The 115,343-nt window shown below is 69.7% G+C and carries 101 protein-coding genes and 5 pseudogenes (2 of these 106 cut by a window edge); 38 read left to right on the forward strand and 68 right to left on the reverse strand.

Going from position 1 to position 115,343, the window contains the following annotated elements; genetic code table 11:
* On the reverse strand, positions 1–126 hold the start of the coding sequence (gene murD / locus SALPAC6_RS0100540; protein WP_026189199.1) for a UDP-N-acetylmuramoyl-L-alanine--D-glutamate ligase. Its footprint begins 1,221 nt before the window's first position; the window shows 126 of its 1,347 coding nt (coding positions 1–126); its start codon is at positions 124–126; the stop codon falls past the left edge of the window.
* An 85-nt stretch (positions 127–211) separates the two neighbouring features.
* On the opposite strand from murD, the gene SALPAC6_RS0100545 reads away from it, so the two are divergent.
* The gene (locus SALPAC6_RS0100545) at positions 212–1,585 is read left to right on the forward strand and encodes a hypothetical protein (protein ID WP_018251493.1); all 1,374 of its coding nucleotides are present in this window, start codon (positions 212–214) and stop codon (positions 1,583–1,585) included.
* Here the strand turns inward: SALPAC6_RS0100545 and SALPAC6_RS0100550 are convergent.
* Together SALPAC6_RS0100550 and SALPAC6_RS0100555 are read right to left on the reverse strand one after the other, a co-directional pair.
* The gene (locus SALPAC6_RS0100550; protein ID WP_018251494.1) at positions 1,554–3,344 is read right to left on the reverse strand and encodes a PucR family transcriptional regulator; all 1,791 of its coding nucleotides are present in this window, start codon (positions 3,342–3,344) and stop codon (positions 1,554–1,556) included. The genes SALPAC6_RS0100545 and SALPAC6_RS0100550 overlap by 32 nt on opposite strands.
* A 133-nt stretch (positions 3,345–3,477) precedes the next feature.
* A complete protein-coding gene (locus SALPAC6_RS0100555; RefSeq protein ID WP_018251495.1) occupies positions 3,478–4,287 on the reverse strand; it encodes a TrmH family RNA methyltransferase in 810 nt (269 codons plus the stop codon).
* Between the two features lie 224 nt (positions 4,288–4,511).
* On the opposite strand from SALPAC6_RS0100555, the gene SALPAC6_RS0100560 reads away from it, so the two are divergent.
* On the forward strand, positions 4,512–6,026 hold the full coding sequence (locus SALPAC6_RS0100560; RefSeq protein ID WP_026189200.1) for a right-handed parallel beta-helix repeat-containing protein: 1,515 nt from the start codon (positions 4,512–4,514) through the stop codon (positions 6,024–6,026).
* A gap of 62 nt (positions 6,027–6,088) precedes the next feature.
* Here the strand turns inward: SALPAC6_RS0100560 and SALPAC6_RS0100565 are convergent, their stop codons facing one another.
* From SALPAC6_RS0100565 to SALPAC6_RS0100605, 9 genes are all read right to left on the reverse strand, one after another.
* Complete coding sequence (locus tag SALPAC6_RS0100565; RefSeq protein WP_026189201.1) at positions 6,089–6,280, reverse strand: DUF397 domain-containing protein; 192 nt, start codon at positions 6,278–6,280, stop codon at positions 6,089–6,091.
* Entirely contained in the window at positions 6,271–7,038 is a 768-nt protein-coding gene (locus tag SALPAC6_RS0100570; RefSeq protein WP_018251498.1) for a DUF5753 domain-containing protein, read from the reverse strand. The genes SALPAC6_RS0100565 and SALPAC6_RS0100570 overlap by 10 nt, the downstream gene beginning before the upstream one ends.
* Before the next feature lie 224 nt (positions 7,039–7,262).
* Positions 7,263–7,646 carry a phosphotransferase family protein gene (locus tag SALPAC6_RS25175; RefSeq protein WP_018251499.1) on the reverse strand — a complete coding sequence of 128 codons (384 nt, stop codon included), beginning with the start codon at positions 7,644–7,646 and terminating at the stop codon, positions 7,263–7,265.
* 193 nt (positions 7,647–7,839) lie between these two features.
* Positions 7,840–8,124, reverse strand: a complete 285-nt coding sequence (locus SALPAC6_RS0100580; RefSeq protein ID WP_018251501.1) for a DUF6881 domain-containing protein — start codon at positions 8,122–8,124, stop codon at positions 7,840–7,842.
* A gap of 21 nt (positions 8,125–8,145) precedes the next feature.
* Entirely contained in the window at positions 8,146–10,413 is a 2,268-nt protein-coding gene (locus SALPAC6_RS0100585) for a transglycosylase domain-containing protein (protein ID WP_026189202.1), read from the reverse strand.
* A gap of 203 nt (positions 10,414–10,616) precedes the next feature.
* Positions 10,617–11,438 carry a hypothetical protein gene (locus SALPAC6_RS0100590; protein ID WP_018251503.1) on the reverse strand — a complete coding sequence of 274 codons (822 nt, stop codon included), beginning with the start codon at positions 11,436–11,438 and terminating at the stop codon, positions 10,617–10,619.
* A gap of 139 nt (positions 11,439–11,577) precedes the next feature.
* Positions 11,578–12,687, reverse strand: a complete 1,110-nt coding sequence (locus tag SALPAC6_RS0100595) for an SPFH domain-containing protein (RefSeq protein ID WP_018251504.1) — start codon at positions 12,685–12,687, stop codon at positions 11,578–11,580.
* Positions 12,688–12,691: 4 nt separating this feature from the next.
* Positions 12,692–13,162 carry an NfeD family protein gene (locus tag SALPAC6_RS0100600; RefSeq protein WP_018251505.1) on the reverse strand — a complete coding sequence of 157 codons (471 nt, stop codon included), beginning with the start codon at positions 13,160–13,162 and terminating at the stop codon, positions 12,692–12,694.
* 168 nt (positions 13,163–13,330) lie between these two features.
* Positions 13,331–14,146: a DUF3097 domain-containing protein gene (locus tag SALPAC6_RS0100605; RefSeq protein ID WP_018251506.1), complete on the reverse strand. Its 816-nt coding sequence runs from the start codon at positions 14,144–14,146 to the stop codon at positions 13,331–13,333.
* A 115-nt stretch (positions 14,147–14,261) separates the two neighbouring features.
* Here SALPAC6_RS0100605 and SALPAC6_RS0100610 point away from each other — a divergent pair, with 115 nt between their 5' ends.
* The gene (locus tag SALPAC6_RS0100610) at positions 14,262–15,056 is read left to right on the forward strand and encodes a hypothetical protein (RefSeq protein ID WP_018251507.1); all 795 of its coding nucleotides are present in this window, start codon (positions 14,262–14,264) and stop codon (positions 15,054–15,056) included.
* Between the two features lie 50 nt (positions 15,057–15,106).
* Here SALPAC6_RS0100610 and SALPAC6_RS0100615 read toward each other — a convergent pair whose 3' ends face one another.
* From SALPAC6_RS0100615 to SALPAC6_RS0100650, 7 genes are all read right to left on the reverse strand, one after another.
* On the reverse strand, positions 15,107–15,970 hold the full coding sequence (locus tag SALPAC6_RS0100615; protein WP_018251508.1) for an HAD-IIA family hydrolase: 864 nt from the start codon (positions 15,968–15,970) through the stop codon (positions 15,107–15,109).
* Positions 15,919–16,950, reverse strand: a complete 1,032-nt coding sequence (locus SALPAC6_RS0100620) for a ferrochelatase (RefSeq protein ID WP_018251509.1) — start codon at positions 16,948–16,950, stop codon at positions 15,919–15,921. Before SALPAC6_RS0100620 ends, SALPAC6_RS0100615 begins: the two co-directional genes overlap by 52 nt.
* 103 nt (positions 16,951–17,053) lie before the next feature.
* Positions 17,054–17,821 (reverse strand): enoyl-ACP reductase FabI, encoded by a 768-nt coding sequence (gene fabI / locus SALPAC6_RS0100625; protein WP_018251510.1) that lies wholly within the window; start codon positions 17,819–17,821, stop codon positions 17,054–17,056.
* 14 nt (positions 17,822–17,835) lie between these two features.
* Positions 17,836–18,573 carry a 3-oxoacyl-[acyl-carrier-protein] reductase gene (fabG, locus tag SALPAC6_RS0100630; RefSeq protein ID WP_018251511.1) on the reverse strand — a complete coding sequence of 246 codons (738 nt, stop codon included), beginning with the start codon at positions 18,571–18,573 and terminating at the stop codon, positions 17,836–17,838.
* A 602-nt stretch (positions 18,574–19,175) separates the two neighbouring features.
* Positions 19,176–20,126 (reverse strand): VWA domain-containing protein, encoded by a 951-nt coding sequence (locus SALPAC6_RS0100640; RefSeq protein WP_018251512.1) that lies wholly within the window; start codon positions 20,124–20,126, stop codon positions 19,176–19,178.
* Complete coding sequence (locus tag SALPAC6_RS0100645) at positions 20,123–21,142, reverse strand: DUF58 domain-containing protein (protein WP_018251513.1); 1,020 nt, start codon at positions 21,140–21,142, stop codon at positions 20,123–20,125. The genes SALPAC6_RS0100640 and SALPAC6_RS0100645 overlap by 4 nt, the downstream gene beginning before the upstream one ends.
* Positions 21,121–22,221, reverse strand: coding sequence for an AAA family ATPase (locus SALPAC6_RS0100650; RefSeq protein WP_018251514.1), 1,101 nt, complete (start codon positions 22,219–22,221; stop codon positions 21,121–21,123). The genes SALPAC6_RS0100645 and SALPAC6_RS0100650 overlap by 22 nt, the downstream gene beginning before the upstream one ends.
* 241 nt (positions 22,222–22,462) lie before the next feature.
* Here SALPAC6_RS0100650 and SALPAC6_RS27045 point away from each other — a divergent pair, with 241 nt between their 5' ends.
* From SALPAC6_RS27045 to SALPAC6_RS0100660, 3 genes are read left to right on the forward strand one after another with little or no spacing between them, the layout of a single operon-like run.
* Positions 22,463–22,687, forward strand: coding sequence for a hypothetical protein (locus SALPAC6_RS27045; protein ID WP_080635981.1), 225 nt, complete (start codon positions 22,463–22,465; stop codon positions 22,685–22,687).
* Between the two features lie 22 nt (positions 22,688–22,709).
* Positions 22,710–23,258 (forward strand): PH domain-containing protein, encoded by a 549-nt coding sequence (locus tag SALPAC6_RS0100655; protein WP_018251515.1) that lies wholly within the window; start codon positions 22,710–22,712, stop codon positions 23,256–23,258.
* The gene (locus tag SALPAC6_RS0100660; protein WP_026189203.1) at positions 23,255–24,712 is read left to right on the forward strand and encodes a PH domain-containing protein; all 1,458 of its coding nucleotides are present in this window, start codon (positions 23,255–23,257) and stop codon (positions 24,710–24,712) included. Before SALPAC6_RS0100655 ends, SALPAC6_RS0100660 begins: the two co-directional genes overlap by 4 nt.
* Before the next feature lie 36 nt (positions 24,713–24,748).
* Here SALPAC6_RS0100660 and SALPAC6_RS0100665 read toward each other — a convergent pair whose 3' ends face one another.
* Positions 24,749–25,822: a phosphatase PAP2 family protein gene (locus SALPAC6_RS0100665; RefSeq protein ID WP_026189204.1), complete on the reverse strand. Its 1,074-nt coding sequence runs from the start codon at positions 25,820–25,822 to the stop codon at positions 24,749–24,751.
* 116 nt (positions 25,823–25,938) lie between these two features.
* Here SALPAC6_RS0100665 and SALPAC6_RS0100670 point away from each other — a divergent pair, with 116 nt between their 5' ends.
* A complete protein-coding gene (locus SALPAC6_RS0100670; RefSeq protein WP_018251518.1) occupies positions 25,939–26,331 on the forward strand; it encodes a thioesterase family protein in 393 nt (130 codons plus the stop codon).
* Complete coding sequence (locus SALPAC6_RS0100675) at positions 26,328–27,155, forward strand: MBL fold metallo-hydrolase (RefSeq protein ID WP_018251519.1); 828 nt, start codon at positions 26,328–26,330, stop codon at positions 27,153–27,155. The genes SALPAC6_RS0100670 and SALPAC6_RS0100675 overlap by 4 nt, the downstream gene beginning before the upstream one ends.
* 7 nt (positions 27,156–27,162) lie before the next feature.
* Here SALPAC6_RS0100675 and SALPAC6_RS0100680 read toward each other — a convergent pair whose 3' ends face one another.
* Positions 27,163–27,663 carry a MarR family winged helix-turn-helix transcriptional regulator gene (locus SALPAC6_RS0100680; RefSeq protein WP_026189205.1) on the reverse strand — a complete coding sequence of 167 codons (501 nt, stop codon included), beginning with the start codon at positions 27,661–27,663 and terminating at the stop codon, positions 27,163–27,165.
* Positions 27,664–27,732: 69 nt separating this feature from the next.
* Between SALPAC6_RS0100680 and SALPAC6_RS0100685 the strand changes: the two genes are divergently transcribed.
* Both SALPAC6_RS0100685 and SALPAC6_RS0100690 read left to right on the forward strand, forming a co-directional pair.
* Entirely contained in the window at positions 27,733–28,977 is a 1,245-nt protein-coding gene (locus SALPAC6_RS0100685; protein WP_018251521.1) for a multidrug effflux MFS transporter, read from the forward strand.
* 367 nt (positions 28,978–29,344) lie between these two features.
* Entirely contained in the window at positions 29,345–30,382 is a 1,038-nt protein-coding gene (locus SALPAC6_RS0100690; RefSeq protein WP_188115245.1) for a lytic polysaccharide monooxygenase auxiliary activity family 9 protein, read from the forward strand.
* A 98-nt stretch (positions 30,383–30,480) separates the two neighbouring features.
* Here SALPAC6_RS0100690 and SALPAC6_RS29590 read toward each other — a convergent pair.
* Positions 30,481–30,657 (reverse strand): annotated as a pseudogene (locus SALPAC6_RS29590) (hypothetical protein); the annotation flags it as partial.
* A gap of 173 nt (positions 30,658–30,830) precedes the next feature.
* Between SALPAC6_RS29590 and SALPAC6_RS28760 the strand changes: the two are divergent.
* Positions 30,831–31,010, forward strand: a complete 180-nt coding sequence (locus SALPAC6_RS28760; protein WP_018251524.1) for a hypothetical protein — start codon at positions 30,831–30,833, stop codon at positions 31,008–31,010.
* Positions 31,007–31,417 carry a GNAT family N-acetyltransferase gene (locus SALPAC6_RS29850; RefSeq protein ID WP_026189206.1) on the forward strand — a complete coding sequence of 137 codons (411 nt, stop codon included), beginning with the start codon at positions 31,007–31,009 and terminating at the stop codon, positions 31,415–31,417. Before SALPAC6_RS28760 ends, SALPAC6_RS29850 begins: the two co-directional genes overlap by 4 nt.
* A 386-nt stretch (positions 31,418–31,803) precedes the next feature.
* Here the strand turns inward: SALPAC6_RS29850 and asnB are convergent, their stop codons facing one another.
* A complete protein-coding gene (gene asnB / locus SALPAC6_RS0100705) occupies positions 31,804–33,765 on the reverse strand; it encodes an asparagine synthase (glutamine-hydrolyzing) (protein ID WP_020493522.1) in 1,962 nt (653 codons plus the stop codon).
* A 119-nt stretch (positions 33,766–33,884) separates the two neighbouring features.
* On the opposite strand from asnB, the gene SALPAC6_RS0100710 reads away from it, so the two are divergent.
* Both SALPAC6_RS0100710 and SALPAC6_RS0100715 read left to right on the forward strand, forming a co-directional pair.
* Positions 33,885–35,363: an aminopeptidase P family protein gene (locus tag SALPAC6_RS0100710; RefSeq protein WP_018251526.1), complete on the forward strand. Its 1,479-nt coding sequence runs from the start codon at positions 33,885–33,887 to the stop codon at positions 35,361–35,363.
* An 820-nt stretch (positions 35,364–36,183) separates the two neighbouring features.
* A complete protein-coding gene (locus SALPAC6_RS0100715; protein ID WP_018251527.1) occupies positions 36,184–38,082 on the forward strand; it encodes a hypothetical protein in 1,899 nt (632 codons plus the stop codon).
* Between the two features lie 67 nt (positions 38,083–38,149).
* On the opposite strand, the gene pulA is transcribed toward SALPAC6_RS0100715, so the two are convergent.
* From pulA to SALPAC6_RS29595, 3 genes are all read right to left on the reverse strand, one after another.
* Positions 38,150–40,996, reverse strand: a complete 2,847-nt coding sequence (gene pulA, locus SALPAC6_RS0100720; protein WP_018251528.1) for a pullulanase-type alpha-1,6-glucosidase — start codon at positions 40,994–40,996, stop codon at positions 38,150–38,152.
* A gap of 124 nt (positions 40,997–41,120) precedes the next feature.
* Complete coding sequence (locus SALPAC6_RS0100725) at positions 41,121–41,732, reverse strand: disulfide bond formation protein B (RefSeq protein WP_018251529.1); 612 nt, start codon at positions 41,730–41,732, stop codon at positions 41,121–41,123.
* Between the two features lie 15 nt (positions 41,733–41,747).
* Positions 41,748–41,906 carry a DUF5993 family protein gene (locus tag SALPAC6_RS29595; protein WP_188115244.1) on the reverse strand — a complete coding sequence of 53 codons (159 nt, stop codon included), beginning with the start codon at positions 41,904–41,906 and terminating at the stop codon, positions 41,748–41,750.
* Between the two features lie 222 nt (positions 41,907–42,128).
* On the opposite strand from SALPAC6_RS29595, the gene SALPAC6_RS0100735 reads away from it, so the two are divergent.
* Together SALPAC6_RS0100735 and SALPAC6_RS0100740 are read left to right on the forward strand one after the other, a co-directional pair.
* On the forward strand, positions 42,129–44,972 hold the full coding sequence (locus SALPAC6_RS0100735; protein WP_018251531.1) for an aconitate hydratase: 2,844 nt from the start codon (positions 42,129–42,131) through the stop codon (positions 44,970–44,972).
* Positions 44,973–45,160: 188 nt separating this feature from the next.
* Positions 45,161–45,409, forward strand: coding sequence for a DUF2630 family protein (locus tag SALPAC6_RS0100740; protein WP_018251532.1), 249 nt, complete (start codon positions 45,161–45,163; stop codon positions 45,407–45,409).
* Positions 45,410–45,476: 67 nt separating this feature from the next.
* Here the strand turns inward: SALPAC6_RS0100740 and SALPAC6_RS0100745 are convergent, their stop codons facing one another.
* Both SALPAC6_RS0100745 and SALPAC6_RS0100750 read right to left on the reverse strand, forming a co-directional pair.
* Entirely contained in the window at positions 45,477–46,403 is a 927-nt protein-coding gene (locus tag SALPAC6_RS0100745; protein WP_018251533.1) for a serine protein kinase RIO, read from the reverse strand.
* A gap of 153 nt (positions 46,404–46,556) precedes the next feature.
* Positions 46,557–47,201, reverse strand: coding sequence for an HAD family hydrolase (locus SALPAC6_RS0100750; protein ID WP_018251534.1), 645 nt, complete (start codon positions 47,199–47,201; stop codon positions 46,557–46,559).
* Positions 47,202–47,398: 197 nt separating this feature from the next.
* Here SALPAC6_RS0100750 and SALPAC6_RS0100755 point away from each other — a divergent pair, with 197 nt between their 5' ends.
* Together SALPAC6_RS0100755 and SALPAC6_RS0100760 are read left to right on the forward strand one after the other, a co-directional pair.
* Entirely contained in the window at positions 47,399–47,971 is a 573-nt protein-coding gene (locus tag SALPAC6_RS0100755; RefSeq protein ID WP_018223396.1) for a TetR/AcrR family transcriptional regulator, read from the forward strand.
* Positions 47,972–48,212: 241 nt separating this feature from the next.
* Entirely contained in the window at positions 48,213–48,974 is a 762-nt protein-coding gene (locus SALPAC6_RS0100760) for an SDR family oxidoreductase (RefSeq protein ID WP_018251535.1), read from the forward strand.
* A 49-nt stretch (positions 48,975–49,023) separates the two neighbouring features.
* Here the strand turns inward: SALPAC6_RS0100760 and SALPAC6_RS0100765 are convergent, their stop codons facing one another.
* The 14 genes from SALPAC6_RS0100765 to SALPAC6_RS0100830 all read right to left on the reverse strand — a co-directional run bounded on the left by SALPAC6_RS0100765 (position 49,024) and on the right by SALPAC6_RS0100830 (position 62,506).
* Positions 49,024–51,012 carry an ABC transporter ATP-binding protein gene (locus SALPAC6_RS0100765; RefSeq protein ID WP_033666514.1) on the reverse strand — a complete coding sequence of 663 codons (1,989 nt, stop codon included), beginning with the start codon at positions 51,010–51,012 and terminating at the stop codon, positions 49,024–49,026.
* A gap of 113 nt (positions 51,013–51,125) precedes the next feature.
* Positions 51,126–51,893 carry an enoyl-CoA hydratase/isomerase family protein gene (locus tag SALPAC6_RS0100770; protein WP_018251537.1) on the reverse strand — a complete coding sequence of 256 codons (768 nt, stop codon included), beginning with the start codon at positions 51,891–51,893 and terminating at the stop codon, positions 51,126–51,128.
* A 46-nt stretch (positions 51,894–51,939) separates the two neighbouring features.
* Positions 51,940–52,167 carry a helix-turn-helix domain-containing protein gene (locus SALPAC6_RS0100775; RefSeq protein WP_007462679.1) on the reverse strand — a complete coding sequence of 76 codons (228 nt, stop codon included), beginning with the start codon at positions 52,165–52,167 and terminating at the stop codon, positions 51,940–51,942.
* Positions 52,168–52,320: 153 nt separating this feature from the next.
* On the reverse strand, positions 52,321–53,925 hold the full coding sequence (locus tag SALPAC6_RS0100780) for an ABC-F family ATP-binding cassette domain-containing protein (RefSeq protein ID WP_018251538.1): 1,605 nt from the start codon (positions 53,923–53,925) through the stop codon (positions 52,321–52,323).
* Positions 53,926–54,136: 211 nt separating this feature from the next.
* Positions 54,137–54,817, reverse strand: coding sequence for an acVLRF1 family peptidyl-tRNA hydrolase (locus SALPAC6_RS0100785; RefSeq protein ID WP_263404706.1), 681 nt, complete (start codon positions 54,815–54,817; stop codon positions 54,137–54,139).
* 41 nt (positions 54,818–54,858) lie between these two features.
* Complete coding sequence (locus SALPAC6_RS0100790; protein WP_026189207.1) at positions 54,859–55,557, reverse strand: LysE family transporter; 699 nt, start codon at positions 55,555–55,557, stop codon at positions 54,859–54,861.
* A 155-nt stretch (positions 55,558–55,712) separates the two neighbouring features.
* Positions 55,713–56,132, reverse strand: coding sequence for a metal-sulfur cluster assembly factor (locus SALPAC6_RS0100795; protein ID WP_018251541.1), 420 nt, complete (start codon positions 56,130–56,132; stop codon positions 55,713–55,715).
* Positions 56,129–56,605: a Fe-S cluster assembly sulfur transfer protein SufU gene (sufU, locus tag SALPAC6_RS0100800; RefSeq protein WP_018251542.1), complete on the reverse strand. Its 477-nt coding sequence runs from the start codon at positions 56,603–56,605 to the stop codon at positions 56,129–56,131. Before sufU ends, SALPAC6_RS0100795 begins: the two co-directional genes overlap by 4 nt.
* Entirely contained in the window at positions 56,605–57,909 is a 1,305-nt protein-coding gene (locus SALPAC6_RS0100805) for a cysteine desulfurase (protein WP_018251543.1), read from the reverse strand. The genes sufU and SALPAC6_RS0100805 overlap by 1 nt, the downstream gene beginning before the upstream one ends.
* Positions 57,910–57,934: 25 nt before the next feature.
* The gene (gene sufC, locus SALPAC6_RS0100810) at positions 57,935–58,708 is read right to left on the reverse strand and encodes a Fe-S cluster assembly ATPase SufC (RefSeq protein WP_018251544.1); all 774 of its coding nucleotides are present in this window, start codon (positions 58,706–58,708) and stop codon (positions 57,935–57,937) included.
* Positions 58,708–59,052, reverse strand: a complete 345-nt coding sequence (locus tag SALPAC6_RS0100815) for a non-heme iron oxygenase ferredoxin subunit (RefSeq protein WP_026189208.1) — start codon at positions 59,050–59,052, stop codon at positions 58,708–58,710. The genes sufC and SALPAC6_RS0100815 overlap by 1 nt, the downstream gene beginning before the upstream one ends.
* On the reverse strand, positions 59,052–60,248 hold the full coding sequence (sufD, locus tag SALPAC6_RS0100820) for a Fe-S cluster assembly protein SufD (RefSeq protein WP_018251546.1): 1,197 nt from the start codon (positions 60,246–60,248) through the stop codon (positions 59,052–59,054). The genes SALPAC6_RS0100815 and sufD overlap by 1 nt, the downstream gene beginning before the upstream one ends.
* Before the next feature lie 75 nt (positions 60,249–60,323).
* Positions 60,324–61,754: a Fe-S cluster assembly protein SufB gene (gene sufB / locus SALPAC6_RS0100825; protein WP_018251547.1), complete on the reverse strand. Its 1,431-nt coding sequence runs from the start codon at positions 61,752–61,754 to the stop codon at positions 60,324–60,326.
* A complete protein-coding gene (locus SALPAC6_RS0100830) occupies positions 61,751–62,506 on the reverse strand; it encodes a helix-turn-helix transcriptional regulator (protein WP_026189209.1) in 756 nt (251 codons plus the stop codon). The genes sufB and SALPAC6_RS0100830 overlap by 4 nt, the downstream gene beginning before the upstream one ends.
* 99 nt (positions 62,507–62,605) lie before the next feature.
* Between SALPAC6_RS0100830 and SALPAC6_RS0100835 the strand changes: the two genes are divergently transcribed.
* Positions 62,606–63,586 (forward strand): COX15/CtaA family protein, encoded by a 981-nt coding sequence (locus SALPAC6_RS0100835; protein ID WP_033666515.1) that lies wholly within the window; start codon positions 62,606–62,608, stop codon positions 63,584–63,586.
* A gap of 121 nt (positions 63,587–63,707) precedes the next feature.
* Here SALPAC6_RS0100835 and SALPAC6_RS0100840 read toward each other — a convergent pair whose 3' ends face one another.
* The 3 genes from SALPAC6_RS0100840 to SALPAC6_RS0100850 all read right to left on the reverse strand — a co-directional run bounded on the left by SALPAC6_RS0100840 (position 63,708) and on the right by SALPAC6_RS0100850 (position 66,189).
* The gene (locus tag SALPAC6_RS0100840; protein ID WP_018251550.1) at positions 63,708–64,631 is read right to left on the reverse strand and encodes an ATP-grasp domain-containing protein; all 924 of its coding nucleotides are present in this window, start codon (positions 64,629–64,631) and stop codon (positions 63,708–63,710) included.
* A gap of 10 nt (positions 64,632–64,641) precedes the next feature.
* Positions 64,642–64,977 (reverse strand): hypothetical protein, encoded by a 336-nt coding sequence (locus SALPAC6_RS0100845; RefSeq protein WP_018251551.1) that lies wholly within the window; start codon positions 64,975–64,977, stop codon positions 64,642–64,644.
* A gap of 249 nt (positions 64,978–65,226) precedes the next feature.
* Positions 65,227–66,189 carry a heme o synthase gene (locus SALPAC6_RS0100850; RefSeq protein WP_020493523.1) on the reverse strand — a complete coding sequence of 321 codons (963 nt, stop codon included), beginning with the start codon at positions 66,187–66,189 and terminating at the stop codon, positions 65,227–65,229.
* Positions 66,190–66,444: 255 nt separating this feature from the next.
* Between SALPAC6_RS0100850 and tkt the strand changes: the two genes are divergently transcribed.
* The 6 genes from tkt to pgl are packed head-to-tail and all read left to right on the forward strand — an operon-like array spanning position 66,445 to position 74,802.
* Entirely contained in the window at positions 66,445–68,583 is a 2,139-nt protein-coding gene (gene tkt, locus SALPAC6_RS0100855) for a transketolase (protein ID WP_018251553.1), read from the forward strand.
* Between the two features lie 15 nt (positions 68,584–68,598).
* Positions 68,599–69,777, forward strand: a complete 1,179-nt coding sequence (gene tal, locus SALPAC6_RS0100860; RefSeq protein WP_018251554.1) for a transaldolase — start codon at positions 68,599–68,601, stop codon at positions 69,775–69,777.
* Positions 69,774–71,438, forward strand: coding sequence for a glucose-6-phosphate isomerase (locus tag SALPAC6_RS0100865; protein ID WP_018251555.1), 1,665 nt, complete (start codon positions 69,774–69,776; stop codon positions 71,436–71,438). Before tal ends, SALPAC6_RS0100865 begins: the two co-directional genes overlap by 4 nt.
* A gap of 31 nt (positions 71,439–71,469) precedes the next feature.
* The gene (gene zwf / locus SALPAC6_RS0100870; RefSeq protein WP_018251556.1) at positions 71,470–72,987 is read left to right on the forward strand and encodes a glucose-6-phosphate dehydrogenase; all 1,518 of its coding nucleotides are present in this window, start codon (positions 71,470–71,472) and stop codon (positions 72,985–72,987) included.
* Positions 72,988–73,021: 34 nt separating this feature from the next.
* A complete protein-coding gene (locus SALPAC6_RS0100875) occupies positions 73,022–74,035 on the forward strand; it encodes a glucose-6-phosphate dehydrogenase assembly protein OpcA (protein ID WP_018251557.1) in 1,014 nt (337 codons plus the stop codon).
* Complete coding sequence (gene pgl / locus SALPAC6_RS0100880) at positions 74,032–74,802, forward strand: 6-phosphogluconolactonase (protein WP_018251558.1); 771 nt, start codon at positions 74,032–74,034, stop codon at positions 74,800–74,802. The genes SALPAC6_RS0100875 and pgl overlap by 4 nt, the downstream gene beginning before the upstream one ends.
* A 121-nt stretch (positions 74,803–74,923) precedes the next feature.
* Here pgl and secG read toward each other — a convergent pair whose 3' ends face one another.
* The 7 genes from secG to rapZ all read right to left on the reverse strand — a co-directional run bounded on the left by secG (position 74,924) and on the right by rapZ (position 81,542).
* Complete coding sequence (secG, locus tag SALPAC6_RS0100885; RefSeq protein WP_018251559.1) at positions 74,924–75,184, reverse strand: preprotein translocase subunit SecG; 261 nt, start codon at positions 75,182–75,184, stop codon at positions 74,924–74,926.
* A gap of 96 nt (positions 75,185–75,280) precedes the next feature.
* Positions 75,281–76,072, reverse strand: a complete 792-nt coding sequence (gene tpiA, locus SALPAC6_RS29855; protein ID WP_018251560.1) for a triose-phosphate isomerase — start codon at positions 76,070–76,072, stop codon at positions 75,281–75,283.
* Positions 76,073–77,272, reverse strand: coding sequence for a phosphoglycerate kinase (locus SALPAC6_RS29860; RefSeq protein WP_018251561.1), 1,200 nt, complete (start codon positions 77,270–77,272; stop codon positions 76,073–76,075).
* A 52-nt stretch (positions 77,273–77,324) separates the two neighbouring features.
* Positions 77,325–78,329, reverse strand: a complete 1,005-nt coding sequence (gap, locus tag SALPAC6_RS0100900) for a type I glyceraldehyde-3-phosphate dehydrogenase (protein WP_018251562.1) — start codon at positions 78,327–78,329, stop codon at positions 77,325–77,327.
* A 265-nt stretch (positions 78,330–78,594) separates the two neighbouring features.
* On the reverse strand, positions 78,595–79,575 hold the full coding sequence (gene whiA / locus SALPAC6_RS0100905; protein ID WP_018251563.1) for a DNA-binding protein WhiA: 981 nt from the start codon (positions 79,573–79,575) through the stop codon (positions 78,595–78,597).
* A 54-nt stretch (positions 79,576–79,629) separates the two neighbouring features.
* Positions 79,630–80,637: a gluconeogenesis factor YvcK family protein gene (locus tag SALPAC6_RS0100910; protein ID WP_018251564.1), complete on the reverse strand. Its 1,008-nt coding sequence runs from the start codon at positions 80,635–80,637 to the stop codon at positions 79,630–79,632.
* Entirely contained in the window at positions 80,634–81,542 is a 909-nt protein-coding gene (rapZ, locus tag SALPAC6_RS0100915; RefSeq protein ID WP_018251565.1) for an RNase adapter RapZ, read from the reverse strand. Before rapZ ends, SALPAC6_RS0100910 begins: the two co-directional genes overlap by 4 nt.
* A 206-nt stretch (positions 81,543–81,748) precedes the next feature.
* On the opposite strand from rapZ, the gene recQ reads away from it, so the two are divergent.
* A complete protein-coding gene (gene recQ, locus SALPAC6_RS0100920; RefSeq protein ID WP_018251566.1) occupies positions 81,749–83,590 on the forward strand; it encodes a DNA helicase RecQ in 1,842 nt (613 codons plus the stop codon).
* 125 nt (positions 83,591–83,715) lie between these two features.
* Here the strand turns inward: recQ and SALPAC6_RS25185 are convergent.
* From SALPAC6_RS25185 to rsgA, 5 genes and pseudogenes are all read right to left on the reverse strand, one after another.
* Positions 83,716–84,510: pseudogene (locus SALPAC6_RS25185) on the reverse strand (alpha/beta fold hydrolase); the annotation flags it as partial.
* 39 nt (positions 84,511–84,549) lie between these two features.
* The gene (uvrC, locus tag SALPAC6_RS0100930) at positions 84,550–86,535 is read right to left on the reverse strand and encodes an excinuclease ABC subunit UvrC (protein ID WP_018251568.1); all 1,986 of its coding nucleotides are present in this window, start codon (positions 86,533–86,535) and stop codon (positions 84,550–84,552) included.
* Positions 86,536–86,613: 78 nt separating this feature from the next.
* Positions 86,614–87,114, reverse strand: coding sequence for a Rieske (2Fe-2S) protein (locus SALPAC6_RS0100935; protein WP_018251569.1), 501 nt, complete (start codon positions 87,112–87,114; stop codon positions 86,614–86,616).
* 304 nt (positions 87,115–87,418) lie between these two features.
* Positions 87,419–90,382: an excinuclease ABC subunit UvrA gene (gene uvrA, locus SALPAC6_RS0100940; RefSeq protein WP_018251570.1), complete on the reverse strand. Its 2,964-nt coding sequence runs from the start codon at positions 90,380–90,382 to the stop codon at positions 87,419–87,421.
* A gap of 263 nt (positions 90,383–90,645) precedes the next feature.
* On the reverse strand, positions 90,646–91,440 hold the full coding sequence (gene rsgA / locus SALPAC6_RS0100945) for a GTPase RsgA (protein ID WP_018251571.1): 795 nt from the start codon (positions 91,438–91,440) through the stop codon (positions 90,646–90,648).
* A gap of 115 nt (positions 91,441–91,555) precedes the next feature.
* Here rsgA and SALPAC6_RS0100950 point away from each other — a divergent pair, with 115 nt between their 5' ends.
* Positions 91,556–92,272: a maleylpyruvate isomerase family mycothiol-dependent enzyme gene (locus SALPAC6_RS0100950; RefSeq protein WP_018251572.1), complete on the forward strand. Its 717-nt coding sequence runs from the start codon at positions 91,556–91,558 to the stop codon at positions 92,270–92,272.
* 9 nt (positions 92,273–92,281) lie between these two features.
* The gene (locus tag SALPAC6_RS0100955; protein WP_018251573.1) at positions 92,282–92,932 is read left to right on the forward strand and encodes an MBL fold metallo-hydrolase; all 651 of its coding nucleotides are present in this window, start codon (positions 92,282–92,284) and stop codon (positions 92,930–92,932) included.
* A gap of 577 nt (positions 92,933–93,509) precedes the next feature.
* Here SALPAC6_RS0100955 and SALPAC6_RS29865 read toward each other — a convergent pair.
* Together SALPAC6_RS29865 and SALPAC6_RS0100970 are read right to left on the reverse strand one after the other, a co-directional pair.
* Positions 93,510–93,764: pseudogene (locus SALPAC6_RS29865) on the reverse strand (IS3 family transposase); the annotation flags it as partial.
* A 7-nt stretch (positions 93,765–93,771) separates the two neighbouring features.
* Entirely contained in the window at positions 93,772–95,163 is a 1,392-nt protein-coding gene (locus SALPAC6_RS0100970) for an IS30 family transposase (protein ID WP_018251576.1), read from the reverse strand.
* Positions 95,164–95,506: 343 nt separating this feature from the next.
* Here SALPAC6_RS0100970 and SALPAC6_RS0100975 point away from each other — a divergent pair, with 343 nt between their 5' ends.
* Entirely contained in the window at positions 95,507–96,307 is an 801-nt protein-coding gene (locus SALPAC6_RS0100975) for a transposase family protein (protein WP_026189213.1), read from the forward strand.
* 7 nt (positions 96,308–96,314) lie between these two features.
* Here the strand turns inward: SALPAC6_RS0100975 and SALPAC6_RS28775 are convergent, their stop codons facing one another.
* The 3 genes and pseudogenes from SALPAC6_RS28775 to SALPAC6_RS0100985 all read right to left on the reverse strand — a co-directional run bounded on the left by SALPAC6_RS28775 (position 96,315) and on the right by SALPAC6_RS0100985 (position 97,730).
* Positions 96,315–96,746, reverse strand: a complete 432-nt coding sequence (locus tag SALPAC6_RS28775; RefSeq protein ID WP_050563422.1) for a transposase — start codon at positions 96,744–96,746, stop codon at positions 96,315–96,317.
* Positions 96,747–96,849: 103 nt separating this feature from the next.
* Positions 96,850–97,110: pseudogene (locus tag SALPAC6_RS29870) on the reverse strand (transposase); the annotation flags it as partial.
* A gap of 134 nt (positions 97,111–97,244) precedes the next feature.
* Complete coding sequence (locus SALPAC6_RS0100985) at positions 97,245–97,730, reverse strand: hypothetical protein (protein WP_018251579.1); 486 nt, start codon at positions 97,728–97,730, stop codon at positions 97,245–97,247.
* Positions 97,731–98,137: 407 nt separating this feature from the next.
* Between SALPAC6_RS0100985 and SALPAC6_RS0100990 the strand changes: the two genes are divergently transcribed.
* From SALPAC6_RS0100990 to SALPAC6_RS31120, 7 genes and pseudogenes are all read left to right on the forward strand, one after another.
* Positions 98,138–101,479: an ALF repeat-containing protein gene (locus SALPAC6_RS0100990; RefSeq protein ID WP_050563475.1), complete on the forward strand. Its 3,342-nt coding sequence runs from the start codon at positions 98,138–98,140 to the stop codon at positions 101,477–101,479.
* Positions 101,480–101,499: 20 nt separating this feature from the next.
* Positions 101,500–101,985, forward strand: a complete 486-nt coding sequence (locus SALPAC6_RS0100995; protein ID WP_018251580.1) for a hypothetical protein — start codon at positions 101,500–101,502, stop codon at positions 101,983–101,985.
* Positions 101,986–102,278: 293 nt separating this feature from the next.
* Positions 102,279–102,634: pseudogene (locus tag SALPAC6_RS29875) on the forward strand (DDE-type integrase/transposase/recombinase); the annotation flags it as partial.
* Between the two features lie 99 nt (positions 102,635–102,733).
* A complete protein-coding gene (locus SALPAC6_RS0101005; RefSeq protein ID WP_018251582.1) occupies positions 102,734–103,816 on the forward strand; it encodes a tyrosine-type recombinase/integrase in 1,083 nt (360 codons plus the stop codon).
* Complete coding sequence (locus SALPAC6_RS30670; protein WP_018255396.1) at positions 103,782–105,722, forward strand: tyrosine-type recombinase/integrase; 1,941 nt, start codon at positions 103,782–103,784, stop codon at positions 105,720–105,722. Before SALPAC6_RS0101005 ends, SALPAC6_RS30670 begins: the two co-directional genes overlap by 35 nt.
* Positions 105,719–106,021, forward strand: a complete 303-nt coding sequence (locus SALPAC6_RS0101015) for a DUF6262 family protein (RefSeq protein WP_018251584.1) — start codon at positions 105,719–105,721, stop codon at positions 106,019–106,021. The genes SALPAC6_RS30670 and SALPAC6_RS0101015 overlap by 4 nt, the downstream gene beginning before the upstream one ends.
* A gap of 63 nt (positions 106,022–106,084) precedes the next feature.
* Complete coding sequence (locus SALPAC6_RS31120) at positions 106,085–106,381, forward strand: integrase core domain-containing protein (protein ID WP_223874342.1); 297 nt, start codon at positions 106,085–106,087, stop codon at positions 106,379–106,381.
* A 101-nt stretch (positions 106,382–106,482) separates the two neighbouring features.
* Here the strand turns inward: SALPAC6_RS31120 and SALPAC6_RS0101020 are convergent, their stop codons facing one another.
* The 4 genes from SALPAC6_RS0101020 to SALPAC6_RS0101035 form a co-directional block, all read right to left on the reverse strand.
* Complete coding sequence (locus SALPAC6_RS0101020; protein ID WP_026189215.1) at positions 106,483–108,684, reverse strand: tachylectin-related carbohydrate-binding protein; 2,202 nt, start codon at positions 108,682–108,684, stop codon at positions 106,483–106,485.
* A 410-nt stretch (positions 108,685–109,094) separates the two neighbouring features.
* The gene (locus tag SALPAC6_RS0101025; protein WP_018251586.1) at positions 109,095–110,705 is read right to left on the reverse strand and encodes an FAD-binding oxidoreductase; all 1,611 of its coding nucleotides are present in this window, start codon (positions 110,703–110,705) and stop codon (positions 109,095–109,097) included.
* 40 nt (positions 110,706–110,745) lie between these two features.
* Positions 110,746–111,480, reverse strand: a complete 735-nt coding sequence (locus SALPAC6_RS0101030; RefSeq protein ID WP_018251587.1) for a DedA family protein — start codon at positions 111,478–111,480, stop codon at positions 110,746–110,748.
* Positions 111,481–111,573: 93 nt separating this feature from the next.
* Positions 111,574–112,254, reverse strand: a complete 681-nt coding sequence (locus SALPAC6_RS0101035; protein WP_018251588.1) for a class I SAM-dependent methyltransferase — start codon at positions 112,252–112,254, stop codon at positions 111,574–111,576.
* A gap of 186 nt (positions 112,255–112,440) precedes the next feature.
* Here SALPAC6_RS0101035 and SALPAC6_RS0101040 point away from each other — a divergent pair, with 186 nt between their 5' ends.
* Positions 112,441–112,644, forward strand: coding sequence for a cold-shock protein (locus tag SALPAC6_RS0101040; protein ID WP_018216284.1), 204 nt, complete (start codon positions 112,441–112,443; stop codon positions 112,642–112,644).
* A 229-nt stretch (positions 112,645–112,873) separates the two neighbouring features.
* Here SALPAC6_RS0101040 and SALPAC6_RS25195 read toward each other — a convergent pair whose 3' ends face one another.
* Entirely contained in the window at positions 112,874–113,971 is a 1,098-nt protein-coding gene (locus SALPAC6_RS25195) for a hypothetical protein (protein WP_020493525.1), read from the reverse strand.
* A 12-nt stretch (positions 113,972–113,983) separates the two neighbouring features.
* Positions 113,984–114,250: an FG-GAP repeat domain-containing protein gene (locus SALPAC6_RS29605; protein WP_080635983.1), complete on the reverse strand. Its 267-nt coding sequence runs from the start codon at positions 114,248–114,250 to the stop codon at positions 113,984–113,986.
* 281 nt (positions 114,251–114,531) lie between these two features.
* Between SALPAC6_RS29605 and SALPAC6_RS25200 the strand changes: the two genes are divergently transcribed.
* Positions 114,532–115,343, forward strand: the 5' portion of a protein-coding gene (locus SALPAC6_RS25200) for a S1 family peptidase (protein ID WP_223874341.1). 94 nt of this gene lie beyond the right edge of the window; 812 of the gene's 906 nt are visible here — the first part of the coding sequence; its start codon is at positions 114,532–114,534; the stop codon falls past the right edge of the window.

The following is a 115,343-nucleotide window of genomic DNA, read 5'->3' on the forward strand; positions in this document are numbered from 1 at the left end:
GCCGCCGTCGTCCACGGCGACCAGGTCCGCCGGGCCGTGCGCGGCGACCGCGGTCACCGCTGCTCGTCCTTCCCGGCCGGTCCCCCAGACCGCGACTTTGCGTCCGCGCAGGTCAGACAGGCGCACGGGCTCTCCTCGAAATATCGACGACGTCGGTGGGCGGTCCGGGCGCACGCGGGCACGGCGGACGAACCAGGGCCTAGTATGGCGTGTGCCCAACGAGCAGCTGCGGCGGATGGACGCCTTCACCTTCCCGTCCTACTCCTTCGACCTGTCCACCGGGGAGGCGTTGTTCGACTACGCCCTCACCGGGCCGGACGGCGAGCAACGTTTCACGGAGGTGATCACCCTCCCGCTGCCCGCGTCACCCCCCTCGGATGAGCGGGTAGCCACCCTGGGGCGGGTCCTGGAGCTGCTGCACGTGGTCGCCGGGGTCAGCTACTACAAGGCCGCCGCCCCGCACCGGCTGGTGCTGCCGGCTCCGCTGGGACCAGCCGCCGTCGCGCTGGTCACCGCCGTCTACACGCAGGGCCTCGGCGAGTACGCGTACCGCAACGCGCTGCCGCACGTGCTGCGGCTGCGCCCCGAGGTGCCCTCCGGTGAGCTCACCGCGGCGGTCGGGTACGACACCGAGGGCCGGCGACCACTGTCGGCGGTCGGGGGCGGCAAGGACTCGATCGTCAGCCTGGAGGCACTGCGCCGGGACGGGCTGGACCCGTTGCCGTTCTCGGTCAACCCCAACCGGGTGATCGAGGCGGTGAACGTCGCCTCCGGGTTGCCGGCGCTGGCCGCCCGGCGGCGCATCGACCCGGTGCTGTTCGACCTGAACGCCGCCGGAGCGTTGAACGGCCACATTCCGGTGACCGCGATCAACTCGCTGATCGCGGTGGCCACCTCGGTGCTGAACGGGATGGGCCCGGTGGTGATGGCCAACGAGCGCTCGGCGTCGGACCCGAACCTGGTCTGGGAGGGGCACCAGATCAATCACCAGTGGTCCAAGGGCATCGAGGCGGAGGGGCTGCTGCGCGGGGCGTTGGCGGAGCACGCCGGTCTCACCGACCCGTACTTCTCCCTGCTGCGCCAGCTCTCGGAGCTGCACATCGCCCGACTCTTCGCCCAGATCGGCGGGTACGACGACGTGGTGACGAGCTGCAACGCCGCGTTCAAGCTGCGCGGCGCGAGTGACCGCTGGTGCCGGGGCTGCCCCAAGTGCCGGTTCGTCTTCCTCGCCCTGGCGCCGTTCATGTCGCGCGAGCGGATCACCCGGGTCTTCGGCGGCGATCTCCTGGCCGATCCCGCGCAGCTACCCGGCTACCGGGAGCTGCTGGGCGTGGACGGGCACAAGCCGTTCGAGTGTGTCGGCGAGGTCGAGGAGTCGGTGGTGGCGCTCAGCCTCCTCGCCGAGCAGCCGGGATGGCGCGACGCGCCGGTGGTACGCGCCCTGATCGACGCGGTCCCGGAGACGGCCTGGAAGACGGCGGCCACCTCCGCCGTCTTCACGCCGGGCGGACCCAGCTTCACCCCCACCCGGTACGCCGACGCCCTCGGCTCCCTCACCGATCCGGTCCGGAACCTGCCCGGGTGACGGTGGCCGCCACGGGCCGGCGGATCGCGTCCAGTGCCAGCAGGGCCACGTGCAGACCGAGACAGGCGTCAACCGAGTCGAGGTCCACGTCGAGGATTCGACCGATCCGGGCCAGGCGTTCGTAGAACGCCGGGCGGGACAGGTGCGCCGCGGCAGCGCCGGCCGACTTGTTCCGGCCCTGATCCAGGTAGGCGCGCAGGGTGCCGAGTAGCTGTTCCCGGGGGTGCTTCGCGTCGTAGGAGAGCAGGGCACCCAGCTCCCGCTCGACGAAGGTCTGTAGGGACGGCTCGTCGCGCAGCAGGTGTAGCAAGCCGGCGAGCCCGACGTGTGGCAGCCGGTAGATCGGCAGGTTCCGCCGGTCCCGGCGGGCCGCCTCGGCCACCTGCCGCGCCTCGACCAGGGAGCGACGCGCCTCCCGCAGGCTGCCCACGCCCGAGCCGGCGCCGATCACCGCGGTGCCGGCCGGGGCGGTGCGGCCCGTGCTCCGCCCGCCGTCAAGTGGGGCGTTGACGTGTCCGGGGAAGACGTCCGGGCGGGCCCGGGTCAGGGCCGTGACGAAGGCGGTGAGGGCCCGCTCCTCGCCGGAGCGGTCGGGCAACGCGAGCAGCACGCCGATCGTCTGGTCGTCGAGCGCGCTGGTCAACGCGGTCAGCTGCGCCTCGTGTACGGCGTGGCCGACCGCCTCGGCGAGTTCCCGCAGCCGGATCGAACCAGCCAGCGGGCCACCCCCGGGGACGTGACCACCCTCGTTTGACGTGGTCGACGCCGGATCGTCGGCCCGATACCGGACCACCACCCCCACCAGGTGCCGCCCCTCCAACGGCACGCCGAGGGCGCGGGCCCGCAGCGCCACCTCGTCCACCGGCCGGGAGTGGTCGAGCAGGGCCGCCAGTAGGGTGCGGTGCACCTGCCGTTCCAGGCCCTCGGCGTCGCGCCGGATCAGCCGACCCAGGGCGAGGCTGGAGGCCGCCCGTTCCACCAGAATCGTCAGTCGGGTGGGCGGGGTGTCCGACCGGTCGCCGGGGGTCGCCGCCCCGGCCCCGAGCCACCGCACCAGCAGCCGCCCCCAGTCCTGCCCCCGGGCGCCGACCATGGTCACCAGCCAACCGTTGTCCACGTCGTACGCGGTCCGGCCGGCCGGCAGGATCCGCCGGGAGAGCTGCTCCCAGCCGTCGAGCAGGAGCGTGGCGCTGCCCCCCGCCGGGTCGTACGCGAGCACCTGCCGGGACAGGTTCTCCAGCACCACCGCGCAGCCGGAGAGTTCAGCCGCCTGCCGGACCACCTCCCCCGGTCCCGCGCCCTCCATCGAGAGCTCGGTGAAGCGCTGATGGATCTCCTCGGTGGCACGTAACTCGGTGAGCTGGGCGTCCACGATCAGCGCGTGCACCGCCTCGGTGACCCGCACGAACGGGGTGGCGCGGCGCAGCTCGACCAGGGGAAGCCCGTGCCGGGCGGCGGCGGCGACCATCGCCCGGGGCACCCCGCCGAAGTAGCGGCGGCCCAGCTCGACGACGAGGCCGGCGACGCCGACAGCGGCCAGGTCCGCGATGAACGCCCGCAGCCCGGCGTTGTCCGCCGGGAGCCCGATCCCGGTGGTCAGTACCAGTTCCGAGCCGCCGAGCAGGGAGGCGATATCGGGCACCTCGGCCACGTGTACCCAGCGGACCCGTCGGTCCAACGCGGCTTCGCCGGCGACGACGCGGGGCGCGCCGGAGCGCACCGGTTCCAGCGCGAGCACTTCCCGAATGGTGGGGAACACGGGCGACACGCTACCGCGCATGACGTTGGTCACTAAACTCCCGTGCCCAGCGGCGACGGCTGGGGTTGAACGGGGGTGCGCAGCGCGGCGCCCGGTGACGGTTACCGGTGTGATTTCGGCAGGTCACCGGTGGTCAGAGCGGGTCGTCCCGGCCGAGTTCCCAGCACGCCACGGCGGTCGCGGCGGCCACGTTGAGGGAGTCGACACCACGGCGCATCGGGATCACCACCCGGACGTCGCTGGCCTCCATCGCCTCCCGGGTCAGGCCCGAGCCCTCCGCTCCGAGCAGCAGCGCCGCCCGGGCCCGCTGGCCCGGTGCGAGGCGCTGGATCGGCACCGCGTCGGGGGCAGGGGTCAGGGCCAGCACGGAGAAGCCGGCGGCGCGGACCTCGGCGAGCGCGTCGGGCCAGGGGCCGAGCGACGCGTAGGGCACGGCGAACACCTCCCCCATGCTGACCCGGACGCTGCGGCGGTAGAGGGGGTCGGCGCAGGTCGGGGAGAGCAGCACCGCGTCCACGCCGAGCCCGGCGACGGCTCGAAAGATCGACCCGAGGTTGGTGTGGTTGTTCACGTCTTCGAGGATCACCACCCGGCGGGCGGTGGCGAGCACGTCGGCCGCCGTCGGCTGCGGCCGGCGACGGAACGACGCCAGGACCCCCCGGTGTACGTGGAAGCCGGTCACCTGGCGCAGCACGTCCGGGGTGGCGGCGTAGACCGGGGCGTCCCCGTTGTCCAGGTCGGCGATCTGCGCCACCCGCTTGGCGTCCACCAGGTAGGACCGCGCCGGGTAGCCGGCGCGCAGCGCGCGCCGCAGCACCAGCTCGCCCTCGGCGATGAAGAGGCCGTGCGGTGGCTCCCAACGGGTCCGCAGCTCTACGTCGGTCAGGGCGCGGTAGTCGGCGATCCGGTCGTCGTCGGGGTCGGTGATCTGGTGGACGGGCACCGGACGATTCTGCCGGACGCCGCTGACGGCGCCCCGTCCACCCGCTTGACACCGCCCCTAATGTCGCAAGCCTTTTGGGGACATTCTTCGCATTCATGTCTATTTAGGGACAGACTTCGGCTTGGCTCAAGGGTGCTACCGCCTGTCTGGTAGCCGAGGACCACCACCCGTACCGCCCCGGATGTTGGTTGCTCGTCCGTGACGGGGAAGGACACCGAAGCCGCATGAACCATCAGCACCACGAACACGAACCGGGCCGTCCCGGTGGACGCCGGACGAGGACCCGATGGTGGGCCGCCGGGCTAGCCGGTGTGACCGGCCTGGCCCTCACCACCGTCGGCGTTGCCGCCACCCCCGCCGCCGATTCCGTCGGACGACTACTCGCCAGCTCCGATGACCGGCCCGGGCAACCCGACCGAGCCGCCACCGGCAGCCAGCACGACAACAGCAAGGACCACAAGGGCAAGGACACGGGCCCCGGCGCAGGCACAGGCATGGGCCCCGGCGCAGGCACAGGCATGGGCCCCGGCCCAGGCACCGGCATGGGCCCCGGCAAGGGCCAGGACACAGCCAAGGGCAAGGGCACAGCCAAGGGCAAGGACACCGGAAAGAAGGAGGGAGACAAGGGCACGCCGGTCCCGTGTGACGCCGACGCGCTGATCGCGGCGATCACCCTCGCCAACGCCCGCGGCGGCGCCACCCTCGACCTCGCTAAAGACTGCACCTACCTGCTCACCGCCGACATCGACGGCGCCGGACTCCCCGCCATCACCACCCCGATCACCCTCAACGGCAGCAAACACACCACCATCGAACGCGCCGCCGCCGCCGACGAATTCAGAATCCTCACCGTCGACACCGGCGGCGACCTCACCCTCAACAAACTCACCATCACCGGCGGACAGACCAGCGAGGATGGCGGAGGAATATTCGTCGACGCCGGCGGAGCACTCACCACCAATCACACCACCATCACCCGCAACATTGCCAGCATTTTTGGTGGCGGCATCGCCAACAACGGCACCACCCGCATGAAAAACTCCACCGCCAGTCACAACCGCGCCGGCGTCATCGGCGGAGGTGTCGAAAATTCCGGCGCACTCGAAATCAGCAAGTCCTACGTAACCGCCAACACCGCCACCTCTGGCGGAGCTGGAGTCCTCAGTGTTGGCACAGTCCAGATCGACCACAGCACTATTACCGACAATACTGCTCAGGTCGGCAGCGGCGGCGGCCTCGCTATCTCGGGAGTCGGCATTGTGAAAGACACCGATATCACCAACAACACCGCCGTAAATGGTGGTGGCGCAGTCGTGAACGTTGCTGGCACGCAACTCATCCTCAAATCTGTCAACCTCGTTGGAAATACCGCCACAACAGGCCGCGGTGGCGGCATCGCGGGGAACTCAACCAACTCAATCGTTGTGGTCGAGGACAGCCTGATCAAAAACAATACCGCTCCCCTCGACGGCGGCGGCATCAGTACCGTCAATGAGCTGGTGTTGCGGCACACGAAGGTGATCGGCAACCAGGCCGGCGGTCTGGGTGGCGGTATCTTCAACACCGCCTTCGGCGCAGCCCGTCTCTTCGACACGAAGGTGGTCGAGAACATCGCTCTGACCGACGGTGGGGGCATCTACAACGACGGTGGCACGGTCGAGCTGAACACGGCCACCGGCACCGTGGTGATCAAGAACCGGCCGAACAACTGTGTCGACGTTCCCGGCTGCGCCGGATAGCCATCCGCGCTGCCAACACGACGCGCCCGCCCCGAGGGGCGGGCGCGTCGGCGTAGGGTCGGTCAGTTGCCGTCGGGGAGTTGGGTGACGAAGGCCCGCCATGCCGCCGGGCCGAAGACCAGCGCCGGCCCGGCCGGGTCCTTGGAGTCCCGGACGCCGACGACGCCGGGGAGATTGTCGGCGACCTCAACGCATGCCCCGCCGTTGTTGCCGCTCTTGCTGCTTTTGCGCCATCGCGCACCGGTCATGTCCATGATCCCGCCGCTTCTCTGATCAGCTCCAAGGAGGAAGCTCGGGGGAGGGATTCGCCCCTGATGCGCTCCCACCTTCGGCTCAGGGTAGCAACGTCGGCGGCCTGTCGGAGGATCTGCGCGGGCGCCTGACTGTCGACGTGGGCGACGTGCTCGACCTCGGGCAGTTCGGCGAGGATGAAGCCGCCGCCGAGCCCCGGATACATCCCGATGTCCTTGGGCACCAGGTGGACCTGCACCGTGTCGTCGGTGGCGCGCTCGGCGAGAAACTCAAGCTGTTCGCGCATCAGCCGGCGGTCGCCGTAGGCCGACTGGTAGAGCACTCCCTCGAAGATGACGGCGGTCAGCAGCGGGGGACGTTCCGTGCGGAAGATGGCCTGTCGATTGATCCGGGAGGCGACGAGCTCGTCGACCTCGCCCGGGGTCAACGCCTCGCCGGCGAGGGTCGCGCGGGCGTAGTCCTCGGTCTGGAGCAGGCCGGGTATCCAGGTGTGCTCGAACCAGCGCAGGGCGACCGCCTCATGCTCAATGTCGACCCATGGGCGAAACCACACCGGCTCGCGACGTTTGACGACATCCGGCCAAAGCTCCTCGACCTCCCGACCGAGGATGGTGGCCACCTGCAGGCGGCGACGGGGCCGCGGAATCCGTCCCGGCGTAATCCAACGCGCCGCAGTTTTCGGGTCGACGCCGGTCTGGGCAGCCAGGCTCTCCGCGGTCTCCCCCGCCTCCACCATGGCCCGCTGCAGTGCATAGTTCATCCTGCCTCCATTCAAGGATGTTCTCGGACGTCCCAACAACGTGCACAAATGCTGTGTACTCATCCCGTGGCGTGTTGACAGAGTGTGCGTCATGGAGGCGCGTGGGGGGAAGACCCAAATTTCGGCGAAGGCACGGACGGGGCATCCGTACCCGGAATGGGTGTGGACAGTTCGATCTAGAATGCGAGGGCGAGGATGAACGATGAGACCAGAACCTCGGCTGGTCAGCCGTTTCTACCGAGCGCTGCGCGTAGCTGGCGGAGCCAATCCGCGCCGAGCTGACGCCCATTGGGAAGTCGATCCGCTCGATCCCACCGCCATGCTGTGATCATCGCCAGCACCAGGAACCGGCACTCGCGGAGTAAACCTTTGTCGACACCGGGATAGTGCTCGTCGACCTCTTCGGGCGCATGGGCCAGGTCGAATTCGACCGGCCCTCGGCAGCACGTCTCCAAGTCAATAAACAACACCCCACCCGGTGTCGTCAGCACGTTACCTGGGTGCGGTTCGCCGTGCAGTAATTGCTCGGCGCCGCCGTGCTCGCTAACGGCCCGGCTCAGGCCGCGTAACGCGTTGCCGAGAAGTTCCCGATCCGCGTCGGTGAGCATCGGCGTACGGTGGCGCGAGCCAGGACATCGCAGGGCAACAGGCACAGCGTGAGCCTGTTCGAAGCCTGCAGGACGATCGCGTCGTCAACTCTCAAACCCAGTGTCGAGGCGATCGACTTGGCCACCGCCACCGCAGGTGGGACCGCTGACACCGACATCGTCGCGTAGCCCCTCCCTTGAGTACCGCCACCACCTAGTCGGTGGTGGAGTCCCAGACCCGCTCGAACGCGTCGCGCGTGATCAGGTAGCGACTCCAGTCCTCGTCCACGTCATCGAGGCTCACCTGCCCCAGGCCACCATGCTGGTCTTCCTCATGTCCGGGCCCGTAGCGGAGGACCGGACCGTGTTCATACGCCTCGATCTGCCGCACGGGCCAACCACCTTCGTCGACCTCGAAGTACCAGACCGAGGGACCCCAACCGTCGAATTCATCGCCTCGTGACTCGTTCCAGCGACCGCGGAGAAAGCGGCTCGCCACAGCGGGAGGATACGTGGAGCCTCAGCCGCGGCCCTCAAACCACCGACGCAGGTCGGTGAAGGGACCCCGGTCGTTGCCGGGCTCCTGCTGCCCACGGTCCGGCTCGGGCCGTTCGGCGGGACGGCGCGGATCACCGACCAGCTCCGAGCTTGGCGCGACAAACGCCTGCTCCGGCTGCCCCTGCACGGCGGTGGAGATCACCTCGGCGACCGCGTCGATCACCTGCACCTGCACCGCACTGCCGACCGCGTCGGTGGTGTCGTCGGGGTTCGCGGCGATGCCGGCGACCGCGATCTGCGGGGTGAAGCCGACGAAGCTCTCCGTGACGTCCCTGTCCGAGGTGCCGGTTTTGCCGGCGACCGGCCGGCCATCCAGGATCCGGTCCACCGAGGTGGCGGTGCCGCCGTTGCACTGGTCAGTCGAGGACTGCTGGCCGACCGGACAGCGGGCGGCATCGGTGGCGGCCCGCGCCACCTCCGCGTCGAGCACCCGCTCGCAGGAGGGCCCGACCGGCACCACCGAGCCGTCCGGCGCGGTCACCGAGACCACCGGCAGCGGCTCGCAGTACGTCCCCTCGGCCGCGAGGGTGGCGTACGCGTTGGCCAGGTCCAGTGGGGTGGCGGCGGCCACACCGAGGGTGAACGAACCCCAGTTCTCGGCGTCGTTCTCGGCGAACGCCGCGTCCGCGTCGGACCGGAAGGTGATGCCGAGGCGCTGCGCCATCTCCACCACCTTCTCCGGGCCGATCTGCTCGGAGAGCCACACGAAGTAGGTGTTCACCGAACGGCCGAAGCCGTCCCACATCATCCGGTAGCCGTCCATCCACTCCGGGTTGGCGTTGGCCGGGCACCAGCGTCCGTCGCAGCTCGCATCGCCCTCGGCCGCGTACCGGGTGGGCAGCTGGCTGGGCGCGTCGAAGCCGGTGGCGAGGGGCATCCCCGCTTCCAGGGCGGCGAGCATGGTGAACAGCTTGAAGGTCGAACCGGCCTGGTAACCGGCGACGCTGCCGCCGCCGGAGATCAGCGGGTTCACCGTGTTCGGGTAGTTCGGCTGCCCGGCCGGGTTCGCCTCCAGGCTGTAGTGCCGGTTCACCGCCATCGCGAGCACCCGGCCGGTGCCCGGCTCCACCGCCGCGAGCGGCAGCGCCCGCTCGTTGTCGTACCCGTAGACGCCGGTGACCTGCTGCTGCGCCGTCGCCTGGAGCTCCGGGTCCAGCGAGGTGACCACGGTGTAGCCGCCCCGGCGCAGCGCCTGCTCCCGCTCCTCGACGGTCTCCCCGAAGGCGGGCTGGGTAAGCCACCACTGGCGGACGTAGTCGCAGAAGAAGCCCACGTCGTCCGGGCCACTGGCCGAGGCGGTGCAGCCGTTGGGCTGGGCGGTGGGGCGCAGCGTCAACGGCTCCACCTTCGCGGCGGCGGCCTCGGCAGCGGAGATCTCGCCGGTGGCGACCATCGCGTCGAGCACATACCCCCGCCGGACCAGCGCCGCCTCCTGGTCGCCGTCGATCGGGTTGTACGCCTCGGGTGACTGCAGCAGGCCAGCGAGCAGCGCCGACTCGCTGAGGGTCAGCTCCGCGGGGGTCTTGGCGAAGTACCGCTGGCTGGCCGCCGAGATGCCGTACGCCCCGGAGCCGAAGTAGATGATGTTCAGGTAGCGGTTGAGGATCTCGTCCTTGCTGAGCTGCTGCTCAAGCGCGTTGGCGTACCGGATCTCCTGTAGTTTGCGCTCGGCGGTCTGCTCGGTGGCCGCGGCGCGCTCCTCGGCCGTCAGCCCGGGATCGGTCTTGAGCACGTTGCGGACGTACTGCATGGTCAAGGTCGAGCCGCCCTGCGGAGTCTCACCACCGCTCACGTTCGATACCAGGGCCCGGGCCATTCCGCGCAGGTCCACGCCACCGTGTTCGTAGAACCGGCGATCCTCGGCCGCCACGATCGCCGCCTGCATCGACGGTGCGATCTCGTCGAGCCCCACATCGGTACGGTCGACGTCGTAGAAGCTCGTGATCAACGTCGTGCCGTCGTTGGCATACAGGTAGGAGCGCTGCGGGGTGGCCGGGGTCCGCAGCGCGTCCGGCAGCGACGCGTAGCTCCCGAGCGCCGACCGGGCCGCGAACCCGAGCAGCAGGTTGCCCGGCAGCACGGCGACCGCCAGGACCAGACCAGCAAGCAGGCCGGCGAGCAGCACGGTGAACAGCCGAGACAGCGGCGTACGGGGCAGAGCCATGGCGTCCAGGATTGCCTGGAAATGCGCAGAACAGCCAGCCTGAACGACGACTGTCAGCCAATTCACCGGCTACTGCCAGCCGTTTCACGGCTTAACCGCCCCGGAGGCGCCTCGAGCGGACAAACCGCAAGGCGGGGTCATTACCCCCTTTTTACCAGGCTTTATCTGCTTGCTCCCGAATAGTCCGGTTATGCGATTAAAGAAGCGAGGCGAACACACCCCGGGCTACAGCTATCGATTTGGGCTGATCCGGCCCAGGGCGAGACAGGTCAGCCCGCGGCCAACGGTCCGCCGGTACCGGCCGGGCCACCGGCAGCCGGCGCCGCCGGCGCGGCCGTCGGGAGACTGGCATTGGTGGCGTCGCGAATGATGTCGCGTGGCAGCAGACGGCCGGAGCGGTAGCCGATGCCGATGCCGGCAATCAGCGCGAAGATCGCGCCGAAGGTCTGCAGCGAACCGATCAGCGAACCTGCCAGGCCGAGCAGCGGCGCCGCGATCATCAACATCACGCCGTCGCCCATACTGAACATCCCGGAACGGGCGACCGCCCATCCGATGGCCAGCCAGCCCAGGCTGTAGCAGGCAGAGCCGACCAGCACCAGGACCCGGGCGGTGGTACCGAATACCGGCGTCTGCGCGGCCAAGCCGGCGAACGGCAACATCAACATCAGGCCCGCGAGGCTGAACAACAGCCCGGTCACCGCAGCCCGTCGGCTCCGGGTCGCTGCCAGCAGACCAGCCAGCGCGAGCACCGCGACCAACCCCAGCCAGGTGGCCAGCAGCCAGCTCACCAGGTAGAGCGGGCGGCCGTCGCTCGGGTACGACGCGTTGCCGACACCCCGGTCGCTCGCCATCGAGACAATTCCGTAGAGGATCGCGTACGCGGGCAGCAGCCACACCGCCGCGCGGGCCAGCCGACGGATCGACCAGGCCCAGGTCGCGTCGGTAGCCGGCACGGCCGGTGGCGGGTCCCCGATGAACGGCAACACTCCGAACCCGCCACCGGCGCGGCGGGTTCCCAGTGGCGCGACCGGGTCGTGCGCCCCGACCTCCGACGCCGAGGAGTAGCGTTGCCTGTCCGCCTTCTTCATCCGTCACCTCGCTCCGCCCGAGCGGTGCGGGACGCGCCGGGGCGCCCCGAAACCTGGTCACCACCCGCCTTACGACCGATGGTGGCAGGCACCGGAGCGCCCCATGAGGTGTTCTCGCGTTATCGCGCGATGTCGACGGTCAGCCCCGCTCGCGCTGGTCGGTGGAGTCGTTCAGCACACTCTCCGCGGCGACCGGCTCGGGTGCGGGCAGCCCTTTCGGCTCCGCGCCTCCGGCGGCCTGCGCCTCGGCGACGCGTACCTCGTCGTGGACTTCCCGCGCGGCAGCCGCGGCGGCCTGTGCGGCCTCGTCGGCCTCCCGCTCGACCTGGCTGGCCCCGTCGGATGCCTCCGGTGACGGCGCGTCACCGGCCATCTGGCTCAGGCCTCCCAGCGCGCCGCCCATGCCCTCCAACGCCTTGGTCAGCTCGGCCGGGACGATCCAGACCTTGTTGGCGGAGCCGTTGGCGATCTGCGGCAGCGCCTGCAGGTACTGGTAGGCGAGCACCTTCTGGCTCGGGTTCGCCTGGTGGATGGCGTCGAAGACGGTACGGACCGCCTTCGCCTGCCCCTCGGCCTCCAGGATGCGGGCCTGCCGGTCACCGTCGGCGCGCAGCACCGCCGCCTGCTTCTCACCCTCGGCGGTGAGGATCTGCGACTCCTTGTGCCCCTCGGCGGTGAGGATCGCGGCCCGACGGTCCCGCTCGGCGCGCATCTGCTTCTCCATCGAGTCCCGAATGCTCGGCGGCGGCTCGATCGCCTTGATCTCCACCCGGGTCACCTTGATGCCCCAGCGGCCGGTGGTCTCGTCCAGCACGCCGGAGAGGTGCGCGTTGATCTCCTCCCGGCTGGTCAGCGCCCGCTCCAGATCGAGAGAGCCGATGACATTACGCAGTGTGGTCACCGTGAGCTGCTCGATGGCCTGCAGGAAGTTCGAGATCTCGTAGGTGGCGTGGAAGGAGTTCACCACCTTGAAATAGAGCACGGTGTCGATCGAGACGACCAGGTTGTCCGAGGTGATGACCGGCTGCGGTGGGAAGCTGACCACCTGCTCGCGCATGTCGACCTTGGTGCGTACCGCGTCGATGAAGGGCACCAGCATGTTCAGCCCCGGATTGAGGGTGCGCTGGTAACGGCCGAGCCGCTCCACCACGTCCTGGCGCTGCTGCGGCACGATCCGCACCGCCTGGGCCAGGGTCACCACGCCAATGATCGCCAGAGCTATCAACAGGACCGGCAACAGGAAGTCCATCTACTCACCTTTTCGTCTCAGGTAGCTCGCCGGGCCGGGAAACATCATCCCGCCACACCTGCGCGGTAGCGCCACGCACCTGGATCACCTGCACCCGGTCCCCCGGCGCGAAGACTTGGGTCGCGTCATAGGAACGGGCCTGCCACAGCTCGCCGTCGATTTTGACGAGCCCGTTGTCGGCGTCGACCCGCTCCAGCACGAGGGCCGTGCTTCCCTCGATCGCTCCGACACCGAATGTTCGATCCTCGGTCGAGGCGAGGGTAGTCCGACGCCGCAACGCCGGGCGGGCACCCAGCACGGTCAGCGCCGAGACCACGGCGAAGACGACCGCCTGGATCTCCACGGGCGCCCCGAGCGCGGCTGCGCCGGCAGCCGCGAAGGCCCCGACCGCAAACATGATCAGGAACAGCGTCGTCGTAAAGATCTCGGCGATGGCGAGCACCGCCCCGACGACAATCCACAGCACCGCGTCCACACCACGATCGTGACACGCCGGTGCACCTGTCATCGAATCGCCAACCTGCCGTGGCCCTACGGCAATGGTGCACCCGCGCGCCCCGGCTGGGTCCGCGAACCCGAACGGGTCAGCCGGGACGCCCCCACCGGACTCCGGCGAACCGCCCGGCTCCAGGTGCCGCCGGGCTCAGCTCACCGGTTCGGTGACGAAGTCGATCAACCGCTCCATCGAGTTGATCAATGGCGTCTCGACATCGGCGAAGGAGTTCACCCGGGACAGGATCCGCCGCCACAACTCGGCGGGCTCGGCCACCCCGAGCGCCGCACAGACCCCCTCCTTCCAGGGCTGCCCGGGCGGCACCACCGGCCAGGCCGAGATGTTCAGTGCCGCCGGCCGTACCGCCTGCCACACGTCCACGTAGGGGTGCCCGGTCACCAGTACGTGCGGCGAGGTCACCCGGGCCACCACCCGACTCTCCTTGGAACCGGGGACGAGGTGATCAACAAGTACGCCGAGCCGCCGGCCCGGGCCGGGGGCGAAATCGCGCACCCGGGCGTCGAGATCGTCGATCCCGTCCAGCGGCTCCACCACCACACCCTCGACGCGCAGGTCGTCGCCCCAGATCCGCTCCACCAACGCGGCGTCGTGCACCCCCTCCACCCAGATCCGGCTCGCCTTCGCCACCTGGGCGCGGACGTTGTCGACAGCGATCGAACCGGAGGCGGTCCGCCGCCGAGCGGCCGGCACCGTTGCCCGGGAGGGGCGGCGCAGCGTCACCGGCTCACCATCACGCAGGAACGCCGCCGGCAGCAGAGGAAAGGTACGCCGCCGTCGGTGCCGGTCCTCGAGCACCACCGCGCCGGCCTCGAACCCGACCACCGCGCCGCAGAACCCCGAGTCGGCGTCCTCGACCACCAGGTCGAGCTCCGCGGCCACCTCCGGGGTGACCCGGCGCCGCCGCCAGTCTCCCGCCAACACGTCATGGTCGTAACGCCCCGCCATGCCGATCAAGCTAGCCCCATCGGGCTCCACATCCGACCCGGCACGCCGGTGGGGGTGCGGGACGGCTGGAGCGGCAGCCGAGACAGAGGTGGGCGGGAGGACGTACCCTTTCGGCATGTCCACCCCCGCAGCGGGCGCGGTCACCCTCGCGCCACGCCGGTCCAGCCGGTTCGTTGCCTGGGTGCGCGCGTGGCGTGCCGGGCTGGTGCCGTTCGACGAGGTCGCCGACGCCATCTCCGGTGACGAGGAGCATCTGGTCGCCGACGCACCTGGGACCTGGACCGATGTCGCCCTGCCCGAGGCGCTGCCCACGCTCGCCAAGCTCTCACCCGACGTGATCCGCCTGGTGCTGCCCGCGCCCGGTGACCCCCGCGGGCTGCCCGGCCCGGGTGACTTCGCCGGTGCCGCCCTGCTCGCTGGCGAGGGGGTGGTCGCCGGTTCGCTCGGCCTGGTCCCGCAGCTGCGCACGCACACCTCCGGCTCCGGGGATGTCTTCGAGACCGTGCTGTGGCGGATCTACCCGCTGCCGGCCGACGCGCCGGCCGCATCGCTCACCCTCCCCGGGGCGGCGGAGGCCGAGGCGGAGCTGGCCGCCGCCCTCGCCGAGACCACCGCCACGCTGACCCGGCTCGACGTGGCCCAGTGGCGGCCGGAGCTGGCCGGGGCGCTGGAGGCGCTGCGCCGCCCCGACGGCACCACCGATCTGCCACCCGGCTTCGACCCCCGCGCCCGCCGGCTCTTCGCCCGCGCCGCCGTGCTGGACCAGGTGCTCGCCCTGGCGGGGCAGGCCGCGCCGGGGGGCGCGGTCAACAACTACGAGGCCCAGCAGCGCGACGCGGCGCTGCGCCCGTTGACCAGCGCCTGCCGGCAGGCGCTGGCCGCCGCCTGCAACGCCCCACTACGCCCGTAGCCGGGCCCACAGCCAACCCCCGGGCCGCAGCACCGGCCGGCGGCCGGCCCTCAGATCTCGTCGATCAGGTCGGCCACCGAATTGACGATCCGCGACGGCCGGTACGGGTAGCGCTCGGCCTCCGTCCGGCTGCTGATGCCGGTGAGCACCAGGATCGTCTCCAGCCCCGCCTCCAGGCCACAGAGAATGTCGGTGTCCATCCGGTCGCCGATCATGGCCGTTGACTCGGAATGCGCGTCAATCGTGTTCAACGCCGACCGCATCATCATCGGGTTCGGCTTTCCGACGAAGTACGGTTCCACGCCCGTCGCCTTCGACACCATCGCGGCGACCGAACCGGCGGCGGGCAGCGCGCCCTCCATCGACGGGCCGGTCACGTCGGGGTTCGTACAGATGAAGCGGGCCCCGTCGTTGATCAGCCGGATCGCCTTGGTGATCGCCTCGAAGCTGTAGGTACGGGTCTCCCCCAGCACCACATAGTCGGGCGCGAAGTCGCTGAGCACGTACCCGACCGCGTGCAGCGCCGTGGTCAGCCCGGCTTCTCCGATCACGTACGCGGTGCCGCCCGGCCGCTGGTCGGCCAGGAACTGCGCGGTGGCCAACGCGGACGACCAGATCGCGGACTCCGGCACGTCCAGCCCCATCCGGACCAACCGGGCCTGCAGGTCACGCGGGGTGTAGATGGAGTTGTTGGTCAGTACCAGGAACGGCCGGCCGGAGGAGCGCAGCCGGGCGATGAACTCCGGCGCACCGGGCACCGGCTGCCCCTCGTGCACCAGCACCCCGTCCATGTCGGTGAGCCAACTCTGGACAGGCTTACGCTCATTCATCTCGTATCCCTGGTGTCGGGCCGCCGAAGCGGTCAGGAGGGGCGGTGGGCCGGGACGCAGCAGGCCGTCGGGCAGGTGTCCCACATCGGCAGGTCGCCGAGGCGCCGGCGCAGCGTCGCGCCAGCCGGATCGGTACGCTCCCGGACCAGTTCGCGCACCATCGCCACGAACCGGGGATCGGTGCCCGGCGTGGCGGCGCGGACAAAGTCCAGACCGAGCTGCTTGGCGGTCTCCCGGGCTTCGGTGTCCAGATCCCACACCACCTCAAGGTGGTCGGAGACGAACCCGATCGGGCTGATCACCACCCCGGTGACCCCCTGCCCGGGCAGCTCGGCGAGGTGGTCGTTGACATCCGGCTCGAGCCAGGATACCTGCGGGGGCCCGGAACGGCTCTGCCACACCAGGTCGTGGGCCAGGTCCGGGGCAGCGGCGGCGTGTACCAGCCGAGCGGTCTCCGCCAACTGCGCCTCGTATCGGCCACCATGCGGGCCGGCCGCGGCCGCCGCGGCGGTGGGGATCGAGTGGGCGGTGAAGACGATCCGGGTGCTGTCCCGCCGCGCCGGGCCCAGCTGGGCCAACGCCGTACGCACCGCGTCGGCGTGCGGCTCGACGAACCCGGGGTGATCCCAGAACTGACGGAGCTTGTCGATCACCGGGGCGTCCGGACCGACCGCCGCGCGGGCGGCGGCGATGTCCTCCTGGTACTGCCGGCAGGAGGAGTACCCACCGAGGGCGCTGGTCACGAAGGCCAGGGCCCGCTCGACTCCATCGTTGCGCATCTGCGCCACGGTGTCGGCGAGCATCGGGTCCCAGTTCCGGTTGCCCCAATACACCGGCAGGTCAACACCGTTGGCGGCGAAATCGTCCCGCACCGCGGCGAGCAGTTCCCGACACTGCTGGTTGATCGGCGACACCCCACCGAAGTGCTGGTAATGCTCGGCGACCTCGGCCAGCCGCTCCGGCGGCACGCCCCGGCCCCGGGTCACGTTCTGCAAGAATGGCATCACGTCCTCGGGCCGCTCGGGCCCACCGAAAGAAACCAGCACCACCGCGTCGTACGCCATGGTCCCATTCTTCCCCGATGCCCCGGTGACCGGACAACGGCCCCAGGGTCACCCGCTGACCTTACGACGGCCCCTGCGCAGACCACAGGGGCCGCCGGTCGGATCAGGCGCCGATGGCGTGGTAGCCACCATCGACGTGGACGATCTCGCCGGTGGTCGCCGGAAACCAGTCGGAGAGCAGCGCCAGACAGGCCCGGGCGGCCGGCTCGGAGTCGGTGAGGCTCCAACCCAGTGGCGCCCGCGCCGACCAGGCATCCTCGAACTGCGCAAAGCCGGGGATCGACTTCGCGGCGATGGTACGCAGTGGCCCGGCCGCGACCAGATTGCTGCGGATGCCCTTCGGGCCCAGGTGCAGCGCCAGGTAGCGGCTGGCGGACTCCAGGCCAGCTTTGGCGACGCCCATCCAGTCGTACACCGGCCACGCCTTGGTGGCGTCGAAGGTGAGCCCGACCACCGCGCCTCCCGGCGCCATCAGCGGCAGCGCCGCGGTGGCGAGGGCCTGGTACGAGTAGGTCGAGACGTGCACGGCCGTCGCGACGTCCTCCCACGGCGCGTCGAGGAAGCCGCCGCCGAGGCAACTCTGCGGGGCGAAGCCGATGGAGTGGACGATCCCGTCGAGGCCGTCGACGTGCTCCCGAACCCGGTCGCCGAGCGCGGCCAGGTGCTCGCGATTGGTCACGTCCAGTTCGATTACCGGAGCTGGCTTGGGTAGCCGCTTGGCGATCCGCTCGACCAGGGAGAGCCGACCGTAGCCGGTGAGCACCACCTGCGCGCCGTTCTCCTGCGCGAGCCGCGCCACCGAGAAGGCGATCGAGGCGTCGGTAATGACGCCGGTGACCAGCAGCCGTTTACCGGCGAGCAGTCCTGACATGTCGATGTCTCCTCTCAGTGCCCCATACCGAGGCCACCGTCGACCGGGATGACCGCACCGCTGATGTAGCCGGCGGAGTCCCCCGCCAGCCAGGTGACGGCGCTGGCCACCTCGTCCGCTGCGGCGAACCGGCCAGCCGGGATGGCCTTGCGGTACTCGGTCTTGAGGTCCTCGGGTAGCGCGGCGGTCATATCGGTCTCGACGTAGCCGGGTGCCACCACGTTCGCGGTGATGTTGCGACTCCCCAGCTCCCGCGTGATGGAACGGGCGACGCCGACCAGGCCGGCCTTACTGGCGGCGTAGTTGACCTGACCCGGGCTGCCGTAGAGCCCAACCACCGACGAGATGAAGATCATCCGACCCCACCGGGCCCGGAGCATCTTGGTCGAGGCGCGCTTGGCGCAGCGGAACGCGCCGGTCAGGTTGGTGTCCAGCACCCCGGTGAACTGCTCTTCGGACATGCGCAGCAGCAGCGTGTCATCGGTGATGCCGGCGTTGGCCACCAGCACCTCGACCGGGCCGAGCTCCGCCTCGATGGCGGTGAACGCCGCGTCCACGGAATCAGAATCCGTCACGTCGCAGCGGACGCCGAAGAGTCGGCCGGCACCAGTCTCCGAGTCGGCCGCGTCGGCACCGGGCGCCGCCCCGCTCCGGTAGGTAACCGCCACCCGGTCACCCTGCTTGACGAAGGCCTGAGCGATAGCCAGACCGATACCGCGGTTACCCCCGGTCACCAGCACGGTACGGGCCACGATTCCCCCCTCAGCAGAAGATCTCCACGTCGCGTCGGAGCCTAGGGGTTACCGACAGGTAAGCGCTAGCGCGCCACGGCACCGACCGCCACCGACACGGTGAAACCCACCCCAACCACCCGGCGACTGTCACCCCCACCCGTCCGCTTCGAAGCCGCACCCACCAGGGTGTACGATGGCGCCGTTTTGCGAGCCCGCCTTACGACTCGCATCCCTGGGCCCCGCCGACCGCAGGAGGTGATCGCTGTGCGAGATAGCGATCCTCCGAGTCGTGGCCGGGCCGACCGTCAGCCCGCTGAGTCCCGTTAGCACGGCTGACCAGACCCGCTCCCTCGCGTAACCCGAGTGCCGGCCCCACGCCGGGCCGATCACCGGGTGGCGATCGGAGCTGCCGGCCACGACTGTGTGTGCGCGTTCTGACCGTCCTTCCGCGGGCCTCGACGCCCGCTCCCAGTCGCCACCGGAGCCGATTCCCATGAACCGTTACGTCGCCCCCCTGGGCTTCATCCTGGCCGCGGTCTGGGTGGCCGTCCTCTTCGTCCTGGCCGGCGGCGGTCACTGACCGCTACCACATCCCAGCCCGGACGCCGCCAACGGTGGCGTCAGACGATCCGGGAGGACCACAACAGACTGGTCGCCCCGGCACAGAGCGCCAGCAGCAGCGCCACCCCGACGTACCACTGAGTGATCTCGCGCGGTTCGGTCCGGAACCCGATCGACGAGCCCATGTCCTGGTAGACCTGCTTCAGCTCGCTCACCGAGGCCGCCTCGTAGAAGTACCCGTCGGTCGTCTCCGCCAGATCCGCCAGGGCGAGCCGGTCCACCGGCACCCGTTGGCGTTGGCCACCGATGTCGACCTGACCGCCGTCGGTCCCGAAGGCGATCGTGGAGACCGCCACGTTCGCCGCCTGCGCCGCCGCGGCGGCCTCCTCGACCGACCGGCCCGACGTGCGATAGCCGTCGGAGAGCAACACGATCCGGGCCGGCGGAATCCCCGCCGCGCCGTCGGCCGGCACCGACCGAATCGCCTCCAGACAGGTGAAGACCGCCTCCCCGGTCGCCGTCGACTCGGCCAGCGCCAAGCCGTTGATGGCGGTGGCCACGGCCTGCCGGTCCTTGGTCGGCGACACCAGCACGTTGGCCGCCTTCGCGAACGAGACCAGCCCAAGGTTGTAGCTGGCCGGCAGCTCGGCGATGAACTGCTGCGCCGCCTCCTTGGCCGCCGCCAGCCGGTTCGGGGCCACATCGTCGGCCTGCATGGAGAGGGAGACGTCGACAGCGAGCATGACGGTGGCCCGTTCCAGGGGCTGCCGGGTGTCGATCGACGGCCGGGCCAACGCCGTGGCGAGCACCAGCAGGCAGAGGAGGAACGCGGTCGCCGGTACGTGCCGACGCCACCCGAGCCCCTTCGGCGCGATCGTACGCAGCAGCTCCACATTCGTGAACCGCAGCGCGTATGCCCGGCGGTGCAGCTGCCGCCACACGTACAGCCCGGCGAGGGCGAAGACCGGCAGCACGGCCAGGAGCCACCACGGTTGCAGAAAACGAATCATCGTGTCGTCCCCCGGTTGCGGGTGTGCCGCTGCGCGGCGACGAAGCGCACCATGTCCAGCAGCCAGTCGCGGTCAGTGCGCAGTCTCAGGTGGGCAGCGCCCCCGGCGCGTAGCGCCGCGGTGATCTCCGCCCGCTGGGCGGCAGCCGCCTCGGCGTAGCGGCGGCGCAGCCGTGGGTCGCCGGTCCGTACCTCATGCAGTTCGCCGGTCTCCGGGTCCACCACCGGCAGTACGCCCACGTCGGGCAGCTCCAGCTCACGCGGATCGAGTACCTCGATGGCCAGCACGTCGTGGCGTACTCGTAGCTTGCGCAGCGGCCGGGCCCACTGGGCCGGCGGCGCCAGGAAGTCGGAGACGATGACCGCCACACCACGCCGCCGAGGCGGCCGGTTCAACTGGTCCACCAGGGCGCCGAGGTCGCCGCGGCCGGGCCGGATCTCGGTGCCGGCGACGGCCCGGACCAGGGCCTGCACCTCCCGTCGACCCGAGCGAGCGGGCAGCCGGATGAAACGGCCGGGTCCGGCCGCCGGCACGTCCCGACCAGCGGCGGCCGGCTCGCTCCCGGTGCCGATCACCGCGCCGATCCGGTTGCCGCCCCGGCTGGTCAGGTGCGCCAACGCCGCGGCGGCGGCCACCACCACGTCCCGCTTGAGCCAGCGGCCGGTGCCGAAGTCGAGGCTGGCCGAGAGGTCCACCGCGAGCCACGTCTCCAGTTCCCGGTCAGCCACCGTGCGCCGCACGTGCGGCATCGTGGTACGCGCCGTGACCGGCCAGTCCATCCGTCGAACGTCGTCACCCGGACGGTATTCGCGCGAGTCCCCCGCCTCGCTACCCGGACCGGGCAGCAGGCCGACGTAGTCGCCCTGGAGCAGACCGTCGAGCTTGCGGGTGACGAGCAGGTGCAACCGGGACAGGGTGGCCTCGGTACGCCTACGGGCGGTGGGGTCGACGGATTCGCGGCCGGTGGTGTCGGTTGACCGACGGACGGGTGGGGTCACGGCTGCTGCCCAGGCCACCCAGCACCAGGCGGCACCCCGGCCGGGGCAGGGCTGGCCTGCTGGCGTGGTGCCACCGAGGGCAGTGGGATCGTCGCCAGCACCCGGCCGACGACGTGGTCGGCTGGCACCTCGTCGGCGAGCGCGTCGTAGCTCAGCACCAGCCGGTGGCGCAGGATGTCGGGCGCGATGTCCTGCACGTCCTGGGGTAACGCGTAGTCCCGGCCGCGTAGCAGTGCCAGGGCCCGGGTGGCGCGGACCAGGCCGAGCGAGGCTCGTGGGCTCGCCCCGTACTGGATGTGCTGGGCGACGTCGGGCATGCCGTGCTCGGCGGGGCTCCGGGTGGCCAGCACCAGCCGAACCGCGTAGTCGATCAGGGCATTGTGCACGAAGACCTGGTCCGCCTTGCGTTGTAGCCCGACCAGGTCGGCGGTGGTGAGCACCGGGGCGGGTTCCGGTGGCGCCACGCCCATCCGGTAGACGATCTCCCGCTCCTCGGCGGCTGTCGGGTAGCCGACGACGATCTTCATGAGGAAGCGGTCCCGTTGTGCCTCCGGCAACGGGTAGACGCCCTCCTGCTCGATCGGGTTCTGGGTGGCCATCACGAGGAACGGGTCCGGCACCTGGTGCGTCTGGCCACCGATCGAGACCTGCCGCTCACCCATCACTTCCAGGAGCGCCGACTGCACCTTCGCGGGCGCCCGGTTGATCTCGTCGGCGAGGAGAAAGTTGACGAACACCGGCCCCAGTTCGACATCGAACTTCTCGCTCGACTGCCGGTAGATCCGGGTGCCCATGATGTCCGCCGGGACCAGGTCGGGCGTGAACTGCACCCGGCCGAACGACCCGCCGACCACCGTGGCGAGGGTGTCCGCGGCGAGTGTCTTCGCCACCCCCGGTACCCCCTCCAGCAGGCAGTGCCCCCGCGCGAGCAGCGCGACGATCATCCGCTCGACCATCCGGTCCTGCCCGACGATCACCCGCTTGACCTCGAACAGCGCCCGTTCCAGCAGGGTGGCGTCCGCGGCCGGGGTGCTCTGCGGAGACGGCGGGGTCGACCCGTCGGAGGTCCTGGCATCGGGCGTGCTCGGCTGGGCCACCGGTCCTCCACAGCATGATCGGTACTCGGGGTGTGGTGCGTACAAGACTGACATGATCGGTGGCGGTACGTGGCGGCGGCGAACCCCCGCTTCCCGCCCCGCGGTCCGATCCGCCGAACTCGCCGTCAGCGGGGTAGACAGCTATCGGTACGGGACGTGTACGATTCACCCGTCGCCGGGCGGCTCCCCCCGTGGTCGCCCGGCGCTCACGCTTCTCCCCGGCCACCTTAGACTGGCCGGGATGGATACCCCAGCAACCCCTGCCCTGGTCTGCTCAGCTCGTGGCTGTGCGGCCCCCGCCCGGTGGGCGCTGCGGTGGAACAATCCCCGCCTACACGACGCGACGCGACGTAAGACCTGGCTCGCCTGCCCCGAGCACCGGGTGACGCTCGGCGACTTCCTCAGCGCCCGGGGCTTCCTCCGCGAGGTTGCTCCGACGGCCGAATCACCTACTCTCGACTCGTGAACGCGCACAACGGAACCGCACGGTGACCGGCGACGACCAGGCCGGGCTCCCGCCCGCTGCCCCACCACCGACCGGTCCCCCACCCGGTCCGCTGGAGCCCTGGCCGGAGACCGTCCGCTGGCAGTCCGTCTCCACCGACCTGATCTGGGTTGAGTTGCTGCGACTGGCCGCGCTGATCGTCATCGTGCTGGCCGGGCTGGCAGTGGGGTGGGCGATCAGCGGCCAGGCGGTGTTCGGGGTGGCCCTCACCGGAGTGCTCCTGCTGACCGCGCTACGGACGGTCACCATCGCACGGGCCGTACGTGCGTGGGGGTACGCCGAACGCGAGGATGACCTGCTGGTCCGACACGGCCTGCTGGTGCGCCGGCTCTCCATCGTCCCGTACTCGCGGATGCAGTTCGTTGATGTCAGCGCCGGCCCGCTGGAACGGGCCTTCAACCTGGCTACCGTCCAACTGCACACGGCGGCGGCGGCCACCGACGCTCGAGTGCCGGGGCTACGCCCGGCGGAGGCGTCCCGCCTCCGCGACCGCCTCACCGCGCTCGGCCGCGATCGGGCGGAGGGTTTGTGAGCGAGCCGGCCGCGCGAGACCCAGAAGAGACCCGACCACCGGACCCACCGCCGCACCCCGGGGGGTATCCACCCACCCCGCCACCGCACCCCGGCTGGTACCCAGCGGCCGGCATGCCCACCCCACCGGTGCCCCCGCCCACCGAGCGCCGGCAGCGGCTACACCCGCTCTCCCCCGCGTTGCACGGCGCCAAGTCGCTGGTCGTGGTCATCGCCGCGCTCTCCTGGTCGACGTTGTCCCGGGTCGGCGTCGGCTGGTTCGCGGTGCTGGCGGTGGTGCTGGCGATCGGCGCCACCGTGCTCGCGGTGGTCAGCTGGTACAACACCGGCTATCACGTCGTGGACCGCGAACTGCGGGTACACGAGGGCCTACTCTGGCGACGCATCCGGGCGATCCCGCTGGAGCGGCTCCAGGCCGTGGAGGTGGTTCGGCCGTTACTCGCCCAGCTCACCGGATTGGCGGAGCTGCGCCTCGAGGTGGTCGGCGGCGGCAAGACCGAGGCACCGCTGGCCTATCTCAGCGTGGCCGACGCCGCCGCCCTGCGACAGCGGCTGCTCGCGTTGGCCGGTCCGCAACCGGAGGCCGCCGCCCTGGCACCCGGCACGCCGCAGGTCTGGCCGGAGGCGACGCCCCCCGGCGAACCACTGCACGTCGTCCGGAACACAGACCTGTTACTGAGCCAGCTCCTCACCCCACAGACCTTCATGATCCCGTTCGGGGTGGTCTTCGTGGCGACGCAGTTCCTCTCCGGGGATTCCTGGTCGTTCGTCGCGGTGGCGAGCACGTTGACCGCGATGGCCGGGGTGCTGCTACAGCCGATCCGCCGAGTGCTGGACAACTGGAACTTCCAGCTTGCTCGTGATGTCGACACCCTGCGGACCCGCAACGGACTGCTGGAGACCCGGGCGCAGACCGTGCCGCTACACCGGGTACAGGCGGTCGGTGCGACCTGGCCGCTGCTGTGGCGGGCGAAGGGCTGGCTGCGGCTGCGGCTGGAGGTGGCCGGCTACTCGACGGGGGAAATTGATGTGCGCAACCGACCAGACCAGCTTCTCCCGGTCGGTCAGCAACCGGTCGCCGAGGCGATCCTCGCCGAGGTGCTGCCCGGGGTACGCCTTGACGACCTGCCGCTGACCACACCTCCGCCCCGGGCTCGCTGGCTGAACCCGTTGAGTCAGCCGGTGCTCGGTGCCGGGCTGCACGAGCGGGTGTTCGCGGTCCGCTCCGGCCTGCTCACCCGCCAGATCGTGGTCGTGCCGTACGCGCGGATCCAGAGCGTACGAGTGGTGCAGGGGCCGGTGCAGCGACGATTGGGGCTGGCGACGGTGCACGCGGACACCGCCGGCGGCGCCGGGGCCGCCGCCAGCGACCGAGCGGTCGCCGAGGCGTGGGCCCTGGCCGCCGAGCTAACCGCACGCGCGCACCAGGCGCGCCGCGCCAACCGGCCGCAGTAGTGAGCGGCTGGTCCAGGTAGCGAAGCTCGGCGCCGATCAGCGGCCGGCGGCCACCGCCGCATCGGCCGGCGCCGAATCGGACGGCCCCGTGCTGGCTGGCGCCGGATCGGGCAACGCCGCGGTGGCTGGCGCCGCCCCAACCGGCCGGTCTGGGACGCGCCGGGCACGTCGGGCCGCCCACCAGCGCTCGGCCAGGCCCACCACCAGGAAGGCCATCCCCACATACACCCAACCGACCAGGACATCGATCACGTAGTGCTCCCCGGAGTAGACCAGGGTGAAGGTCATGGCCAGCGGGTACGCGAGCAGCAGCGGCCACCACCGCTTCCGCGTCGCACGCAGGAAGAACAGCACCACGAACAGGGCGAACGCGGTGTGCAGCGACGGCATCGCGGCGACCGGGTTCGACGCGAGCTGACCGGCGTTGAGCAGGTTCCCCGCGCCGTGCAGCCCGAAGGCCTTCCACCCCCGGGTGGAGATCCGGGCCACCTCCTCCAGCAACCCGTTCTGCGCCGCCCACCACGGTGGCGCGGCGGGGTAGAGGAAGTACGTCACCAGCCCGGTGGCGCAGAGGAAGCCCCAGCGACGCATGAACGCCGCCCACCGCCGGCGGTCCCGCAACCAGAGCACCGCGGCGGCGGCCAGCGCCACGACGAAGTGGGAGAAGTAGACCCAACTCACCAACACGTCCCACCAGCGCACCTCGGGCTGGTACAGGTGCTGCTGGAGCCAGACCGTGGGCACCTGGCCGCCGGTGGCCCAGCCGAACATCACCCGGTCGGCGACGATCAGTTCGTAGGCGTGCGGTGTCGCCCCGTTGTCGGCGAAGCCCCGAGAGAGGTTGTAGAGCACAAGCAGTAGCACCACCGGCAGCCAGTCGCGGGCAAAGCGCAGGTGGCTACGCCACGGCCGGGTGGAGTTCCAGGCGATGGTCGCCGCCCACATCCAGACGAAGGCGTAGACCGGATCGGTGGGCAGGCCGATGGCGAGCCAGCCGATGACGAAGGCGACACCCCACACCGACATCGTGATCATGCGACGGCGCCCGCCGTCGGCCACCGCCGGTGCCTCGGTGCGGGCAGGCTGTTGGGGATCAGTTGGAGCAGACATCGCGGTCCAGGCTAGCGACGGTGGTGCAGCGGCCGACGCAGGAGGCGCTCCCCGCGCTTCCGGGTGGTTCGGCTCAAGCGTGGCCGGCCCGCCATCTGACGCATAGGCTGGTGACCATGCAGGAGTCCTTCTCCCCGGGCTCGACCGCTCGGGTGGAGCTGACCGTCACCGATGCCGACACCGCCCAGGCCATTGGCTCTGGCGACGTGCCGGTCCTGGGCACGCCACGAGTTCTTGCCCTGGCCGAGGCGGCGACGGTCGCGGCGGTCGCCCGCCAGTTGCCCGGGGGCGCCACGACCGTGGGAGTCCGGGTCACGCTGGACCACCGCGCCGCCACCCCGGTCGGCCGGACCGTGGTCGCGCAGGCTCGGCTGACGGAGGTGGACGGTCGGCGGCTGCTCTTTGCGATCTCCGTCACCGAGGGCGGCTCCACCGTCGCCGAGGGGCGGGTGGAACGACTCCTGGTTGACCGGCAGCGCTTCATCGGGCGGGCCGGGCGGTCGTCATGACCCTTCGCTTCGTCGAAGTCGCCGACCGGGTGCACGTGCTGCGCGAGCCGCTGCTACAGGTCAACGTGACGCTGCTCGTCGGCGACGGCGCGGCCCTGCTCGTGGACACCCTCTCCACGGCCGGCCAGGCGGCGGAGTTGGCCCGGGCGGCGCGGGCCGTCACCCCACACCCGTGGGTGCTGGTGAACACGCACCACCACTTCGACCACTGTTTCGGCAACGCCACTCTGGCCGGCGATCCGCCCTGCCCGGTCTACGCGCACCCGCTCGCCGCCGCCGCCCTAGGCGACCCGGACCAGCTACGCCGGGAAGCATGTGCGGAGATGCGCGACGAGCAGCCCCACCTCGCCGAGGAGTTACTCGGCGTCGACATACTGGCGCCGACCCACCTGGTTGACCGGCGGGAGGTGCTCGACGTGGGTGGCCGCCAGGTCGTCCTGCGGCACCTGGGGCGGGCGCACACCGCCGCGGACCTGGTGGTGCACATACCCGGTGCGGAGGTGCTCGTCGCCGGTGATCTCGTGGAGCAGAGCGGCCCGCCGGCGTTCGAGGATTCGTACCCGTTGCGGTGGCCGGAGGCGGTCGCCGAGCTGCTGCGAATGACGACCCCGACCACGGTGGTAATACCGGGACACGGCGACCTGGTTGGCCACGAGTTCGTGCACGCCCAGCACGGCCTGCTCAGCGACCTGGCCTGGCAGATCCGGGCTGGCCATGCCGGTGGGACACCAGCGGAGCGGGTGGCCGCCGAGGCACCCTTCGGTGCCCGTCCCGCGCTGATCGCCACCCGCCGCGGCTACGCCGAACTCAACGGCGAGCTCTGACCGGGATCTAACCCGAAGGGTCCGAGTCCAGCAGGTCTGCCAGGCAGGTCAGGTACGGGGTGGCCGCCACGACCGCCGCGCGCGCCTCGGGCGAGAGCCGGGTCACCGCGGCGCCGAGCAGGGCGGCACGCTGCTGCTCGTGATCGGCGATCCGAGTGCGGGCGGCGTCGGTGAGGCGCAGCCGGGCGGTACGGCGGTCGGCCGGAGCGCAATCGCGGTGCAGCAGTCCGGCGGCCACCAGGTCCCGAACGAGGGTGCTCACCGTGTTGGGTGCCGCGTGCAGGCGACAAGCGGCATCCTTCACGCTGACATCCGGATGGGCCCGGACCAGCAGGAGTAGCTCGACCTGGGCCTCCGGCAACGGGATGCAGCTGACGTGCCGGGCCGCCGCGCGCCGCAGCCGGCGGTGCAGCTCGCCGACGACGGCACCCAACGCCGCCGTCGAAGCGGGGTCGAGGCACGGCACCGGCCGCGCCGTCACGTCCTCGGCCGCCACCGTATCGCCCACCTCACCTCGAAAGACTCTGGATGCAGAGCTAAGGTTACCCGGTTGACAGGCGAACTCCAGGGGACCTCAGTGACGCAGACCGCACCACCGACCGCACCTGCCGTAACCACTCCCGCCGGCCAACCGCAGCCGGCGGGGGTCGGTGGTGGGCTCGGTCTGCTGCTCCTACTCGGGGCGATCACCGCGATCGGCCCGCTCTCCCTGGACATGTACCTGCCGGCGCTCCCCACCATGGCCCGTGACCTGGACGCGAGCCAGGCCCAGATTCAGCTCTCCCTCACCACCTGCCTGATCGGGCTCGCCCTCGGACAGTTCGTCACCGGTCCGCTCAGCGACCGCTGGGGCCGGCGCCGCCCGGTGCTGATCGGCCTCACGGCGTACTCTCTGCTCGCCCTGGCCTGCGCCGCGGCGCCCAGCGCGCCGGCCTTCACCGTCCTGCGGTTCGCCCAGGGCTTCGCCGGCGGCATGGCCGCCGTGGTGACCCGTGCCGTCGTTCGCGACCTGTACTCAGGTCGGGCGGCAGCGAAGTACTTCTCCCGGCTCACCCTGGTCTTCGGTCTCGCCCCGATCGCGGCACCGACCGTCGGCAGCCTGGTGCTGCGGTTCGGGTCGTGGCGGACCCTGTTCGTCCTCCTCGCTGTCGTCGGCGCACTGCTCACCGCCGTGGTGGCGGCTCGGTTGCCCGAGACCCTGCCCACGCATCGACGCAGCCGCGACGGCCTCGGCGGCACCGTTCGGTCGCTGCGCGAACTCCTCACCGACCGGGTCTACCTGGGGTACACGCTGACCCAGGGGCTCGCCTTCGCCGGGCTGTTCGCCTACATCTCCGGTTCGTCGTTCGTCTTCCAGGACGTGTTTCACCTCTCGCCGGGCACATTCGGTCTGCTGTTCGGCCTCAACGCGTTGGCCTTCGTGGCGGTCGGGCAGGCCAACGTCCGCATGCTGGACCGGTTCCCGCCCCGCACCCTGTTGGTCAGCACCCTCGCGGTGAGTGCGGTGGCGGCCACTGGTGTGCTGGCCGGCGCGATCGCCACCAGCCAGCTACTCCTCATGGGCGCGCTGCTGGCCTTCATCGGATCGCTGGGCATGGTGATGCCGAACGGCACGGCCCTCGCCCTCGACCGGCACGCGCACCACGCCGGGACCGCGGCAGCGCTGATGGGCGCCCTCCAGTCGGTGATCGGATCGCTCGCCGCTCCCCTGGTCGGGCTGGGCGGGGAAGGCAGCGCCGTACCGATGGCAGCGGTACTCGCGGCCTCCGCCGCACTGTCGCTCACCGCCGCACTCACCCTGGCCCGTCCCCAGCGCCCCTGATCGACCACTCGCGGCCGCGGGGGTTCGCTCCACCGACCTCGGTGACATACGCCACCTGAAAAGGACACTGGCTACTGGCTATTGCGATCGAGCACCTCACCGTGTTGCGATAACGGCGCCGGACGACGCAGGGCTATCGCGCCGTCCGCTCGGGCACCCACGCGAGGGCAACGATCCAAGGACGGATCGCAGGTTCGCGTGCCCCTCACTCCTGCGCACGCCGCCTACACCGTGACCGCTCGTCGCTGCGGGCCGGCCGGGTGCCGCCCCGCGCCCGTCACCCGCGGGGTGGTAGGCGCCCCGCGAGTCAGGAGATCCCGTGTCCTCCACTCGAACCCGAACGGCCGCCGCACTGCTCGCCGCGGCCATGACTCTCCTCGCCGCCGTCGTGGTGCTCATCACCAGGTCAGAGCCGGCGGCGGCGCACGGTGCCGCCATGGTCCCCGGCAGCCGTACCTTCCTCTGCTGGCGGGACGGGCTTAGCCCCACCGGTGAGATCCAACCGCACAACCCCGCCTGCTCGGCGGCGGTGGACCAGAGTGGGGCCAACTCGCTCTACAACTGGTTCAGTGTGCTGCGCTCCGACGCCGCCGGTCGTACCGTCGGTTTCATTCCCGACGGCCAGCTGTGCAGCGGCGGAAACTCCGGATTCCTGGGCTATGACCTGGCCCGCACCGACTGGCCACTGACGCACCTGACCGCCGGCCAGAGCATCGAGTTCCGCTACAGCAACTGGGCGCACCACCCCGGAACGTTCTACTTCTACGTCACCAAGGACAACTGGAGCCCAACCCGCCCGCTGGCCTGGAGCGACCTGGAGGAGCAACCATTCCTGGCCGTCACCAACCCACCCCATCGGGGCGGTCCGGGCACCAACGACGGGCACTACTACTTCACCGGAACGCTGCCGGCCGAGAAGAGCGGCCGACACCTCATCTACTCCCGTTGGGTCCGTTCGGACAGCCCGGAGAACTTTTTCGGCTGCTCGGACGTGACGTTCGACGGAGGCAACGGTGAGGTGACCGGCATCGGCCCCGGTGGCACCCTCCCGCCACCGAGCCCCACCACCGCACCACCGAGCCCGACCACACCGCCGCCCAGCGGCGACTGTATGGCGGTCTACAAGGTGATCAACGCGTGGCCGGACGGCTTCCAGGGGGAGGTCGAAATCATGAACCACACCGCCACCACCTGGAGCGGATGGACGGCGAGTTGGACCTGGCCCAGCGGTCAGGCAATCACCCAGCTCTGGAATGGCACGCACACCCACTCGGGATCGGCGGTAGCGGTGACCAACGCGTCGTACAACGGCACGGTGGCCCCGGGGAGCAGGACCACGTTCGGCTTCCTCGCCAGCCTCACCGGACCGAACATGTCACCGACAGTGACCTGCACCGGTAGCTGAACCGCGGGCCACACCCGGGCTGTCACCGGTGGCGGTCGGCACCGCCCTGGTCCGCAGAGCAGAGCGGTGCCGACGTCGCTACGACCTCGCCGCCCGGATCACAAGGTGGTCCACTCGGTACAGATCGGACCGGAGTCAGCCGGGGTGCAGACCAACCGGGCCGGTCCCGGAGCGGCGTCGTCCAGCATGAAGCGTCCCAGACCGTCGGCGTCGGTGCCGACGGTCGACTCGGAAGCGGGCTGCTCTACCTGCACCCGAGCCGGCTGTGGCGGCACCCTCGGCCTCGTTGGTGGCGCTCCACCTAGCCTGTTAGTCGCTGCACTCCTGGCCAGGTACGCCTGGCGACCGAGCCGCAGCCCTGGCAGGTGGCCGGTCGACCCCGGCGGGCCGGGGTCTCCGCCTTCGGGATCAGTGGTACCAGCGCGCACGTGGTCGTGGAGGAGAGCCGGTGTCGGCGAGCGTTGCCGAGTCCCGGAGCCCCGCCGTCGTTCCCTGGCTGCTCTCCGCCAAGTCGCCGGTGGCCCTGCGGACACAGGCGGCCCGACTGGCCGCGATGACACACTCCGCGCCAGAGCTCAGCCCGGTGGCCGTGGGCTGGCCGGCACCGGCATCGACTGCCCGGCCATGACCCAGGACCTGTTCGAGAAGTACGTCGACTTCTTCGTCCGGGTGGGCTACTTCCCGCCGCCCGGCGCACACCCGGCGGCGGCCTCCGCCGGCGGTCGCCTCCACATCCGGCCGGCAACCACCGCCGACCTGCCGCGGCTGGCCCAGATCTGCTACCAGGCCTTCGAGGACACCAACGCCTCGCTGGGTCTACCACCCGAGTGGTCCTCGGAGCAGGCGGTGCTGGAGATGCTCCAGGGACGACTCGCCTCACCAAGCTGCGTGAGTGAGGTCGCGGTCGATGCGGCGGGATCGGTGGTGGGCTTCAACTTCCTCGTGTTGGGTGAGGAGGTGGCCGCCATCGGACCGTTGAGCGTCGCCCCCGACAGGCAGGGAGGTGGGTGGGCCGGAAGCTCATGGAGTCGATGATCGCCGCCAGTGACCGGCTTGGCTGGCCCTCCGTGCGCGGGGTCCAGGTCACCAACAACACATGGGGCTACCGGCTGTACTCATCGCTCGGCTTTGTGCCGCAGGAACAGCTCTCCCTGATGGCGGGCTTATCCCGGGCCGGCTGGCACCGGACCTGCTCAGCTGGGCCGCCCGTACCCGCGGGGTCTCGCTACTCCGCCTGGAGACACTGATCTCGCCGGGTAGCTACACTCCGCCAGAGGGTGGGGTGTACTGCCCCGGGCTCTCCTACTGAGACCTCGCGAAGGAGGTCAGCTCGGGAGGTCGTCGGGGCGGCTCGTGGAGCCGCCCCGACGAGCCCGGCCCGCGCGGGTAACACCCGGGCGTGGACCCGAGGCTCCCCGCCCTCAGCGGACCATGCTGCCGACGACCGGCTTCGTCAGCAGGGCCGACTGGTTGCGCTGGATGCCCGGGTCCAGCGTCTTGGCAACGAAGATCGCATGCCAGATGCAGAAGATCAGCACCGTCCAGACCTTGCGGGAGTGGTCGGCCTCCTCCCGCTTGTGCTCATCGAGCAACCGCAGCGCGTACGGCAGGTCGATCAGGTCACCGGCGCCCGAAGTGGCCAGCATGTGCCGGGCCCACTCGTACATCTCTCCCCGCAGCCACACCCGGGTCGGGGTCGGGAAGCCCAACTTCCGGCGGTTCACGATGGCCGGCGGGACCACACCCTGTAACGCCTGGCGCATCGCGTACTTGGTGGCGTCGGAACGCGGGGGCAGTCGCAGTTCGACCGGAATCTTTGAGGCCACATCGAAAACCGCCCGGTCCAGGAAGGGCACCCGCACCTCCAGCGAGTGCGCCATCGAGATCCGGTCGGCCTTGACCAGGATGTCGCCGCGCAGCCAGGTGTAGAGGTCCACGTACTGCATCTTGGTGACATCGTCGAGTTCGGTGCACTCGGCGTAGATCGGGGCGGTGATGTCGGTGTAGCGCACCGAGGGGTCGTAGCGGCGCAGCAGGTGCTGCTTCTCCTCCTCGGTGAACATCCGTGCGTTGCCGTAGTAGCGCGCCTCGATCGGGGTGGTGCCGCGCTCCAGGAAGCTCTTGCCCTTGACCCCCTGCGGAATCGCCTTCGACACCGCCCGCAGCCCCTTCTGCACGCCGCCAGGCAGGCCGTTGACCGAGCTCAGCGAGAGCGGCTCCCGGTAGATCGTGTAACCGCCGAAAAACTCGTCGGCGCCCTCGCCGGAGAGCACCACCGTGACGTGTTCAGCGGCCTTGCGCGCCACGAAGTAGAGCGGCACCAGCGCCGGGTCGGCGACCGGATCGTCCAGGTGCCAGACGATCTTCGGCAGCGCCGCCATCATGTCCTGCGGCCCGATCTTGGTGGGAATGGTGGTGACATCGAGGTGGCGGGCCGACTCCTGGGCCACATCGATCTCCGAGTAACCGGGCACGTCGTAGCCGACCGTGAAGGTCAGAATGTTCGGGTTGAAATCCCGGGCCAGCGCCACCACCGCAGTGGAGTCGATCCCACTGGACAGGAACGAACCGACCGGGACATCCGACCGCATGTGAATCCGGACGCTGTCCCGCAGTGTCTCCCGGATCTCGTGGTAGAGCTTCTGCTCGTCCGGCACCGGAGCGGGCCGGAAGATCGGTCGGTACCACCGGCGGACATCGATTCGGCCGCCCGGCGTCCAGGTCAGGTACTCCCCCGAGCCGATCCGACGGATCCCTTGGTGCAGGGTGCCGGGCTCCGGCACGTACTGCAACGTCAGGTAGTGGCTGAGGCTGGCCGTGTCGATGCCAGCGTCACCCTGGTAGTTGGCCGGTGCGAACGGCAGCAGGGCCTTCTTCTCCGAGGCGAGGTAGAGGCCGTCAGCCGTTTCCAGATAGTGCAACGGCTTGATCCCGAAGTAGTCGCGCGCGCCGAAGGCGCGCCGCTCCTGCCGGTCCCAGATCACGAAGGCGAACATCCCCCGCAACCGGGTGAGCACCTGCTCACCCCAGTAGTGGTAGCCGGCGACGATCACCTCCCCGTCACCGGAGGTGGCGAACTGCGCCCCGTAGTTGCGAGCCAACTCCTCCCGCAGCTCGATGTAGTTGTAGATCTCGCCGTTGAAGGTCAGCAGGTAGCGCCCGTTCGCGTAGGGCAGCGGCTCGTGACTCGACGCCACATCGATGATCGCCAGCCGCTTGTGGGCGAACACGCCGTCCGCGTACTGGCCGGTCGCGTCGCCGACAACTTCCACCCCGGTCTCGTCCGGGCCACGATGGTGCAGGCATTCCAACGCGTTGGCGATGTGGTCGCGGTGAGCCGCGGCGTCCCCGCGCGCGCTGAAGAAGGCCAGGAGTCCGCACATGGTCGTCATCTTTTCACGCCCCCGTCGCGGCCGTAGCGGCCGTCTACGCAACAAGCCCCAGCTACCGGCCCGGCCCCATCGGATACCGTCGGGCCAGCGACAACGCGAAGGGAGCGGAGATGACCGAGGAACGCATTCACCGCGATCCAGGAGGCACGGAATCGCACGATCCGACATTCCCGGCGGCACTCCTGGCGTTCATGCGGCGGGGTTGGCGGGACAGCGCGCTGCCGGTCGTCCCGCACCCGGCGGCGCCCAACTACGCCACGCGCCGGGCGGCCCTCTCCGCGGCCTTTCCGGGCGAGACCCTGGTGATCCCCACCGGCGGCGAGCAGGTACGCGCCAACGACACCGCCCACCGATTCCGGCCGGGCAGCGACTTCGCGTACCTGACCGGCGACTACGAGCCGGACAGCGTGCTCATACTCCGTCCGACCGGTTCCGGACACGAGCCCCTCCTCTACCTGCGGCCACACACGTCCCGGCAGACCGACGAGTTCTTCCGGAGTCGGCACGGCGAGCTGTGGCTCGGCCGGCGACGCACCCTCGCGGAGAAGTCGAACGAGGTGGGCATGCCCACCGCCGACCTCGCTGACCTGGACGCCGCCCTGGCCGACCTCGCCCCGGCCCGAACCCGGGTACTGCGCGGCTTCGACGCCCGGGTTGACGCGGCCCTGCGCCCGTACGACGGCGGGCGGGAGCGGGAACAGCCGCCGCGTGACCAGGAGCTGGCCAGCACGATCTCCGAGCTCCGGCTGGTCAAGGACGAGTGGGAGATCGCCCAGCTCCAGGACGCGGTGGATGCCACGGTTCGCGGTTTCGAGGATGTGGCGCGGGCGCTCCCGGCCGACCAGGGAGTCTCCGAGCGGCTACTCGAGGGCATCTTCGCGCTGCGGGCCCGACACGACGGGAACGACATCGGGTACGGCTCGATTGTCGGCGCCAGCGAGCACGCCACGATCCTGCACTGGGTGCACAATCACGGCACCACCCGCCCGGGTGACCTACTGCTGATGGACATGGGCGTGGAGAACGACCACCTCTACACCGCCGACGTGACCCGGGTGCTCCCGGTGAGTGGTCGGTTCACCGCGCTACAGCGTCAGATCTACGACATCGTCTACACCGCGCAGCAGGCCGGCATCGAGTTCATCCGGCCGGGGGTGGCGTTCAGGGATGTGCACCTGACCTGTATGCGGGTTCTCGCCGAAGGCCTGGCCGAGTTGGGCCTGCTACCGGTCAGCGTGGACGAGGCGATGGACGAGAAGTCGGCGGTATACCGACGGTGGACTCTGCACGGCTTCGGACACATGCTCGGCATCGATGTGCACGACTGCGCAAACTCGCGCAGTGAGATGTACCGCGACGGCACCCTGGGCGAGGGCTATGTGCTCACCGTGGAGCCGGGCCTGTACTTCCAGCCCGAGGACGAGTTGGTACCGGAGGAGCTGCGCGGCATCGGCATCCGGATCGAGGACGACGTCCTGGTCACGGCGAACGGCACGATGAACCTCTCCGCCGGGCTCCCCCGGACCGCTGACGACGTGGAAACCTGGCTGGCTGAGCAGCGGGAGGCGGGCCCGCGCCTGCCGGGCTAACCCAGCCGGCCGGGCCTCGGGCCGCACCGATTTCGTTGGGGACTTTCCGCTCCGAAGCGACATCAGCGCAACCTTTTCCTTTATAGGGAGTTTCGTCCGTTTTGCGCCAGCTCGACCATTCACTCCCACGTGCCTCAAATAAGTAGCTTTTTCGGATACATCCTCATCCGCGATGGATCCTCTATTACGGTGTTCATCAGAGAGTGGAAGCCGATTTGTAGCAGGTCACGCCACCTTCGGCTGGTACGGGCCTTCTGGGAGCCGAAAGGGCGAACGCTCTGATGTCCACCAAGATCACAAATTACGCGCCAGGGGCGGCCCGACCCAGGCCATCCTCCACGCCAACCAGAACCACGGCCCCGCGCTGACCCGCACCACGGGCGGCGGCGTCGTCGTGCGGACGTTCGCGATCGAGGAGAACCAACCAACGAACCACCTGGGCAGCGCGGCCATCCCGGAACGCTGCTTTGGCTGAGTTCCCGCTGAGAGCACCACCACATAAAGCGGGCTCCTCCGACCGTCACCCGGCCGGAGGAGCCCGCACCGTCTCCGGGCGCCCCACACCACACGAACAACCCCGTCCAGGGTGCGACGCCCCGAAGTCGGCTGCCCCTACAGGCCTGGTCGCACCAGACCCGAGACCGAACCTCGTCCTGATCTAGCTACCAACACTACAAATGCGGACTTTCTTCGGATAAGCCCTCAAGGTGAAGATGTTTCTCATACGGTGCTTCTGGGAGCTACAACCGATTTGTAGTAGGGACACCGGCTTCGTGATGCTGCGTCCCTGTCTGGTACGAGGAGAGGGCAGAGAGCTCCGATGTACAACTACCTACCGAATAACAACGCGGCCGACCTGGAGGCGACGTCGAAGCGCCGGCGCAAGCTCTGGCTCGCCAGCGGCGTCGCCGGCGCGGTCGGCATCGCCCTGGTCGGCCTTACCGGAGTCGGTGCCGGCGCCGAGGAGGTGTCCGGCAACACCACCCAGGTCACCAAGGACGGCGAGCGGTCCGCCGAGGACCGGGACATGGGCCGCGAGGGCGACTGGGATAGCCGGCACGACTGGAAAGACCGCGAGAAGAAGGAGCGCGAAAGGAAGGTGCCCTGCAAGACCGACAAGCTGATCCAGGCGATCATCTACGCCAATGACAACCAGGGCGGCGTCCTCAAGCTGGCCAAGGACTGCACCTACACGCTGACCCGCTCCGACGACTTCGGCAACGGCCTGCCGGTGATCGAGGAACCGATTAAGCTCGTCGGCCACAACACCAAGATTGTCCGGGACAGCCAGGCCGACTCCTTCCGGATCTTCAATGTCGGCCGCGGCGGACATCTGAAGGTCGAGGGTCTGACCATCAAGGGCGGCAAGACCGTCGATGTCGAGCTGGGCGAGAACACCGCGGAAGCGGTGTGGGCGCGCTTCTCGAACTCGGTCGCGGCGGGCGAGGCAGCCCAGGCCGGTCAGCCGTACCTACCGCTGTTGCAGGGCGAGCCGCAGGGCACGGACGCCGATGCCGCCACGGCGACGCCGACCGAGACGGCAGACACGACGACCCCTGCCGCCACGGCAGCGTCCGCCGACGCGGCCAGCACGGCCGCGAACGCGGCTACCCCGGCCGACATGGCACAGACCACACAATGGTCAAACCGCGCCGGCGCTACCAATGGGGACGACGCCACCAACGGCCAGAACGCCAATGGCAACGGCAACGGCCAGAACGCCAATGGCAACGGCAACGGCCAGGACGCCAACGGCAACGGCCAGAACGCCAACGGCAACGGCAACGGCCAGAACGGCAACGGGGACGACGCCGCCGACGGGGACGACGCCGCCGACGTGCTCGTGGACGAGAATGTCAGTGACGGCGCCGGCGTCCTGGTGCAGTCCGGCGGCTCCGCCGAATTCGAGAAGTCCGTTCTGGAGTACAATGTCGCCGGCGGACTCGGAGGCGGGATCGCCAACTTCGGCAAGACCAGCCTCTACCACACCACGGTGCAGGATTCCGCCGCCCTCACCTACGGTGGCGGAATCTTCAACGCCGGCATCCTGAAGGTGTCTTCGTCGAAGGTGAAGGACAACGGTGCCCCCTTTGGTGGTGCCGGCATCGCCAACGGGGCGGCATTCGTCGGGGGTGACGACATCGAGGCCGGCACGGTCAAGCTCGAGAAGGCCGATGTCAGCGGGAACAACACGCTCGGCTTCGGCGGGGGCCTGCTCGACATCGGGGGCGACACCACGGTCAAGGACTCAAAGATCAATTCTAACCTGGCGCTCCTCGCCGGTGGTGGTATCACGGCGGTCGGGCAGAGCAACCTCTACGTGAAGGGCACAGAGGTTGCCGACAACGACACTGTCGGGGTTGGTGCCGGTATGGCCTTGACGCTCGGCGCCATTGCCAACGTGGACAAGAGCAAGATCGTGGGGAACAAGGCTGGCACCTTCGGTGGCGGCGTGTTCAACGTCCTCAGCGCGGTCACGCTCCGCTACAGCACAGTCTCCGAAAACACCGCCGGTATCGTCGGAGCCGGGATCTTCAACGTCGCGGGCAGTGTTGACCTGACCGCCACCAAGGTGTTGAAGAACCGCTCCCTCTTCGAGCCGGGTGGCGTCTTCAGCGCCTTTGGTGAAGTAACGGTGGACAACAAGTCCGCGATCAAGGGCAATTCCCCAACCAACTGCAAGGGTAGCCCCGACGAGATCGAGAACTGCTTCGGCTGATCGATCAGCTAGCCAGTCCGGCCCCCTCCGCGCCAGCGGAGGGGGCCGGACCCCACTGTTCCGGAGGTCACCGCTGCACGAAGACCGCCAGACTGCGGGCCGGAACCGTGAACGTGCCGCTGTCGGCCGCGAACAAGGAGGTCCGCAGCGTCTCATCGGCGGAGCTGCGCAGCTCTGGGTGCAGCCTGATGTCCGCCCCGCGCAGGTCGGTGAGTTGTTGGGTAGCCGACTCCGGCCTGGCGTTGAAGACCACCGTCACCGACCGCCAAGGACCACCCAACCCACGGCTGTCCAGCGTCATCGTCAGCACGCCGGGCTGCTCCGCGCGACCCGACAACGGGAACGCCACCCGCTGCTGCACCTGCTCCGCCGTCCGCAACCCGAACACCGGCGACGAGGAGCGAATTCGGAGCAGCTCGACATACCGCGCCTCGGCCAGGTCCATCGTCGCGCAACCGGGCACCAGCGTCGGGTCGGCCAGCAGGGGCCGGGCGTACGGCCACTTGTCCTTGTTGTCGGACTCGGCCGGGAGCCCGACGCCGAACCCGTTGCCCTGGGCACAGTCCCACCGGATCTGGTTGAACCAGTCACCCGAGTTGTACGAGTTTCGGTCCAGGGACTTCGACCGCAGCCGCTCACTGCCGGCGGTGACGAAGCCGGTGCCCTGGCCCAGCAGAGCCGTGCCGAGCGCAAGCACCTGCATCCGGGCTCGGTCCACCGGCGCGGTCTCCGCTGGCAGCTTGTACGCCAGCGCGTCGTACAGGATCTCGTTGTCGTGCGCATCGACGTAGGTGACCGACTCACCCGGAGCGGTCGTGTAGCCGGCTGGCGATCCGTTGTAGTCCACCTGCGCCCCGGTTACCTGCTCGCCGGCGGTGTTGGTGAACCGGTAGTCGCGCAGGTTGCCGGTGAGCCCCACCTTGATCAGGTCGTGCTGGTGCAGCAGGTGCGCGCGCTGCTCCGCCGTTGAACCGTTGACCGGGTCGTGGTTGGGGTCGGTGTACAGCCCGGAGGCGAAGCCCTGTCGCCGTGGGTTGGCGTCGAAGGGGCCACCCCCGCGCACCGCGTCCCGGAGCCGATCGTTGAAGGTGCCGATACCGGTGCCGGCCAGGTTGGCCTGGGTTGCCTGAACGAACCGGGCGCCGTCGGCCACCTCGCCGAAGTTCCAGCCCTCGCCATACAGCAGAATGCCGCGACCGTCGACCCCGTCGCGGGCGACGGTCAGCTCGTCCAGGGCGGCGCGGACGGCCAGCATGTTCGCCTTCGGATGGTGCCCCATCAGGTCGAACCGGAAGCCGTCCACCTTGTACTCTTTCGCCCAGGTGACCACCGAGTCGACCACGAGCTTGCCCATCATGGCGTGCTCGGGTGCGGTGTTGGCGCAGCAGGTTGAGGTGGCGACCGAGCCATCTGCCAGCAGCCGGTGGTAGTAGCCGGGAACCACTTGGTCCAGCACCGAGTCCGGGTCGGTGCCCGTCGCCGAGGTGTGGTTGTAGACGACATCGAGCACCACCCGCAGCCCGGCGTCGTTCACCCCGGCGACCATCCGCCGGAACTCGGTGGTCCGCGCCGCTCCGGCTGGGTCAACGGCGTAGCCACCCTCCGGCACGGTGTAGTGCAGCGGGTCGTACCCCCAGTTGTAGCCGTCGGTGTCGGCGACCGCGGCGACGCATCGCTGCTGTTCGTCCGAGTCCGGCGGGAGCGCCGCCAGGTCGCAGGGGGGTTGCTGCTGGTCGGAGCGGCGTTCCGGGATCGTGGCGAAGTCGAACGCCGGAAGTAGGTGCAGGTGGGTCGTACCGGCATCGCCGAGCGCCCTCAGGTGTCGCATCCCCGCCGTGCTCGGGTCGGTGAAGGCACGGAAGGTGCCGCGTCGCTCGGCCGGCACCGTGCTGTCAGCGATCGAGAAGTCCCGCACCGACAGCTCGGAGATCTGCGCCTGCGTCGCCGGGACCGCCGCCGGTTTACGCAGCCGTGTCCAGCCTGGTGGCGCGAGCCGTGGGTCGGCGAGGTCGACGATCTGGCTGTGGGTGGAGTCGGGGGCGAGGGCCAGCGAGTACGGGTCGGTCACCGCCGCGGTGACCATCTGCTGCTCGGCCGGCTGCCACGCCTCGACCTGATAGCGGTAGTACTTCCCGGTCCAGGAGGGGGTTCCCCGCACCGACCACACGCCGGTGCGGTCGTCCCGGCGCATGGGGATTTGCCGCGGTCGCGACGTCGGTGTGTCGAACAATTGCAGTGCCACCGTACGGGCGGTGGGGGCCCAGACCGCGAGCGTCGGCGCCGCACCGGCGAAGGTCGGGCCGAGCCGCGCCCGGGTCGCCGAGGCGTAGACGTCGTCGAGCACTCCGGGGATCTGGACGCCGGTGGCGGCGCGGAGGATGCCCGCGGCGTCCCGCTCGGTCACCACGAGTTGTCCGCGCAGCGCCGCCGGCACATCGGCCAGGTGCTGTCGGTTCAGGGTGAGGGCCTGATACGCCCCCAGGTGCGGGAACCGCTCGCGCTGTTCCGCGGTCAGCCCGTGCCGCCGGACCTGCAGCGGGATCGTCCGGTACGTCCCGGTGAGTTCGCCGTCAACCAGGGTCACCCCGCCGGCCGCGGCGGTCACCAGGGCGTACGTCGTGCGGTCCGGGACCTCGGTCGGCCAGGCGACCGTGCGGCGGTCGATCCAGTGCGCCTTCTGCCCGGTGAGGTCGAGGCCGACGGTGGTCCCGGTTTCCGGTTGTTGGTGACTACCGGCGGCGAGCAGCGTGGTGGCGAGGTGCTCGGCGGTCCACGGCTCGGCACCGGTCACGGCCAGCACATCGGCATCGTCGGGCGGTTCAGGGTGAACGAAGGTGGTGGTGCCGGCGAGGGTGAGGGTCGCCAGCGAGGCGAGAGTGAGCAGCGCCTTGCGCGGAATCGGCGGGGGTTTCATCGACGGCCTTCCTCTGGTCGCTGATGAGCCGCACGCTAGCTGCCGCTGAAATTTTCTGCAATACCTTGCAACCACAGTCGGAGGCGGGCAGACATCTTGCACGGCTCACGCCCGGACGCAGCCCTCACCCCACCGCGCCGCCTGACATCGCCGCAGCGCCCAGCAGTGGCAGGCCATGGAAGGTCTCGTAGCGAGTGGGGTCGGGCGGCAGGAACCAGTGGAAGCCCAGTTCGAAGAAGACCGCCACCAGGTTCGCCGCCACAATCACCAGGAACAGCCCGCAGACCACCTTCGACGCCCAGCCGAACCGCACTCCCCGCGGCACCAGCTCACGGCCGAAGATGAGGCTCACTCCACAGAACACCAACACGACGCAGAACGTGATAAACGACCAGGTGTAGAGGTGCAGCCCAAGAACGGCCGACCCGTAGCCGGGATCTGGCGGCACGATGTGCAGCAGAATCTGACGGGCCGCCACGCCGGCGCCGACCACGGCGGCGACGATACTCATTCCGTAACCCATGGTGTAGTCGGCGAGCGTTACGTCTCCACGGCGGGCCCGCCCGATGATGTAGAGCGGCCCACACATCACCAGGATCATGGCCTGCCGTTGCAGGATGCAGAGCGGGCATGGGAGCTCGTCGGCCCCAAACTGCACCACGAACCCGGCAAGCAGCACACCGCAGTAGGCGAGAACGAAGAGGTGCGCGAGCCAGAAGCCCAGGCGGCCGGTCATGACACCCCTTATCGATCAGAAGTTCAGCGACAGTTTCGCCGCCATGTGGTGGTTGAACACCGCCAGGACGGCGCAGAGCGCAACCGTCCACACGACGAGGACCGTCGCACGCCGACTGCCCCGCACGGTGAGCCAGCCGGCGAGGAGCAGCACCGCAAAGATTAATATTGCCATTTACCGACGATATAGCAACCAGAGGTAAATTCCGGGCCAAAATGACCAAAACGACATCGACGCCCACCAGCGCCGGCCCACTCCACCCGCGAGCCGAGGTTGCATGAATAGCAAGACGGACGTACGGTTTTTACGCGCAGTCGGTGCAGGTAAGGGCCACCTAAGCACCGCACCGCCCCCGTCGGTGCGACAGACTGCTCAGGACTGCTCACGGCCACTGGTGTGAAGGAGTACGACGTGGCGAGCCTCGACACCTTCGGTGCGAAGACCCAGCTGCGCGTCGGCGACGCGAGCTACGAGATTTTCAAGATCAACAAGGTGCAGGGGCACGAACGGCTCCCCTACAGCCTGAAAATCCTCCTGGAGAACCTGCTCCGGACCGAGGACGGCGCGAACATCACCGCCGACCACATCCGGCAGCTCGGTGCCTGGGAGCCGACCGCGGACCCGAGCGTGGAGATCCAGTTCACCCCGGCACGGGTGCTGATGCAGGACTTCACCGGCGTGCCCTGCGTGGTTGACCTGGCCACCATGCGTGAGGCCGTGCGGGATCTGGGGGGCGACCCGACCAAGGTCAACCCGCTCGCCCCGGCCGAGTTGGTCATCGACCACTCCGTGATCGCCGACCTGTTCGGCCGCGAGGACGCCTTCCAGCGCAACGTAGAGCTGGAGTACGAGCGCAACAAGGAGCGCTACCAGTTCCTGCGCTGGGGTCAGACCGCGTTCAACGAGTTCAAGGTCGTCCCGCCGGGCACCGGCATCGTGCACCAGGTCAACATCGAATACCTCGCCCGTACGGTGATGGAGCGCAACGGCCAGGCCTACCCGGACACGGTGGTCGGCACCGACTCGCACACCACGATGGTCAACGGCCTCGGCGTGCTCGGCTGGGGCGTCGGCGGCATCGAGGCCGAGGCCGCGATGCTCGGCCAGCCGGTCAGCATGCTCATTCCCCGGGTCGTCGGCTTCAAGCTCTCCGGTGAGATGCCGGCCGGCACCACCGCCACCGACCTGGTCCTGACCATCACCGAGATGCTGCGCAAGCACGGTGTGGTCGGCAAGTTCGTCGAGTTCTACGGCCCCGGCGTCAGCGCGGTGCCACTGGCCAACCGGGCCACCATCGGCAACATGTCCCCGGAGTACGGCTCCACTGTCGCGATCTTCCCGATCGACGCCGAAACCGTGCGCTACCTGGAGCTGACCGGGCGCGACCCGCAGCAGGTCGCGCTTGTCGAGGCGTACGCGAAGGAGCAGGGCCTCTGGCACGACCCGGCCGCGGAGCCGAACTACTCGGAGCGGCTGGAGCTGGACCTGGGCAGCATCGAGCCCTCGCTCGCCGGCCCGAAGCGGCCCCAGGACCGGGTGCCGCTGGGCAACGCCAAGACCTTGTTCCGGGCAGCGCTCACCGAATACGTCGCCGCGGACGCGGCCGGCAGCGAACAGGGCATCAGCGGCCCCGCCGACGAGGCCAGCGCTGAGTCCTTCCCGGCCAGCGACGCCCCCGCCAACGAGGTCACCGACCCCGCTGACGCCCCACGCGAACTGGTGACCGCGGCGGTGGGCGCTGGCGGCCGGGCCACCAACCCGATCCGGGTCACCGGCGCCGACGGCACCGAGTTCGAGCTGGACCACGGTGCGGTGGTGATCGCCGCCATCACTTCCTGCACCAACACCTCCAACCCGCAGGTGATGATCGGCGCCGCGCTGCTGGCCCGCAACGCGGTGGAGCGGGGTCTGGCCCGCAAGCCGTGGGTGAAGACCACCCTCGCCCCGGGCTCGAAGGTCGTCATGGACTACTACGAGCGGGCCGGCCTCACCCCGTACCTGGAGAAGCTCGGCTTCCACCTGGTCGGCTACGGCTGCACCACCTGCATCGGCAACTCCGGCCCGTTGCCGGAAGAGATCTCCGCGGCGGTGAACGAGAAGGACCTCTCGGTCGTCTCGGTGCTCTCCGGCAACCGCAACTTCGAGGGCCGGATCAACCCAGACGTCAAGATGAACTACCTGGCGTCTCCGCCGCTGGTGGTCGCGTACGCGCTCGCCGGCACCATGGACATCGACCTGGCCAACGAGCCGATCGGCGAGGACGCCCAGGGGAACCCGGTGTTCCTGCGCGACATCTGGCCGAGCAGCACCGAGATCCAGGAGGTCATCGCCGCCGCGATCGGCGCCGGTGGCTTCAGCTCGGCGTACGCGGATGTCTTCGCCGGTGACGAGCGGTGGCAGTCGCTGCCGACGCCGACCGGCGACACCTTCGCCTGGGAGGGCGAGTCGACCTACGTCCGCAAGCCCCCGTACTTCGAGGGCATGCAGCGCGAGCCCGCTCCGGTCCGCGACATCGGGGCGGCGCGGGTCCTGGCCAAGCTCGGCGACTCGGTAACCACCGACCACATCTCGCCCGCTGGTGCGATCAAGGCCGACTCCCCCGCTGGTCGGTACCTCGCCGAGCACGGCGTGCCGCGGCACGAGTTCAACTCGTACGGCTCCCGCCGGGGTAACCACGAGGTGATGATTCGGGGCACCTTCGCCAACATCCGGTTGCGCAACCAGCTTCGGGTGCCCAGTGGCGACTCCGCCGCCGGGGCCGCGCTTCCGGAGGGCGGCTTCACGGTCAACCACCTGACCGGCGAAGAGAGCACCATCTACGAGGCCGCGGAGGCCTACCAGGAGGCGGGGATCCCGCTGATCATCCTGGCCGGTAAGGAGTACGGTTCGGGCTCGTCCCGGGACTGGGCCGCCAAGGGCACGATGCTGCTGGGCGTCAAGGCGGTCATCGCCGAGTCATACGAGCGGATCCACCGCTCCAACCTGATCGGTATGGGCGTCCTGCCATTGCAGTTCCCGGCCGGTGAGACCGCCGAGTCGCTGGGCCTGTCCGGCACCGAGTCCTTCTGCGTCACCGGAGTCACCACCCTCAACGAGGGCGACACCCCGCGGACCGTGCAGGTCACCACCGACACCGGGGTCGAGTTCGACGCGGTGGTGCGCATCGACACTCCGGGAGAGGCGGACTACTTCCGGCACGGCGGCATCCTGCAGTACGTGCTGCGCCGGATGATCGGCTAGAGCGGTAACGGACGGGGCTCCCACCGGTGTGGGGGCCCCGTCGCGATCCACCCGGGGTCAGGCTGGTGTCCGTCCTGAGCTGCGCCATCGGGCCGGGGCTACGTACCGAAGCGGCTGACCGGACGTCGCCGCGAGACAGCAGCCCGATCTCGGGTGTGATCTCGCCATGCTGTGCCAGGCTCGTGGTCATGGACGACAAGACCATCCTGAAGCGCATCTCCGAGCTGGTTGACGAGGAACACCAGCTCCGCGCCGCGGCCCAGGCCAACGAGGAGGGCACCGACGACGAGAGCCGCGACCGGCTCCGGGATCTGGCGGCGTCGCTGGACCAGTGCTGGGACCTGCTCCGCCGGCGGCGTGCCGCCCGCTCCACCCACGGCGACCCGGACGCCCAGGGCGTACGTCCGGCGCCAGAGGTGGCACGCTACCTCCAGTAGGGGCGGGCACCGTGCCCTCCCGCCACTCGAGGCGGTGTTCAACGCGGGCCGCCACCCCGAGCAGTGCTCAACCCAGGCCCGCCTCCCGGAGCAGACGTTCGGTGAGGGCTAGCGGGTCGGCCTGCTCCGCCGGCAGGCCACGGGCGACGAACCAGGTGGCGACCACCCGAACGTCTCGGGCCAGGTACTCCGGCCCCTGCGGATTGGCGACCAGGTCCACGACCTGAGGCAGGTCGATGAGGACCAGGCGCCCCTGGTGCACCAGCAGGTTGTAGGGCGACAGGTCACCGTGGGCGTGGCCAGCCCGAGCGAGTGCCACCAGCGCCTCGACGAGTTGTTCCCACAGGTCGCACAGGTCGGCCTCCGCCGGCCGAAGCTGCGCCAGCCGTGGGGCGGCCTGCCCCTCGTCGCAGTCACCGAGAAACTCCAGCATCAGCTCGGTGCCGCGTAGCTGGACCGGGTAGGGCACCCTGATCGTGCCGTACCGGGCACCGATCTCCCAGAGGCGGCCGAGCATGGCGAACTCCGCCGCCGCCCACTGTCCGGCGATCATCTGCCGGCCGAACGCGGTTCGCCGGGTCATCGCCCGCATCTCCCGGGAGCGTCGGACGCGCCGCCCCTCCAGATAGCCCGCGTCCCGGTGGAAGAGCCGGTGGTCGGCATCTCGGTATCGTTTGGCCGCGAGTAGGCAGGACCGATCGGTGTCGGGCACGGCGCGGCGGACGAGATGGACGTCCGCCTCCTTGCCGGTCTTGAGCACGCCCAGATCGGTGTCCTTGGCGGCCAGCTCCGTCACCAGCCAGGCGGGGTATGGCTGGGGACCGTGGACCGCGTCGTCCCAGGTCGACCAGGTCTGGGCGCCCGGCAGCGGGTCGGTGTCAGCGGGCTGCGGCCCGGCTCGCCGCCCGCGCGTGGTGAAGCGTGGTTCGTCATCGTCGAAGCGGCGTCTGCCGCGGTTCCGGCGCTCCGGCGCCGGAGAGTCGTGATCGCGCACTGCGGTGAGATCCCTCGGTCGAGGTCAATGAAGACAGCTGGAAGTGACCTGTGCAGACGGCCATGACCGACCTCCTCTCCTCGACGGGCCACTCGCCCGGGATGCATCGTGCGGCCCCATACTCGCCGTCGGATCGCCACACGGCAACCGGAATTACGCCGCGAGCACCGCGGCGAGGCCGGCGATCAGACCGTCGACCGTGAAGGTGGGGGCGAACCGTCCGTCGGTCCAGGTACGCCCCCGGTGCAGCCAGACGCTGGGCAACCCCATGGCCGCGGCACCGCCGATGTCCGCCTCCGGGCCGTCGCCGACCACCCAGGCCCCGCGCAGCGGCATCCGAACCCGCTGCGCGGCCAGGGCGAAGATTCGCGGGTTCGGCTTGCTGACGCCAGCCGCCTCGGAGATCACCCAGTCGACCAGGTAGCGGTCCAGCCCGGTTCGCCGGATCTTCTCCTCCTGCTGTCGTACCGCCCCGTTGCAGACCACCACCGGCATCCACCCGGCGTCACCGACGATCCGCAGCGCGCATGCCACCAGTGGATCAAGTCGGGTGCCGGCGAGCACCCCGTCGTGCAGCTCCTCCACCAGGTCGACCGAGCGGACCGCCAACGAGTAGCGGTTACGGATCGCATCGGCCACATCCCACCGATCGGTAAGCCCGTCCGCGTCAACGGAGAGCAGCCAATCGAGGTCACCTGGCGGCGCACCGATTTTGACCAGGAAGCGCTCACTCCAGGACCGGAACACATTTTCTCGATCGAGCAGGGTGTTGTCCAGGTCAAGAAGGAGCAGCGGCACTCCGGCACCTTACGGGACCGAGACATCCGCCCGACAGACCCAGACAGCCAAATGGCCAGAATTTTATGACAAACGGATGAAAACCTGGCAGGATGATTCGCCGAAGAGGGCGGACTCGGGGCTACCAGCCGGCGGGTCAAACCACAAGCCGTACGTACGGTTTGCGGGACGCCCGGGTGGTTTGACACGATCGACCCGTGCCCAGAGTAAGTCAGGACCAACTTGACGCGCGCCGGCAGGAGATCCTCACCGCCGCCCGGGTCTGCTTCGCTCGACACGGGTACGAGGGCGCCACCGTGCGCCGCCTGGAGGAGGCGACCGGGCTGTCCCGCGGAGCGATCTTCCACCACTTCCGCGACAAGGACTCCCTCTTCCTCGCCGTGGCCGAGGACGATGCGGCGGCGATGGTCGAAACTGTCGCCCGCAATGGCCTGGTGCAGGTGATGCGCGACTTGCTGGCCCGGGCTGCCTCCCCCGACACGACGGGCTGGCTGGGCAGCCAGCTGGAGGTCTCGCGCCGGCTCCGCACCGATCCCGCCTTCGCCCGACGGTGGACCGAACGGTCCGCGGCGATCGCCGAGGCCACCCGCGACCGCCTACTCCGCCAGCGCGAGGCGGGCGTCCTCCGCGACGACATCCCTCTCGATGTGCTCGCCCAGTTCCTGAAGCTGGCGTACGACGGTCTGGTCCTGCACCTGGCGATGGGCCGTCCCGCCGACGACCTCGGACCGGTGCTCAACCTGGTCGAGGAGGCAGTCCGCCGGCGTTGATCATCCCTGCCCTGGCGGCCTCCTTTCCGTGGGCACCGGTGACCCACAGTGGGTTCCATCCCCCACGACTGAACATCTCTGGCGGGGCTCCGCAGCGCTGGCGCGGTCAACGTGGACCCGGATCGGCGGTTGACCACCAGCGACCCGCTGCCCCTCGCCGGACGGGTGCGCCTCCTACGTCCCGCCCGCCGCCGGACCCAGCCGGTCCGCTTGACGGTGCCGGATGCGGCAGGATCAGGGCATGGATCTCGGCGTGAACGACCGCGTGTACGTGCTTACCGGTGCTTCCCGGGGCCTCGGCTTCGCGACCGCCGAGGCGCTCGTCGCCGACGGGGCTCGGGTCGTCCTCGCCGCCCGGGACGCCGAGGCGGTGACCGCCGCCGCCCACCGCCTCGGTGGCCCCGCGTACGCCGTCGGCGTGACCGCCGACCTGGCCGACCCGGAGCTGCCCGAGCGGCTGACGGCGACCGCCCGGGACACGTTCGGACGGCTGGACGGCGCGCTGGTGTCGGTCGGCGGCCCACCTCCGGGTAGTGCGGCCACGGTGACCGACGAGCAGTGGCGCAGCTCCTTCGAAACGATCTTCCTCGGCACCGTTCGAATGGCCCGGACCGTCGCCGCCGCGCTGCCCGCTGGCGGAGTGATCGGGCTGGTGCTGTCCACCTCGGCCCGGGCGCCGCTGGCCGGCCTCGGCATCTCCAACGGCCTTCGGCCCGGCCTGGCCGGGGTCGCCAAGGACATGGCCGACGAGTACGGCCCCCGGGGCGTCCGGGTGGTGGGGCTGCTGCCAGGGCGGATCCTGACCGACCGAAACGCGCAGCTCTTCGCGGCCGCCGGGGACCCCGAACAGGCCCGCGCCACGGCGGAGGCGGAGATCCCGCTCCGCCGGCTGGGTGAGCCGGCGGAGTTCGGCCGGGTGGCCGCCTTTGTGCTCTCCCCCGCCGCCAGCTACCTGACCGGAATCACGCTACCGGTGGATGGCGGCGCACTGCGCGGCCTGTAGTCACCCAGTTCCCCCGCAGCAGACGCCGGTCGGGGACAGCCGGCGCCGGCTAGTTGGCGGCGGCCGGCGGCAGCGCCTCCTCGGCAACGTAGGAGCGCATCGACAGCGTCACCGGCTCCGGCTCCGGCTCCGGCCCGGTCGCGTCCTGGTACGGCGTGGGCGAGTCGGCGACCGCGAACTGCGCCCGGTACAGCTCGGCGTAGAGTCCACCCAGGACGACCAGCTCATCATGTCGCCCCCGCTCGACGATCCGCCCCTGATCGAGTACGAGAATCTGGTCGGCCTCCCGCACCGTGGAGAGCCGGTGCGCGATGACCAGCGCGGTCCGCCCCGTCAAGGCCACCGATAGCGCCCGCTGCACCGCCGCCTCGCTCTCCGAGTCCAGATGCGCGGTGGCCTCGTCGAGGATCACGATCGAGGGTGCCTTGAGCAGAACCCGGGCGATCGCGATGCGCTGCTTCTCCCCGCCGGAGAAGCGATAGCCGCGCTCCCCCACCACCGTGTCCAGGCCGTCGGGCAACGCCCGCACGAGGTCCGCCACCTGAGCACCGGCGAGGGCAGCCCAGAGTTCGTCGTCGGTCGCCGCCGGCTTGGCGTACCGCAGGTTCTCGGCGATGGTCTCGTGGAACAGGTGTGAGTCCTGGGTGACGACGCCGATCTCGTCGCGCAGAGAGTCCAGGCTGGCGTCCCGGACATCAACCCCGCCGACGAGCACCTGACCGTCGGTAACGTCGTAGAGCCGAGAAATCAGCATGGAGAGGGTCGACTTGCCTGCGCCGGAGGGTCCGACCAGGGCGACCATCTGCCCCGGCTCGACGGTGAACGACACGCCCCGAAGCACCGGCTCGGTGGCCGTACGATCGAGTGCGGCGACCTCCTCCAGGGAGGCCAGCGAGATCTCGGCGGCGCTCGGATAGCGGAAACGCACCGACCGGAACTCGACCCGACCGTCGCCCCGCGGCACGGTGACGGGGGCGGCCTTCTCGGTGATGGCGGGTTGCAGGTCGAGCACCTCGTAGACCCGGTCGAACGAGACCAACGCGCTCATCACGTCAACCCGCACGTTGGAGAGCGCGGTGAGTGGGCCGTAGAGCCGGGTGAGCAGTAGCGCGAGCGTTACGACGGTGCCGGCGCTGACACTGCCGGTGACCGCCAGCCACCCGCCCAACCCGTAGGTGAGGGCCTGCGCGAGCGAAGCGACCAGCAGCATCGCCACGAAGAAGGTCCGCGAGTACATCGCGGACTGGATGCCGATGTCCCGGACCCGCTCGGCCCGCCCGGCGAACCGGCGCGCCTCATTGTCGGGCTGGCCGAAGAGCTTGACCAGCAGTGCCCCGGAGACGCCGAAGCGCTCGGTCATCGTCGCGTTCATCTTCGCGTCGAGGTTGTAGGACTCTCGGGTGATCTCGGCGAGGCGCCGCCCGACCCGGCGGGCCGGAATGATGAACACCGGTAGCAGCACCAGCGACAGCGCGGTGATCTGCCACGACAAGGTGAACATCACCGCTGCGGTGAGTACCAGCTGGATGACGTTACTGACCACCCCGGAGAGAGTTGAGGTGAACGCGCGCTGCGCGCCGAGCACGTCGTTGTTGAGTCGGCTGACCAGCGCGCCGGTCTGCGTCCGGGAGAAGAACTGCAACGGCATCCGCTGGACGTGGTCATAGACCCGGGTCCGCAGGTCGAGGATGATGCCCTCACCGATGCGGGCCGAATACCACCGTTGGGCGAGCGAGAGCAGCGCATCGACCACCGCGAGCGCCGCGATCACCAACGCCAGCCGGACCACCAGGGCGGATGCCTCGGTACCACCCCGCGTGATGGCGTCGATCACCTTGCCGGCGAGCACCGGGGTGGCGACCCCGATCATCGCGGCCAGCACGACGGTAGCCAGGAAGACGACGATGTCCCGCCGGTACGGCTGGGCGAAGCCGACGATCCGACGCGCCACCCCGCGCTGGAGCCGATGCGCCGAGATCTCGTCGTGGCTGCGCATTGACCGGAGCATGCTCCAGCCGCCCATGCCGCCGCCGGACATCGGATTGGACACGGTCACCTCCGGGTCATCGGGCCGACCACCACCTCCGGGTCGATTCTCCCGACGCCTGTGACAACCCGCCCAACAACCCGAATCTTCCCGTACGGCCCTTACTACTCTCCCCGGCCGGCGAGTTCCCGCAGCCGCCGGGTCTGCGCCTCCCGCTCGGCCCGTTCCTGCTCGGCCGGGGTGCGGCCAGACGCGCCGGCGAGCAACGCCTTGATCTCTACGACCGCGTTTCGGTCATTGGCGAGTAGCCCCGCCGTCAGGTCGCTGACCGCGCCGGCCAGCTCCCCGGTCGGCACGACCAGGGTCGCCAGCCCGATCCGGTCCGCCTCGGCGGCGTCCAGCCGCCGCCCGGTGGCGCAGAGCTCCAGGGCGCGCGAGTAGCCCACCAGCTCGACCAGGCGCTTGGTGCCGGCCAGGTCGGGGACCAGCCCGAGCGTCACCTCAGCCATGGAGAACCGGACATCCTCGGCGAGAACCCGCAGGTCGCAGGCGAGCGCCAGCTGAAATCCGGCACCGATCGCGTGCCCCTGCACGGCCGCGATCGACACCAGGTCGGGGCGGTGCAGCCAGGTGAAGGCGTCCTGGAGCTCGGCGATCCGGTCCGCGCACTCCTGCTCGGGCAGAGTGGAGAGCTCGGCGAAGGAGCCCGGCCCGGACGCCCCCACCACCGACAGGTCAAGGCCGGCGGAGAAGGCCCGGCCTTCACCGCGGACGACCACGACGCGCACGTCGCCGGGGAGCTTCCGGGAGAAGTCACGCATCGCCTGCCACATCGCCGGAGTCTGCGCGTTGAGCACGTCGGGCCGGGCCAGCGTGACCGTGGCCACCGCCCCGTCGCACTCCAGCCGGACCCCGGTCGCCTCGGCGGTCACCGGGCGGTCCGGGGAACGGTGCTGATGGGTGGCGCCGCTCGGCGGCTCACGCCTTCTTGCGACGCCGAGCGCCGCCACGCTGCCGCAGCTGCACCCCGGACTCGGTGAGCACCCGGTGGATGAATCCGTAGGAGCGGCCGGTCGAGGCCGCGAGCGCACGGATGCTCTCCCCCGAGGTGTACCGCTTGACCAGGTCCTTGGCGAGCGTCTGACGCTCGGCCCCGACGATCCGGCGACCCTTCTCAGTGCTGGTGGCTGTGCCGGTGGCTGCCATACTGTGTCCTCACGTCCCAGACTGTGCGGTTCGGATACGGTCCCACCTATTAGACCGCCTCGAACGATCATGCGCCAGATATCAACTATTCGCCAACCGACACGCTATGCAATGTCGGCTTCCCGATAGGGCAGAACCGGGGCCCACGATCGGTCAGGCCAGCTCGACCAGTTCCAGGAGGTCGTCGCTCCAGGCGTCCTCGTCCCCGTCGGGCAGCAGGATGGCCCGATCCGGCTTGAGCGCGGTCACCGCGCCCGGATCGTGGGTGACCAGCACGATCGCCCCGGGATAGCGGGCGATGGCGTCCAGCACCTGCTCCCGGCTGACCGGGTCGAGGTTGTTCGTCGGCTCGTCCAACAGCAGCACGTTCGCCCCGGAGCAGACCAGCGTAGCCAGGGCCAGCCGGGTCTTCTCCCCACCGGAGAGCACTCCGGCGGGCTTCTCCACATCCTCCCCGGAGAAGAGGAACGCACCGAGGATCCGGCGCAGATCGGTGTCACTCTGCTCCGGCGCCGCACTGCGCATGTGTTCCAGAATCGTCCGCTCGACGTCCAGGGTCTCGTGCTCCTGGGCGTAGTAGCCCAGCCGGAGCCCGTGTCCGGGCCGCACCTCGCCGGTGTCCGGTTCCAGCAGGCCACCGAGGATCCGCAGCAGAGTGGTCTTACCGGCGCCGTTGAGGCCGAGGATCGCCACCCGGGAGCCGCGATCGACCGCGACATCCACATCGGTGAAGATCTCCAACGACCCGTACGACTTCGACAGTTCACTCGCGGTCAGCGGGGTACGACCGCACGCCACGGGCGTGGGGAAGCGGACCTTCGCCACCTTGTCGGAGACCCGCACCTCCTCCAGACCGGAGAGCAGCCGTTGGGCCCGTCGGGCCATGTTCTGGGCGGCGACGGTCTTGGTGGCCTTGGCCCGCATCTTGTCCGCCTGCGCCATCAGCGCGCCGGCCTTCTTCTCCGCGTTGGCCCGCTCCCGGCGGCGACGCCGCTCGTCGGTCTCCCGCGCCTCCAGGTACGCCTTCCACCCCAGGTTGTAGACGTCCACCACCGAACGGGTGGCGTCGAGGAACCAGACCTTGTTGACCACCGCCTCCAGCAGGGCGGCGTCGTGGGAGATCACGATCAGGCCGCCCCTGTGGTTGGCGAGGAACCCGCGCAGCCAGGTGATCGAGTCGGCGTCCAGGTGGTTGGTCGGCTCGTCGAGCAGCAGAATGCCGCCGCCGTTCTCGCCCGCGTCGCGGAACAGGATCCGCGCCAGTTCGATCCGGCGGCGCTGGCCACCGGAGAGGGTGCCGATGGTCTGGGCCAGCGCCCGGTCGGGGAGCCCGAGGTTGGCGCAGATGCGGGCCGCCTCCGCCTCGGCCGCATATCCGCCGAGCGAGGCGAACTGGTCCTCCAGCACGCCGTAGCGGCGGACCAAGGTGTCCTCCGGTGTCTCGGCGAGCTTCGCCTCCAGCTCGGCCATCCGGGCCATCAGCTGATCGAGTCCACGGGCGGAGAGGACCCGGTCTCGTCCGGTCACGTCGAGATCGCCGGTGCGTGGGTCCTGCGGCAGGTAGCCGATGTTGCTGCGGCGGTCGATCTGACCGGCGTACGGCTGCCCCTCGCCGGCCAGCACCTTCAGCGTCGTGGTCTTGCCGGCGCCGTTGCGGCCGACCAGGCCGATCCGGTCCCCCGGCTGCACCCGCAGCGTGGTGTCGGAGAGCAAAATTCGGGAGCCAGCGCGGAGTTCCAGGCCGGTGGCAGTGATCATGTCGGAAGACTCGCTCTCGGGGTGGAAGGGCTGACTCAGGGCACGCGAAAGCACCGGCGGGCCGGAGGACCGTCGGTGCGGGGCGGTTCAGCCTTCGCAGAGCAGCACGCGGCAAGTGTAGCGGGACACCCCCGCCCAGTCCTGCGGAATCCCCCGCCAAGATCACTGACTGGTCCCGGGCCGCCCGCCGTGGGCCGGCACCGACCACCGGTCAGGTGGCGGATCCGGCGTTGCGCGGGGCCCCCACCTCGGGATCACGGACGAGGATGGGGACCGCTCGGGCGGCGAGAATGGCGTCGAGCAGCACGGCGCGGCGGGGCTCCGGCACGGTCAGCAGACGCTCGGCACGCAACCCGACCAGCGGAGCCAGCCGACGATCCGCGAGCACCGCGTCAACCGTCCGGCGGTCACCACCACAGACCAGGGCGGCGAGCGTCGGCACCGCCGGCAGCAGCAGGCGCACGGCCAGCTCGACCGCGTCCGCCACCGCCGCCTTCGCCTGATTCTCCCGCCGCCGGGCGAATCGCTGCTGCGACCAACCGCCGGCAGCCGTGCGGCCCTGCACGTAGTGGGTATCGACCTTCGACACGACCAGCTCCGCTCCCTCGGCGACGCCGAGGGCCATCGCACCCTTGCGGGCGAGCAGCAGGCCGATCCGTCGGGGCCGGGACACGGCCGCCAGGAACCCGTCCAGGTCGGCCGCGCCGGATACGCCGGGCGGGGCGTGCATCTCAGCGGTCGCACCGTCCGGAGCGGTCAACAGCAGCCCGTACTCCTGCGGGGTGGAGATCGACGGACCATGCCGGTCGGCGAAGCCGGCAACCCAGCGAGCGAGCCGGCCGGGGTCCACCTCAACCCACCGGCCGCCTCCCGCTGCGGGCCTACTACGCACACCCCGAACCTACCCCTGCGGTCCGGCTACCCTTCGCCCGGTCAGGCCGCCACGAGCATGACGACGGCGAGCGCAGCGATGATGGCGCTGGACACCAGGGCCGTGCCGAGCCGGCCACGGGGACCGCCGAGGATCCGGCCGACCATGGTGCCACCCCCGGCGACCAGTAGCTGCCAGCTCGCCGAGGCGACGAACGCCCCGAGCACGAACGCCCCGGCAGCCGGCAGAGCCGGGGCGGCGGAGTCCTGCCGGCCGAGCACGAGCGCCGCGAAATAGACGACGGTGGCGGGATTCAACAGAGTCAACGCCAGCACCCCGGCGAACGCCCGGGGCGGCGTCTCCAGGCCCCAGCGGCCCGCGAACGGTCGGCTGCCGGCGTCCGGACCGCTGGATGCGGATGTGGTGTCGGGGCCGGGGCCGGCAACCGAACCCGACCGCACGGAGCGCAGGGCCCGCACCGCCGTGTGGGTCGCCAGGGCGAGCAGTATCACCGCGGCGACCACCCGCAGCGGACCCGCGACCGGGGTGAGCACCGTGACCAGGGCCGCCCCGCCGAGGGCGGCGACGGCCGCGTACAGTCCGTCGGCCGTGGCAACACCGAGGGCCGCGGCGGCCCCCACCCGGAACGAGGTCCGCGCGGCCAGCCCCATGACGAGTACCGCGATGGCGCCGACGGGGATGGCCACCCCAAATCCGGCGGCCAGCCCCGCCAGAAACACCCCGGTCATGGTCGTGGGCAACGGGACGAGCCGGCGCCGGGCAGCCGAGTTCGCTGTCGGCGCCCGGCCTCGGCTGCGCGGACCGGAAACGGCAACAGGTACGGCTCGATCATGCCGTCATCCTGCGCCGTCCCCACGCCCACGGCTACCGGTTTACCCGACGAACCCCCGTGGCGTCAGACGTTGAAGCCCAGCGCCCGAAGCTGCTCGCGCCCCTCGTCGGTGATCTTGTCTGGGCCCCACGGCGGAAGCCACACCCAGTTGATCCGCATCTCGTTGACCAAGCCGCCGCCCGGACCGGTGGTCAGGGCCGACCGCGCCTGGTCCTCGATAACGTCGGTCAGCGGGCAGGCCGCCGAAGTGAGCGTCATGTCCAGCGTGGCGACGTTGTCGTCGTCAACGTGGACGCCGTACAGCAGGCCCAGGTCGACCACGTTGATGCCCAGCTCGGGGTCGACGACATCCTTCATCGCCTCCTCGACGTCGGCGACGGCGGCCTTGCCGGCCTTCGCGCCCGGCATGCCCTCCGGAGCCGCCGCACCGGTCGCGCCGTCGCCGGCCGCCGGAGTGGCCTCGGTGGCAGTGTCCTCGCTCATCCCTGAACCTCCGTCGGGCTCGTGTCCACACCGGCGCGTGCCGCGGCGTCCTTGAACGCCATCCACGGCAACAGCGCGCACTTCACCCGGGCGGGGTAGCGGGCGACGCCCGCGAACGCCACCCCGTCCCCGAGTACCTCCTCGTCCGGCGTGACCTCGCCCCGGCCGGACATCAACTCCACGAACGCCGCGTGCACCGCGAACGCCTCGCCGGCCGGACGGCCGACGAGGAGCTCGTGCAGCACACTCGCCGAGGCCTGGCTGATGGAACAGCCGAACCCGTCGTACGAGACATCGTGCAGCACCGCACCGTCGGTGGCGACCCGGACGGTCACCTCGTCCCCGCAGGTCGGGTTGACATGGTGCGCCTCGGCGACGGATGCCGCCGGGTCGTCCGCGTCGCGCAGCCCCCGGCCGTGCGGGTGCTTGTAGTGGTCCAGGATGATCTCCTGGTAGAGCTGGTCAACCTGCATCAGGCGAACACCTTCCGCACCTGCTCCAGCCCCGCCACCAGGGCGTCGATCTCCTCCGTGGTGGTGTAGAGGTAGAACGAGGCCCGGGTCATGGCCGGCACCCCGAACCGGGTGCAGACCGGGCGGGCGCAGTGGTGACCGACTCGCACCTGCACGCCCAGCGAGTCGAGCACCTGCCCGACGTCGTGCGGGTGGATGTCACCCAGCGCGAACGAGATCGTTCCGCCCCGGCCCACCGGAACGTTCGGCCCGAAGATCCGCAGCTCGGGCACCGTCGCCAGGGCGTCCAGGGCGTACGCGGTGAGTTGCTTCTCGTGCCACTGGATGGCCCGCATCCCGACACCGGAGAGGTAGTCCACCGCCGCGCCCAGCGCGACCGCCTCGGCGATCGGCGGGGTGCCCGCCTCGAACCGGGTCGGCGGCGGGGCGAAGGTCGACCCCGACATCGCCACCATTTCGATCATCGACCCACCGCCGAGCACCGGCGGCATCGCCGCGAGCAGCTCGGCGCGGCCCCAGAGCACTCCGATGCCGCTCGGGGCGCACATCTTGTGCCCGGTGAAGACGATGAAGTCCGCGTCGTAGTCGACCACGTCCATCGGCATGTGCGGCACCGACTGCGAGCAGTCGAGCAGCAGCAGCGCACCGACCTCCCGGACCCGCTGCGTGATCCGGGACGTCGCGTTGATGGTGCCGAGGATGTTGGACATGTGCACCAGCGAGACGATCTTCGTCCGCTCGTTGACCAGGTCCGTCAAGCCCGACTCGTCCAGCCGACCGTGGTCGGTGACCGGGAACCAGCGCAGGGTGGCGCCGGTGCGCTCGCAGAGCAGCTGCCAGGGGACGATGTTCGAGTGGTGCTCCATCTCGGAGATCACCACCTCGTCTCCCGGGCCCAGCCGGAACCGCGGGTCGGCGTCGGGACGCAGCGACGCGTTCGAGAAGGCATACGCCACGATGTTGATCGCCTCGGTGGAGTTCTTGGTGAACACCACCTCGTCCGGGCTCGGGGCGTTGATGAAGGCGGCGACCTTGGCTCGCGCGCCCTCGTACGCCTCGGTCGCCTCGGTGCCCAGCGTGTGCACCGAGCGCGACACGTTCGCGTTACGCCACTCGTAGTGCTCCCGCAGCACGTCGAGCACCTGCCGTGGCTTGTGTGACGTGTTCGCGCTGTCCAGGTAGACCAGCGGGTGCCCGTTGACCTTCCGGTCCAGGATCGGGAAGTCAGCGCGCACCGCCGCCACGTCGTAGCTTGGCACGTCGCCGTACTGCGGCATGCCCGGTGGAATCGCGATGGTGGTCATCGTGACCGGCCCTTCCTTGAGGTCGTCAGGCCCGCGCCGAGCCGGCCCCGGCGACGTACCGCTCGTAACCCTCGTCCTCGAGCTTGTCGGCCAGCTCCGGGCCGCCCTCCTCGACGATCCGGCCGGCGACGAAGACGTGCACGTGGTCCGGCTTGATGTACCGCAGGATCCGGGTGTAGTGGGTGATCAGTAGCAGGCCGGTGTCGCCGGTCTCGCGGACCCGGTTGACGCCCTGGCTGACCACCCGGAGCGCGTCCACGTCGAGGCCGGAGTCGGTCTCGTCGAGGATCGCCACCTTCGGCCTGAGCAGCTCCAGCTGCACGATCTCGTGTCGCTTCTTCTCGCCGCCGGAGAAGCCCTCGTTGACGTTGCGCTGGGCGAACGCCGGGTCCATCTGCAGGCGCTCCATGGAGCCCCGCAGCTCGCCCGCCCAGGTGCGCAGCTTCGGCGCCGTACCGTCGATCGCGGTCTTCGCGGTGCGCAGGAAGTTCGCCACCGACACCCCGGGAACCTCGACCGGGTACTGCATGGCCAGGAAGAGGCCGGCGCGGGCCCGCTCGTCCACGGACATCTCCAGGACGTCCGCGCCGTCGAGCGTCACCGAACCACCGGTGATCTCGTACTTCGGATGCCCGGCGACCGAGTAGGCCAGGGTGGACTTGCCGGAGCCGTTCGGGCCCATGATGGCGTGCGTCTCCCCCGACCGGACGGTCAGGTCGACACCGTGCAGGATCGGCTTGAGCTCACCCTCGGGCAGCTTGACCGACACCTGCAGGTCACGGATCTCAAGGGTGCTCATTATCGGGTCACTCCATTGCTTGGCATCGGGCGACCGTCGGCGCCCACTGGGATGAAGATGTCGCCGTCGCGGATCTCGACGGGGTAGACGGGAACAGGTTCGGTGGCGGGTAGCCCGGTCGGCTCGCCGGTGCGCAGGTCGAACCGCGAACCGTGCAGCCAGCACTCCAGGGTGCAGCCCTCGACCTCCCCCTCGGAGAGGGCCACCGCGGCGTGCGAGCACTCGTCGTGGGCGGCGTAGAAGGCACCGTCCTCGCCGTGCACGATCGCGATCTTCACACCGTCAACGTCCGCACTGACCACGCTGCCCCTCGGCACGTCCTCGGCGGAGCAGATGCGGATCATCACGCACCGGCCTTCGTGGCGATGTCCCCGCTCGCGTGCGTGGGGTCGGCGAACTCGCTCCCCCCACTGGCCAGCCGGGCCTCGATCGCCGCGCCGAGACGCTCCCGCAGGGACTCGACCGGGATCTTGTTGAGCAGCTCGGCGAAGAAGCCGAGGACCACGAGGCGCCGCGCCTCGGCCTCCGGGATGCCCCGGGCCATCAGGTAGAACAGCTGCTCATCGTCGAAGCGGCCGGTCGCGCTCGCGTGACCGGCGCCGGCGATCTCCCCGGTCTCGATCTCCAGATTGGGTACGGAGTCCGCCCGCGCACCCTCGGTGAGCAGCAGGTTCCGGTTGATCTCGTAGGTGTCGGTGCCGGTCGCCTCGGCCCGGATCAGCACGTCGCCGACCCAGACGGTACGGGCGCTCTCGCCCTGTAGGGCACCCCGGTAGCCCACGTAGCTGCGGCAGTCCGGGACCGAGTGGTCCACCAGCTGCCGATGCTCGAGGTGCTGCCCCTCGTCGGCGAAGTAGACACCGTACAGCTCGGCCTCGCCGCCCCGCTCGGTGTACTCCACGGTGGTGTACTGCCGGACCAGGTCGCCGCCGAGGCTGACCTGGATGTGCAGTACCCGGGCGGCGCGCCCCAGCCGCACCTTCAGGTGCTGCGCCTGCACCGCGTCGTCGGCCCAGTCGGCGACGGTGACCAGGGTCAGCTTCGCGCCGTCGGCGACCGAGACCTCGACGTTGTCGGCGAGCGTCGCCGAACCGACGTGCTCGAGCACCAGCGTCGCCTCGGCGAACCGGCCCACCTCGACGAAGGTGTGCCCGAAGGCGAGCTCGTCGGCGCCCTCGCCGACCACCCGCAGGGTCACCGCCTCGGCCAGCACGGCCTCATCGGCGACCCGCACCAGCTGTGCCTGCGCCGCACCGCGGTACGCGAGCGCACTGATCCGGTCCACCGGCACGAGTACGCTGCCGATCCGCGGATCGTCCTTCGTGACCGGCTCGACGGTGACACCCGCGGGCAGGTCGCCGTACTCGTGCCGGACCACGCCCGCGCTGGCCGGCACCTCGCCGGTCAGGCCCCGCAGTCGGTGGAGTGGGGTGAAGCGCCACTCCTCCTCCAGGCCGGTGAGGGCCGAGAAGTCGGTGACATCGTATGAGCGCAGCGCCTGCGACTTGGTGCTGGGCGGCGCGGAAGCCTGGGTAGTCATCTCTTCCTTGGTTCTGTTCTGCGACGACGGTGTCAGTAACGGGGACGGGCCGGGCCCGTCACGGCCGCGGCGGCCTCAGCCGACCGCGCCCTCCATCTGCAGCTCGATCAGGCGGTTGAGCTCCAGCGCGTACTCCATCGGAAGCTCCTTGGCGATCGGCTCGATGAAGCCGCGGACGATCATCGCCATCGCCTCGTCCTCACTCAGTCCCCGGCTCATCAGGTAGAAGAGCTGGTCCTCGCTGACCTTCGAGACGGTCGCCTCGTGCCCCATCGACACGTCGTCCTCGCGGATGTCGACGTACGGGTAGGTGTCCGAGCGGGAGATGGTGTCGACCAGCAGCGCGTCGCACTTCACGGTGCTCTTGCTGTGGTGCGAACCCTCCAGCACCTGCACCAGGCCGCGGTACGAGGTGCGACCGCCGCCGCGGGCGATCGACTTCGAGACGATGGTGCTGCTGGTGCGTGGTGCGGCGTGCACCATCTTGGCACCGGCGTCCTGGTGCTGGCCCTCACCCGCCATGGCCACCGAGAGCACCTCGCCCTTGGCGTGCTCGCCGGTCATGAAGACCGCCGGGTACTTCATCGTGACCTTGGAGCCGATGTTGCCGTCGATCCACTCCATGGTCGCGCCCTCGTGGCACACCGCGCGCTTGGTGACCAGGTTGTAGACGTTGTTCGACCAGTTCTGGATGGTGGTGTAGCGGCAGCGGGCGTTCTTCTTGACGATGATCTCCACGACGGCGCTGTGCAGCGAGTCCGAGGAGTAGATGGGGGCGGTGCAGCCCTCGACGTAGTGCACGTACGCACCCTCGTCAACAATGATCAGGGTCCGCTCGAACTGGCCCATGTTCTCCGTGTTGATCCGGAAGTAGGCCTGGAGCGGGATCTCCACGTGCACGCCCTTCGGCACGTAGATGAAGGAGCCGCCGGACCAGACCGCGGTGTTCAGGGCGGCGAACTTGTTGTCGCCGACCGGGATCACCGTGCCGAAGTACTCCTTGAAGAGGTCCTCGTGCTCCTTGAGCGCGGTGTCCGTGTCGAGGAAGACGACGCCCTGCTCCTCCAGGTCATCACGGATCTTGTGGTAGACGACCTCGGACTCGTACTGCGCCGCCACCCCTGCGACCAGCCGCTGCTTCTCCGCCTCGGGGATGCCCAGCTTGTCGTAGGTGTTCTTGATGTCCTCCGGCAGCTCCTCCCAGCTGGTCGCCTGCTTCTCGGTGGAGCGCACGAAGTACTTGATGTTGTCGAAGTCGATCCCGGTGAGGTCGGCGCCCCAGGCCGGCATGGGCTTGCGATCGAACAACCGCAGGCCCTTGCGCCGCAGGTCGAGCATCCAGGCCGGCTCATCCTTCTTGGCCGAGATATCCCGCACGACCGCCTCGTTGAGGCCACGCTGGGCGACAGCCCCGGCCGCGTCGGGGTCAGCCCAGCCGTACTCGTAGCGACCGAGGGCGGCGAGCTGCTCCTCCTGGGTCAGGGACTGGACGGTCTGCTCGGTCATCTATCTGTCCTCACAGTGGTGACGGTCTTACTGGACTGAACACGTCCCGGCTGGGCCGGAATGTGCGTCGTGCACACCCCGTCGCCGTGCGCGATGGTCGCCAGGCGCTGCACATGGGTGCCGACCAGACGGGAGATCACCGCGGTCTCGGCCTCGCACAGCTGGGGGAACTCGGCGGCCACATGCGCCACCGGGCAGTGATGTTGGCACAGCTGCCCCCCCGTGGCGATCGTGGAGGCGTTGGCGGCGTAGCCCTCCGCGGTCAGGGCGGCGGCGAGCGCCTCCGCGCGGGCGAGCGGGTCGTCGCCGGCGTCCTCCATGGCCGCCAGGCAACGGGTCTCCAGGGCGGAGACCTGCTCGGCGGCGAAGGCCGCCACCGCCGACGAGCCCCCACCCCGGGCGATCCAGCGCAGCGCGGCGGTGGCCATGTTGTCGTAGTGGTGGGTACCGCAGCGACCTCGGGCCGCCTCGGTCAGCAGGAAGACCTTGGCCGGACGGCCGCGCCCGCGGTGACCTCGGACCGCCGGATCGCGGGCGAGGACATCTCCCTCGGCGAGCATCGCGTCCAGGTGCCGTCGGATCGCGGCGGGGCTGAGCCCAAGCTCGCGCCCCAGCTGCGCGGCGGTGGTGGCACCCCGCTCCAGCAGCAGCTGAGTAACCCGGTCGCGGGTTGACGGGTCGGCCACGGCCGACCCACCGGCGACCCCGGCGGGCGCCGACGGGCGCCCTGAGACCCCCACCGCGTTTTTCACAACGCCAACGTTACGTAATTCGTCAGAGGCCTGCAAACTCGGGGTCCGGTGATCCACAACACCGTTGCGGCGAAGCCACCCGAGGGGGGCACCACTACGATGCGTAGGATTTACGCCGTGACTGTCGCCGCCCGGTTCCAGGTCTCCACCACCACGCTTCGCCGGCTGGCGTTCGCCAACATTCTCGCGAACGTGCTGATCGTCGTCACCGGCGGGGCCGTCCGGCTGACCGCCTCCGGCCTGGGCTGCCCCACCTGGCCCCGCTGCACCGACACGTCGTACACCGCCACGCAGGAAATGGGCCTGCACGGGGCGATCGAGTTCGGCAACCGACTACTGACCTTCGCGGTCGGCATCGTCGCCATCGCCGTGGTGGTGGCCCTCCTGCTACACCGACCGCGCCGACGCGGCCTGCTGCCACTCGCGGTCGCGGTCCTGCTCGGCATCCCGGCGCAGGCGGTGATCGGTGGGATCACCGTCCTCACCGAGCTCAACCCGTGGGTGGTCGGGCTGCACTTTCTCGCCTCGATGGTCGTGATCGCCCTCGCATACACCCTGTGGCGACGGATCGCGGAACCGGACGGCCCGACCGTGCCGGTGGTGCCGGGGCCGCTGCGCACCCTCGCGGTGATCACCACCGTGGTCTGCGTGGCGGTGCTCGTGGTCGGCACCTGGGTCACCGGCAGCGGCCCCCACGCCGGTGATGGTGGCGCCGCCCGCAACGGTCTCGACCCCGAGCAGATCTCCCAGGTCCACGCCGATGGTGTGTTCCTGCTGATCGGCCTCTCGGTGGCGCTGGTCTTCGCGTTCCGGGCGGTCGGCGCCACCGGCCCCGCCCGGGCCGCGTTGGTGTTGGTCGGGGTAGAGGCAGGGCAGGGTGTGATCGGCTACGTGCAGTACTTCACCAACCTGCCGGCGCTTCTCGTCGGGGCCCACATGCTCGGCTCCTGCCTGGTGCTGCTGGCCACCCTCGCGGTGCTCCGGTCGACCCGGGAGCGCCAGCCGGCCGCGACGCCCACGCCGGGCGTCCCCAGCGCCCGCGACACCGCGACCGAGCCCTCGGCCCCCGTTCCCGCCTGAGTCGTCGGTCCCGGCCGCTCCCAGTCGTCGGGCCCGGCCGACCGGCAAGGTCCCGGAGCCCCAAGCGCCGACGTCGTCGGCCCGCGACAGCAGCGGTCCGACGACGTCGAGCGAGGGTGTTTCAGGGTTTGCGGTGTAGTTGGGTCAGGATGGCATCCGCGAGACGATCCGGAGCGCCGTCGGCGTACCCGAGGAAGAGTGACGGCTCGGTCAGCTCCAGCTCGACCAAGAGCGGCGTGCGGCCCTCGCCCGGGATCAGGTCAACCCGGGCGTAGAGCAACCGCTCCGGTCCGCCCGGAACCTCGGCCAGGATCTTCTCCGCCACCGCCACCTGCTCCCCGGTGGCGGTGCGGGGGGTGATCCGCTCGGTCTTACGGGGCCCCTCCGGCCCCAGGTCCGGGCCGGTCAGCATCGCGCCCTTGCGGATCGCATGGCTGAAACGCAGGCCGTCGGGGCCGGCGAGGAAGAGCAACGCGGTCTCGCCGTCGGTGTCAACAGCGGAGAGGTACGGCTGAACCATGGTCACCCGCCCGGCCGCACCGAGGCGCCGAACGTGCGCCTGGGCCAGTTCCCGGTGCGCGGGATCGGCCAGGTCGTACCGGCCGGTGTCCTGGCTGTCCGCGCTGACCGAGGGCTTGATGACGTACTCCCCCCGCTCCGCGGGGAGTGACCACTGCTGCCCCGGCTGGACCCAGGCGGTGGGAACGGTGGCCACCCCAGCGGCGGAGAGCTGTTCGAGGTAGCGCTTGTCGGTGTTCCAGCGGACGACGTCCGCCGGGTTGGCCAGGGCCGGCACCGACGCCGCCCAGGCGACGAAGGCGTCCCGGCGGGCGGTGTAGTCCCACGGCGAGCGGAGGACCACGAGGTCATAACCCGCCCAGTCAATGCCGGGATCATCCCAGATCACCGCCTCGGCGGTGACGCCACGAGCCGCGAGCGGCGCGTGGACGAGGCGGTCGTCACTGTCAAGGTCAGGAAGGGCCGCGCAGGTCACGATGGCGACCCGGGGCTCCCCAGGGGTCGGCTCGGGCGAATTGATCACCATAGCCGGGAGCCTAGCGAGCCATCGTACGCCGGGCCATCGAGCGCCAGAGATCGTTACTCGGACGCATCTGGTCCATCAGTTCACGCTCCCACGCGTTTTCGACGGTGACGCCCGCCTTGGCGCACGCCTGCCGCGCGGCGACGGTGTCGTCCGCGAACTGGTCGCCCCAGACCCCGTCGGAGCCGACGAGGACGATGCGCGCACCGCGCTTGCCGACGTACTCGATGACCGCCTTCGCCCCGCCGTGCCCGGCGGCGAACGACTTGATGCCGGCCACCAGGCCACTGGGGGCCGGAGCGTTGGCGGCCTGCTCGGCCGTCAGCGTCGTATCGAAACGATCTGCCATGACGCGAAGCCTAAGCAGAGTTCCCTCCTTGCGGGCGAGTTCGGTGAACCTTTTGTGATGCCAGTTACCCCGAAAGTGTGACCGAAGATACCCCTTTTGACCTGATTTACCTGCATAACTTTCGCATTATCAGCCAGGAGATTTCCACAACATAAACCAGAGTGACGGGTTTCCGACCATCAGGTGATTCCCGAACGTCAATGGCTGGACCAGCAAATCCGACACCATCGCCTCGGCGGGGCAGAGCGGTCAGATCACCGCGTCCAGCGCAACCGCCACGAAGACGACGGTCAGGTAGGTGGTGGACCAGTGGAACAACCGCATCGGCTTGACCGCATCCCCCCGCACCACCCGACGACAGAGCCGGTGCGCCTCGACCAGGAAGACGGCCCCCACGACAAGAGTCGGGAGCCCGTAGATCGGCCCCATCCCGGCCCCGAGCGGCCAGGCCACCAGCGAGACCAGCACCGTCAGCCAGGCGAAAACGAGAATCTCGGCGTTGACCCGCCGGGTGGACGCCACCACCGGCAGCATCGGAATGCCCGCCCGCGCGTAGTCTTCCTTGTACTTCATCGCCAGTGGATAGAAGTGCGGCATCTGCCAGAAGAAGACGACCCCGAAGAGCGCCCAGGCGGCCGGCGCGAGGGAGCCGGTCACCGCGGCCCAGCCAATCAACACCGGCGCCGCCCCACAGGCCCCACCCCAGAAGGTGTTCGCCGCGGTGGTGCGCTTGAGCCAGGCGGTGTAGACCAGGTCGTAATAGAGAATCGCGGCCAGCGTCAACCCGGCGGCCAACGCATTGGTAAAGACGGCCAGCAGGGTGACCGAGAGCACCGCCAGCACCAGGCCGAAGATCAGTGCATTCCGCGGCGCGACGGTGTGCGCCGGGAGCGGGCGACGCTTGGTGCGCCGCATCACCTGATCGATATCCCGGTCGATGTAGCAGTTCAGGACACTGGCCGCGCCGGCCGCCAGCGACCCGCCGACCAGCACCACCGCCATCAGCCAGAGCGACGGCAGACCGCCGTGCGCGAGCATCATCGCCGGCACGGTGGTGACCAGCAGCAGCTCCACGATCCGCGGCTTGGTCAACGCCACGTACGCCGCGACCACCGCCCGCACGTCCCGCCGCGAGCCGACCGCCCCGTCCCCCGTCGTGCCGACCGGCTGCCCGGCGGTGTCGCTGACGGGGCGCTCGGTGATCATGCTCACGGATGCCACCTTCCGGCATGGGCGGGAGAGGTCGAAAAGATTGGGCCCCACTCCGGGACCACCACCGCCCCACCCTACGCGCCGCCGTATTGGCTGCCCTGGTGACCCAGCAACGGTGCGGGGCGTCACATCCGTACGCGACGAAGCGGCCGGAACCGGGAGAACAGCATGCACGGATCCGTGGGCGGACGTTTAGGACCGCTCGATAGGGTCACCGGTGAGGGTTCCGCCCATCTGCCGAGGAGCACAACCAACGTGGCTGACAACCGACCCGAGCTTCCTGCACTCAACTGGTCCGACCTCGACCGTCGGGCGGTCGACACGGTCCGCGTGCTGGCCATGGATGCCGTCGAGAAATCCGGCAACGGCCATCCCGGCACCGCGATGAGCCTGGCGCCCGCGGCTTACCTACTCTTCAACCGGGTGATGCGGCACAATCCCGCCGACCCGACCTGGCCCGGCCGAGACCGCTTCGTCCTCTCCGCCGGGCACTCCAGCCTCAGCCTCTACATCCAGCTCTACTTCTCCGGCTACCCGATGAGCCTCGCCGACCTCGAAGGGCTGCGGCAGTGGGGCTCTCTCACCCCCGGTCACCCCGAGTACGGGCATACCCCGGGCGTGGAGACCACCACCGGCCCGCTCGGACAGGGCCTGGGCAACGCGGTCGGGATGGCGATGGCCGCCCGTCGGGAACGCGGGCTGTTCGACCCCGAGCCGGAGCCCGGTGCCTCGATCTTCGACCACGACATCTGGTGCATCGCCTCCGACGGCGACATCGAGGAGGGGATCAGTCACGAGGCCAGCGCCCTCGCCGGACACCAGCAGCTGGGCAACCTCTGCGTGATCTACGACGACAACGAGATCTCGATCGAGGACGACACCCGGATCGCCAAGAGCGAGGACGTCGCGGCCCGTTACCAGGCGTACGGGTGGCACGTGCAGACCGTGGACTGGCGCCGCGGTGACGCCGACGAGGGCGACTACCACGAGGACGTGGCCACGCTGTACCGCGCGCTCCAGGCGGCCAGGGCGGAGACCGGGCGGCCGTCGTTCATCGCGCTGCGCACCATCATCGGCTGGCCGGCGCCGAACAAGCAGAACACCGGCAAGATCCACGGTTCGGCGCTCGGCGCCGACGAGGTCGCGGCGACCAAGGAACTCCTCGGCTTCGACCGACAGCGCACCTTCGAGGTCGACGAGGACGTCCTCAAGCACGCCCGCCAGGTACTGGAACGTGGCATCGCCGCCCAGCGCGAATGGACCGAGACCTTCGAGGCCTGGGGGCAGGCGAACCCGGAGCGCCGGGCGCTCTGGGACCGGCTGGCCACCCGGACCCTGCCGCCGGGCTGGACGGACGCCCTACCCACATTCCCCGCCGACGCCAAAGGCCTCGCCACCCGCGCCGCCTCCGGTAAGGTCCTCGCCGCGCTCGCACCGGTGCTGCCGGAGCTGTGGGGCGGCTCGGCTGACCTGGCCGACAGCAACAACACCACCATGAAGGGCGAGCCATCCTTCATCCCGGCCGAGCACGCCACCAAGGACTTCCCGGGCAACGCGTACGGCCGTACGCTGCACTTCGGCGTCCGTGAGCACGCGATGGGCGCCATCCTCAACGGAATCGCCCTGCACGGCGGCACCCGCCCGTACGGCGGCACCTTCCTCGTCTTCAGCGACTACATGCGCCCGTCGGTGCGCCTCGCGGCGATGATGAGGCTGCCGGTTACCTACGTCTGGACGCACGACTCGATCGGCCTCGGTGAGGACGGACCGACCCACCAGCCGGTGGAGCACCTCACCTCACTGCGGGCGATTCCCGGACTGGACGTGGTACGCCCCGCCGACGCGAACGAGACCGCCTGGGCGTGGCGGCAGGTCCTGACGCAGACCGACCGGCCGGCCGCGTTGGCACTGAGCCGCCAGCCGTTGCCGACCTTCGATCGATCCGTGCTCAACAGCGCGGAGGGGGTGGCCCGCGGCGGGTACGTGCTGGCCGAGGCCTCCGGCGGCAAGCCGCAGGTGATCCTCCTCGGCACCGGCTCGGAGGTGCAGCTCTGCCTCACCGCCCGAGAGCGGCTGGAGGCCGACGGGACCCCCACCCGGGTCGTCTCCATGCCCTGCCAGGAGTGGTTCCGGGCCCAGGACGAGGCGTACCAGGAGTCGGTCCTGCCCCGTGGGGTAAGGGCCCGGGTGAGCGTGGAGGCGGGTGTCGCGATGTCCTGGCGGGCCTTCGTCGGTGACTGCGGTGAGAGCATCAGCCTGGAGCATTTTGGGGCAAGCGCCCCGCACACCGTGCTCTTCGAACAGTTCGGTTTCACCCCGGACCGGATCGTGGGCGCGGCGCACGCCACGCTGACCCGGGTCGGCGACATCACCGGTAATCCGACCGGCAACTGAAGGGAGCGAGACGGCATGACGGACAGGCTGGGTGAGCTCACCGCCGTGGGCGTGGCGGTCTGGCTCGATGATCTTTCACGGACACGGCTCAGCTCCGGTGGGCTGGACCGGCTACGCCGGGAGAAGCACCTGGTGGGGGTGACCAGTAACCCGACGATCTTCGCCAAGGCCCTGGGCGACGCTGAGGAGTACGACTGGCAGCTACACGACCTCGCGATGCGCGGGGTGGAGGTCGAGGAGGCGGTCCGCACCCTCACCGCGTACGACGTGCGCTGGGCCTGTGACGTGATGCGACCGGCCTACGAGGCGTCGGCGGGAGTGGACGGGCGGGTCTCGTTGGAGGTGGACCCGCGGCTGGCGTACGAGACCGACCAGACCATCGCCGAGGCGCGGGCGCTCTGGTGGCTGGTGGACCGGCCGAACCTGTTCATCAAGATCCCGGCTACCGAGGCCGGGCTTCCGGCGATCACCGCCGCCCTGGCCGAGGGGATCAGCGTAAACGTCACCCTGATCTTCGGCCTGGACCGCTACTCGGCGGTCATGGAGGCGTTCCTGACCGGCCTGGAACGGGCGAAGGCGAACGGCCACGATCTGTCCAAGATCGGCTCGGTGGCGTCGTTCTTCGTCTCCCGGGTCGACACCGAGGTCGACAAGCGGCTGGAGAAGATCGACTCGGAGCAGGCCAACGCGCTGCGCGGTCGGGCCGCGATCGCCAACGCCCGACTGGCCTACGAGCGCTACAGCCAGGTCTTCGCCTCCGACCGGTGGCAGGCCCTCGCCGACGCCGGAGCACATCCGCAGCGACCGCTCTGGGCCTCCACCTCGACGAAGAACCCGGACTACCGGGACGTGATCTACGTCGAGGAGCTGATCGCCCCCGGCACCGTCAACACGATGCCGGAGCCGGTGATCAACGCCTACGCCGAGCACGGCGAGACCAGCGGCGACACCGTCACCGGCGGCTACGACGACGCGCGGGAGGTCTTCGCGGGCCTGACCGCGGCGGGGGTTGACCTGACCGACGTGATCGACACCCTGGAGCGCGAGGGGGTGGAGAAGTTCGAGGCGAGTTGGAAGGAGCTCCTCGCAGGTGTCCGCCGCTCCCTCGCCGCCGCCAACCGGGGCATCGACCACCCCGGCGGCGCCGCCACGAACAACGCGCAGGCCGCCGAGCGGGCGGGAGGCAACGCGTGAGCGAGCTTCTCGGACAGCCCGTCGAGGCCGCTGCCGGCCTCTCCGTACGCGGGGCGGACGCGGTCGACCAGGCCGCGGCCGCCTCCACTCGGACCGCGGTGACCACGGCCGGGGTTCCGGGCCAACTGGCCGCGAAGGACCCCACGCTCTGGGGGCCGGAGGCGGAGGACGAGGCGCGGATTCGGCTGGGTTGGGTCGACACCCACACCCGCAGCCGGGAGCTGCTTCCGCAACTCGCCGAGCTGACCTCGGAGCTGGCCGACCTGGACCACGTGGTGCTCTGTGGGATGGGTGGTTCGTCGCTGGCCCCCGAGGTGATCGCCCGGACGCTCGGCCGCCCGCTGACAATCCTGGACACCACCGATCCTGGTCAGATCCGGGCGGCGCTCGCCGACCGCCTGAAGCGGACCGTCGTCGTGGTGGCCAGCAAGTCCGGTTCGACCGTGGAGACCGACAGCCAGCGACGCGCGTACTGGCAGGCGTTCCTCGACGAGGGGATGTCCGAGGCGGAGGCCGGACGGCACTTCGTGATCGTCACCGACCCGGGCTCACCGCTGGCGGCGACCGCTGCCGAGATGGGAGCGTTCACCGTGCTGGCCGACCCGAACGTCGGCGGGCGCTTCGCCGCGCTGACCGCGTTCGGACTCGTTCCGACGGCGCTGGCCGGGGTCGAGGTGGCCGAGCTGCTGGACCAGGCCGAGGCCTTCGCCGGGTCGTTGGCCGCCGAGCGGGACAATCCGGCGCTGGCGCTGGGCGCCGCGCTGGGCGCCGCCGCCACCGCCGGCCGGGACAGGGTGGCGCTGGTCTCGGACGGCAGCGGAATCGACGGGCTCGGTGACTGGGCCGAGCAGCTGATCGCCGAGTCCACCGGCAAGTCCGGGATCGGCATCCTGCCGGTCGTCGTCGAGTCGCCGACCAGCCCGGGCGCCACCGGCGAGGACGTCCTCACCATCAGCTACGGCGGGGCGCTGAGCGCCGGGGAACTCCGCGGCGGGGAAGGTACCGGCGGCATGCCGGACGTGGCGGTCAACGGGCCGTTGGGGGCACAGTTCCTCGCCTGGGAGTATGCGGTCGCGATTGCCGGCGTGGTACTCGGCATCGACGTGTTCAACCAACCGAACGTCACCGAGAGCAAGGAGAACACCAAGAAACTCCTGGCCTCGGGCGCGCCGACGGAACAGCCGTCGTTCACCGAAGGCGCGATCGAGGTGTACGCCCCGGCGGGGGTGCCGAACGACCTGGCCGGCGCACTGCGCTGGCTGATCAACGGCGTGGATGACGACGGCTATCTCGCGGTCATGGCGTACCTCGACCGCGGGGCCGATGCCGACGCAGCCCGGCTCCGTCCCGTGTTGGCCGAGGCGCTCAGCCCGCCGGTGACCTTTGGCTGGGGCCCCCGATTCCTGCACTCCACCGGGCAATATCACAAGGGTGGCCCACAGGTGGGCAGCTTCCTCCAGCTAACCGGTACGGTCGACGATGATCTGCCGGTACCCGGGAAGCCGTACAGCTTCGGGGAACTACAGGCGGCGCAGGCCGCCGGCGACCGGCAGGCCCTGGCTGACCGGAAGCGTCCGGTGCTGCGGATACACCTGACCGACCGGTCGGCGGGTGTGGCGCAGCTGTTGGAGGCGGCTGGCGCGCTACCCAAGCGACGATGACGGACATAACAAGGCGGAGCGAGGAGACGGCGTGACAAACCCGTTACGCGACCCGCAGGATCGACGGCTGCCCCGCATCCCGGAACCCTGTGCTCTGGTCATCTTCGGCGTTACCGGGGACCTGGCCCGCAAGAAGCTGCTACCGGCAGTGTACGACCTGGCAAACCGGGGGCTGCTGCCCCCGAGCTTCGTCGTGCTCGGCTTCGCCCGCCGGGACTGGGGGGACGGCGACTTCGAGTCCCTCGCCCAGGCGGCGGCGAAGGCACACGCCCGCACTCCCTGGCGAGAGGAGGTGTGGGCGCGGCTGGCCGGCAACATCAAGTTCGTCGGCGGGTCGTTCGACGACGACGAGGCCTTCGACCAGCTGGCGGAGGCGTTGGGGAGGCTACGCCAGACGCACGGTATCCCCGGCAACGCCGCCTTCTACTTCGCCATCCCCCCGCCGGCTTTCCCGGTGGTGCTCAAGCAGCTCGCTCGCACCGGAATGGCGGATAACGCCAGCTCCGGCGGGTGGCGCCGGGTCGTGGTCGAGAAACCCTTCGGGCACGACCTACCCTCGGCGAAGAAGCTCAACGACCTGGTGGACGATGTCTTCACCCGCCGGGACGTCTTCCGCATCGACCACTACCTGGGCAAGGAGACGGTTCAGAACATCCTCGCCCTGCGGTTCGCCAACAACCTGTTCGAGCCGTTGTGGAACTCGAGATATGTCGACTCGGTGCAGATCACCATGGCCGAGGATGTGGGCATCGGCACCCGGGCCGGGTTCTACGACACCGCCGGTGCGGCCCGAGACGTGCTCCAGAACCATCTCCTTCAGCTACTCGCGCTGGTGGCGATGGAGGAGCCCACCAGCTTCGCCGCCGACGAGATCCGCGCCGAGAAGCTCAGGGTGCTCAAGGCCATCACCCTGCCACCCGATGTGGATCAGGGGACCGTACGCGGCCAGTACCTACCCGGCTGGGTCGGCGGCGAACGCGCGCTCGGCTACCTGGACGAGAAGGGAGTCCCGGCGGAGTCGACCACCGAGACCTACGTCGCGGTGCAGCTTGGCATCCAGAACCGCCGGTGGGCGGGGGTGCCCTTCTACATCCGCGCCGGCAAGCGGATGCCCCGGCAGGTGACCGAGGTGGCGGTCATGTTCAAGCAGGCCCCACACCTACCGTTCAACGACGCCGATGTGGAGTCGCTGGGCAACAACCAACTCGTCATCCGGGTCCAGCCAGACGAGGGCGTGGTCCTCAAGTTCGGCTCCAAGGTACCCGGAACCGCGATGGAGGTCCGCGACATCGCGATGGACTTCCAGTACGGCGAGGCGTTCACCGAGGCCAGCCCGAAGGCCTACGAGCGGCTGGTGCTGGACGTCCTGATCGGGGACCGCACCCTCTTCCCGGACGCCGCCGAGGTCGAACAGAGCTGGCGGGTGGTGGACCCGTTGGAGCAGGCGTGGGCGGCGACGAAGCCGGAACCCTACCGATCCGGTGAGTGGGGCCCCCGCCGCGCCGACGAGATGCTGGCGCGGACGGGCCGCGCCTGGCGGCGGGCGTGACGACCGAGCGACGCGAGCAGACCGGGAGGCAGCGATGATCGGCCTGTGGGACACCACCGGCAACGAGGTGGTCAAGGCGCTCGCTGCCGAACGGCGCAGCGCCGGCGGGGTGGCCAGTGGCATGGCACTCACCCTGGTCGTGGTGGTGGACGAGAAACGGGTCCGGGAGGCGGAGGCAGCGGCGACGATCGCTTCCGCCGCCCACCCGTGCCGGCTGCTGATCGTGGTTCGCTCCGATGTGGATCGGGATCGAAACCGGCTGGACGCGGAGATCGTGGTGGGTGGCCGGCTCGGCCCCGGCGAGGCGGTGGTGGCCCGGATGCACGGGCGGCTGGCCCTGCACGCCGAGTCGGTGGTGATGCCGCTGCTGGTGCCGGACGTACCGGTGGTGACCTGGTGGCACGGGGATCCGCCAGCCGAGATCGCCACCGACTTCCTGGGTGTGGTGGCCGACCGGCGCATCACCGACGCCGCGCAGGCCGACAACCCGATCGAGGCGCTGCGGCAGCGGGCGCACGACTACGCGCCCGGCGACACCGACCTGGCCTGGACCCGGGTCACGTTGTGGCGCGCCCTGGTGGCGGGTGCCTTCGACACCACCGAGGCGCAGGTCACCGCGGCGACCGTGGTGGCACCACCGACCGATCCGACGGCCGCGTTGATGCGCGGCTGGCTCGCCTCCCGGCTGGGGATCGCCCCCGAGTGGCGGCACACCGACCAGTACTCCCGGATGCATGAGGTGCAATTGCGCTGTGCCAACGGCGACGAGCTGACGCTGACCCGCAACGACAGCATGGCAGTTTTCCGCCGCACCGGTCAGGATGACCGCCTCCTACCGCTGGTGCGCCGGCCGCTCGGCGACGAGCTGGCCGAGGAGTTGCGCCGGCTCGACGCCGACCAGGTATACGCGGAGGCGCTCGGTGCCGCGGCGGGGCTCTCCGGGCTGGAACGCCGGCCCGCGCAACGGGTGCATGTCTGGAAGGACCCGGCTCAGGCCCAACGGGCCGAGGCCGGGATTACCACGCACGCTGGGATCGCACGGGCATGAGCGAGGCGAGTATCGCGGTCCACGCCGACGCCGAGCTGCTGGCGCAGGCGGTGGCCGCCCGGTTACTGGTCCGAATCCTCGATGCACAGACCGGGCGCGGTCAGGCGTCGGTGGTGTTGACCGGTGGGCGGATCGCCGCCGCCGTCTACCGGGCCTTGGCGGCCCTGCCCGCCCGCGAGGCGGTCGACTGGTCCCGGGTGGACGTCTGGTGGGGCGACGAGCGGTTCCTGCCCGAGGGTGACCCACAGCGCAACGCGACGCAGGCCCGGGCGGCGCTCCTGGACGCGGTGCCGCTGGACCCGGCCCGGGTGCACCCGATGCCGGCTTCGGACGACCCGGCCGGTAGCGACCCGGAAGAGGCCGCCACCCGGTACGCGGCGGCGCTGGCCCAGGCGGCCCGCCCCGGCACCGCCGTCCTCCCCCACTTCGACGTGCTCCTGCTGGGAGTGGGCGAGGACGGGCACGTGGCCTCGGTCTTCCCAGAGCATCCGGTGCACTACGAGAGCCGGCCGGTCAGTGCGGTCCGGGGCAGCCCGAAGCCGCCACCGATCCGGACCACCCTGACCCTGCCGACGATCAACACCGCCGAGGAGGTGTGGCTGGTCGCCAGCGGGGCGGACAAGGCCCGCGCGGTCGGCCTGGCGCTGGCTGGTGCGGGGCCGGTGCAGCTACCGGCCGCGGGTGTGCGGGGCGTCAACCGCACCCTCTGGTTGCTGGATCGGAGCGCCGCCGCCGACCTACCCGCCCGCTTCCGCAGCGTCCGCTGAGGTGTCGCCCGTGGCGGCACGGCGGCCGCGGGCGACACCTCAGCGGCGGGATGGGGTATACGAACCGCGCGCGGCTCGTCCGAAGACGAACCGCGCGCGGTGGTGACTCGATGTGCTGGGTTCAGCCGAGGCTGGACTGCTGAAGACGCAGCCAGAGCCCCAGACCGACGATGCAGGCGAACCAGACGATGCCCACCAGAACGGTGTAGCGGTCCAGGTTCTTCTCGGCAACCGACGACCCAGCCAGGCTGGAGCTGACCCCGCCGCCGAACATGCTGGACATCCCACCGCCCTTACCCCGGTGTAGCAGGATCAGCAGGGTGAGCATGACGCTCGTAATGACCAGCAACACGATCAACGTGTACGCGAACCAGATCGGCATGGCGGGGGACAGTCCTCTCGTTGCGATCCTCGCCCGAGCAGAACGGGCACGGCGGCACCGACCGGCGGACGGGCGGAGTCAAGGATAGCGAAGCGATCAGCCGGTGGTGTGCTCCGGGAACCGGCAGATCTTCGCGAACTCCTCAGCGTCCAGGCTGGCACCGCCGACAAGGGCACCATCCACGTCCGGCTGAGCCATGATGGCGGCCACGTTCGAGGACTTGACCGACCCGCCGTACAGGACCCGAACCCGGTCGGCCGTCTCCTGGCCGAAGTGCCCGGCAAGGCGCTCACGGAGCGCCCCACACACCTCCTGGGCGTCCTCCGGGGTGGCCGTCTTGCCGGTGCCGATCGCCCAGACCGGCTCGTACGCGACGACAACCTGGGCCACCTGCTCGGCGGCGAGCCCCTTGAGCGCGGCATCGAGCTGGTCGTTGCAGTGCGCCACCTGGCCGCCCTGCTCCCGAACCTCCAGCCCCTCCCCCACACAGAGGATCGGGGTGAGCCCATGGGTGAGCGCCGCCTGCACCTTCGCGTTGACGACCGCGTCGTCCTCGTGATGGTTCGCCCGCCGCTCGGAGTGACCGACCGCCACGTACGTGCAGCCCAGCTTGGTCAGCATCGACCCGGCGATGTCACCGGTGTGCGCTCCCGACGCGTGCGGCGAGAGGTCCTGCGCGCCATAGCCAACCAGCAGCTTGTCCCCGTCAACGGCGGTCTGCACCGTCCGTAGGTCGGTGAACGGCGGTAGCACCACCGTCTCGACATCGGTGAGCTGCTTCGCGGTGAGACTCGCGGCGAGCTTCTGCACCAGCAGATTCGCCTCGAGATGGTTGAGGTTCATCTTCCAGTTGCCGGCCATCAGTGGCCGGCGGGTGGGGTTGGCCATTCAGCTCTCCAAGGCCGCGATGCCGGGGAGGGTCTTGCCCTCCAGGTACTCAAGACTGGCGCCGCCACCGGTCGAGATGTGGCTGAACGCCTGCTCGTCAAGGCCGAGGACCCGCACCGCGGCGGCGGAGTCGCCGCCGCCAACCACGGTGAACGCGTCCGACGTCGCGATCGCCTCGGCGACGCCACGGGTGCCGTGCGCGAAGGCCGCCATCTCGAACACGCCCATCGGGCCGTTCCAGAAGATCGTCCGAGCGTCCCGCAGCGCGGCGGCGAAACCAGCCACCGTCGCCGGACCGATGTCGAGCCCGACCCGCTTGCTGGGGATCCCGTCGGCCCGCACCGTGTCGTGCGCGGCGTCGGGGGCGAACGCGTCCGCCACCACCACGTCAACCGGAAGCATGATCTTGCCGTCGGCACGCTCCAGCAGGCTGCGGCAGGTCTCGACCATCTCCTCCTCCAGTAACGAGGTGCCCACCTCGTAGCCCTGCGCCTTGAGGAAGGTGAAGCACATGCCGCCGCCGACCAGCAGCCGGTCGACCTTCGGCAGCAGCGCCTCGATCACCGCCAGCTTGTCGGAGACCTTCGACCCACCGAGCACCACCACGTACGGGCGGTCCGGCTCCCCGGCGAGGGTGCCGAGCACCTCCACCTCGCGCAGCACCAGCCGGCCCGCCACGTGCGGCAGCCGGGCCGGTACGTCGTACACGCTGGCGTGCCGACGGTGCACCGCGCCGAACGCGTCGTCCACGTACGCGTCGGCGAGCGCGGCGAGCTGGTCGGCGAAGGCACCCCGCTCCGCCTCGTCCTTGCTGGTCTCGCCCGGGTTGAACCGGAGGTTTTCCAGCAGGGCGACCTGACCGTCGGCGAGACCGGCCACGGTGGACCGGGCCGAGTCGCCGACCGTGTCCTCGGCGACGTGCACCGGCGCGCCGAGCAGCTCACCGAGCCGCTCGGCGACCGGACGCAGGCTGAACGCCGGGTCGGGGCTACCCTTCGGCCGCCCCAGGTGGGAGCAGACGACCACCTTCGCGCCGGCCTGGACGAGCGCGCCCAGGGTCGGCAGCACGGCCCGGACCCGGCCGTCGTCGGTGATCTGACCAGTCTGCTTGTCGAGCGGGACGTTCAGGTCCGCGCGGACCAACACCCGCCGACCCGTTACCTCCTCGGCGAGCAGGTCGTCGAGGGTGCGGATAGTCACCGGACCGACCTTCCCTTCGTTACCAGGCCCCCCGCGAGCTGCCTACGCGCACTCACAGCGACTGACCAACCAGCTTCACGAGGTCCACCAGGCGGTTCGAGTAGCCCCACTCGTTGTCGTACCAGCCGACGATCTTCACCTGGTTGCCGATCACCTTGGTCAGCGGGGCGTCGAAGATGCAGGACGCCGGGTCGGTGACGATGTCGGCCGAGACGATCGGGTCCTCGTTGTAGGACAGGACGCCGTTGAGCGGGCCGTTGGCGGCCGCCTTCATCGCGGCGTTGACCTCGTCCACCGTGGTCTCCCGGCCGACGGTGACGGTCAGGTCGGTGGCGGACCCGGTCGGGATCGGCACCCGCAGCGCGTAGCCGTCCAGCCGGCCCTTGAGCTCCGGCAGTACCAGGCCGATCGCCTTCGCCGCACCGGTGGAGGTCGGCACGATGTTCAGCGCGGCGGCACGGGCGCGACGCATGTCCTTGTGCGGAGCGTCCTGGAGGTTCTGGTCCTGGGTGTAGGCGTGGATGGTGGTCATCAGACCCTGCTCGATGCCGAACGTGTCCTGTAGGACCTTCGCCATCGGTGCCAGGCAGTTGGTGGTGCAGGAGGCGTTGGAGATAACCGCGTGCTTGGCCGGGTCGTACTCCGCGTGGTTGACGCCCATCACGACGGTGACGTCTTCGTTCTTCGCCGGCGCCGAGATGATCACCTTCTTGGCGCCGCCGTCGATGTGCGCCTTCGCCTTGGTGGCGTCGGTGAAGAGGCCGGTGGACTCGATGACCACGTCCACGCCCAGCTCGCCCCAGGGCAGCTTCGCCGGGTCCTTCTCGGCGTACGTCTTGACGGTCTTGCCGCCCACGGTGATCTCGTCCGCGCTGGCCTTCACCTCGTGCGGCAGCCGGCCGAGGATGCTGTCGTACTTGACAAGGTGGGCAAGCGTCGCGTTGTCGGTCAGGTCGTTGACCGCAACAATCTCGATGTCAGCGCCGGACGCCAGCACTGCCCGGAAGAAGTTACGGCCGATCCGGCCGAAGCCGTTGATGCCAACCCGGATGGTCACAGGTCCCATCTCCTCGCGTTCTAGTCCGCCGGCGTGATGACCCACGGGCCGGCGACTAGTCTGCGCCAGCCGGTGGAACCGGCCGTTTGACGGTTCATCTCGGCCACCCCGCCGCGGTCAGAGGGACCGACCGCCCGAGGCGGTGCGCACGGCGAGGAATGCCGAGTGCCGGCTCCCTTGCCGTACGCAGCGACCCTATCCGAGCACGGGGGTTCACGCTGCGGCGGGTGGCGATCCTGCCGCCCCGTAAGCCGCCACCGTCCTATCAGACCACGAGCATGTCCGGCGTGACTGCCGCTTCGGTATCCGGGATGCCGAGATCGCGGGCTCGCTTGTCGGCGAGCGCGAGCAGCCGCCGGATCCGGCCGGCGATCGCGTCCTTGGTCAACGGCGGGTCGGCGAGCGCGCCCAGCTCCTCCAGCGATGCCTGGCGATGCTCCAGCCGAAGCCGCCCGGCTGAGGTCAGGTGGTGCGGCGCGTCGTCAGCGAGGATCTCCAGCGCACGGGTGACCCGAGCGGCGGCGGCGACCGCCGCGCGCGCCGACCGACGCAGGTTCGCGTCGTCGAAGTTCGCCAACCGGTTCGCGGTGGCCCGCACCTCCCGCCGAACCCGACGTTCCTCCCAGGCCAGCACGCTGGCGTGGGCACCGATCCGGGTGAGCAGGGCGGCGATGGCGTCGCCGTCCTTGACGACCACCCGATCCACGCCCCGTACCTCGCGGTTCTTCGCGGCGATGCCGATCCGGCGGGCCGCGCCGACCAGGGCGAGTGCCGACTCCGGGCCGGGGCAGGTGATCTCCATCGCGCTGGAGCGACCCGGCTCGGTGAGGGAACCGTGCGCCATGAACGCGCCACGCCACGCCGAGACCGCGCAGCAGACGTTGGCAGCCACCACGTGCGGTGGCAGACCCCGCACCGGACGACCGCGGACATCGAGCAGGCCGGTCTGCCGGGCCAGGAACTCGCCGTCCTTGACCACCCGCACGATGAAGTGGCTGCCCTTACGCAGACCACCGGAGGCGAGGACGTGGATCTCGCTGGGGTAGCCGTAGACCTCGGCGACCTCACGCCGCAGCCGTCGGGCCACCGCCCCGGTGTCCAGTTCGGCCTCCACGACCACCCGGCCGGAGACGATGTGCAACCCGCCGGCGAAGCGCAGCAGCGCCGCCATCTCCGCCCGCCGGCAGCAGGGCTTGGGCACGTCAACCCGGCTCAGCTCGTCCTTGACCGCCGCCGTCATCGCCATTGTGCGTCCTCTCACGGACCGGTTCCGGCGTGTCGCCGGAGATTACGTACGTGTCTAACGAGCGGCGCCCAGGACGGGCACCAAAGCAGCGGCGAGAGCAGCCGAATCATGACAGGGCGTGCCGTCGTTAACCGCGACCGGGGCGAGGATCAGACGAGCACCCAGCGATTCTGCCGCACGTTCGACCGGATCCGGGTCACCCACCGCCTTGACGTCTCCGAGCACGCAGTCGACCCGCAGCTTCGGCAGGTACCACCGCAGCTCGGCCAGGTGGTCGGCGACGGAGAGCCCGAACGTCTCCTTCTCCGTGGCCAGGTTCAGGGTGACCAGCCGGCGGGCGGGGCTCGCGACGATGGCCGCGGCCAGCTCCGGCACCAGCAGGTGCGGCAACACGCTGGTATACCAGCTGCCCGGGCCGAAGAGGAGCCAGTCTGCCGCGCCGATGGCGGCCAGCGCCTCGGGGCAGGCCGCCGGAGCCGCCGGATTCAGCCGCAGCGACTCGACCCGCCCGGTGGTGACGGCCACCTGATGCTGGCCGCTGACGATACCGACCTCCGCCGGCCGGTCCGGGTCAACGCCCCGGACCCGCGCCTCGATCCCGACCGACTCGCAGGACATCGGCAGCACCCGCCCGACGGTGCCCAACATCGCACCGGCGTGCTCCAGCGCCGCCACCGGGTCGCCGAGCAGTTCCATCAGCCCGCAGAGCACGAGATTGCCGACGGCGTGCCCGGTCAGCCCGCCCGCCGCCGTCAGCCCGCCCGTCGCCGCCCAGTCGCCGGCCGTCGGCGTCGGGACCGCGGCGAAACGGTGCTGGAAGAGCCCGGCGCTGCGCTGGGTGGCGGGGTGGTCTCCGGCCAGCGCGACAAGCGCCTGCCGCAGGTCCCCCGGCGGCAGTCCGCCCCGCTCCGCGCGCAGCCGGCCACTGGACCCACCGTCGTCGCCGACCGTCACCACGGCGGTCAGATCAAGGTCGAGTTCGGGGGCGCAGCGCCGCAGTGCCCGCAGCGAGGCGGAGAGTCCATGTCCACCACCGAAGGCGACCACCCGGATGGCCGTCACTCGCGCCCCAGGTCCCGGTGCTGCGCGTTGGCGGCGAGGCCGGTCTGGCGCAGCCGCGCGGCCAGCTCCTCGGCGATGGCGACACTGCGGTGCTTGCCGCCGGTGCAACCGACGGCGGCGGTCAGATACCGTTTACCCTCCCGCTCAAATCCGGCGGTGGTGGCGTTCAGCAGGTCGGCGTAGGTCGCCACGAAATCCTCGGCGCCCGCCTGGCCCAACACGTACGAACTGACCGCCTCCACCTGCCCGGTGTGCTCGCGCAGCTCCGGAACCCAGTACGGGTTCGGCAGGAACCGGGCGTCGCAGACGAAGTCGGCATCCGGCGGCACGCCGTACTTGAAACCGAACGAGACCACGGTCACCCGCAGCCGCCGGGCATCCTCGGCACCGAAGAGCTCCTCGATCCGCCGACGCAGCTGGTTGACGTTGAGATGGCTGGTGTCGACGAACACGTCGGCCTGGTCCCGGGCCCCCTCCAGCAGCCCGCGCTCGACCGCGATGCCGTCGGCGAGCCGTCCCTCCCCCTGCAACGGGTGCGAACGCCGGACGCTCTCAAACCGCCGGATCAACACCTCGTCGTCGGCGTCCACGAAGACCACCCGCGGGGCGAAGCCCCGCTCCTTGAGTTCTCGGATCGCACCGGCCAGGTCGGTGGAGAACGCCCGGGAACGCACGTCCAGCACCATCGCCGTACGCCGGGCGGCGCCACCGGCCTTCATTGCCAACTCGGCCATGTCCAGCATCAGCGCCTGGGGCAGGTTGTCGACCACGTAGTAACCGACGTTCTCCAGGGCACGGGCGACGGTGCTGCGCCCACCGCCGGAGACCCCGGTCACCACCACGAGCGTGGTGTCGGTGCCCGACGGATCGGGCCCACCCGGCACGCTCGTCTGCGCCTCGATCACCTAATACCCCCAACGTGTGGCACCGCGACCGGAATCGGGCCACGGGTTCGAACAGCGACTCTAACCCGCCGAGCCACACAGATCTCCCGCGTCACATTCCCGACACCGGGACAGCTCGCCCACCATCGACCACCAGACTTCTCCGCCCACTGCGCACGGCCCGGGCGTGGACCGTCGCGTCAGGGGCCACTCGTAGACTGCGCCCCATGCCCTCCCCCACCGACCGGCAGCCCGCCGCGCTGGAAACACTGCGGCGTGTCTTCGGCTACGACGCCTTCCGGGGCTTCCAGCAGGAGGCCATCGAGCACCTGGCGGCCGGTGGGGACGCTCTGGTGCTGATGCCCACCGGCGGCGGCAAGTCGCTCTGCTACCAGATCCCGGCGCTGCTGCGGGACGGCGTCGCGGTGGTCGTGTCACCGCTGATCGCGCTGATGCAGGACCAGGTCGACGCGCTGACCGCGGTCGGGGTCCGGGCCGGCTTCCTCAACTCGACGCTGGACCTCGACGCCCGCCGCGCCGTCGAGCGGGCCTTCGTCGCCGGGGAGCTGGACCTGCTCTACCTCGCCCCGGAGGCCCTGGGTACCCGGGGCGTGCAGCACCTGCTCGACCAGGGGCGGATCAGCCTCTTCGCGATCGACGAGGCGCACTGTGTGGCGCAGTGGGGGCACGACTTCCGCCCGGACTACCTGGCCCTGTCGATGCTGCACGAACGCTGGCCGGGCGTGCCCCGGGTGGCGTTGACCGCCACCGCGACCAGCGCCACCCGGGCCGAGATCTCGACCCGGCTCCAGCTCACCTCGGCCCGGCATTTCGTCGCCAGCTTCGACCGGCCCAACATCCAGTACCGCATCGTGCCGAAGCGGGAGCCGAAGCGGCAGCTGCTGGCCCTGCTCCGGGACGAGCACCCGGGGGACGCCGGCATCATCTACTGCCTCTCCCGGGCCAGCGTGGAGAAGACGGCGGAGTTCCTGGTCGACAACGGTATCGCCGCGCTGCCCTACCACGCCGGCCTGGACGCGGTCACCCGCGCCCGGCACCAGCAGCGTTTCCTGCGCGAGGACGGCCTGGTCATGGTCGCGACGATCGCCTTCGGGATGGGCATCGACAAGCCCGACGTACGGTTCGTCGCCCACCTTGACCTACCGAAGTCGGTGGAGGGCTACTACCAGGAGACCGGCCGCGCCGGACGGGACGGCCTGCCAGCGACGGCCTGGCTCGCCTACGGTCTGACGGATGTGGTGCAGCAGCGCCGGCTGATCGACACCTCGGAGGGAGACCTGGCACACCGGCGTAACCTCGCCGCCCATCTCGAGGCGATGCTCGCGCTCTGTGAAACGGTCCGCTGCCGCCGGGTGCAGCTCCTGGACTACTTCGGCGAGACCGCCGCCGCCTGCGGCAACTGCGACACCTGCCTGCAACCGCCCGAGTCGTGGGACGGCACGGTCGCCGCGCAGAAGCTGCTCTCCACGGTCTACCGGCTCGACCGGGAGCGCCACCAACGCTTCGGTGCCGGGCACTGCGTCGACATCCTGCTCGGCCGCGCCACCGACAAGATCAAGCAGCACCGGCACGACTCTCTGACGGTCTTCGGGATCGGCACGGAGCTGAGCGAGGTGGAGTGGCGGGGGGTGGTCCGGCATCTGCTCGCCGAGGGGCTGCTGGCAGTCGAGGGAGACTACGGCACCCTTGCCCTCACCGACACCAGCGCGGAGGTGCTGGGCCGGCGTCGCGCCGTCATGCTCCGCCGCGAGCCGGCCCGGAAGGCCCGGCCGGCGAAGCCGCGCGGCGCAGCCACCGTGGTCGCCGAGCTGGCGCCGGCCGCCGCCGAGGCTTTCGAGCGGCTGCGCGCCTGGCGCGCCGCCACCGCCAAGGAGCAGGGCGTGCCGGCGTACGTGATCTTCCACGACGCCACACTGCGACAGATCGCCACCGATGCCCCGGCCGCCCTGGCCGACCTTTCTCGGGTCAGTGGCGTCGGCGAGGCGAAGCTGGCGAAGTACGGCGAGCAGGTGCTGTCCGTACTCGCCGACACCCCACACCCGGCTTAATCAACAGTGGGCAGCCGATCCGCTGCCCACCCAGGATCCGTGGGCTGGTGGAACACGCTGGCAATGTCGTCCCACCCGCGCCAGGCGCGGGGGCCGACCGGGCCGAGCACGGCGCCGGTGCAGGGCCGGGCGATGAACTCCGTCAGCACCGGGGCGAGGGTCTGCGCCGACGGTACGTGCCCCTCGCCGGGCAGCACCCGGTGCGTGCCCTGCGGCAGCGCCACAGCGGCGGCGCGGGCTACCTCGATCATCCAGTCCGGGCTGTCCCCGCCACTGAGCACCAACGCCGGAACGGAAACCCGGGCGGCGACCTCCACCGGCAGGGTGCCACCGCGGCTCAGGTCACCCATGACCGCCGAGTCGTAGGCGAGCGTCGGCGCGAGCGCCACCACGTCGGCCCACCACGGCTCGTGGCGCAGGTCGGCCACGGCCTCCGCCGGTACGCCGGTGGTCTGGAAGAACAGCGCCACGGCGTCGTCGCGTCGATCCTCCGCCAGCAGCGCGGTCAGGGCCTCGGCGTAGTCGCGGGCCTCCTGTCGGTCCTCGTCGGCGTCCGCGCCGAACGGTGGTTCGTGGAGCACGATCGCCCGGGCCGGCACCCCGGCGGCGGCGGCGTGCAGCACCAGTGCGGCACCGGACGAGTGCCCGTACAAGATGACATCGGCATCGAGGTCGTCGACGAGGGCGGCGATGTCCTCGACCTCCCGCTCGACGGCGTATGGGCTGGCGTCGCCGCTGTCGCCGCGACCACGGCGGTCGTAGTTGACGACCGGCAGGTGGGCGCCGAGCCCTTCGGCCAGCGGGCGGGTCTTCGCCCGGTCGCAGGTGGCGCCACCGACCACGATCAGCGGATCCCCGCCATGCGCCCCGTAGCGTTCGTACGCGATCACCGTGCCGTCCACGGATGTCACCTTCTGCATGCGCAGCCCTTCTGTCAGAAACGCTCCGATAGACAGGTACTACGTGCGGGGTTCATCTGACTGTGTCGAGTCGCCGAGCGCGGCGAGGATCGCCTCGGCGGTCCGCTTGCCAACCCCGGGGACCTCGGTGATCTCCTCCACCGAGGCGGCGGAGAGCCGCTTCAGCGAGCCGAAGTGGCGCAGCAGCGCCTTGCGCCGCACCTCCCCCAGCCCGGAGACCCGATCCAGCGCCGACTCGGTCATCCGCCGGGAACGCCGCTGCCGGTGGAACGTGATGGCGAACCGGTGCGCCTCGTCCCGCACCCGTTGTAGCAGGTAGAGGCCCTCCGAGGTGCGCGGCAGGATGGCCGGGAAGTCGTCGTCGGGCAGCCACACCTCCTCCAGCCGCTTCGCCAGCCCGCACAGCGCCACATCATCGACGCCCAACTCGGCGAGGGCCTGCGCCGCCGCCGCCACCTGCGGCGCACCCCCGTCCACCACCACCAGCTGTGGTGGGTAGGCGAACTTGCGCGGCCGGCCGGTCGTCGGATCGACCAGGGTGCCGACCCGCGGCTCGTCGGACGCGCCCGGCTCGGTCGAGGCCGGCCCGGTCGGGGCGGCCGACTCGACACCGACCTCGCCCGTCTCGGACCGCGCGTCCAGGTAGCGGGCGAACCGCCGCCGCAGCACCTCCGACATCGCCGAGAGGTCGTCGGTGGCGCCCCGGATGATGAACCGCCGGTACTCGCTCTTGCGCGGCAGCCCGTCCTCGAAAACCACCATGCTGGCCACCACGTCGGTGCCCTGGATCTGGGAGATGTCGTAACACTCGATGCGCAGCGGCGCCGTCTGCAGGCCCAACGTCTCGGCGATCTCGTCGAGGGCCTTGCTCCGGGTGGTCAGATCACCGGCGCGCTTGAGCTTGTGCCGGGCCAGGGCGTCGGTGGCGTTACGCGCCACCGTCTCCAGCAGGGCGCGCTTGTCGCCGCGCTGCGGCACCCGCAGCGTCACCCGGCTGCCGCGGTGGTCGGAAAGCCAGTCGGCGAGCGCCTCGACGTCGGCGGGTAGCTCGGGCACGAGCAGTTCCCGGGGGACATCAGCCTCACCCTGCTCCCCGCCATAGACCTGGGTGCAGAAGTGGTGGACGAGATCGCCGATGGTCAGCTCCTCGGTCTTCTCGACCACCCAGCCGCGCTGGCCGCGGATTCGCCCGTCCCGCACGTGAAACACCTGCACGGCCGCCTCGAGCGGGTCATCGGCGAAGGCGACCACATCGGCGTCGGTGCCGTCGCCGAAGACCACGGTCTGCTTCTCCATCGCCCGGCGCAGGGCGGCCAGGTCGTCGCGGAGCCGGGCGGCCCGCTCGAACTCCAGCGTCGCGCTGGCGTCGGCCATCTCCCGCTCCAACCGCCGGACCATGAGGTCGGTCCGGCCACCCATGAAGTCGCAGAAGCCGTCCACGATCGCCCGGTGCTCCTCGGCGGAGACGCTGCCGACGCAGGGCGCGGAGCACTTGTCGATATAGCCCAGCAGGCAGGGGCGGCCGACCTGCGCGGCCCGCTTGAACACCCCCGACGAGCAGGTACGCGCCGGAAAGACCCGAAGCAGCAGGTCGAGCGTCTCGCGGATCGCCCAGGCATGCGAGTACGGCCCGAAGTAGCGCACACCCCTGCGCTTCGCTCCCCGCATGACCTGGAGTCGGGGGAACTCCTCGGCAACGGTGACCGCTAGGTACGGGTAGGACTTGTCGTCCCGGTAGCGGACGTTGAACCGCGGATCGTACTGCTTGATCTCGGTGAACTCCTGCTGGAGCGCCTCGACCTCGGTGGCGACGGAGATCCAGTCCACCGATTCGGCGGTGAAGACCATCTGCCGGGTGCGCTGGTGCAGATTGACCGGGTCGGCGAAGTAGGAGTTGAGCCGGTTGCGCAGGTTGCGTGCCTTGCCAACATAGATCACCCGGCCGGTTCCGTCGCGGAACCGGTAGACCCCCGGTGACTCCGGGATCGTGCCGGGGGCGGGACGGTAGGACGAGGGATCAGCCACGTTCCGAGCCTAGTCGCCGGCTCCGACAGCCCCCTGCTACGCCGACTCCGACAGCCCCCGGCACGCCGGCCCGCCCGGTCAGGCGAGCGAGATCTGGTCGCCGGTGACCTTGACATCCCGCGGGGCGAGGGGCTTGGTCGACGGGCCGGCCTGCACCGCGCCGTCCTCGATCGAGAACTTGCTCCCATGGCAGGTGCAGTTGATCGTGCCACCGTCAACGTTCGCCACCGGGCAGCCCTGGTGGGGGCAGATCGGGTCGAAGCCCTTGAACTCCCCCGGCGAGGGCTGGGTAATGACAATCCCCTGGGCGGCATAGACGGCGCCGCCCCCGACCGGGATGTCACTGGTCCGGGCCAGTGACTGGGCGCCCTCCCGGTCGCCGCCACCCGGGTCGCCGCTCTCGGTCAGCGCCGGGCCGGGGCTGACCTCGGTTCCGCCGGTGGAGTCGTCGCCGCAGGCGGCCAGGGCCATCGCCGCGCCGACGGCGCCCGCACCGGTCAGCAACACCCGCCGGGTCCGCGCACCGTTGCCCGCGCTGGCTTCGCTGCCAGTCCCCGTCGGTATCTGCTCGTCACTCATTCCGCAATCTCCTCGGCCAACAAACCGCCGCCATGATGTACGCCCCCGCCGGCTTCCCGGACCACGCTTCCCGTCGGTTCACCCGGTCGGCGCCGCGTTCCTGGCATCCGCACTCGATGTCAGCGCTCGGGGGCTACCCGTGCGACCCTACCCGGGCCAGTCGACGCCACCACTCTGGTCACAGAGCCGCCCCGGTCCACGCCACCGGTCCCGGTCGCTGCGGTGACCAGGTCCGGTGGCGCAGACCCGGACCAGCGGCGACCCGGACCAGTGCCGTGGACCGGGACCGGTGGCGTAGCTCTTCTCACCGAGCCTGGGCAGCGGTCTTCCGGGTGGCGCGGGTCTTCGCACCGACCGCACGGGTCTTCGCCCCGTTGGCCTTGGCCGCCCGGGAGGTGGCCTGCACCGCGCCCTGCGCCGCGCCGTCGAGCTTGAGCACCTGGCGCACAAACTGGCCGGTGTGGCTCTCGGGCACCTCGGCGACCTCCTCCGGGGTGCCGGCGGCGAGGACGGTGCCGCCGCGGTGGCCGCCCTCCGGCCCCATGTCGATGATCCAGTCGGCGGTCTTGATCACGTCGAGGTTGTGCTCGATCGTGATCACCGTGTTGCCCTTGTCGACCAGCCCCTCCAGCACCATCAGCAGCTTCCGGATGTCCTCGAAGTGCAGCCCGGTGGTCGGCTCGTCGAGCACGTAGACCGTCCGCCCGGTAGAGCGCTTCTGCAGCTCCGAGGCGAGCTTGACCCGCTGCGCCTCGCCCCCGGAGAGGGTCGGCGCGGGCTGGCCCAGCCGGACGTAGCCGAGCCCCACGTCCACCAGCGTCCGGAGGTGTCGGTGGATGGCCGGAATCGCGGAGAAGAACTCCGCCGCCTCCTCGATCGGCATCTCCAGCACGTCCGAGACGGTCTTGCCCTTGTAGCGCACCTCCAGGGTCTCCCGGTTGTACCGAGCGCCCTTGCAGACCTCACACGGAACGTAGACGTCGGGCAGGAAGTTCATCTCGATCTTGATCGTGCCGTCGCCGGAGCAGGCCTCACACCGGCCCCCCTTGACGTTGAAGGAGAACCGGCCCGGCCCGTACCCCCGGACTTTGGCCTCGACCGTCTCCGCGAACAGCTTGCGAACGTGATCCCAGACGCCGGTGTAGGTGGCCGGGTTGGAGCGCGGGGTGCGGCCGATCGGCGACTGGTCCACCCCGACGACCTTGTCCACGTGTTCCAGACCGGCGACCCGGGTGTGCCGGCCCGGCACCAGCCGCGCCCCGTTGATCTGGTTGGCCAGCACCGCGTACAGGATGTCGTTGACCAGGGTCGACTTGCCGGAGCCGCTGACCCCGGTGACGGCGATCAGCTGACCGAGCGGGAACGTCACGGTCAGGTTCCGCAGGTTGTGCTCGCGGGCCCCCCGCACCGTCAGCTCCCGGCCCGGCGTCTGCGGACGACGCCGCTCCGGCGTCGGGATCTCCTTCCGGCCGGTGAGGTACGCCCCGGTAATCGACTCCGGGTTCTCCAGCAGCGCCGGGACCGAGCCGCTGTGCACGATCCGGCCGCCGTGTTCACCCGCCCCCGGGCCGATATCGACGATCCAGTCCGCCGTACGGATGGTGTCCTCGTCGTGCTCGACAACGATCAACGTGTTGCCGAGCCCACGCAGGCGCAGCAGCGTCTCGATCAGCCGGTGGTTGTCTCGCTGGTGCAGGCCGATCGACGGCTCGTCCAGCACGTAGAGCACGCCGACCAGGCCGGAACCGATCTGGGTGGCCAACCGGATGCGCTGCGCCTCACCTCCGGAGAGGGTGCCGGCCGGGCGGTCCAGAGAGAGGTAGTCCAGCCCGACGTCGAGCAGGAACCGCAGCCGGGCGTTGATCTCCTTGAGGACCCGTTCGGCGATCAGCCGCTGCCGATCGGTCAACTCGACGCCGGCGAGCAGCTCGGCGCACTCCCCGACGGACATCCCGCACACCTCGGCGATGCTCCGACCGGCGACGGTGACCGCCAGCACCTCCGGCTTGAGCCGGGCACCACCGCAGGCGGCACAGGGCACGTCCCGCATGTAGCCCTCGTACTTCTCCCGGGACCACTCCGACTCGGTATCCGAGTGCCGGCGCTCGATCCACTGCATCACGCCCTCGAAGCCGGTGTAGTACGAGCGCTCCCGGCCGTACTTGTTGCGGTACCGCACGTGCACCTGGTCGTCGGCGCCGTGCAGGATCGTCTTCTGGATCCGGGCCGGCAGCGCCCGCCAGGGTGTGTCGAGATCGAAATGCTCCGCCTCGCCCAGCGCCCCCAGCAGGCGCAGGAAGTATTCCAGGGTGTGCCCGTTGGACCAGGGCTGGATCGCTCCCTCCCGCAGGGTGCGCTCCGGGTCCGGGATCACCAGCTCCGGGTCGACCTCCTTCTTCGTGCCCAGGCCGGTGCACTCCGGGCACGCGCCGTAGGGGGCGTTGAAGGAGAAGACCCGGGGCTCCAGGTCCTCGATCGCGAGCTGGTGGTCGTTGGGGCAGGCCAGATGCTCCGAGTAGCGGCGCTCCCGCTCCGGGTCGTCCTCGGGCAGGTCAACGAAGTCCAGCAGCACCAGACCGCTGGAGAGCCCGAGTGCCGCCTCGACCGAGTCCGTCAGCCGCTGCTTGGCGGATGGCTTCACGGTCAGCCGGTCGATGACCACCTCGATGGTGTGCTTCTCCTGCTTCTTGAGCTTCGGTGGCTCGGTCAGCGGGTGCACCACCCCGTCCACCCGGGCGCGGGCGTAGCCCTTCGCCTGCAGCTCGGCGAAGAGGTCCACATATTCGCCCTTACGACCCCGGACGACCGGTGCGAGCACCATGAACCGGGTGCCCTCGGCCATGGCGAGGACCCGGTCGACGATCTGCTGCGGGGTCTGCCGGGAGATCCGCTCGCCGCAGACCGGGCAGTGCGGCTGACCGACCCGGGCAAAGAGCAGGCGCAGGTAGTCGTAGACCTCAGTGATCGTGCCCACGGTCGACCGAGGGTTACGCGAAGTTGACTTCTGGTCGATGGAGACGGCCGGGCTCAGCCCCTCGATGAAGTCCACATCCGGCTTGTCCATCTGGCCGAGGAACTGCCGCGCGTACGACGACAACGACTCGACGTAGCGCCGCTGCCCCTCGGCGAAGATGGTGTCGAAGGCCAGGCTCGACTTGCCGGAACCAGACAGCCCGGTGAACACGATGAGCGCGTCCCGCGGCAGGTCGAGACTGACGTCACGCAAGTTGTGCTCGCGCGCGCCACGGATAATGAGTCGGTCAACCACGGTGCGTGTACTCCCGGGGTGCGGATTGATGGCAGCTGTCGCCCGACGGCCCACCCGGGGGGTCTGATCCGGATGACGGCCAAGCGGTCGCGCTGTGCGGTTGTGTCGCCCCTTGGGCGTGGTGCTTAGCCTGTTTGGGCGTGGTGGTTAGCCCGTTGGGCGTGGTGGATACCTGGTTACCAAGCGCCAAGGAGCGCCTCGGCAAGCCTAGCCCTGGGGTGTGACACTTCCCTTCGCCCGCGCATTCCCCCAGCTCAGATCGGTCAGCCGTGCACCACCCGTATCCCCGGGGTCTTCACCACCGCGCCGCCGCCCGGCACCGCCACCAGCGCCCGCCCAGCGGAGTCGGGTCGGCCCGCGCCGTCCACCCGCCGGATCGCCGACGTCGACAGCGCCACCGCGCCGGCAAGCGCGTTCACCAGACTCGACCGGCCCGCCCGGGACGGGCCGAGCAGGCCGAGGGTCCGACCCGGCGCCACCTCCGCGCGTAGCGGGTCGAGCCCCGCACCACGCTGCGCGCTCACCGCCAGCACCGGCACCCCCGGTGCCGCCGCCGCGACCTGCCGCACCGCCGCCGCCGGATCGGCGACCAGGTCAGACTTGGTCAGCACCACCAGTGGCGGGGCCCCCGACTCCTGCGCGAGCGCGAGCAGGCACTCGATCCGTCCGAGGTCGGGCTCAGGACGCATCGGCTCGACCACCGCCGTGGCGGTCAGGTTGGCCGCCAGCACCTGCCCGTGGGCGGCCTTGCCGGCGGCCCGGAACACCAACGCGGTACGCCGGGGCAGCACCGCCTCGACCGTGACAGGCCGGTCGGGCCAGGTGCCGAGCAGCACCCAGTCACCCAGGCACGGCAGGTACGTCCGGTCCCGGGCCGCCGTGGCCAGCACCGCCCCGCCGAGGGTGGCGCGGAGCGGGCCGGCAGCCCCGAGGACGGTGCACACCCCCCGCTCCACCCGGGCCACCCGGGCCGGCTGACAGTCGGCGCGCCGTCGTGCGTCGGACGCCCAGTCGGCGTCCCAGCCCAGAGCGGTCAGGTCGATGGTCACGGACTCCACTACCTCCTCCGACCTCCCGGCCGCGCGTTTGTCGCCGACCGTAGGGCGCACCGGCGCGCACCCGAAACCGATTTCCCCGGCGACGAAGGGACGACCCGACCGCTAGGGTAGGGAGGTGACCTCCGATCCACTGCGGCTGACGGGCGAAGTGGACGACGCCACAGCCCGTCTCCTGCGCACCACGGCTGACCTCGACGAGACGAGCCTGGCCACCGCCTCCCTGCTGCCCGGTTGGACCCGGGGACACGTCTTGGCCCACCTCGCCCGCAACGCCGACGGGTTCGTCAACCTGCTCACCGCCGCCCGCACCGGGGACCCCATCCCGATGTACGCGAGCCCCGCCGCCCGCTCCGCGGACATCGAGGCCGGCGCCGTCCGCCCACCCACCGCGCACCGGGACGACCTGCGCCGCAGCGCGGACCGGTTCGCCGAGGCGGTGGCGGCGATGCCGGCCGAGGCGTGGGGTGCCACCGTCGACACCCGGCGCGGGCCATGCTCCGCGGCGAGCCTCGTCTGGGGACGGCTGCGCGAAATCGAGGTGCACCACGTAGACCTCGCCACTGACTACCAGCCCGCCGACTGGCCGGTGGCGTTCGGCCACCGGCTCCTGCGTGAGGTCGCCGCCGGCCTGGCCGGTCGCTCCGACGCGCCGCCGATGGTGCTGCGCTGCGACGGCAGAGAGCACGAACTGGTGGTCGGCGACCGTACCGCCGCCCCCACCGTGAGCGGCGCCGCGCCCCACCTCGCCGCCTGGCTGATCGGCCGCAGCCCCGGCACCCTGCTCACCGTCACCCCCGACGGCCCGCTACCGATCCCACCCGAGTGGATCTGACCGGGCCCAATGACCTACACCGGAGACGTCACCCCCGGCGGCCCGCCTGCCACCCGTGAGTTGGGCCGGCTCACCATCACCAAGGTGTCGGTGGGCCCGATGGACAACAACGCCTACCTGCTGCGCTGCCGGACAAACGGCGAGCAGGTCCTGGTGGACGCGGCCAACGAGGCACCCCGGCTACTCGACCTGATCGGCGACGCCGGCCTCGCCACGGTGGTGACCACCCACCAGCACATGGACCACTGGCTGGCGCTCGAAGAGGTGGTGGCCGAGACCGGGGCCCGGCCGCTGGCGCACGCCGAGGACGCGCCAGGGCTGCCGATCACGGTGGAGCCCCTCGCCGACGGTGACCGAATCACGGTCGGCGACTGCACGCTGGAGGTGATTCACCTGCGCGGGCACACTCCCGGCTCGATCGCCCTGCTCTACCAGGACCCGTCCGGCACCCCATACCTGTTCACCGGGGACAGCCTCTTTCCTGGGGGTCCTGGGAGGACAACAAATCCGACGGACTTCGCACAGATCATGGACGACCTGGAAGCAAAGGTATTCGGGCCGCTACCGGACGAGACATGGGTCTATCCCGGCCACGGCAACGACTCGACGCTGGGGGCGGAACGTCCGCATCTGGGCGAGTGGAGAGCGCGCGGCTGGTAGCCGACAACGCGGCTAGGAGGCGATACCCCGGTGGCGTCCGGGCTATATCCGGACCACCGTTTGGCGGTAGCGGGACTAACTGCCGGCGAGGGGTGGATTCCAGACGGCCCGGTGCCGGACGCGGACGGGCGGCGTCGGGCCCGTCGCCGCGTGATCTGCCGTTCCGCCGCCGGGTCGGTTCCCTGTTCGATCTCAGCCGTCGTCTGACGCGGGAGTTTGCCGAAGAGTTGTTGGGGATGCCGAAGCGGACGGACACGGGCTTCCGGTCGACTACAGCGCCGGCCCGTTCAGAGTGCTCGACGAGGCGCGTGACGCAGGCCGGGTGCGGGTGTGGTGTCTGGGTGTGGCACAGGATGCGCTCACGCTGGCTGGTGAGGCATTGACGGTATTGGTGGTCGATGCCAACGTGTTCGACCAGTTGGCGTATGGCTTTGTCAAGCACCCACTAGCCCCGCCAGAACCCCGTCAGCGTCACGGTGACAGGTTCGTTCGCGGCGAGTTGGGCACTGATGCTGACGACCTACTCGGCGCGGGCACGACCGGCCGTGTCTGCTGCACCGATAGGTGACAGTTTCGGTCACGCGACCTGACTGGCCGGTCGGGTTATGATGGTTTCGTACTCGATAGGGGTCAACCGGGACAGGGATCGTTGGCCTCGGCGACGGTGGTAGGTCCGCTCGATCCAGGTCACGATCCCGGTCCTCAGTTGCTGCCGGATCGAGGTTCGAAGGCCAAGGATGTTGTTCTGTAGCAGGCCGAAGAACGATTCCATGGCGGCGTTGACGCCGGCGGCGCGGTTGAGGCCACGGACGAATTTCTGGCTTCGACATTGCCTGGGTTCAACCGGTCGTTGCAACGCTTGTTGGTTGGAGTAACCGTAGCTGCTCGTCGAGAGCTTCGGCGGGTGTCTTCCAGTCGAGGACCTTGCGGGGTCTGCTGTTGATCGCTGTTTGTACGGCGAGGAGGTCTTCGAGGCCCCAACGGGACAGATCGGTGCCTTTGGGGAAGTACTGGCGTAGTAGCCCGTTGGTGTTTTCGTTCGTGCCGCGTTGCCAGGGTGAGTGGGGGTCGGCGAAGTAGACCGCAATGCCGGTATCGATCGTGAACTGGCTGTGGGCTGAGAGTTCTTTGCCGCGGTCCCAGGTCAGTGATCGCCGCAGACCCTCGGGCATGATGGTCATCGTGGACTGGAGTGCGTCCTTCATCGCGATGGCGCCGTAGCCGCCGAGGGCGGGCCCGTTCTTGACCGGCGGGACGGTTCCGTAGCCTTCGATGCGGGAAAGGTGGACCAGGAGCGTGTATCGGCTGGTGCGCTCGACGACGGTACCGATGGCGGAGCGGTGCAGTCCGATTATCAGGTCGCCTTCCCAGTGGCCGGGGACCGCTCGGTCCTTGACCTCGGCGGGTCGTTGGCTCAAGACGACATCAGCGGTGACATGCCCTTGCGGCCTGTTCCGCGAGCGTTCACGGGGCTTACGCAGCGCCCGACCGGTCCGCAGGCAGGCCACCAGCTCACGCGTGAGCGCGCCGCGTCCTTGGATGTAGAGCGCCTGGTAAATCGCCTCGTGGCTGATGCGCATATCTTCATCATCGGGGAAGTCGACGACCAGCCGTCGACTAATCTGCTCTGGGCTCCAGGCCGCCGCCCAGCGGCGGTCTGCACGGTGCGGCTTGTTCAGCCCTTTCCAGGTCGTCGCAGGGCCGGCGGCAACTGTCCCGTCACGACGGCACAGTTGCCCGCTCAGCCGGGCCTGTACGTACTCCTTCAGCCGCCGGTTACTCGCCAGCTTCGCCGGCTTGGGCCGCCGCGCGGTGACCTGCGCTTTCCACTGCGCCACGGTGGCCCGGTACTCAAGCTTGCCGCTGCGAGTCGCGGCATTGCGCCGCAACTCACGCGAGATCGTGCCCGGGTCCCGCCCGAGTTCCCGGGCGATCGCACGGACACCCTGCCCCTGCGCCTTAAGCAGCGCAATCTCCTCACGCTCTGAAAACGACAGGTAACGGCCGGAAGGCTCGGCCAGACTCAACGGCGGCATGCCACCAGCGTGACGAAACCACCGCACCGCAACAGGCGTCGACACACCGAGCTCAAGCGCTACCTCCTCAGTGCGCTTACCCCGCGCGATCAACCGCCAGAACGCACGCTGCACATGCCGCGCCGGCATCGGCCTGCCCGGCGAACGCATCGCCGGACGCAACGCCCGATCCGCCTGCTGCTGACGTCGCGCCATCCAAACACCTCCATCATCAAAGGTGTTGCGACGACCAGTTGAATTCGCCTTGCGACCCGCGGTCGGTGTGCAATATGCAGCCGGCCACGTCACCACGGCGGCCTACGGCGTTGTGCAGGGCGTTGACGGCCAGCCTCGACTTCATCCGTGAGTCGATGGAGTGAACTGATCTCAGCGACGCGAAGGTGTTGATTGGTGCGACACGGGCGAAAGCGATGAGATCGGACGGTGCTGGAAGTGGGCGTGGGGCCCTCGGTAGGTAGTTCTCACCACAAGATCACCCACACGGTGAGGACCCCACGTGATCGCATATCGTGCCACGGCCGACGTCCCCAGGGAACTCGTGCAGTACCTCGGCCGGCTGCTGGCCGCGCAACGCAACGCCAAGGGGACACGACGCGACACTCGCGCGTTGACCTGCTTCCACCAAGCGCTCNTGGTGCTCGTCTGGTTCCGTAAAGGCGAGGACGTGACCCTGCTGGGCGCCGGGTTCGGGATCTCCCGCGCGACCGCGTACCGGTACCTGGCTGAAGGCGTCACGGTGCTGGCCGCGCAGGCCCAGGATCTGCACGCGGCCCTGCGCCGTGTCGCCGACGACGGCTGGTCGTACGTGATCCTGGACGGGAAACTGTTCGACTGCGACCGGGTGGCTGAAACCACCGTCAGCGTCAAGGGCGACACGATCGACGCCTGGTATTGCGGCAAGCACCGCGACTTCGGCGGAAATGTTCAAGCGATCATGCGTCCGGATGGACTGCCCGTGTGGACCTCCGAGGTGATGCCGGGGCACCTACACGACCTCACCTGCGCCCAAGTGCAGGGCATCACCGCCGCCCTGAACTGGGCCGCTTCCGAACTCGACCTGCCCACCCTGGCCGACTCCGGTTACGAAGGCGCAGGCCAAGGCGTCAAAGTCCCGATCAAGCAACCCACCGGCAGGCAACAACTCGCTCCCGACAACCGCGCCTACAACCGGCTACTACGCGGACTGCGCTGGCAGGGCGAACGGGGCTTCGCGATCCTGACCGGACGCTGGAAAACCCTCCGGCGCACCACCGCCAGCCCACGCCGGATCAGCGACATCGTCGCCGCCGCACTTCACCTGACCCACTTCGAGTACAAGTACCTACCGCAAAGTCGCTGAGATTACTTCAGTAGCCCACGATCCGGTGGGACCACACGTCCTTGATCGCGCACAGGTAGAGCTTGCCCTCACCGGTGCGGTGCTCGGCAATGTCGGCCAGCCACAACCGATTCGGGCCGTCCCTGGTGAAGTCACGGCGTACCAGATCGTCGCGCACGGGCGGACCGACCTTCCCGCCCTCGCCCCGACGCTTCTTCTTGCTGAACGCGCTCCACCAGCCCATGCCGGAGCAGATTCTCCAAGCGGTGCGCTCGACCATCGGCTGGTCGGCAGCGCTGGCCTCATCGGCCAGGAACCGGTAGCCGAACTCCGGGTCGTCGCGATGGGCGTCCACCAGGACGTTCGCGTGGTAAGCGGCAACGAGTTCGGCTTCGCCGACGGGCCGGGCGAGCCACCGGTAGTAGGGCTGGCGAGCGATGTTCAATTCCCGGCACGTCACCGCGACGGGGATCCCGTCGGCGGCCAGCTCGCTCTCGAGCGGGTAGAGCCTTTCCCGGCAGATGCGCCTGCGACAGGCAGGCTGCGGCTCGGCGCAGGACCTCGTTCTCCTGCTCCAGCAGCTTGATCCTCTTACGGGCCTCACGCAGCTCGGCTGACTCGCCGCCGCTGACACCCGGTCGGGTTCCGGCGTCAGCGTCACCCTGGCGCATCCATTTGAACAACGTCATCGGGTGGACTCCGAAGTCCTTGGCGATCTGCTCGACCGTCACGCCCGAATCACGGTCACGGGCCACCCGCACGACGTCATCGCGGAACTCACGAGGGTGGGGCCTGGGCACAGCAACATCCTTCCAGCCCGCCACGAGGGCAAGCCATCTCAGATGTCACCTATTGGTGCAGCAGACCCCCGACCCCGCCGGCGGGGTACTCCAGAATGTCGCTGGGATCGCCAAGCACGACCCGCGCCAAGCCATAGCAACAGATCCTGCTGTAGGCCCTAACCGGCACGCAGTTCCAGTAGCACGCTGGCGTCGGGGCTACTCGCCCCGACCTCCTTCAGCCTATTCGCGTCCAGATCAACCGAGCCGGCCACCCCGTCGACCGTGTACTTGGCGTTTAGGGGCTCGTCACCAGACCAAATGAAATAGACGTTTGGAACATCAAGCTTGAGATATCCTGAGTCACCCCGAACGGCAAAGCAGTACATGGCCTCGCCTCCAGGGAGGAAGGTCTCGATCTTGATCTTAGGAGTGGAACCGGTGCAATCGGCCAGCAAAGTGATGTTCCCGTCCCCGGAGATCAGCTCGATACCGCGCTCCGCCTTGATCGTAACCGCTCCAGGGTAGGAATAGTCCTCGACCAAGGACCCCATGGTGTCAGCTTCGGCGTCGCTCTCGGTAGCCATGGCTGCGCCGCTCACCGCCCCACCACCGACCAGACTCAGCGCGAGCGCCAGCCACAGTGTCTTCGCCCTCATCCGCATGCAGTGCGCACCTTTCAAAATCCGTGTCTCCGTAGGCGTCGCATGCCACCGGTTCAGCAGTGTCTACACCAGAGCCACGTCCTCGATCGTCAAGAGGCCTCGGTGGTGCGGCGACAAGCCACACTTGCATAGTGACGCAAGTCACGGTGAAGCGGGGGTCTACTGTGTGACACTCCGCGACAAAGTCGACTTCGGCTGCACAACTGTCTATTATGTCCGCGTTGATATTGAATACAGACACGGGGTGGCCAATGAGCGACAAGAGTCCAGTAGCGACGCGATGGCTACGCGACGCATCGGTCGTCCTCGCCATCACGGTCGGGCTGGTCGCTCCGACGATCACTGCCCCAGGAGTAGCCGTCGCGGCAGAGCCCGCAAGCGCTGTTGACCGGTACGACGTGATCGATATGCTCGACACCGGAGGCCCTGTCCTCTCGCGTAGCGCGCGGGCCGCCCTGCTTGGAACCAACGAAGAGCTACACGAGTTTTTGACCACCGGCCAATTCCAGGCCCAGGTACAGGACAACCGGATCAAATTGTCCCGACTCATAGCGTTGAGTGGCCCGTTCATGAGGAACGCGGCGGTGCCGGTGCTGGCCGGAACCGACGATGATGTCCGCGAATTTCTGGAAACCGGGTACCAGGAACCACTCGACCTGGACCTACGAATCAAGGTCGCCCAGATCCTCGAGATCGGCGGGCCAGTCACCGCGCGCGAGGGGCAAGCGGCGCTAGAGGGCGGTCCCTCCGCCGTCGCGGAGTTCCTCACTATTGGATATGTGACGGCCATCAACCAAGACAACCGAATTCAGGCATCCCGACTCATGGCGGTTGGGGGTAGTGAGGTGAGGCGCACCGCCGAAGTCGCGCTACGTGGCACCCCCGACGAGCTCCAGGAGTGGCTTGACCGGGGACATCATGTCGCCCGGGCCCGCGACGATGAGGTTTTGTCCGTGGCCGAGCTGGCTAAGCTGGCCGTTGAGGCCCAAGCAGTCGCCGCCGAGGAACTGGTGGCGGCGAAGGATGCCTCGACACGGGCGCAGGCCGCCGCGCAACTCGCCAGAGAGGCCGCCGAACGGGCCGCCGACGAAACCGAGGCAGCGCAGGGAGCAGCGGTGAAGGCCACCGAGTCAGCCGGCCGGGCTGCCGACGCCGCTACCCAGGCCGCAGACGCCGCGCAAGACGCTATTGCGGCAGCAAAGTCGGCGAACACCGCGGCACGAGTCGCGGCGAACGCCGCCACGCGGGCCGCGTCCGCCGCCGCCGCCGCAGGCCAAGCAGCCACCGACGCCTACAATGCCGCAGCCCGCGCCGCAGTCAATGCCTCAGATGCCGATGCCGCCCGCGCCGCGGCCAAGAAGGCCCGAGACATCGGCAAGGCTGCGGCCGAGGCCGCCGACGCGTCCAGAGCGGCCGGTGACGCCGCAGACGCCGCTGGAGACGCCGCGAAGGCCGCCCGTGCCGCATACGGTGACTCGATCGCCGCCGCGTCCGCTGCAGAACGCGCCGCAAACCAGTCAGGAGTCTCCGACCGGGAGGCCGCCAGGGCCCGGGCAGCAGCGGCACGCGCCCGCCGACTCGCGGGTGTCGCCGATCAGGCTGCGGACCGCACCGAGGCGCTGGCCCGGCAGGCTGCAAAGGCCGCCCGAGACTCCGCTACCTTCGCCGCGCAGGCCGCGACGCACGCAAACAACGCGGCAGCCGAGGCCGAGCGGGCCGCGGAGCATGCCGGAGATGCAGAAACCGCGGCGGCCGAGGCGAACCTGCATGCAGGAAACGCCGCCACCGCGGCGACAACCGCTACCGCGGCGGCTGCCAAGGCCGCCGAGATCGAGCAGACCGCCCGCGAGGCCGACTCACTACGCCTGGAAACCGAGACGGCCGAGGCGGTAGCCGAGGCGAGCGCTGCCCGTGAGGCCGAGGAGGCTCTGCCGGTACAGCCGCTACCGGACACCCCGGAGTACGACCGGGTTGAGCCGGCCACACAAGCGCTCATCGACGTCGCCTCGGCACCGGACGCGACCTCGGCCGTATTGCTCAACGAGGGCCGGCAGGCGCTGATGGACCTCATCCAGACCGGCGGCCCGTGGACTCAGAGCACCGCCCGGGACGCACTGGCCGGCACCGAGGCCGACATACGGCTGTTCTTCACAGCTGGCCGCAAAGACGCGGCCGAGCAGGACGACCGCACGCGAGTGCTGGACATGCTGGAGAGCAGCGACAAGCCCGAGCTTCGTGCCGCCGCGCGAACCGCGTTGCAGGGCAGCCATGAGGACGTTCTGGAGTTCCTCACCTACCCGGCATACGACGGGAAGGTCCAGGATGACCGCGTCGAAATCTCCCGCGTCATGGCTGAGGGTGGCCCGGCAACCGCGGCGGCTGCACAGGCTGCGCTGACCGGCACGCCCGAGGATGCTCACGCATTCCTGCGCACCGGCCGGTACTCTGCCGCCGCTCAGGACGACCGGGTGGCCATCGCGGCGCGGATGGTAGACGCCGGCCCCGAGGTGACAGCTGCCGCGGAGATCGCACTAGTGGGTCCGCGAGAGCTCTCTCGGCGGTTCCTCACGAGCGAGCAGTACCGTGCCCAGATCCGTGACGAAGACACCGCCATGCATGTGAGCACCGTCCGCAGGTACGTGGCGATCGCCGCCGAGGCCGCCGAGTTGGCCAATCGGGACGCGGCCCTGGCCGCCTCGGTGGCCGCGCAGGCAAACGGCTATGCCGAGGAAGCACAGGAGTACGCCAACCAGGCGGCAGAGTCCGCCGTGCAGGCACAGGTGTATGCGGCCCAGGCCGCCCAGGCCGCGGCGTCCGCCAAGGCCTCCGCCGAGCAGGCGGCGGAGGCCGCGGAAACCGCACGCGATGCCGCCGACTCAGCTGCGCAGGCCGCCGCCCGCGCGAAGAGCTCGGCGACACAGGCCAACGCGTCAGCCACGGCCGCCCGGTCGCACGCCGCCAGTGCGCGTACGTCTGCTGCGAACGCCCGCAAGTCTGCGCTCGAGGCAGGGAAGAGCGCAGCGGAGGCCAGTCAGGCCGCGTTGGAGGCCTTCAGCGACGCGATGGCCAAGCGCGAAGCTGAGCTGATGAACGATGACGGAACCAACGCCGACTCGGTCATCTCGATCGAGGACAGCCGGCCCGACCCGTACACGCCTAGTGGTAACGCGCCATTTGGTTCTAAAAAGCGGCCGTGGTGGTCCCTGCTCGGACCCGACCCGAAATACCGATGGCTCTCTAAGCAGGCCGTCTGCCGGTCGATGGGTGACGGACAGGCTTGCGCACTGTGGAACCACTACTACGGCAAAACCGGCGAAGACTTCCAGGTCAACGTGGACGACTACCTGCTTGACAGCCAGTTCGAGTCGGCAGTCGACGACGTGCTCGATGAGATGTTCGACAATAGTAGAGAGCGTTGTCTAACCTCCAGCGATAGCTGCGACTTTCGCCTGGACAGCCGCTGGTTCGGCATCAATCTGACTGAGAACAAGGACTACTATCTGGGTGTGCGGGGTGTCCAGGTGCGAATCCGCGGCAATGTTACGGTCAGTCACTTCGGCGACCGGGTGCACCTCGGCGGTCAATACGATGTCGAGGTGTACAAGGACTGGAACTTCGATAAGGACGAGGGCCTGGGACCGCAAGATATTATCCCGTTCAGGCCTCACGCCGAGGCACACGAATACGGCCTGGCCCGAGAGTTCGCAGTCCGCGGCTACAGCAGCACCCAGACGGTCAACATCGGCTGACCAGCAGAAGGGGGACGAGCATGCGCAAGCGGATCATCGGTGGGACTGTGGCGATGGTTGTGATATTGCTCGTGGGCACGCTCGTCCTCCAGCTACGGAGCACGACCCGGTTCGATGACCGGGCCTACCCAGGCAGCAGTTGGGATGAAACGCCGGAAGCGGTCTTCGCCGATTTTGACCTTGTGTTTCCTGAGTGCACTGATGGACGAATGAGGTACTGGGCGGGCAGTCTGGAGCTGTTCGTGAGAATCACAGCACCGTCGGACTGCGTCGACCAGTTCATCGAGGTGAACCGGTTGATAAGCAGCGAATTTGCTCGCCCCGGCCCAGTAAACCTCGTCAATAGCGCAGACCGGGCGGCAGAGTTCGGATGGCAGTCGTCCGCGCATCGCAAGTACACCCGACACTCGCGCGGGGAGAACTGGAAGAACAACGTCTGGACCCGGGCATTCGTCGACGATGGCACCACCGAGCGGTCCCTGTACCTACATGCCTGGCACCAGTAGGTACTGCCTCGTCGAGCGTATCGAAAAACGCTTTTCAACCGCCGAAAGTGACTTTCGCAAATTGCGTCACGCTGCCCCGAGTTCGATCAACCAGTCCGTTCAGTTGACGGGGCGCACCCGGCACTCCTCCACATCGGACTTTACTCGGAGGGCAACTCATCCCTCGACTACCCAGACGCGAAACCTGACTGTCGAGGGAGCGGCAAGGCAACCCCTGACGCCAACGCCCCGTCTCAATAGCGAGCCCGTTACTGAGAGCGCAGTGGAAACATCTCCAATTATTTACGGCATACCGCTGCAAACGCACCACCATCGGCAACCCGGCCGCCCTGTCGGCACCGGACCTGATCGACCGGGACTTCACCGCCACCGCACCCGACCAGTGGTGGTGTGGCGACATCACCTACCTGCGCGTCGGTGCCGGCTGGTGGCATCTGGCCATGGTCATCGACATCGCCCCCGCCGGCTTGTCGGCCAACACCACATGCGCGCGGAGCTGGTCCCCGACGCTGTGGTCACCGCCCGTGACGGCCGGGTCGACGGCATAACCTTCCACTCGGACAGAGGCGCCCAATACGGCAGCGGTGACTACCCCGATGCCTGCCGACGGCACGGCATCCGCCGCTCGATGGGGCGGATCGGTTCGTCCCTCTTAACCGGCTAATCTTCGAGTTTCCCCTGGTCAGAGACACGCCGACGTTCTGGGGATTCCGGCAGGTTGCGGTCATTGCCGGTACATCTGTGTCTCATGAGCGAGGGCGGGCTGCGGCTCGAGGAACGAGATGACGGCTGGGTGCTGGCGGGGTCGGGCGCCGCGGCGTTCGCGTTGGTGGACGAGTATCTGGCGTATCTGGGCGACCGGAACTATTCACCGAAGACGGTCCGAGCCTACGGGTACGACCTGTTGGCGTTTTGCCGCTGGTTGGCCGGCGAGGACATGACGTTGACTGCGGTGGACACGGACGTGCTGTTGAAGTTCCTGCGGGCCTGTCGCGATGCCCGGGTGCCGGGGCGGCCAGGTCCGAACGTCGTGGCGTTGAGCGGGCGCAGGCTGGACAGGTATGCGCCGGCGACGATCAACCGCCGGCTGGCGGCGGTCTCCGGGCTGTTCGCGTTCCGGGCCATGCGCAACCCCGATGCGGCGAACCCGGTGCCGAAAGGACGTGAGGCGCGGTGGGTGGCGTCCGGGGAACGCACGGGGATGCTCGCGCACACCGTGCGCCGGCCGACGCGCCGCTCGGTGCTGCGGCTTCGCCAACCGCGCCGGCTGCCCCGGCCGCTGGACCAGGGACAGGCCGCCGAACTGCTGGCGAGCTTCCACACGTGGCGGGACCGGGCGATCGCCGGACTGATGCTCTACTGCGGGCTGCGCTCTGCCGAGGTTCTCGCGTTGGGCATTGTCGATGTGGACATCGGCGGCCGGTGGCTGCAGGTCGTCGGCAAGGGCGAGCGGGAACGGCGGGTGCCGCTGGATACCGACGTCGCCTCGGTGATCCAGGTCTACCTCCTCGCGGAGCGGCCGGAGACCGCCAGCGGCAGGCTGTTCATCGTGGCCAAGGGCCCCAACCGGGGCCGGGCGCTGACCGCGGCGGGACTGCGCACGATCTTCCGCTACCACCGCGGCATCTCCGAGATCACCGGCGGTCATCCGCATGCGCTGCGGCACACCTTCGGCACCGCGTTGGCCGAGGCTGGCGTCGACCTCGCGGTGATGCAGGCCCTACTCGGTCACGCCCATGTCGATACCACTGCCCGGTATATCCATCTGGCTCCCGCCCACGTGAAAGCCGAATTCGATGCCGCCCGTGACCGCATGCGCGCCCGCCCGTGACGCTGACGGCAACGCGCATCGCCACCGCGATGGCAATGCGAACGCCGCCTACCTGGAGTATCTGGAAGCCACAAGCCGCGGGAATGCTGCGTACTACCGTGCGGCCCGGGCGTTCTTTCGGCGGTGGCCCTGGCCGCAGGACTGGGCAGGCGAGCCGCTGGAGGTTCGGCTGTCGGCGAACTCGTCGACCCGGCCGCTGATCACGTTCCTGATGCTGCACCGCGGGCTGCGGCCCGGCTACGACTATCTGCTGGAGCGCAAGCTGTCCAGCATCTGGCGGGAGATCAAGGAGTCACCGATCGGCGTCGACCTGGACCGGTTCCTGACCGCCGCCGCCGAGTTGGGGTTCACCGAACGGGTCCGGTTCGCCACCGGCTCGCAGGTGCCGGCCCGCCTGCTGATCCAGACCGGCCGGAGACTGAACCAACTCACCGTGGACGATCTGGCCAAGTTCGCCACCGCATGCCGCGATCGCCAGGCCCGCACCGGCACCGACCACAAGCACTACCTCGCCGCGCTGAGCAACACCCAGCGAGTCCTGTTCCACATGGGCATCGCGGCCGACCTGCCCCGCTGCGGCGGGCCGATACCGTTGACCAAACGGCTGTCCGAGGTGGCGGCGCCGATCCGGGCGACGCTGATCGCCTACCTGGAACGCAAACGCGCAACCTGCGTCGCCAAGACGGTGTCGGCCCTGGCCACCCGGCTCAAGCACTTCGGTGTCTTCGTCACCGGCATCGACCCGGACCTGCCCAGCATCGCGTCGCTGCAGCGGTGCCAGCACATCGAGCCTTACCTGACCTTCCTCGTTGATGCCCGCAACACCAAAACCGGCGAGGTCATCACGGTCGCCGACCGGGCCCGACGGGTGCTGGCCCTGACGACCTTCCTGACCGACATCACCGAATGGGGCTGGCCCGAAGCGCCGCCTCGCAAACTGGTGTTCCGCGACGACATTCCCAAGCTGCCGCAGCCCCTGCCCCGCTACCTGCCCATCGACGCCGACCGGCGGCTCACCGACGCGCTGCGCGAGCACCCCGGCAACGAACTTGCCGCCTACGCCCTGCGGCTGCAACGGGCCTGCGGACTACGCATCGGGGAACTACTCGACCTCGAGCTGAACTGCGTGCACGAAGTCCCCGGCCAGGGCAGCTGGCTCAAAGTCCCACTCGGCAAACTCGAGACCGAACGCATGGTCCCGCTCGATGAGGAGATCCTCGACCTCATCGACCACATCACCGAGATTCGGTCGCCAGGCCGGCCACTGCCGCACCCCCGCTACCGCCGCCTGGCGCAGTTCCTGTTCACCCACCACGGGCGGCGCCTCGGCCAGCAAGCCCTCCGCACCGAACTCGACCGGGCCACCCAGACCGCCGGTCTCGGGCACATCACCTCCCACCAACTGCGGCACACCTACGCCACTGCCCTGGTCAACGCCGGAGTGTCCCTGCAGGCGCTGATGGCCCTGCTCGGTCACGTCTCCGCCGAGATGAGCCTGCGCTACGGCCGGCTATTCGACGCCACCGTCCGCGACGAATACGAACGCGCGCTCACCCTCGCCAAGCAGCAGGCCCGCACCCCCGCCACCAGCCGCACCAGCCTGCCGCTGGCCGATATCACCAGCGGCGCCAACTGGAAGACCACCCCGCTGGTCAAGTCCCGCCTGGCTAGCGGCTTCTGCCTGCGAGCTCCGGCCCAGGGCGCCTGCACCTACGCCAACATCTGCGAACACTGCCCCAGCTTCCACACCGAAACCAGCTCGCTGCCCATCCTCGCCGCCCAACGCGTCGACGCCGCGGCGCTGGCCACCGACGCCGAACAGCGCGGCTGGATCAGCGAAGCCGAACGGCACCGCAAACTCATCGCCCGACTCGACACCCTGATCAGCCAGGCGCAAGCCGGATGAGCAACACCGAGGACCTCAACCGCGTCGAGCGGGCCTGCGCCGACCTGCGCCGCGACGGGCAGCCGGTCACCTTCACCGCCGTCGCCGCGCACACCGGCCTGGCCCGCACCACCCTCTACCGCAACCCCCCGCTGCGAGCCGTCATCGACCACCACCGACACCAGGCCACCAACACCGGCACCCTCACCGCCATCACCGACGAGTTGGCCACCCTACGCGCCGCCGTCGGCGCCATCGCCGCCCGAGTACGACGCCACGAAGAACAACTCCGCCGAATCAACACCCGAGAACCGACCTGAAAGCGTTAACCGGCCAAACACCCAAGACCAAGATCATTAGCCGGATAATCCTAGGACATCGCCCTGGCCGAGGCGTTCTTCGCCACACTGAAGCAAGAGTTGGACGTCGACCGCCGACGCTGGGCATCCGAGGCTGATGTCCGCCGCAACGTGTTCCGGTGGATCGCCTTCTACAACCACCGACGCCGCCACTCCGCACTCGGCTACCTCAGCCCCGCCGACTGCGAACGGACCCTTGTGCCGACTACACTGCATCAAATCGCGGCATACCCGGTGTCCACATCCCCAGGGAAACTCCCCTGGTGTAGACACCCCGGCGTCTGTCAACTCGGTCGAGTCAACAGACGCCGGGGTGTCTGACGGGCCGTCTCAGCACGACTGTTGTCGTGAGCTTCCCTGCTCAGCTTTCTGTTGCAATGGACGTCCAGAAAGGGGCGCTGCCACGACGGTTCGTCGGGGCGTTACCAGCGGCGGGTGTTGTCGGGCCAGGAGTTGTACGGTTGGGCGGAGAGGATGGAGTCCCAGCCGCTGCTGGTGGTGCCGGTTGGGGTGTACGGGGTGATGTCGGTGCCGCTGCCGTTGAACGGGGACGTGTCCAGGTAGCCGGTCACGACGCCGTTGCCGTCGCGTCGGTAGTAGAGGCCGCCGCCGGGTGAGAACAGTGCGGTGGCATTGCCCCAGCCGCTGGTGGCGAGGTCTGCCCGGCTCCAGTCGTTGGCGCCGACGGCGGTGTAGGCGATGAGCGCGCCGGCGTTGGTGGTCGCCAGCAGGCGTCCCTCACCGGTGGCCGCGAGCGTGGGTACGCCGAAGCCGTTGCTGACGATGACCGTTCCGTTGATCAGGTCGGTGGCCGGGTCCGCGGGTTTGGCCTTGGTCACGGTGTATCGCAGCCACTTGCCGCCGGCGCGGCCGAACAGGGAGCCGTGCCCGTCGTAGACCAGCAGGTCGTGGGTCCAGCCGCCACCGAGACGCTCGGCGGTGCGGGTGAAGGTCAACGGTTGGGTGCCGGTGATGTCGACCCGGTGCAGGCTACCGGCCTCGGTGGTGACCAGCAGCGTGTCCGAGTTGAGGGTTGCCAGCGCTTTCGGCGTGAACCCGAGGGTCTGTTCCGACACGGTGCTGGCCACCTTCGCCCCGGTGACCGGGTCGAGTGCGGTGTAGGAGATCCGACCGTCTGAGTTCACCCCGTACACCGAGACCAGTCCGGTCCACGGCCGCGCCGACAGCAGCACCTGGTCCCAGCCGCTGCTGCTGACCGGATCGTTCGGGAAGGACTCGATGTCACTGCCGCTACCGTCGAACGGATTGACGTCACGGTAGCGGTCCAACCGACCGGTCGAGGTCCGCGCGTAGTAGTGGCCGCCACCGGGCGAGAGCAGTTGCGTCGGACCCGACCAACCAGTGCTCGCCAGGTCGTCCCTCGACCATGCCTCGGAACCGTTGCCGTGGATGGTGTACGACAGCAGGCGGTCGTCGGCGTTGCCCAGGATCCGTCCGGCGCCGGGCGACGTGATGGACGTCAGGCTGAAACCGGTGTCGATCACGGTGGCCCGGCTGATGTGCTCCGCACCGGTCGGCTTCTCGGTGGTCAGCGTCCGACGGCGAAGCTCGTCCGTGTCCTCGAGGATGCCGTAGAGCGACCCGTACCCGTCATAGGTCAGCCGGTCGTACGGAGACCACCCGTTCATGACCCAGGTGGTGGTGAAGGTCAGCGGAGCTGTTCCGGTGACGTCCACCCGGTACATCTTGCCGTCGGTGTCGGTGATCAGGATGGTGTCCTCGTTCAGCGTGGCCATCGCCTTCGGAGCAAACCCGAGGCTGACAGCCGACTGCCGGTCCGCCCGCAGGTCACCGGTAGCTGAGTCGATCACGCTGTAGGTCAGCCGGCCGTCGGAGCGCACACCGAAAATCTGCACGTCAGCGGTCTGCTCACCGAACCACGCGTCGAGGTCGTCGACCCGGGTGGCGGTCGCCCCGTCCCTGGTCTCCGTCTCCCCCAGACAGCCCTTCTGCCACGAAGTGTTGCTGACAGCCACCAGCGCGGGTGCGCCCTCGGCATCCCGAAACACCGGACCCCCGGCGTCACCCATGCAGATGGTCGCCCCAGCCGACGCCCCCATCAGTCCGACGGTGGTCGTAGCGACATCCTGGACGGTGAAGGCGGCGGCGTGCAGGCGGTCCGGCACCCACTCGGTGGCCGTACGGCCGTATCCCGCGACCGTGAGGGTCTCGCTGGCTGCGGGAGCCGTGTCGGCGAGCCCCACCGGAGCGATGTCGGTGACCGGTGCGGACAGACGCGCCAACACCAGATTCCGATCCGGGTGCGGTACGACCGTAACGACAGCACGCTCCTGACCGGCCGTCCCCGTCAGATCGGTACGGCCAATCAGCGCACGAGTGGGCTTCCCAGGCGTCCCCCGAACCACCGGCGTGCTGCCATCACCGAAACAGTTCTTCGCCGTGAGCACCCAATCCTGGTCGACCAGAACGCCCGTACACACCTGCTCATCACCGAACATGACCTTCGCGGTGAAGCCGTACGCCCCATCCGGAACCGGATCGGAGCCGGCAACAGCCCGAGCGGCGCCGCCGCCCAGGAGGCCAGCCGCGAGCACAGTCCCGACCAGGGCCGCACCCCAACGACGCAAACTATGAACCAACAAGATATTCCCTTACGGAAGAGTCGTGACATGGGCCGGCGGGAAGGCTGCCGGCATCAGCCCTTGTCTCGGCGCTCATGTAGCAGCCGATCTCGGGTCAACAGGCGTCTGGCACTGTGGGATTTCACATAACCGCATGCCACAAAAGCGACATGTCGAATTTCTTCAAGGTTTCACCTTCGTTCACGCCGGCATACGCGCCCGGTAGCTGCGATAGCGAACCGAAACCCCTGCTCCAACCCAGTCCGACATCACCTGCGGCGTCATCATCCCACACCCGATCCGCCCCGAGCTCAGGACCGATTAGGGGCTGCTTCGCGGTGTCCGCCACTATCCTTTTAGCACCCTTTACCCGTAACGGTAGGTGATACAGGGGTCCAGGACTTCCAGCTGCGGGACCGCTGGCTACGTTTCTAATACACCCGGTCCAAGAGGACACCGGGGTTGAGTACCCACGATGGATCGAGGGTGGCTTTCGCGGCGCGTAGCGCCAGCGCCACCGGCTCGGGGCGCTGCTGGTCGTACCAGGGCCGATGGTCGCGGCCGACGGCGTGGTGGTGGGTGATGGTGCCGCCGGAGGCGAGCAGCGCCGCGGAGACGGCGGACTTGATCTGATCCCACTGGGCGAGGGTGCTCCCCCACCTGCCGGCGGCGTAGACGCCGAAGTAGGGGGCCGGCCCGTCCGGGTAGACGTGGGTGAACCGGCAGGTGACCACGCCGGTCGCGCCGACCTCCCGCAGCGCCGCGCCGACCGCGTCGAGCACGGCGGCGCGCAACGCCGGATAGCGGTCCCAGGTGCAGGCGGTCTCGAAGGTCTCCACGATCATCGACCGGGCGGTGAGGGCATCCCGCTGGTACGGCATCCGCAGGAACGACGACCGCCAGGTGTCGGTGGCGCCACTCCCCTGAGACGCCGACGCGTCGCGCTCCCGGGGCGGCTCGGGCAGCGTCCCGCCGTGGTCGCGGCACAGTTCGACGGCACGGTCCAGCGCGGGCCCGACCGGGTGGTCCGCGGACTCGAAGCCCAGCACGAGCATCCCGCCGCCGGTGGCCGCGCCGGCGTTCAGCAGCGCCTCCGCCGGGTCGAGCAGCCGGCAGTTGCTCGGGTGCAGCCCGGACTGGGCGATCGCCCGGGTCGCCGCGACGGCCGCGTCGTGGTCCTCGAAGTGCACCGCCGCGTCGGCCCGCCACCGTGGCCGGTCCTGCAGCCGAAGCCACGCCTCGGTGATGACGCCGAGCGCGCCCTCCGAGCCGAGGAAGAGCCGGTCCGGTGAGGGTCCCGCGCCGGAGGCCGGCAACCGTAGGGACTGGCTGATGCCGGCGGGGGTGACCACCCGCAGCGCCTCCACCAGGTCGTCGATGTGGGTCAGGACCGTCGCGTAGTGCCCGCCCGCCCGCGTCGCGAGCCAGCCGCCGACGGTGGAGAACTCGAACGACTGCGGGAAGTGCCGCAGGGTGAGGTGCCGCGGGCGAAGGTGTTCCTCCAGCGCCGGCCCGAACACGCCGGCCTGGACCCGCGCCGCCCGGCTGGTCCGGTCGACCTCCAGCACCCGGTCGAGCCGGCCGAGGTCTAGACTGACCGCGCCGGGGTAGCCGTCGCCCACCCGGGGCTCCACCCCACCGACCACCGAGGAGCCGCCACCGAACGGGATGACCGCCAGGCCGGACCGCGAGCACCAGTCCAGCAGGTCAACCACGTCCTGTTCGGAGGTGGGGCGGGCGATCAGGTCCGGCGGGTGCCGTACCTCGCCGTGCAGGTTCCGGACCACGTCCCGGAACGCCTTTCCGTGCGCGTGGGCCGCCCGGTCGGCCAGCTCAGCCGAGCAGAGGTGCGCCAGCGCCGCCGGCGGGGTGACCCGCGCCGGCGGCAGATTCAGCTCAGCCACCGGCGGCGGTCCGTGCGGGGTCAGGTCAACGTCGGGTAGCAGGGCCCGTACCCGGTCGTTCAGCCGCGCGGCCTCCGCACCGGTGACCGCGTCCTCGACGTGGCCCCAACCCCACCATGAACGACGCTTCGCGGGCATCCGGTCTCCCCAAAGTCACCGACGTCGATGTAGGGGAAACCTACTCGACCGATGAGGTGATCGGTATCCCACCGCCCGGCGCCACTGACACGTCGGCCCCGGTCGAGGCCGAGCCCTGCTCCGGCGTCGGTGCCCGGTGGACGGACCCGGCTGGGGCCAGGTGCCGATCGTCGGGCAGTTCCGGCAGTAGCCGACGCCGAGTCACCGCCAACACCCCGGTGGCGAGCAACACACCGACCACCGTCGTCACCACCATCGGGCTGGGTGCACCGGGCAGCAGCCCGGTGATCGACCGGGCTGCCGTGCCCAGCACCAGGTAGAGCCCGCCCCACGCCGCCGCACCGAGCGCCGCACAGCTCACAAACCGCCGGTACGACATCCGCAACCCACCGGCGACCAGCGGCAGCAACGCGTTGAGGACCGGCAGGAAGGGCGCCACCAGCACCATCTGGCCGCCGCTGCGGCGCAACATGTGCTCCGCCGCCGCCCACCGCCGTTCGCCGATCCAGTCGCCGACCCGCCCGCGCCGCAGCCGGTCGGCGAAGCGACGGCCGGCCAGGAAGCTCAGCGACCAGCCGGCCAGGCAACCGGCGACCACTGCGCCGAGCACGGCGAGGCCGGCGCTGGGGCCCCGCGCCCCCACCGCTGCGAGGATCACCACGTCCCCGGGCACCAACACCCCCAGCAGCGGTACGGCATCGAAGATCATCACCAACCCGAGCACCCCCAACAGCAGCAGAGTGGGAAGCTCTCCGATCTGGGCCAGCCAATCCATGCCCGACACGTTAGAACCACGCCGCCTCTCTGGACATCCGGAGTAGCCCCCAGCTCCCCCTGATTCCCCGCTCAGGGTCGCCGTCGGCGTCGGTCAGGCGGGCCGCAGCACCTGCACCCGCCGCACCGGGGAGTCGGCAGTCGGCTCGGTGGTCGGCACCACATACTCGGCGACGACCGCCATCCCGTGGGCCGGTACGTGACCGCGGCCCGGCTCGCCGACCAGCACGTTGACCCCGGCGGACGCGGCGCGGCGGAGGAAGGGCAGCATCCGCGCCGCCATCGCCCGGTCGTACAGAACATCGCCGGCGACCAGCAGGTCCAGCTCGGCGGCGGCGTCGTCTAGCAGATCCCGGTCGGTGGCCGCGATCCGCACGCCGTTGGCCCGCGCGTTGACCGTGACGGCGGCAACCGCGTACGGGTCGGTGTCGGCGGCCACGACCTGCGCTGCGCCGGCCAGCGCGGCGGCGACCGCGACCACGCCCGAGCCGGCGGCCAGATCGAGTACCCGGCGGCCCGTCACCAGGTCGGGGTGGTCGAGCAGGTGCCGGGCGAGGGCCTGACCGCCGGGCCACACCGACGCCCAGTACGGCGGGGGCAGCGCGTGCCCGGCGCGGGCCTCCATCCGGGCCCACCAGACGATCGGATCCTCGGCGAGATGCAGGCGCAGTTCGGGCACGAACGGCACGGGCAACAGCCGCAGCCGGTCCAGGCCCTGGCCGGGCGCAGCGATCTCCCGTTCCAGGTCGACCAGCGCGGTCGCGGCTACGCCCACCGGGGCAGCATGCCCTAGTCTGGTGCGCCACCGTGCGGTGTTCGGTAGGTCCGCCCCGGACCGGTCATTTCGTTGCCTACGGCACTTCGACCAGCGGATTGGCGCGCGGCCCGCTACTGTCGGGAAGGTACCGGGCGATCATCGGCCGCCGGCCGGGGGTCGCCCGCTTGGAACAGGGAGAGATGCATGGCAACCGGCACCGTCAAGTGGTTCAACGCAGAAAAGGGCTTCGGCTTCATCGAGCAGGATGGCGGGGGGCCGGACGTCTTCGTCCACTACTCGTCGATCTCGATGAGCGGTTACCGGGAGCTGAGCGAGGGCCAGAAGGTCGACTTCGATGTAACCCAGGGCCAGAAGGGCCCGCAGGCGGATAACGTCCGCCCGGCGTGACCCTGCGCGGTGACGGCGGCTGAACCACCGGCCGCCGTCACCGTCGGCTGCACGGGAGGTTCGTACCGCGTAATCGCGTGTCCTTCCGCCGACTGGCTACCCCGGACCCGGGACGATCGGCGTGTCCGTCGCTTCGCCGCGGGCCGTGACCGGCTGCCCGCCTGCGCTGGTCGCGGGCAACTGGCTCACTAGGTGGGCCCACCGACGGTGAGCCCACCCGAGATCCTGGTCAGGAAATGGTGGCGTTGGTTCCGAGACGGATGCTGTTGTCGGGTAGGCCGACGGTGTAGGTGCTAAAGATACGGCGGTTCGGGTCTACCTGGATGGAGTCGCTCTGCCAGGTTCCCGAGGCGTCTCGGCTGCGATGCCAGACACCGCTGCCGTCCACGGCAACGTCCAGTTGCAGAGTGCCGTTATGGAGTCCGGCCGCTGAGACGGCGGTGATCGCCGGGTTGGTATCGACAAGGGCGGCGCTGCTGTTCGAGCCGGCACGGTGCCACACGCCGCTGCCCGGTACAGCGGTGAAGATGTGCAGGCCGCCATCGGGTGAGGCGGCCGAGGCGATCGCGGTGATCGAGTCGTTGGTGTCGAATCGGGTGGCGGTGGAGGCCCAGTTTCCATCAGCGTCACGTTTGCGGTCCCACGCTCCGCTGTCGGGCACGGCGACCTGTAGGTGCAGGGTCCCGTCGGGCAATGCGACCGCGGCGAGGGCGGTGATGTTCGGATTCGTGTCAATCTGGGTGGCATTCGGGGCCCAGGTTCCGTCGCCGGCACGGACTCGTTCCCACACACCGCTGCCGGGCACCACCGTGAAGACGTGCAGCGTGCCGTCAGGCAAGCCGGCCGCGGCCACCGCCGAGAGTGTGCCGTTGCCGTCAACCCGCGTCGCGTCGCTCTGCCACGCCTCACGATGCCACAGCCCACTTCCCGGAACGATCGTGAACAGGTGCATACCCCCGTCGGGGAGTGATGCCGCCGCTATCCCGGAGGTCGCGATATCCGCATCCACCCGCGTCGCACCAGAGGCCCACGTTCCGTCAGCGGCACGCTCCCGGTCGTATACCGGGCCATGTGGACGTGTGTCGGTGGTGGCGGGGTTACTGGCGGCGGGGATATCGGCGCAGCCACCATGGCGAAGGCCGGAGCGCAGTTCGGTGTTAGTGTTGCTGCTGTAAATGCTCCAGGTGGAGCCGTTGGTGCAGTCACGACGGTAGAGGATGAGGTCGGTGGCATCGTCGCCGTTGTAGTCACCAGGCGCGGGGATGTCCCTGCAACCGCCGTACTTGAACCCCGCCTTGAGGTGGGTATCTGTACGATGATTGTACATACTCCAAGTCGATCAATTGGTGCAGTCACGACGGTACAGGGCAAGATCAGTAGTGCCGTCACCGTCATAATCACCGGGCGCAGGAATATCCGTGCAACCACCGTAACGGTAACCACCACGGATCTGCTCCCCGGTAGCACCACTCTGAATCCACCAGGCCGATCCGTCCGCCGGGTTCGAGTGATACAACGCGAGGTCACTGCGCCCATCGCCGTCATAGTCGCTCAGCGCCAGGTTCTGGACACCCCTAATATTGCCAACCTGCTGGGTGCTCTCCACGGGCTGCGGGTTGTCGGTGCTGGTCCAGCCCGGCGCGTTACAGGCGTTCCACAGGATCCAATCTGTCAGATCATCAATCCGGGTACCGGTCGCCCCGTCCTGGGTGCGATCAGTTGCCAGCCCATACCGAACCCATTGATCCGCTTGGTCCAGGATTTGGGGAATTAATACTACTCACACCAAATTATGGTCATAAATTGTATCAAGAGACTGCGATCTTCGCCATAGGCATTCAAGGTAAGGCACAAATTCTCAAGAGTGTGATCTAAACTGACGGCAGAGTGCGCCAGAAAAACTCGTCAGCATTCGGGGGCCAGAGCTTGCTCCTCCACGCCCCCAACACACCTCTCACGGGAGAACTCTTGCCATCACATCACCGACGCCGTTGGAGCGCGGCGTTACTCGGATCCACACTGGTTGCCGGATTGTTGAGCGGTGGCTCAGCCAGCGCGGTCGCCGGAAGCGATCCGGTCCCAGACGGCGCTCACAGCTTTACCACAAAAATCAATTTTGGTGATATCTCTGCGTGTAGCGGAGCCCTGATAGCACCGAATTGGGTAGTAACAGCGAAGAGCTGTTTCGTCGAGGGGCCAGCACCCGTTGCCGCCGGGGCGCCCACCCAACCAACGACCGTGGTTGTTGGTCGTACGGACCTAACAGATCCTACGGGCTACGAAACCCCGGCGGTCGCGATCACCCCACACCCGGACCGCAACCTTGCCCTCGTCCGGATTTCCAGGCGTATGGTCGAAGTCCCGGCTATCCCGATTGCTGCCATCGAGCCAGCTTCCGCCGAGACACTCACGGTCTCCGGGTACGGTCGGACCTCGACTGAATGGGTGCCGAATCGGCTACATGCCGCCCCATTCACGGTCCAGGAAGTTGATCCCGAACTCATCAGTATTGATGGCGCCACGGCTGACGCCACGATCTGTAAGGGCGACGCCGGAGGCCCAGTATTCCGAGAAAGCAACGGCGACCCGCAGCTCGTAGCGATCAACAACACGTCCTGGCAGAAGGGCTGCTTGGGCGAAACAGCAACCCAGGACGGCGCGACTGGCACTAGAGTTGACGACCTCGCCGACTGGATCCA

Origin of the sequence: Salinispora mooreana, from assembly GCF_000379065.1 — a bacterium.
Lineage (GTDB): Bacteria > Actinomycetota > Actinomycetes > Mycobacteriales > Micromonosporaceae > Micromonospora > Micromonospora mooreana.

Excerpts from the sequence above, each read along its gene's own strand:
- SALPAC6_RS0100595 (WP_018251504.1), bottom strand. The coding sequence starts at position 12,687 with ATGGACTTCCTGTTGCCGGTCCTGTTGATAGCTCTGGCGATCATTGGC.
- sufC (WP_018251544.1), bottom strand. The coding sequence starts at position 58,708 with ATGAGCACCCTTGAGATCCGTGACCTGCAGGTGTCGGTCAAGCTGCCC.
- SALPAC6_RS0100955 (WP_018251573.1), top strand. The coding sequence starts at position 92,282 with ATGACCTACACCGGAGACGTCACCCCCGGCGGCCCGCCTGCCACCCGT.
- SALPAC6_RS27045 (WP_080635981.1), top strand. The coding sequence starts at position 22,463 with ATGGATACCCCAGCAACCCCTGCCCTGGTCTGCTCAGCTCGTGGCTGT.
- SALPAC6_RS0100985 (WP_018251579.1), bottom strand. The coding sequence starts at position 97,730 with ATGCGGATGAGGGCGAAGACACTGTGGCTGGCGCTCGCGCTGAGTCTG.
- tpiA (WP_018251560.1), bottom strand. The coding sequence starts at position 76,072 with ATGGCCAACCCCACCCGCCGGCCACTGATGGCCGGCAACTGGAAGATG.
- SALPAC6_RS25195 (WP_020493525.1), bottom strand. The coding sequence starts at position 113,971 with ATGTACAATCATCGTACAGATACCCACCTCAAGGCGGGGTTCAAGTAC.
- SALPAC6_RS0100605 (WP_018251506.1), bottom strand. The coding sequence starts at position 14,146 with ATGGCGGGGCGTTACGACCATGACGTGTTGGCGGGAGACTGGCGGCGG.
- SALPAC6_RS0100935 (WP_018251569.1), bottom strand. The coding sequence starts at position 87,114 with ATGAGTGACGAGCAGATACCGACGGGGACTGGCAGCGAAGCCAGCGCG.
- SALPAC6_RS0100670 (WP_018251518.1), top strand. The coding sequence starts at position 25,939 with ATGCAGGAGTCCTTCTCCCCGGGCTCGACCGCTCGGGTGGAGCTGACC.
- SALPAC6_RS29850 (WP_026189206.1), top strand. The coding sequence starts at position 31,007 with ATGACCCAGGACCTGTTCGAGAAGTACGTCGACTTCTTCGTCCGGGTG.
- SALPAC6_RS0100590 (WP_018251503.1), bottom strand. The coding sequence starts at position 11,438 with ATGAAGAAGGCGGACAGGCAACGCTACTCCTCGGCGTCGGAGGTCGGG.
- tal (WP_018251554.1), top strand. The coding sequence starts at position 68,599 with ATGACGGACAGGCTGGGTGAGCTCACCGCCGTGGGCGTGGCGGTCTGG.
- SALPAC6_RS0100620 (WP_018251509.1), bottom strand. The coding sequence starts at position 16,950 with ATGGCGTACGACGCGGTGGTGCTGGTTTCTTTCGGTGGGCCCGAGCGG.
- SALPAC6_RS0100815 (WP_026189208.1), bottom strand. The coding sequence starts at position 59,052 with ATGATCCGCATCTGCTCCGCCGAGGACGTGCCGAGGGGCAGCGTGGTC.
- SALPAC6_RS0100805 (WP_018251543.1), bottom strand. The coding sequence starts at position 57,909 with ATGACCACCATCGCGATTCCACCGGGCATGCCGCAGTACGGCGACGTG.
- SALPAC6_RS0100640 (WP_018251512.1), bottom strand. The coding sequence starts at position 20,126 with ATGATTCGTTTTCTGCAACCGTGGTGGCTCCTGGCCGTGCTGCCGGTC.
- SALPAC6_RS0100995 (WP_018251580.1), top strand. The coding sequence starts at position 101,500 with ATGCGCAAGCGGATCATCGGTGGGACTGTGGCGATGGTTGTGATATTG.
- SALPAC6_RS29595 (WP_188115244.1), bottom strand. The coding sequence starts at position 41,906 with ATGGCAATATTAATCTTTGCGGTGCTGCTCCTCGCCGGCTGGCTCACC.
- SALPAC6_RS0100760 (WP_018251535.1), top strand. The coding sequence starts at position 48,213 with ATGGATCTCGGCGTGAACGACCGCGTGTACGTGCTTACCGGTGCTTCC.
- SALPAC6_RS0100690 (WP_188115245.1), top strand. The coding sequence starts at position 29,345 with ATGACTCTCCTCGCCGCCGTCGTGGTGCTCATCACCAGGTCAGAGCCG.
- SALPAC6_RS0100990 (WP_050563475.1), top strand. The coding sequence starts at position 98,138 with ATGCTCGACACCGGAGGCCCTGTCCTCTCGCGTAGCGCGCGGGCCGCC.
- sufD (WP_018251546.1), bottom strand. The coding sequence starts at position 60,248 with ATGACTACCCAGGCTTCCGCGCCGCCCAGCACCAAGTCGCAGGCGCTG.
- recQ (WP_018251566.1), top strand. The coding sequence starts at position 81,749 with ATGCCCTCCCCCACCGACCGGCAGCCCGCCGCGCTGGAAACACTGCGG.
- sufB (WP_018251547.1), bottom strand. The coding sequence starts at position 61,754 with ATGACCGAGCAGACCGTCCAGTCCCTGACCCAGGAGGAGCAGCTCGCC.
- SALPAC6_RS0100875 (WP_018251557.1), top strand. The coding sequence starts at position 73,022 with ATGATCGGCCTGTGGGACACCACCGGCAACGAGGTGGTCAAGGCGCTC.
- pulA (WP_018251528.1), bottom strand. The coding sequence starts at position 40,996 with ATGAAACCCCCGCCGATTCCGCGCAAGGCGCTGCTCACTCTCGCCTCG.
- SALPAC6_RS0100845 (WP_018251551.1), bottom strand. The coding sequence starts at position 64,977 with ATGGCAGATCGTTTCGATACGACGCTGACGGCCGAGCAGGCCGCCAAC.
- SALPAC6_RS30670 (WP_018255396.1), top strand. The coding sequence starts at position 103,782 with ATGCCGCCCGTGACCGCATGCGCGCCCGCCCGTGACGCTGACGGCAAC.
- SALPAC6_RS0100775 (WP_007462679.1), bottom strand. The coding sequence starts at position 52,167 with ATGGCAGCCACCGGCACAGCCACCAGCACTGAGAAGGGTCGCCGGATC.
- sufU (WP_018251542.1), bottom strand. The coding sequence starts at position 56,605 with ATGCAGGTTGACCAGCTCTACCAGGAGATCATCCTGGACCACTACAAG.
- SALPAC6_RS0100970 (WP_018251576.1), bottom strand. The coding sequence starts at position 95,163 with ATGGCGCGACGTCAGCAGCAGGCGGATCGGGCGTTGCGTCCGGCGATG.
- pgl (WP_018251558.1), top strand. The coding sequence starts at position 74,032 with ATGAGCGAGGCGAGTATCGCGGTCCACGCCGACGCCGAGCTGCTGGCG.
- SALPAC6_RS0100740 (WP_018251532.1), top strand. The coding sequence starts at position 45,161 with ATGGACGACAAGACCATCCTGAAGCGCATCTCCGAGCTGGTTGACGAG.
- SALPAC6_RS0101025 (WP_018251586.1), bottom strand. The coding sequence starts at position 110,705 with ATGCCCGCGAAGCGTCGTTCATGGTGGGGTTGGGGCCACGTCGAGGAC.
- SALPAC6_RS0100665 (WP_026189204.1), bottom strand. The coding sequence starts at position 25,822 with ATGTCTGCTCCAACTGATCCCCAACAGCCTGCCCGCACCGAGGCACCG.
- SALPAC6_RS0100780 (WP_018251538.1), bottom strand. The coding sequence starts at position 53,925 with ATGATCACTGCCACCGGCCTGGAACTCCGCGCTGGCTCCCGAATTTTG.
- SALPAC6_RS0100675 (WP_018251519.1), top strand. The coding sequence starts at position 26,328 with ATGACCCTTCGCTTCGTCGAAGTCGCCGACCGGGTGCACGTGCTGCGC.
- SALPAC6_RS0101040 (WP_018216284.1), top strand. The coding sequence starts at position 112,441 with ATGGCAACCGGCACCGTCAAGTGGTTCAACGCAGAAAAGGGCTTCGGC.
- SALPAC6_RS0100610 (WP_018251507.1), top strand. The coding sequence starts at position 14,262 with ATGTCCACCCCCGCAGCGGGCGCGGTCACCCTCGCGCCACGCCGGTCC.
- whiA (WP_018251563.1), bottom strand. The coding sequence starts at position 79,575 with ATGGCGATGACGGCGGCGGTCAAGGACGAGCTGAGCCGGGTTGACGTG.
- SALPAC6_RS0100765 (WP_033666514.1), bottom strand. The coding sequence starts at position 51,012 with ATGTCCGGCGGCGGCATGGGCGGCTGGAGCATGCTCCGGTCAATGCGC.
- SALPAC6_RS0101015 (WP_018251584.1), top strand. The coding sequence starts at position 105,719 with ATGAGCAACACCGAGGACCTCAACCGCGTCGAGCGGGCCTGCGCCGAC.
- SALPAC6_RS0100565 (WP_026189201.1), bottom strand. The coding sequence starts at position 6,280 with ATGGACATGACCGGTGCGCGATGGCGCAAAAGCAGCAAGAGCGGCAAC.
- asnB (WP_020493522.1), bottom strand. The coding sequence starts at position 33,765 with ATGTGCGGACTCCTGGCCTTCTTCAGCGCGCGCGGGGACGCCGCGGCT.
- SALPAC6_RS0100835 (WP_033666515.1), top strand. The coding sequence starts at position 62,606 with ATGCGTAGGATTTACGCCGTGACTGTCGCCGCCCGGTTCCAGGTCTCC.
- fabI (WP_018251510.1), bottom strand. The coding sequence starts at position 17,821 with ATGTCAGGACTGCTCGCCGGTAAACGGCTGCTGGTCACCGGCGTCATT.
- secG (WP_018251559.1), bottom strand. The coding sequence starts at position 75,184 with ATGCCGATCTGGTTCGCGTACACGTTGATCGTGTTGCTGGTCATTACG.
- SALPAC6_RS0100715 (WP_018251527.1), top strand. The coding sequence starts at position 36,184 with ATGTACAACTACCTACCGAATAACAACGCGGCCGACCTGGAGGCGACG.
- SALPAC6_RS0100710 (WP_018251526.1), top strand. The coding sequence starts at position 33,885 with ATGACCGAGGAACGCATTCACCGCGATCCAGGAGGCACGGAATCGCAC.
- SALPAC6_RS25175 (WP_018251499.1), bottom strand. The coding sequence starts at position 7,646 with ATGCTCACCGACGCGGATCGGGAACTTCTCGGCAACGCGTTACGCGGC.
- SALPAC6_RS0100725 (WP_018251529.1), bottom strand. The coding sequence starts at position 41,732 with ATGACCGGCCGCCTGGGCTTCTGGCTCGCGCACCTCTTCGTTCTCGCC.
- SALPAC6_RS0100840 (WP_018251550.1), bottom strand. The coding sequence starts at position 64,631 with ATGGTGATCAATTCGCCCGAGCCGACCCCTGGGGAGCCCCGGGTCGCC.
- SALPAC6_RS0100795 (WP_018251541.1), bottom strand. The coding sequence starts at position 56,132 with ATGAGCGAGGACACTGCCACCGAGGCCACTCCGGCGGCCGGCGACGGC.
- SALPAC6_RS0101030 (WP_018251587.1), bottom strand. The coding sequence starts at position 111,480 with ATGGATTGGCTGGCCCAGATCGGAGAGCTTCCCACTCTGCTGCTGTTG.
- SALPAC6_RS0101005 (WP_018251582.1), top strand. The coding sequence starts at position 102,734 with ATGAGCGAGGGCGGGCTGCGGCTCGAGGAACGAGATGACGGCTGGGTG.
- SALPAC6_RS0100570 (WP_018251498.1), bottom strand. The coding sequence starts at position 7,038 with ATGAACTATGCACTGCAGCGGGCCATGGTGGAGGCGGGGGAGACCGCG.
- SALPAC6_RS0100560 (WP_026189200.1), top strand. The coding sequence starts at position 4,512 with ATGAACCATCAGCACCACGAACACGAACCGGGCCGTCCCGGTGGACGC.